The organism is Streptomyces tauricus, from assembly GCF_014650955.1.
In the GTDB taxonomy this organism is placed as follows: Bacteria; Actinomycetota; Actinomycetes; order Streptomycetales; family Streptomycetaceae; genus Streptomyces; species Streptomyces tauricus.
The window spans coordinates 1-115,343 of sequence record NZ_BMVY01000013.1; the positions used below are offsets into that span (position 1 = coordinate 1).

Below are 115,343 nucleotides of genomic sequence, written 5' to 3' on the forward strand. Positions count from 1 at the left end.
TTGATGGGTTAAGGCTCCCAGTAGACGACTGGGTTGATAGGCCGGATGTGGAAGCCCTGTAAAGGGTGGAGCTGACCGGTACTAATAGGCCGAGGGCTTGTCCTCAGTTGCTCGCGTCCACTGTGTTGGTTCTGAAACCACGAACAACCCCGCACCCCTTTCCGTCTGGCCACAGGGGGGTGTGGTGCGGCTGTTTGAATCAGAGTTTCACCGTGTTTCGGTGGTCATAGCGTGAGGGAAACGCCCGGTTACATTCCGAACCCGGAAGCTAAGCCTTACAGCGCCGATGGTACTGCAGGGGGGACCCTGTGGGAGAGTAGGACGCCGCCGAACTTCTTTTAATAGAGCTGGTCCCTGAACTTAGGTTCAGGGACCAGCTCTTTTTTGTTGTGCGTCACTTGGAGTTCACGTTGCGCGACCAACATCACGTGCATGGGTACTGCTGCAATGCTCAGGGCCGCGGGTGTCGGAGCCGGTGACGAGGTCATCGTGCCGGCGTTCGGGAACGCCGAGGTCGCGGAGGCCGTGATCCTGGCCGGCGCGCTGCCGGTGTTCGTCGACATCGATCCGAGTACGTACTGCCTCGACGCCGCCGAGGTCGAGGCGGCTGTCGGTCCGCGGACGGCCGCCCTGGTCGCCGTACACCGCTTCGGACGGCTGGCCGACATGCCGCGTCTGTGGGACATCGGGCAGCGGCGCGGGCTGCTCGTGCTCGAACAGGGCGAGACCGAAGCGCCGTACGCCGAGGTCGAGGAGCGCAGGGCACGCGCGACCTACCTCGATGGGCGGTTGCGGGGTGTGCGGACTCCGGAGCGCGGCGCCGGGCACACTTATCAGCAGTACGTCGTGCGGGTGTTGGGGAACGGGCGGCCGGACCGTGATGCCTTCGCGCGGGCCGTGCGGGCCAAGGGCGTCGAGTGCAGGGTGCCGGTGAAGACACCGGTGCACCGGATGCCCGCGTTCAGGCGGGACGTCTGTCTGCCGGAGACCGAACGGGCCGCCGACGAGACGCTGGCACTGCCTGTCGACGCGTCGCTGACGAAGCGGGAGATGCAGCGGATCGTGTCCGCGTGCAATGCCCTCGGCGGACTGCTCCAGCCTGCCTTCTAGGGCGAGAGAACGCGGTATCGAACGCAGTTGGGAGCACACCGGCGTTCGGGGTATGCTCTATTCCGTTGCCACGGGGAAAACCTCGAAAGCAACAGGCCCCTATAGCTCAGTCGGTAGAGCGTCTCCATGGTAAGGAGAAGGTCAACGGTTCGATTCCGTTTGGGGGCTCAGACAGAAAAGGCCTCCGCCCTTGTGGGCGGGGGCCTTTCGCGTTTCCCGGGGCCGGTGCGGCCCCGGGACCGGGCGGTCAGTCCTTCTGCAGACCCGGGACGCGCATCGCCAGAATGGCCATGTCGTCGGACGGCGCGTCGCTCGCGAAACGCTCGACCGCGCGCATGATGCGGGCGGCCACCGCACCGGCCGTCAGGCCCGTGCACGTGGTGAGGACATCGGCGAGACCGTCGTCGCCCAGCATGCGGGTGCCCTCGCGGCGTTCGGTGACGCCGTCCGTCACGCACAGCAGGACGTCTCCCGGATCGAGCGTCACCTCCTGCTCGTACAGCTCCAGGTCGTCCATGACGCCCAGGAGCGGCTGCGGTTCGGCGGCCGGTTCCACCGTGCCGTCCGGGCGCAGGCGCAGCGGGAGCGGGTGGCCGGCGCAGACCACCTTGAGGAGCGCCGAGCCGTCCTCCTGGGGCCACAACTCCCCGTACAGGAGCGTCAGGAAGCGGCTGCGGGCTCCCTCGTCGAGGATCGCGGAGTTCAGGCGGTCCAGGACCGCGGGGCCGCCGTAACCCTCACGGGCCAGCAGGCGCAGCGCGTGCCGGGCGAGTCCGGTGACCGCGGCCGCCTCCGGTCCCGTACCGCAGACGTCTCCGATGGCGAAGCCGTAGGCGCCGTCGCGGATGGGGAAGAGGTCGTAGAAGTCGCCGCCGACCTCGTTGCCCTCGCCCGCGGCGCGGTAGATGACCTCGACCTCCACGCCCTCGATGTGGGGGAGTTCCGGGGGGAGGAGGCTGCGCTGGAGGGACTGGCTGATGGCGGTGCGCTCGGAGTACAGGCGCGCGTTGTCCAGGGCGAGGGCGGCCCGGCGGCTCAGGTCCTCGGCCAGTTCCAGGATCTCCTGGCGGAAGTGTTCGTCCGTCGGCTTACCGAGCGTCAGCATGCCGATGACGCGGTTGCGGGCCACCAAGGGGAGGACGACCGTCTCGCCGCCGACCGCGCCGGCCGTCGCCAGTGTCGTACCGATGCCGGAGCTGACCGAGGAGGGTCCGCCCAGGCCGAGGCTGCGCATGGAGGTGCGCAGGGCGGCGTCGTGGGCCGCCTGCGCGGGGGCGGCCCAGACGCGGGCACCCGGGGTCGGGACCGGATCGGGCGGGTCGATCTTGGAGAGGAGGGCCTTGAGGCCGTCGATGCGCTCCTCGTCCTCGTGCAGGACGTACGAAAGGTAGGGGTCGGAGGCCTGGTCGGCGATCGTGTAGACGGCACACCAGGTGGCCAGGGTCGGGACCGTCATCTGGGCCATCAGGGCCAGCGTCTGGTCGCGGTCCAGAGTGCCCGCGAGGAGGTCCGAGGCCTCGACGAGGAAGGACAGCGAGCCGCGGCGCAGGCGTTCCAGTTCGCCCAGGCGGGCCGACTCGACGGCGAGCGCGATGCGGTCGGCGGCGAACTGGAGGCGCAGGGCCTCCTCGTTCGAGTAGCGGCCCGGGGACTCGGCCGCCACGCCGAGCGAGCCGGTGAGTCTGCCCTCGACCTTGAGGGGGACGGTGACGACCGAACGCATACCGGTGCCGCTGAGGAGCGGTACGGCCCCTGGGACGGCCGTGAGGTCCTCGTGGACGGCCGGCATGCGGGCCGAGCCGTAACGGCCGGTACCCGCCTCCACAGGGACGCGGGCGAAGCGCTGGCGGGCGGAGGGGAGGCCGGTGGAGGCGCGTACCTCCAACTCCGTCTCGTCGTCGGTCGCCAGGAGGAGGAAGGCGGAGTCGCCGTCGAGCATGTCGCGGGCGCGTTCCACCGTGCGCTGGAGGAGGCCGTCCAGGTCGTCCGGGGCCGGTGAGCCGATGAAGACCTCGAAGGGGTCCGAGGCGTGGCCCTCGGAGCTGGTGGTCGTGTCCGTGGCCGAGACACGCAACGGGGTCTGCAGGACCGCCCGTTCGTGGTCGCGCACCAGCAGACAGACCGTCGACGGCTCGCCGCCGGTGTCCCGTACGCGCAGGTGCGAGGCGTATACGGGGGTGACGCGGCCGTTGGCGCCGCGCAGGCCGTAACTGCCCTCCCAGCGGGAGAGCTTGAGGGCCTCGACGATGCCGGTACTGGTGCCGGGGGTGTGCGGCCAGGCCGCGAGATCGGTCAGCGGCTTGCCGACGACCTGCTCCGCCGGGTAGCCGAAGAGTTCCTCCGCGTCCTCGTTCCAGGCGTTGATCGCGCCGGCGCGGTCGATCTGGACGACCGCCACACGGACGCGGCCGTCGGCCAGGGGGAGCAGGTGGGAGGGCAGGGAGGGGCCCGCGGTGCGGGTGCCGACCGCGCGCTCGGGGAGGTCCAGCTGGAACCAGACCTGCTTGCGGGTGGGCGTGTACTCGACACCCCAGCGGCCGGCCAGGGCGGCGCAGAGCTGGAGGCCGCGCCCGCCCTCGCGGTCGGGGTTGCCCATGTTGACGGCACTGCCCTGGAGTGGGATCTCACGTTCCGGGTAGTGGTCCGCCACTTCGATCCGTACGCCGTCGTCGCTGCGCAGGCACAGGACGTCCGCGGACGTGCCGGCGTGCACGACGGCGTTGGTGACCAGCTCGCTCGTGAGGACCACGGCGTCGTCGACGATGTCGGCGAAGCCCCAGCCCTGGAGGGTGTCACGGACGAAGGAACGAGCGGTCGCGACGGACCGCCCGACAGGGTCGAAGCTGGCGGCCGCGCGCGCGGTGATCACAGAACTCCTTGTCCGGTCGTCGGCGGGCAGGGTTCCGTGGCCGACCCGCCCCTGCCGGGGCAGGAGCTGGTTCTCGGTCGGCCGGGGATCCTGGGGTGGTCCCCCGGAATGCAGTCCGGTGGTCATGGTGCGGTGCCCTCCGATGCCTGCCTGCCCGCTCGTGCTCGTACCACCGCCCAGGCCGGAAGGACCGGCGTGGCTGGACAGCCGCATGCAAGGTTACTTACCTTCGCGGTCCATGCGGATGCCGGTCGCCAGTGTTTACGTCCGGAGGGTGTGCGGACCGTGTGCGAAGCTGCCGAACTGTTATGGCCTGGTTCAGCCATGGTGAAACACTGGGCAGGCTTCAAGGGAAGGTCCGGGCAGGTTGAAAGCCTTCCGGCACGCGGAGCAAGTAGTACCCGAGTACGCCGAGCAGTAAATGGTCGACCCTTGCGGGAGGGACACAGTGGAGTCTGGCGCAGCGACGCGGGGCACTAAAACGCGCGCGAAAGGCGGACAGTCCCTGAGTAATCAGCGTAAACCGCGCAATGGCACCACAGAGGTGGATACGGCGGCCCTCAACAGGCTGCTGGCGGCTCTGGTGTCGATGCGGGACGGCAACTTCCGTAAGAGGCTCACCGTCTCCGGCGACGGCGTGATGTCCGAGATCGCGGCCGTCTTCAACGAGGTGGGCGACCGGAATCTGCAGCTCACGGGTGAGCTGTCGCGGGTGCGGCGCATGGTCGGCCGGGAGGGAAAGCTCACGGAGCGGCTGGAGACGGGCGCCTGTGAGGGCTCCTGGGCCGCGGCGATCGACGCCTCGAACGCGCTCGTCGACGATCTCGTACGGCCCGTCTCCGAGGTCGGCCGGGTGCTGTCCGCGGTGGCGGAGGGTGATCTGTCGCCCCGTATGGAGCTGCGGGCGCAGGCCGCGGACGGCAACGGTCATCCGCTGCGCGGCGAGTTCCTGAAGGTCGGGCGCACGGTCAACAACCTGGTCGACCAGCTGTCCACGTTCACCGACGAGGTCACGCGGGTGGCCAGCGAGGTCGGTACCGAGGGCAAGTTGGGCGGGCAGGCCCGGGTGCGCGGTATGTCCGGTTCGTGGAAGGACCTCACGGACTCGGTCAACACGATGGCGTACCGGCTGACGGCCCAGGTGCGGGACATCGCGCTGGTGACGACGGCGGTCGCCAAGGGTGACCTGTCCCGGAAGGTCACGGTTCACGTGGCCGGCGAGATGCTCGAACTGAAGAACACCGTCAACACGATGGTGGATCAGCTGTCCTCGTTCTCCTCCGAGGTGACGCGGGTAGCGCGCGAGGTCGGCACCGAGGGCGAGCTGGGCGGGCAGGCGCAGGTGCCCGGTGTGGCCGGGGTGTGGAAGGACCTCACCGATTCGGTGAACCTCATGGCCGGCAACCTGACCGCACAGGTGCGCGGTATCGCGCAGGTCACCACGGCGGTCGCCAACGGTGATCTGTCGCAGAAGGTGACCGTGTCCGCGCGCGGCGAGGTCGCGCAGCTCGCCGAGACGATCAACCAGATGACCGAGACGCTGCGGACGTTCGCGGACGAGGTCACACGTGTCGCCAACGAGGTCGGTGGCGAGGGGCGGCTCGGCGGGCAGGCGAACGTGCCGGGCGCGGCGGGCACGTGGAAGGACCTCACCGATTCGGTGAACACGGTCTTCAGGAACCTCACCACCCAGGTGCGGGACATCGCCGCAGTAACTACTGCGGTCGCCAACGGTGACCTGTCGCAGAAGGTCAGCGTCGAGGTCGCCGGCGAGATGCTGGAGCTCAAGAACACCGTCAACACGATGGTCGACCAGCTGTCGAGCTTCGGCGCGGAGGTCACCCGCGTGGCGCGGGAGATCGGCGTCGAGGGCGAGCTGGGCGGTCAGGCCCAGGTGCCCGGCGCGGCCGGTACGTGGAAGGACCTCACCGACTCCGTCAACACGGCGTTCCGCAACCTCACCGGACAGGTGAGGAACATCGCGCAGGTGACGACGGCGGTGGCCAACGGCGATCTGTCGCAGAAGGTCACCGTGGACGTCTCCGGCGAGATGCTCGCGCTGAAGAACACCGTGAACACGATGGTCGACCAGCTGTCGTCCTTCGCCGACCAGGTGACGCGGATGGCGCGTGACGTGGGTACGGAGGGCCGCCTGGGTGGCCAGGCGCGTGTGGACGGCGTGTCCGGTACGTGGAAGGACCTCACCGACTCCGTCAACTTCATGGCGGGCAACCTCACCTCTCAGGTGCGGCAGATCGCCCAGGTGACGACGGCGGTGGCGCGCGGTGACCTGTCGCAGAAGATCGAGGTGGACGCGCGCGGCGAGATCCTCGAACTGAAGAACACGATCAACACCATGGTCGACCAGCTCAGCGCCTTCGCCGAGCAGGTGACCCGGGTGGCCCGCGAGGTGGGCACCGACGGCCGTCTCGGCGGTCAGGCGCAGGTGCCGGGCGTGGCCGGTGTGTGGCGGGACCTCACCGACTCGGTGAACGGCATGGCCGGCAACCTCACCGCGCAGGTGCGCAACATCGCGCAGGTCGCGACCGCGGTGGCGCGCGGTGACCTGTCGCAGAAGATCGACGTGGACGCCCGCGGCGAGATCCTGGAACTGAAGAACACCCTCAACACGATGGTGGACCAGCTCTCGAACTTCGCCGAGCAGGTCACGCGGGTGGCCCGTGAGGTGGGTACCGAGGGCATCCTGGGCGGCCAGGCCGAGGTGCAGGGTGTCTCCGGCACCTGGAAGGACCTCACGCAGTCCGTGAACTTCATGGCGAACAACCTGACGATCCAGGTGCGCAACATCGCCGAGGTCACGACCGCCGTCGCCAAGGGCGATCTGTCGAAGAAGATCACCGTCGACGCGAAGGGCGAGATCCTCGAACTCGTCACCACCGTCAACACGATGGTCGACCAGCTGTCGTCGTTCGCCGAGCAGGTCACGCGGGTGGCCCGTGAGGTGGGCACCGAGGGCATCCTGGGCGGGCAGGCGCACGCGTCGGGTGTCACGGGCATCTGGAAGGACCTCACCGACAACGTCAACCTGATGGCCAACAACCTGACCGTGCAGGTGCGGAACATCTCCCAGGTCGCGGCGGCCGTCGCCAACGGTGACCTGACGCGGACGGTGACGATCGAGGCGCGCGGCGAGGTCGCGCAGCTCGCCGACACCTTCAACACCATGGTGAAGACGCTGAGTTCGTTCGCCGACCAGGTCACCAAGGTGGCCCGTGAGGTGGGTACGGACGGCATCCTCGGCGGCCAGGCGCGCGTACCGGGCGTGTCGGGTACGTGGAAGGACCTCACCGAGTCCGTGAACGGGATGGCATCCAATCTGACCGGACAGGTGCGCAACATCGCGATGGTCACCACGGCCATCGCCAAGGGCGACCTGACCAAGAAGATCGACATCGACGCGCGCGGCGAGATCCTGGAGCTGAAGACCACCATCAACACGATGGTCGACCAGCTGTCGTCGTTCGCCGAGGAGGTCACCCGGGTGGCCCGCGAGGTGGGCACCGAGGGGCAGTTGGGCGGCCAGGCGCGCGTACGCGACGTCGACGGCACCTGGCGCGACCTCACCGAGTCGGTGAACGAGATGGCCGGGAACCTGACCCGGCAGGTGCGTGCCATCGCGCGCGTGGCGACCGCCGTGACCCGCGGCGACCTCAACCTGAAGATCGACGTGGACGCCTCCGGCGAGATCCAGGAACTTCAGGACTACATCAACAAGATGATCGCGAATCTCCGCGACACCACCATCGCCAACAAGGAGCAGGACTGGCTGAAGGGCAACCTCGCCCGGATCTCCGGTCTGATGCAGGGCCGCCGCGACCTCGCGGACGTGGCCTCGCTCATCATGGGCGAGCTGACGCCGGTGGTCTCCGCGCAGCACGGCGCGTTCTTCATGGCGATGCCATTGGACGACGGCAAGCACGTGGGCGCCGCGAACGACGACTCGTACGAGCTTCGGATGCTCGGGTCGTACGGCTATTCGATGGGCTCCATGCCCACGTCGTTCCGGCCCGGTGAGACGCTGATCGGGACGGCCGCCAAGGAGAAGCGCACGATTCTCGTGGAGAACGTGCCGCCGGGGTACCTGAAGATCGCCTCCGGCCTCGGGGAGGCCCCTCCGGCGCATGTCATCGTGCTGCCGGTGCTCTTCGAGGGGACCGTGCTCGGGGTGATCGAGCTGGCGTCCTTCCACTCGTTCACGCACATCCAGAAGGACTTCCTCAGCCAGATCGCCGAGATGATCGCGACGAGCGTCAACACCATCGCGGTCAATACCAAGACCGAGGTGCTGCTCAAGCAGTCCCAGGAGCTGACCGAGCAGCTCAGGGAGCGGTCGGCGGAGCTGGAGAACCGGCAGAAGGCCCTCCAGGCGTCCAACGCCGAGCTGGAGGAGAAGGCCGAACTGCTGGCCCAGCAGAACCGCGACATCGAGGTCAAGAACACCGAGATCGAGGAGGCGCGGCAGGTCCTGGAGGAGCGCGCCGAGCAACTCGCCGTCTCCATGCGGTACAAGAGCGAGTTCCTGGCCAACATGTCCCACGAGCTGCGGACGCCGCTCAACTCGCTGCTGATCCTCGCGAAGCTGCTCGCCGACAACGCGGACTCCAACCTCACCCCCAAGCAGGTCGAGTTCGCCGAGACGATCCACGGGGCGGGTTCCGACCTGCTCCAGCTGATCAACGACATCCTCGACCTGTCGAAGGTCGAGGCGGGCAAGATGGACGTGTCGCCGACACGGATCGCGCTGGTCCAGCTCGTCGACTACGTAGAGGCCACTTTCCGTCCGCTGACGGCGGAGAAGGGCCTCGACTTCTCCGTACGGGTGTCGCCGGAACTGCCGGCCACGCTGCACACGGACGAGCAGCGGCTCCTCCAGGTGCTGCGCAACCTGCTGTCGAACGCGGTGAAGTTCACCGACTCCGGAGCGGTCGAACTGGTCATCCGTCCCGCGGGCGCGGAGGTGCCGGTCGCCATCAGGGAGCAGCTGCTGGAAGCGGGCTCGCTGCGGGACGCGGACGCCGACCTGATCGCGTTCTCCGTGACCGACACGGGCATCGGGATCGCGGCCAGCAAGATGCGGGTGATCTTCGAGGCGTTCAAGCAGGCGGACGGTACGACGAGCCGGAAGTACGGCGGTACGGGACTGGGCCTGTCCATCTCGCGGGAGATCGCGCGGCTGCTCGGCGGCGAGATCCACGCGCAGAGCGAGCCGGGACGCGGCTCGACGTTCACGCTGTACCTGCCGCTGCACCCGAGCGAACTCCCGCCGCAGGGCTACCCGCAGCTGTCCCCGCCCATGGAGAACGGCGCGCTGCCGGCGGCCCCGGACGACGAGGACGAGGCACGGGTGGAGACACCGGCGGAGGTCAGGTCCTACCAGGAGACCCAGAACGGGCCCGCCGCGCTCTTCAGGCGGCGTCGCAGGGCGGTGTCCGCGGCCGAGCAGCGGCCCGCGCTGCCGGGGTCCCAGGCGCAGGCTCCGGAGACCTGGGGCTCGGGGGCCGAGGAGGTGGCCCCGCGGGCGCGTGCCGTCTTCCGCTTCGAGGGCGAGAAGGTGCTGATCGTCGACGACGACATCCGCAATGTCTTCGCGCTCACCAGCGTCCTGGAGCAGCACGGTCTTTCGGTGCTGTACGCCGAGAACGGCCGTGAGGGCATCGAGGTCCTGGAGCAGCACGACGACGTGACGGTCGTCCTGATGGACATCATGATGCCCGAGATGGACGGATACGCGACCACGACGGCGATCCGCAGGATGCCTCAGTTCGCCGGGCTGCCGATCATCGCGCTCACCGCGAAGGCGATGAAGGGCGACCGGGAGAAGGCCATCGAGTCGGGTGCCTCCGACTACGTGACGAAGCCGGTCGATCCCGATCATCTGCTCTCGGTGATGGAGCAGTGGATGCGGGGGCAGTGATCGGAGGGCGGGTTTCGTCGGGCCGCCGGGGATGATTGAGTGGGAGGGAAATGATCGCGTCCACGGGCCGGTCGGATGGCAGCGCGGTATGCCGAGTTGCTGACTGACTGTGCCCGGAGCCGTGTAGAAACCCGGGATTCGGGGAACCTTCTGGTCTCCCGCTGCGTTTCTGCTACGTGCACAGTGACATCGCGGTGACAGGGTGTGGCGACAGGCGGGGTGCGGCTACCATGACCGGCACAAGGACGGGCGGCGCTCAGAAGCCGTCCCCTGGGGCGGCGCCCGGTGCACTGCCGGGACGAGGAGGGCGGGCCATGGTGCAGAAGGCCAAGATCCTCCTGGTCGATGACCGGCCGGAGAATCTGCTGGCGCTGGAGGCCATCCTCTCTGCGCTCGATCAGACACTGGTACGGGCATCTTCCGGGGAGGAAGCGCTCAAAGCGCTGCTCACGGACGACTTCGCGGTCATTCTGCTGGACGTCCAGATGCCGGGCATGGACGGTTTCGAGACCGCCGCGCACATCAAGAGGCGGGAACGGACCCGGGACATCCCGATCATCTTCCTCACCGCGATCAACCACGGGCCGCACCACACGTTCCGCGGGTACGCGGCGGGTGCGGTGGACTACATCTCCAAGCCGTTCGATCCGTGGGTGCTGCGCGCGAAGGTCTCGGTGTTCGTCGAGCTCTACATGAAGAACTGCCAACTCCGGGAGCAGGCGGCGCTGCTGCGTCTGCAGCTGGAGGGCGGCGGCGGCAAGTCGGTGCTGGGCGACACCAAGGAGCCGGCCGGTCTGCTCGCCGAACTCTCCGCGCGGCTCGCGGCCGTCGAGGAGCAGGCCGAGGCGCTCTCCAAACAGCTGGACGACGATTCGGCGGACGCGGCGGCGGTGGCGACCGCGGCCCATCTCGAACGCAAGCTGACGGGGCTGCGTCGTGCGCTCGACGCGCTGGAGCCGGGGACCGGGAGCGGGGCGGCTTCGCTGCCGTCCCAGAACTGAGCCCTGCGGCGGACCCGGCCGCTGACGTCGGGCGATCCCTTCTTCACTGTGTGGCCAATCTTCACTGTGTGGCCGAACCGTTTGGCCAAAGCCGACCGGGTACAGGGTCGGTGGCGGCGTGGCCAATGGCGGCAGACCCCTTGGGAGGCGCTGTACGGCCCGTGGGCTGCCGGGGGTTCGTGGGGCCGGCCTTGTTCGCCTTCTCGGCCCGCACGGCCCTCGGTGGGGCGAACGGCCCTCTCCATGGCGCGCGTTGCTGTCGAGGCCGCGTCAGTTCGGCGCCGGGAACGGGCGACACGAACGGGTGAAGCAGTAGGCACACGTGTCCGCAGTGGTCTCCACCGGTAACCTCACACCCATGGCCTCACGTCAGCCCGCAGCCAAGAAGCCGCCCGCGAAGAAGGCGGTCGCTCCGACGAAGGCTGTGGCGAAGAGGGCCCCCGCGAAGAAAGCTCCCGCGAAAAGGGCCCCCGCGAAGAAGGCCGCAGTCAAGAAAGCCGTGCCCCCGAGGCCGGCGCCCAGTCCGACGGGGGGCGTGTACAGGCTCGTACGCGCCCTCTGGCTCGGTGTCGCGCACGCCGTCGGCGCCGTGTTCCGCGGCATAGGGCGTGGCGCCAAGGGGCTCGACCCGGCGCACCGCAAGGACGGTCTCGCGCTTCTGCTGCTCGGCCTCACCCTGATCACCGCGGCGGGGACCTGGTCCAACCTCCGCGGCCCGGTGGGCGACCTCGTCGAGATGCTGGTGACCGGCGCCTTCGGCCGTCTCGATCTGCTCGTGCCGATACTGCTGGCGGTCGTCGCCGCCCGGCTCATCCGGCACCCCGAGAAGCCCGAGGCCAACGGACGCATCGTCATCGGTCTCTCCGCGCTCGCCGTCGGCGTGCTCGGCCAGGTCCACATCGCCTGCGGGGCGCCCGCGCGCAGCGACGGCATGCAGGCGATAAGGGACGCGGGCGGGCTCATCGGCTGGGGCGCGTCGACTCCGCTGACGTACACCATGGGTGACGTACTCGCCGTGCCGCTCCTTGTGCTGCTCACGGTCTTCGGACTGCTGGTGGTCACCGCCACTCCGGTCAACGCGATTCCGCACCGGCTGCGGCTGCTGGGGGTCCGGCTGGGTGTCCTGCAGCCGCGGGCGAGCGACGACGTGTTCGCCGAGGACGACGACGAGCGCTACGACGAGCAGTGGCGTGAGGCGCTGCCTGAGAGCCCCCGGAGGCGCCGTACGGCGCCCGAGGCGTACGACCCGGACGATGCCGAGCAGGAGGCGCTCTCGGAGCGCCGGAGCCGCCGCAGGCGGCCCGCCGTGCAGCAGCCCGCGCTGGACCGGCCCATGGACGCCGTCGACGTGGCCGCTGCCGCCGCCGCGGCGCTCGACGGCGCCGTGATGCACGGGATGCCGCCCTCGCCGCTGGTGGCCGACCTCACGCAGGGCGTCGGCACCGACCGGGGCAAGCACGAGGACACGGGCACCGGCGAGGAGGCCGGCCGGCGCGAAGAGCCCACTCCGGTGCCCGCCGCGCGCGCCAAGAGCGCCCGGCCCAAGCAGGAGATGCTGAAGGCCGAGGTCGCCGACCTCACCAAGCCCGCCCCCGACACGTCCCGGGATCTCCCCGCACGGGCCGAGCAGCTGCAGCTCCGCGGCGACATCACCTACTCCCTGCCGTCGCTGGACCTGTTGGAGCGCGGCGGCCCCGGCAAGACGCGCAGCGCGGCCAACGACGCGGTCGTCGCCTCCCTCCAGAACGTCTTCAGGGAATTCAAGGTCGACGCCTCCGTCACCGGCTTCACGCGCGGCCCGACGGTCACCCGGTACGAGGTCGAGCTGGGCCCCGCCGTCAAGGTCGAGCGGATCACGGCGCTCGCCAAGAACATCGCGTACGCCGTCGCCAGCCCCGACGTGCGGATCATCAGCCCCATCCCCGGTAAGTCGGCGGTCGGCATCGAGATCCCGAACTCCGACCGCGAGATGGTCAACCTGGGCGACGTACTGCGTCTCGCGGACGCCGCCGAGGACGACCATCCGATGCTCGTCGCGCTCGGCAAGAACGTCGAAGGCGGCTACGAGATGGCCAACCTCGCGAAGATGCCGCACGTCCTGGTGGCCGGGGCGACCGGCTCCGGAAAGTCCTCGTGCATCAACTGCCTGATCACCTCGGTGATGGTGCGGGCGACCCCCGAGGACGTGCGCATGGTCCTCGTCGACCCCAAGCGCGTGGAGCTGACCGCGTACGAGGGCATCCCGCACCTGATCACGCCCATCATCACCAACCCGAAGCGGGCCGCCGAGGCGCTGCAGTGGGTCGTACGGGAGATGGACCTCAGGTATGACGACCTGGCGGCCTTCGGGTACCGGCACATCGACGACTTCAACGCGGCCATAAGGAAGGGCAAGGTCAAGCTGCCCGAGGGCAGCGAACGGGAGCTGTCCCCGTACCCGTACCTGCTGGTGATCGTCGATGAGCTGGCGGACCTCATGATGGTCGCGCCGCGCGATGTCGAGGACTCGATCGTGCGTATCACGCAGCTCGCGCGTGCGGCCGGTATCCACCTCGTGCTCGCCACCCAGCGGCCGTCCGTCGACGTCGTCACCGGTCTGATCAAGGCGAACGTGCCGTCCCGGCTCGCCTTCGCCACCTCCTCGCTCGCGGACAGCCGCGTCATCCTCGACCAGCCCGGCGCCGAGAAGCTGATCGGCAAGGGCGACGGGCTCTTCCTGCCGATGGGGGCGAACAAGCCCACCCGTATGCAGGGTGCCTTCGTCACCGAGGACGAGGTCGCCGCCGTCGTGCAGCACTGCAAGGACCAGATGGCGCCCGTCTTCAGGGACGACGTCACCGTGGGCACCAAGCAGAAGAAGGAGATCGACGAGGACATCGGCGACGACCTCGACCTGCTGTGCCAGGCCGCCGAGCTGGTCGTCTCCACGCAGTTCGGGTCGACCTCGATGCTCCAGCGCAAGCTGCGCGTCGGCTTCGCCAAGGCCGGCCGGCTGATGGACCTCATGGAGTCCCGCAACATCGTCGGACCCAGTGAGGGATCCAAGGCTCGTGACGTTCTTGTGAAGGCTGACGAGCTGGACGGAGTGCTCGCGGTCATCCGGGGGCAGGCGGAAGGCTAGGGAGACAGGACGGGCCGCTTTCCCGGTCGGGAGCGGGCCGGCCTTCCGGGAGAGCGGGCCGTTTCCCTCCACGCGAGTGGACCGCTTCCCTCCGTGCGGTGGGTCGGGCCACCCGGGTGACCCTGTCGGGGCCACCGGGGTGATCTGAACGTGACTCACCCGTAAGGAAACGGTGAGCAACCGTTTCCCTTCGTCGCACGTCAAGTTGAGGGAAGGGACAGAGACATGTCCCGGCATCAGGATGACCGGCCATTCTGATGGCGTACAAAGTCCTACCGCCCGGTTGCCCCACCCTTTCGCACCCCCCCTAGACTGAACCTCCAGCACAGGTGGCTTTACGCTCGAAAGGCGCCCCCGTGTCCATCGGCAACTCCCCTGACGACCACTCCTCTGACGACAACTCCCCTCAGGACGAGCGCCTCTCCGTAGAGGACGATCAGCCTTCGGTGGGCGAAGCCCTGCGGCAGGCGCGCATCGCGGCGGGGCTGACCGTCGACGACGTCAGTAACGCCACCCGGGTCCGTATCGCCATCGTGCACGCGATCGAGCAGGACGACTTCGGCCCCTGTGGCGGCGACGTCTACGCGCGCGGGCACATCAAGACGCTCGCCCGCGCCGTCGACCTCGACCCGGCCGCACTGCTCGCCCGCTACGACGCGGCCCACGGCGGCCGGCCCGCGCCCACCCCCGCCGCACCCATGTTCGAGGCGGAAAGGATCCGTCCCGAGCGCCGGGGGCCCAACTGGACCGCGGCCATGGTCGCCGCGATCGTCGCCGTGATCGGCTTCGTCGGATTCACGATGTTCAGCGGTGACGAGGACGACGGCAAGACGACGCAGGTCGCGGAGGGCTCCACGCCCACCGCCAGCAAGCCCGCCAAGACCAAGCCGACGCCGACCAAGCCGGACACCCCGAAGTCGGACCCGTCCGACGCCATCGCGGCCGCGCCGCAGGACAAGGTCACCGTCCAGGTCAGCGCACCCGACGGCCGCAGCTGGATCTCGGCCAAGGACCACAACGGACGGCTGCTCTTCGACGGCCTCCTGGAACAGGGCGACTCCAAGACCTTCCAGGACAAGGAGAAGGTCGATCTCGTCCTCGGCGACGCGGGCGCCATCCAGCTGTACGTGAACGGCAAGAAGATCGACGACGAGTTCCAGCCGGGCCAGGTGGAGCGCCTGACCTACACGAAGGGCGACCCCGAGGTCGGCTGAACCGGAACGTACGGAGAGGGCCGGAACGTACGAAGAGGCGCGTGTTCGTACGTCCGCCGGGCCTTTCGGGCAGGCGGGAACGGGGTTGGCCAAGATCGGCCAACCCCGTCGACGTGGGCTGTCACTGGGACGAAGTAGTCTTGAGCCCATGCCTGAACGCCGTACCGTCGCACTCGTCACCCTTGGCTGCGCCCGTAACGAGGTGGACTCGGAGGAGCTCGCAGGCCGCTTGGAGGCGGACGGCTGGCACCTCGTGGAGGACGCCGAGAACGCGGACGTCGCGGTCGTCAACACCTGTGGCTTCGTCGAGGCCGCCAAGAAGGACTCCGTCGACGCCCTCCTGGAAGCCAACGATCTCAAGGGTCATGGCAGAACCCAGGCGGTCGTCGCCGTCGGCTGCATGGCCGAGCGGTACGGCAAGGAACTGGCCGAGGCCCTGCCCGAGGCCGACGGCGTACTCGGCTTCGACGACTACGCCGACATCTCCGACCGGCTCCAGACCATCCTGAACGGCGGGATCCACGCCGCCCACACCCCGCGCGACCGGCGCAAGCTGCTGCCGATCAGCCCCGCCGAGCGGCAGGACGCCGGAGCGGAGGTCGCCCTTCCGGGACACGGCCCCGTCGATCTCCCCGAAGGACTCGCCCCCGAATCCGGCCCCCGCGCGCCCCTGCGCCGGCGGCTCGACGGCTCCCCGGTGGCCTCCGTGAAGCTCGCCTCCGGCTGCGACCGGCGCTGCTCCTTCTGCGCCATCCCGTCCTTCCGCGGCTCCTTCATCTCGCGCCGGCCCAGTGACGTCCTGGGCGAGACGCGCTGGCTCGCCGAGCAGGGCGTGAAGGAGGTCATGCTGGTCTCCGAGAACAACACGTCGTACGGCAAGGACCTCGGCGACATCCGCCTCCTGGAGACGCTGCTGCCCGAGCTGGCCGAGGTCGAGGGCATCGAGCGGGTGCGCGTCAGCTACCTGCAGCCCGCCGAGATGCGCCCCGGACTCATCGACGTACTGACCTCCACACCGAACATCGCCCCCTACTTCGACCTGTCCTTCCAGCACTCCGCCCCCGGGGTGCTGCGCGCGATGCGGCGCTTCGGGAACACCGAGCAGTTCCTCGGACTCCTCGACACGATCCGCTCCAAGGCCCCGCAGGCCGGCGTGCGGTCGAACTTCATCGTGGGCTTCCCCGGCGAGACCGCGGACGACCTGGCGGAGTTGGAGCGCTTCCTGACCGCCGCGCGCCTGGACGCCATCGGTGTCTTCGGGTACTCGGACGAGGACGGCACCGAAGCGGCCACCTACGAGAACAAACTGGACGAGGACGTCGTCGCCGAGCGCCTCGCGCGCGTGTCCCGGCTCGCCGAGGAGCTGGTCTCCCAGCGGGCGGAAGAGCGCGTCGGAGAGACCCTCCAGGTGCTGGTCGAGTCCCTCGGATCGGCGGCGGAGGACGAGCCGGCGTACGGCCGCGCCGCGCACCAGGCGCCCGAGACCGACGGCCAGGTGGTGTTCACGAGCGGCGAAGGACTGACCGTCGGCCGTATGGTCGAGGCGAAGGTGGTCGGTACGGAAGGTGTCGACCTGGTGGCCGAGCCGCTCCCGGGCTCGCTCGTGTGTACAGAGGAGGCGGCCAGATGACCGGAGTCCCGGCACCTGCGGCGGGCGGCTCCGGTGCGCCCGGTACACGCGGTGCTGCCGGTGCTCCCGGCGCCCCGGGCGCTCGTAGCGCTCGTGGCGCGGGAACCTCCGGTCCGGGAACCACCGGTCCGGCAGTCTCCGGTACGAGCACTTCCGGTTCAGGAGTCGCCGGTGCGAGCGCTTCCGGTCCGGGTGTGTCCGGCACGGGCGCGTCGGGCGCCCAGGGTCCCAAGACGCCACGCGGCGGCAAGCTGATCGACGCGGCCGTCAACCAGGCCAGCGTGTGGAACGTCGCCAATCTGCTCACCATGCTCCGGCTCGTCCTCGTGCCGGGCTTCGTGGCGCTGATGCTGGCCGACGGCGGATACGACCCCGTATGGCGGGCCTGGGCCTGGGCGGCCTTCGCCGTCGCCATGATCACGGACGTCTTCGACGGGCATCTCGCGCGGACGTACAACCTCGTCACCGACTTCGGGAAGATCGCCGACCCGATCGCCGACAAGGCGATCATGGGTGCGGCGCTGATCTGTCTCTCCTACCTCGGCGATCTGCCGTGGTGGGTGACGGGGGTGATCCTCGGGCGGGAGCTCGGGATCACCCTGCTGCGCTTCTGGGTGATCCGCTACGGCGTCATCCCGGCCAGCCGCGGCGGCAAGCTGAAGACGCTGACCCAGGGCGTGGCCGTCGGCATGTACGTCCTGGCGCTGACGGGGCCGCTGGCGACCCTGAGGTTCTGGGTGATGGCCGGGGCGGTCGCCCTGACCCTCGTCACCGGCGCCGACTATGTGAGACAGGCCATTGTGCTGCGGCGCGAGGGAATCGCCGAGCGGAAGGCCGCCGCCGAGGAGGCGGAAGCGTGACGTCCACGGCCGCCGAAGTGCTGCGACTACTCACAGTGAGGGGCCAAACCCTTGCTGTCGCCGAGTCGCTGACCGGCGGTCTGGTGGCCGCGGAACTCGCGGCGGTGCCCGGAGCCTCCAAGGCCTTCCGCGGCTCGGTGACGGCGTACGCCACCGACCTCAAGCGCGACGTACTGGGTGTCGACGCCACCCTGCTGGATCAGCGCGGAGCGGTGGATCCGCAGGTCGCGGCCCAGATGGCGGCCGGCGCCCGCACGGTGCTCGGCGCGGACTGGGGAATATCGACCACCGGAGTCGCGGGCCCGGAGCCCCAGGACGGGCAGCCCGTGGGCACGGTTTTCATCGCCGTGGACGGGCCGTCCGAGTCGACGCATGAACGTGCTCTTGGCGGGAAAGTGTCCGCGTTGCGGTTGAACGGCTCCCGGACGGAAATCCGTATGGAGAGTGTACGGAGCGTGCTCGCCCTGCTTCTGGAGCGGCTTGTGAGCGAACACCCTGGGAATGATCGGGCACAGGATACGGAACAGAACGGGGGGTTTTGATGTTTGCAGCCCTGAGTGAACACGACATCGCTCCCCGCACGGCCGCGGCGCAAGGCGGTACGGTGGGGCGAGAAGGATGCGGCTACGCGGACCGAGGAGGGAGCCACCGATGATTCTGCTCCGTCGCCTGCTTGGTGACGTGCTGCGTCGGCAGCGCCAGCGCCAGGGCCGTACTCTGCGCGAAGTCTCCTCGTCCGCCCGAGTCTCACTCGGCTATCTCTCCGAGGTGGAGCGGGGGCAGAAGGAGGCATCCTCCGAGCTGCTCTCCGCGATCTGCGACGCGCTGGACGTACGGATGTCCGAGCTCATGCGGGAAGTGAGCGACGAACTCGCTCTGGCCGAGCTGGCCCAGTCGGCAGCGGCCACCGAGCCTGTACCCACACCGGTACGCCCGAGGCTCAACTCTGTCTCGGTGAGCAGTGTGCCGCCGGAACGGGTGACCATCAAGGCGCCTGCGGAGGCGGTCGACGTCGTCGCCGCGTGACGCTCATCGGCTCACGCCGGTGAGCTGAGAAAAGCGCCGTTCACAGCGCTGAGAAGCAGTACTGAGAAGGACTGCGCTCGGAAGCGGCATTGCGAACTGTGTGAGAGCCCCGGCCGGGGCTTCTCCGGGGAGACCTGGAGGAGTGCGGTCGGGGCTTTCGCGTTGCCTGGAGGCGCTTTCGTCGCGCTCTGTGGTTTTGTCGCGTTTGCCGGGAATGCCTGGGGCGGCGATGGTGGAGGGCGGGGGCAAGGCCCGGGGGTGCTGCTGACCGGAGGATGTCGATGTACGTCGTGAAGAGCCCGTTGTCCGATGCCGACCTGAAAACCGTGTCCGAGGCGCTGCAGGGCGCCCTGGTCGACCTGGTGGATCTGTCGCTCGTGGCGAAGCAGATCCACTGGAACGTGGTCGGGCCGCGCTTCCGGTCCGTCCACCTCCAGCTCGACGAGGTCGTCGACACCGCCCGGCTGCACTCCGACACCGTGGCGGAACGTGCCTCCACGCTCGGTGTCTCGCCGGACGGACGCGCCGCGACCGTCGCGAACAGCAGCGGGATCGGGCCCGTCAAGGACGGCTGGGTGAAGGACACCGACGCGGTGGGAGCCCTCGTGGACGCCCTCGCAGCCGTGATCGGGCGGATGCGGCAGCGGGTGGACGCGACGGGGGAGGCGGACCCGGTGAGCCAGGACATCTTCATCCAGATCACCGCGGATCTTGAGAAGCATCACTGGATGTTCCAGGCGGAGAACGGGTAGCGGCGGGGTCGCTTGTGCTCGGGGCGCGCCGCGGTGCGGCGGGAGCCGTTGGTGCGCCCGGTGCGCTCCTGTTGTGCTGGTGCGCCCTGTCGAGAGGGAAACGCGGCGGTCTAGCGTCGGGCTGGAGGCGGTGCCATGACTGAGCGGACGGGACGGATCGGGCGAATAGGCAGGTGGGGGCTGGCTCTGGGTGCCGGAGCGCTGTGGTGGTGGGCGGTGATACGGCTGGCCTTCGCCGCCGATGCCGGTGTGCTGGAGGGAGCGGTCGCGGCCGGCGGGTGGGGGCTGAGCCTGCTTCCGGTGCACTGCGTGCCCAAGAAGCGTGCCGTGGGGGCGGCCGGGTCGGACCGGTGGATGCGGCGGGTTTCGCAGGCTTGGCGAAGGCGGCGTGGGCCGCTGGTGGGGTCGGGTGAGTCTTTCTGAGGTGCGCGCGTGTGCTTGCTTGTGCCTGCTTGCGCTTGCTTGTGTCTGAGGTGGCCGCTGGGCGTGACGTGCTGGGCGGTGCGTGACGTGCTTGGCGGTGCCTGAGGGCTTAGGGGGCTTGTGGGGGCGGTATCAGTTGTTGTTCTGGTCTACCAGGGCATCGTCACGCCCCCGTTCGGGCGGAGGATCTGGCCCGTCGTGAACGCAGAGGCGTCGGAGGCGAGGTGCAGGACCGCGTGGGCGATGTCCTCGGGATCGCCGACCCGGCCCAATGGCGACATCCGTGACATGAACGCTTCCGTCCGCGCCTGGGCCTCGTCGTCGTGGCGGTCGGTCATCGGCGTACGGATCCAGCCCGGCGCGACCGCGTTGACCCGGATGCCGTGCGGACCCATCTCGGTCGCCAGCGTCTTCGTCAGCTGCACGACGGCCGCCTTCGCGGCTCCGTAGCAGAGCAGCCCCGGCCCGCCGGTGTCCACGGCTCCCGACGCCATTGTGATGATGCTGCCGTGTGTCCTGGAGGCCAGCATCGAACGGGCCGCCGCCTGGCAGGCGTACAGGACGCCCTTGAAGTTGACCCCCAGGACCCGGTCCAGATCCTCGTCGCGGGTCTCCAGGACCGGGCTGCTGTGCATGATCCCTGCGACGGCGGCCATGACGTCCAGGCGCGCGCAGGCCGCGACCGCCTCGGCGAGCCGGAGGTGGTCGGTGACATCGAGGGTGTGGGTGCGGGCCGTACCGCCCCTGTCCTTGATGAGGGCGGCGGTCCCGTCGAGGCCCTGGCTGTCCCGGTCCGCGCAGTGGACGGTCGCGCCCGCCTCCGCGAGCAGTACGGCGCAGGCGCGGCCGATGCCGCTCGCCGCGCCGGTGACGAAAGCGGTGCGTCCGGTGAGGTCGTACGCCGTGACGGGCATGCAGGGACCGTACGAGCGATCTGACGGGTCGTCAATTGGTCTTGCGGGACGCCGATGTCCTACTGGGCAGCTGGGACCTGCCGGGCTGCGGGGACGGGCCGGGCTGGCAGGACGGGCACCAGTACGTGGGGCGCTCGCGGGAGCCGTCGCCCTGGTTCGCCACGCGGATCCGCGTGCCGCAGCGCAGACAGGGGCGGCCCGCGCGGCCGTAGACGAACAGGGTCTGGTCGTTGCGGCCGGTGGTGACGCGGGTGGGGCGCTCGCGGTTGAAGTCCAGGAGCTTCTTGGAGACCGTCGGCAGGTGGGCGGCGTAGTCGGTGGGGAGCTTGCCGACGGCGAGCCAGGGGGTGACGCGGAGCAGGAAGCAGATCTCGCTCTTGAAGACGTTGCCGATGCCCGCGAGATTGCGCTGGTCGAGGAGGGCTTCGCCGAGGGCGCGGTCGGGGTCGCTGAGGAGGTTCGCCAAAGCCTTGTCGGGATCCCAGTCGGGGCCCAGGAGGTCGGGGCCGAGATGGCCGACCGCGCGGTCTTCGTCGGCGGTGTGGAGCAGTTCCAGGACGGGGAGCCGGTAGCCGACGGCCGTGCGGTCCTCGGTGCCGAGAATCGCGCGGATCTGGTGAGCGGGGCCACCGCGCCAGCGCTCGCCCGGGGCGTAGATCTTCCAGGCGCCGTCCATACGCAGGTGCGAGTGCAGGGTCAGGCCGCCCTCGACGCGGGTGAGCAGATGCTTTCCGCGCGGGATGACGTTCAGGACCGTCCGCCCGGTGAGGTCGGTCAGGGCGTACTTGGGGACCCGGAGGTCGGAAACGGTCAGCACGTGACCCGCGAGGGCGTTGTGCAGGCGCCGGGTGGCCTGCCAGACGGTGTCTCCTTCGGGCATGGGATCCAGGGTTGCACGGGGTGGGCGGAGCGTCCTGCGGGTGGGTCGGCGCTCCCGGGCCCGGGAGAGGGGGAGGGAGGGGTTCGTCGGGCCGGGCGTGCGGGGCCTGAGGGGTGTGTCGGCGTGTCGGCGGGGGCCTTCAGGCGCGTAGGCGCAGTCCGCGGGGGGTCGCGTGGAAACCGGCTCCTTCCAGGAGGGTGCCGAACTCGGACGTCAGCGAGGAGGCGCCGTTGACCCGCTCCACGGTGACCGTGCCGAGGGAACCCGCGCGGGCGGCCTCGGCGAGTGCTTCGGCGGCGGTGCGCAGACGGGCGTCGTGCAGGGGTGTCTCGTCCGGTGCGGAGGGCCAGGCCAGGAGCGTCTTGCCGCCGCGCTCCATGTACAGGGTCAGTTCGCCGTCGACCAGCACGACCAGGGAACCCGCCTTGCGGCCCGCCTTGTGGCCCGCGCCGGTCGGCGGTTCGGGCCAGGGGAGGGCCGCGCCGTAGGCGTTCGCCGGGTCGGCGGCGGCCAGTACGACGGCGCGGTTCGCATCGCTCGCGCGGGTGCGGGAGGAGGGGCCTCCGGGGAACGCCTGCGGGGCCGAGCGGGGGGAGTCGGCGTACGGAGACGCGTAACCCCGCCCGGAACCGGGTGCCGAGGACCTGGGGCCGGAGCCGGAGGGGCGTCCGGAGCCGCCGTTCAACGAGTACGGGTCGTTGTCCGCGCTCTCGTCGGTGGACAGGAAGTCCAGGTTGCCGTCGAAGGGATCCGGGTGCCCGGCGGCGCCGTCGAAGGGGTTCGGGGTGGGCGCGCCGGAGTGACCGAGCGCCGGAGCGCCGGAGAAGGCGGGCTCCGGCAGCGACTCGCCCCGCTCCCGGGCCGTGGCCGCCGCCCGCAGCCGGTCCACCGCGCCGTCCATCGCGAACTGCGCGGCCCCCAGCCCCTCCACCACATAGCCGCGGCGGGCCTGGCCGCTCTCCTCGAACACGGACAGGATGCGGTAGACGGCGGAGAAGCCGCCCTCCACGCCCTCCGCGGCCACCGCGCCCCGGGTGACCACACCGTGCCGGTCGAGCAGGGTGCGGGCCAGGGCGTGGGCGCGCACCGTGGCGTCTGGCTCACGGTCGGGCAGCAGCGACCAGCGGCCCGCGACGGTCGGCGGGCCCGTGCGCGAGGTGGGACGCGCGGCGGCCGTCAGGCTTCCGTACCGCCCGCGGGGCATGGTGCGTTTCGCTCGGTGCGCGGTGGAGCCCGCGGTCCGGCCCGAGCCCAGGAGGGAGCGCATCGGGCCGAGCGTGTCGTTCGTCAGGCGGCCCGACCAGGCCAGGTCCCAGACGGCGTCGGCCAGCTGGGGGTCGAGGGCTCCCGGGTGGGTGGTGGCCCTGATCTGGTCGGCGATCTGGCGGAAGAAGAGGCCGTAGCCACCGGCGAGGGTGTCCAGGACCGACTGGTGGAGTTCTGTCAGCTCCAGGGGGTGCGGAGCCGGCAGGAGGAGCGGTGCCGCGTCCGACAGGTACAGGGAGACCCAGCCGTCCTTGCCCGGCAGTGCGCCGGCGCCGGCCCAGACCACCTCTCCCGCGGCCGTCAGCTCGTCGAGCATCGCGGGGGCGTAGTGCGATACCCGGGACGGCAGGACGAGCTTCTCCAGCGCGGACGCCGGTACCGAGGCGCCCTGCAGCTGCTCGACCGCCCGTACGAGCCCGTCGAGGCCGCGCAGGCCGTGCCCGCTGCCCAGGTGCTGCCACTGCGGCAGGAACTGCGCGAGCGCGGCCGGTGGCACCGGCTCCAGTTCGTGGCGCAGCGCGGCGAGCGAACGGCGCCGCAGTCTGCGCAGCACCGTGGCGTCGCACCACTCCTGGCCGATGCCCGCCGGATGGAACTCGCCCTGTACGACCCGGCCGCTGCCCGCCAGTCGCTGCAGGACGCCCTCGGTGACCGCGACGCCCAGGCCGAAGCGGGCCGCTGCCGCTGTGGAGGTGAAGGGACCGTGGGTGCGCGCGTACCGGGCGAGGAGGTCACCGAGCGGGTCCTTGACCGGCTCGGTGAAGGCCTCGGGGACGCCGACGGGCAGTGCGGTGCCCAGCGCGTCGCGGAGGCGGCCGGCGTCCTCGATCGTCGCCCAGTGGTCGGCTCCGGCGATTCGGACGCTGATGACCCGGCGGTCCGCGGCCAGTTCACGGGCCCACTCCGGCTTCGCTCCCCGCTCGGCCAGTTCGGCGTCGGTGAGCGGGCCGAGCATCCGCAGCCGGTCCGCGACCCCTTCGGCGTCCTTGATCCGGCGGTCCTCCGTCAGCCATTGCAGCTCGCGCTCCAGCTCGGTCAGGACGTCCGCGTCCAGGAGCTCGCGCAGCTCCGCCTGGCCGAGCAGTTCGGAGAGCAGACGTGAGTCCAGCGACAGGGCCGCGGCGCGCCGCTCGGCGAGGGGCGAGTCGCCCTCGTACAGGAACTGGGCGACGTAACCGAACAGCAGGGAGCGGGCGAACGGGGACGGCTCCGGGGTCGTGACCTCGACGAGCCGGACCTTGCGGGACTCCAGGTCACCCATCAGCTCGACTAGGCCGGGGACGTCGAAGACGTCCTGGAGGCATTCGCGGACCGCCTCCAGGACGATCGGGAAGGAGCCGAACTCGCTGGCCACCTGGAGCAGCTGGGCGGCGCGCTGGCGCTGCTGCCACAGGGGGGTGCGCTTGCCGGGGCTGCGGCGCGGCAGGAGCAGCGCGCGGGCCGCGCACTCGCGGAAGCGGGACGCGAACAGGGCCGAGCCGCCCACCTGGTCCGTGACGATCTGGTTGACCTCGCCCTTGTCGAACGCGATGTCCGCCGCGCCCACGGGGGCCTGCTCCGCGTCGTACTCACTGCCCAGTTTCACGGGCTCCTGGTCCAGCAGGTCCAGGCTCATCAGGTCGGCGTCCGGCAGGCGCAGCACGATGCCGTCGTCGGCGTGCATGACCTGGGCGTCCATGCCGTACCGCTCGGAGAGGCGGGCACCGAGCGCGAGCGCCCAGGGGGCGTGGACCTGGGCCCCGAAGGGGGAGTGCACGACGACCCGCCAGTCGCCCAGCTCGTCGCGGAACCGCTCGACGACGATCGTGCGGTCGTCCGGGATGTGGCCGCAGGCCTCGCGCTGTTCGTTGAGGTAGGAAAGGACGTTCTCCGCCGCCCAGGCGTCCAGGCCCGCGGTGAGGAGGCGCAGGCGTGCGTCGTCCTTCGGCATCGAGCCGACCTCACGGAGGAAGGCGCCCAGCGCGCGGCCCAGTTCCAGCGGGCGCCCGAGCTGGTCGCCCTTCCAGAACGGCAGCCTTCCCGGCACACCGGGTGCCGGGGACACCAGGACGCGGTCGCGGGTGATGTCCTCGATACGCCAGGAGCTCGTGCCCAGGGTGAAGACGTCCCCGACACGGGACTCGTAGACCATCTCCTCGTCGAGCTCGCCGACCCTGCCGCCGCCCTTCTTCGGGTCGGAGCCGGCCAGGAACACTCCGAAGAGGCCTCGGTCCGGGATCGTGCCCCCGGAGGTGACGGCGAGACGCTGTGCGCCGGGGCGGCCCGTGATTGTGCCGGCGACCCGGTCCCACACCACGCGCGGGCGCAGTTCGGCGAAGGCGTCGGACGGGTAGCGGCCCGCGAGCATGTCGAGGACCGCCGTGAACGCCGACTCGGGCAGTGAGGCGAACGGCGCCGCGCGGCGGACGGTCGTCAGCAGGTCGTCGTACTGCCAGGTGTCCAGCGCTGTCATCGCGACGATCTGCTGAGCCAGTACGTCCAGGGGGTTCGCCGGGACGCGGAGGGATTCGATGGAGCCCGTGCGCATGCGCTCGGTGACCACTGCGGCCTGTACCAGGTCGCCCCGGTACTTGGGGAAGACCACGCCTGTGGACACCGCCCCTACCTGATGGCCCGCGCGGCCCACGCGCTGGAGGCCGGAGGCCACGGAGGGCGGGGACTCCACCTGGATGACGAGGTCCACCGCGCCCATGTCGATGCCGAGTTCGAGGCTGGAGGTGGCCACCACCGCGGGGAGACGGCCTGCTTTGAGGTCCTCCTCGACGAGGGCGCGCTGCTCCTTGGAGACCGAGCCGTGGTGGGCGCGGGCGATGACCTGCGGGGCGCCCTGGGTGGCGCCCGAGCCGCCCATCAGCTCGGCCGGCGAGTGGTGCTCCTCCAGGGGCTCGCCCGTCGCCCTCTCGTACGCGATCTCGTTGAGCCGGTTGCAGAGGCGCTCCGCGAGGCGGCGGGAGTTGGCGAAGACGATCGTCGAGCGGTGGGACTGGACCAGGTCGGCGATCTTTTCTTCCACGTGCGGCCAGATGGAGGGTTTCTCCGCGCCTTCGTTGGAGTCGGCCACGGGGGAGCCGCCCAGTTCGCCCAAATCCTCGACGGGGACGACCACGGAGAGGTCGAATTCCTTGCCGGAAGGGGGCTGGACGATCTCCACCTTGCGGTGGGGGGAGAGGTAGCGGGCGACCTCGTCCACCGGGCGGACCGTGGCGGAGAGGCCGATCCTGCGGGCCGGTTTCGGCAGCAGTTCGTCGAGCCGCTCCAGAGTCAGGGCGAGGTGGGCGCCGCGCTTGGTGCCCGCGACCGCGTGCACCTCGTCCAGGATGACCGTCTCGATGCCAGTCAGCGCCTCGCGGGTGGCCGAGGTGAGCATCAGGAACAGGGACTCGGGGGTCGTGATCAGGATGTCCGGGGGGCGGGTGGCCAGGGTGCGGCGCTCGGCCGGTGGGGTGTCGCCCGAGCGGATGCCGACCTTCACCTCGGGCTCGGGTTGGCCCAGGCGCACGGCTTCCTGCCGGATGCCGGTCAGGGGGCTGCGGAGGTTTCGCTCCACGTCCACCGCCAGGGCTTTGAGCGGTGACACGTACAGGACTCGGCAGCGCTTCTTGGGGTCGGCGGGGGGTGGGGTCGAGGCCAGCTGGTCCAGTGCGGCGAGGAACGCGGCCAGGGTCTTGCCGGAGCCGGTCGGGGCTACCACCAGTACGTCCGAGCCCTCGCCGATGGCCTGCCACGCGCCTGCCTGGGCTTCGGTGGGCGCGTGGAAGGCTCCCGTGAACCAGGCGCGGGTCGCGGGGGAGAAGTTGTCCAGGGCTCGGTGTGTGGAGCTGACCATGTGTCCATCCTGCACCCGGGCACTGACAATGGTGCTGAGCTGCGGGGGTGTGCGGGCTGCGGGCTGCGGGGTGGGGTGCGCCCGCCTGCCCGGTGGGTGGGGCCGCGTTTCTGTTTGGCTGCCTGCCCGGTGGGTGGGGGCGGGGCCGGTCCGGGGGTATCCGTCCTCGGTCTGGCGCGGAACTGCTTGTTTTTGGGGTGCCCCGGTTGTGCGCCGGCCGCTGCGGGCGGATACCCCCGGACCGGCCCCTTGGGTTGTCGGGCGGCTGCCGGTCGGGCTGGGGTGCTGTCGTCGGGTGGCTGCGCTGGGGCAGGGGGGCGGGGATGCGCAGGTGGGTGTGGCGGAGAATGGGGGGTATGGCGGGTGTGGGGCAGGAGCGGGCTCGGCACTGGCAGTATGCGGAGCTGCCCGGTGTCGATCTGCTGCGTGCCCGGTATGTGCGGAAGACCTTTGTGCGGCATACGCACGAGAACTTCGTCATCGCCGCCATAACCGACGGGGTGGAGGTCTTCCATCACGGTGGGGCCGATCAGTACGCCGGGGCCGGAGCCCTCGCGCTGGTCAATCCCGATACGTCGCACACGGGGCGTGCCGGTGTTCCCGAGGGCTGGCGGTACGGGGCGGTCTACCCGTCGCCCGAGCTGGTCGCGGAGATCGCCGCCGAGACCACCGTCCTTCGTGGTGCGCCCGGCTTCATGAGCCCCGTCGTCGATGATCCGTACACGGTGGGGCTGGTGCATCAGGTGTTGCGCGCCGCCGACGAGGGCAACGCGCTCGCCGCCGACACGTTGTTGCGGGTGGCCGTGACCCGGCTGCTGAGGATCAACGGGGGGACGCTGCCGCAGCGGGTTCCGCGGACGGCGGGCGCCCGGGTGGCGGCACGCGCGCGTGCGGTTCTCGAAGAGCGGATCGTGCGGCCGCCCACTCTGGAACGGCTCGCCGGAGATCTGGGGACCAGTCCCTTCGCGTTGCTGCGTGCCTTTCGGGACGCCTACGGTATGCCGCCCCACGCGTGGCTCACCGATGTCCGCGTGCGGCGCGCGCGCCGGCTGCTGGACGCGGGAGTCGTACCTGCCGAGGTGGCACTCACTGTGGGCTTCACCGACCAGCCGCACCTCAACCGGCATTTCACCCGGATCGTGGGCGTGCCCCCGGGGGCCTATCAGCGCGAGCGCAAGAACGTACAAGACCTGTGGGAGGGGACCGGCCTACGGTCCCATGCGTGGCAGAAGAAACAGTTCCCGCAGACGTAAGAGCGGGCATGAGGGCGGATGCGTACGGCGACGACGGTGGGAAATCCGATGCCGCCGTCGTGAGGGACGCGCTCGGTGTCGGAGTGGCCGTCGGGCTTTCCGGGTTCGCCTTCGGGGTGACCTCGGCGGGCAGTGGGCTCACGGTGCTGCAGACCTGTGCTCTCAGTCTTCTGGTGTTCACCGGTGCCTCGCAGTTCGCCCTCGTGGGGGCACTGGCCGGCGGGGGCAATCCGTTCACGGCGGCGGCCGGCGCGTTCTTCCTCGGAGTGCGCAACGCCTTCTACGGACTGCGTCTGTCGCAGTTGCTGGCCCTCCCGCGCGCGGTGCGGCCGTTCGCCGCCCAATGGGTCATCGACGAGACCACGGCCGTGGCCCTCGCCCAGCCCACGCGGCGCAGCGTGCGGATCGGGTTCACCGTCACCGGGCTGTCGCTGTACGTGTTGTGGAACCTGACCACGCTGCTCGGCGCGCTGGGCGCCGAGGCCATCGGCGACACCGATGCGTGGGGCCTCGACGCGGCTGGGCCAGCGGTCTTCCTGGCGCTGCTCGCGCCGATGGTCAGGACGGCCCTGGAGCGCGTTGTCGCGGCTCTCGCGGTCGTTCTCGGGCTCGGACTGCTGCCCGTACTGCCTGGCGGTGTTCCTGTCCTGGTGGCCGCGCTGGCCGCCCCGGTCGCCCTCTGGGCCGATGGCCGCCGCAGGGCGCGTACGAAGACCGTCGGCGGGCGTGACGCGGCGGAGGGGAAGCGTTGAACATCTGGATCGCCATAGGAGTGACCGCTGTCGGTTGCTACGCCGTGAAACTCATCGGGCTGCTGATTCCCGCGGGCGCTCTGGAGCGGCCGCTCGTCCAGCGGCTGGCCGCCCTGCTGCCCGTCGCCCTGCTGGCCGCCCTGACCGCTCAGCAGACCTTCGCCGACGGCCGTCTGCTGGTGCTGGACGCCAGGGCCGCGGGGCTTGCCGCGGCCGCCGTGGCGCTGCTGCTGCGTGCTCCCTTCCTGTTGGTCGTCGCTGCGGCCGTGCTGGTCACGGCGGGGGTGCGGGCCATGACCGGTGGTTAGGGCGTCATGTTGTGGTGGTGACGCTTGCCGGGCTTGTGGCCCGTTGGTGTTCGTTGTTCCGGAAGGCGTCAGGCGATCGGCAGGCCGTGTGCCCTCAGGGTGTGCAGTGCCTCGATCGTGACGATCGGGCGGGACTCCAGGGCCGTGCCCGGTGCCCATTGGCGCCAGCGGATCGGCCAGCCGCCGTCCTCCCGCTGTTGTGTTTTCAGGAAGCTCAGGGAGCGGGTCATCTCCTCGTCGGTGAACCACGCGCGCGCGAGGGAGCCGGGCGTCTTCGCGTAGTCGTGCGGCAGGTGGTGTTCCCCCGGCGCGTATCCGGGGGCTACGGGGAACGCGTCGAGGTGGTCCGGATCCAGCACCGCGAGTCGTTGCTCGCGCACCAGACGGCCGAGCCGGTCGGCGGCTGCTTCCGCGCGCGGGCGGTCGGGGGCGGAGTCGAGGAAGGCCACGGCGGCCTCGACCTCGTACGGATGCGTCTTCTCCAGGGACTCCACCGCATGCCAGCAGAAGTCGGTGGCCCGGAACAGCCAGGCGTGCCACACCTCGTTGCGGTGCAGCAGGCCCACCACAGGGCCGGTGGCGAGCAGTTCGCTGGGCGGGTCGTCCACGATCGGTACGAAGGGTGCCGACGGGTAGTCCCGCTGGCTGGGACGGATCGCCGGAAGCGCGCCGTCCTGCGTAGACACGGAGGTCAGATAGCGGCACACGCGTTCCACCCGCTGGCCGCTGCAGCGCCCGATCGAGTCCAGGACGCGCAGCGCGTGCCCGACGTGCAGGGGCTGGCTGACGGGGCCGCGCAGATCGGGTTCCAGCGCGTGGCCGTACCCGTCGTCCTCGTTGCGGTAGGCGGACAGCGCGGTCTCGACCGCGTCCGCGCCACCACCCAGGAAGTGGTACGCGAAACGCCGCTGCTCCAGTACGCGCGCGGTGAGCCAGACGAAATGCTCGGCGCGGGCGACGGGAGTGTGCGCCGGGGGCGTCGGGGGGAGTGGGGATGCTCCTGTTTCGGCCATGGGTCAGACCGTAGGACGGAAAGCGTTCTCGGCAAGCGGTCCCGGCTAGGGCCCACCCTCAGGGGCGGGATAATGGAGTCATGCGGTTGACGGTCTTCTGGGAGCGGATGTCGGATCACTTCGGTACGGAGTACGCCGACACCTTCGCGCGCGATCATGTGATGTCGGAACTCGGCGGACGTACGGTGCGGCAGGCGCTGGACGCGGGCTGGGAGGCGAAGGACGTGTGGCGCGCGGTGTGCACGGCGGTGAACGTTCCCCACGAATCGCGCTGAGCGATCAGGAAGATCCGGGGGAGTGGGGCCGATTGGCGGTGGCGTGGGCGAGACTTGGCCCGTGGCATCGACAGATGAGACCGCGCAGGTCGGACAGCACGCATCACCGCTCGGCACGACACCTCCGACACCCCCGGCCGGAGGCGCTGCCGCGGGGGGCGGCCGCATGCCTCGCTGGCTGCCGCGGGCCATGGTCCTCGGCCTCACCCTCATCGCCTGTTTCCAACTGGGCAGTTGGGCCTTCCACCAGCTGACCGGGCTGTTGATCAACATCTTGATCGCGTTCTTCCTGGCCCTCGCCATAGAGCCCGCGGTGAGCTGGATGTCCTCGTTCGGTATGCGCAGAGGGCTGGCCACCGGTCTTGTGTTCCTCATCACGATGATCGTGAGCGCGGGCTTCATCACGCTGCTCGGCTCGATGCTCGCCGGGCAGATCATCGACATCGTCGAGGACTTCCCGAAGTACGTCGACTCGGTGATCAGCTGGATCAATACCACCTTCCACACCGAGCTCAGCCGCGTAGACATCCAGGACAGCCTGCTGCGCTCCGACTGGCTGCGGAAGTACGTGCAGAACAGCGCCACCGGCGTCCTGGACGTGTCCGCGCAGGTGCTGGGCGGCCTCTTCCAGCTCCTGACGATCACCCTGTTCGCGTTCTACTTCGCGGCCGACGGCCCGCGGCTGCGGCGCGCGCTGTGCTCGGTACTGCCTCCGTCCCGGCAGGCGGAGGTCCTGCGCGCGTGGGAGATCGCCGTCAACAAGACCGGCGGGTACCTCTACTCGCGCGGCCTGATGGCGCTCATCTCCGGCCTGGCGCACTACGTCCTGCTGGAGTTCCTCGGCGTGGACTACGCGCCCGTGCTCGCCGTCTGGGTGGGCTTGGTCTCGCAGTTCATCCCCACCATCGGTACGTATCTCGCGGGCGCCCTGCCGATGCTGATCGCCTTCACGGTCAACCCCTGGTACGCGCTGTGGGTGCTGATCTTCGTCGTGATCTACCAGCAGTTCGAGAACTACGTGCTGCAGCCCAAGCTGACCGCGAAGACCGTGGACATCCACCCGGCGGTCGCCTTCGGGTCGGTCATCGCGGGCACCGCTCTGCTCGGAGCCGTCGGCGCGCTGATCGCCATCCCCGCCGTCGCCACCCTGCAGGCATTCCTGGGGGCGTACGTGAAGCGGTACGCCGTCACGGATGACCCGCGGGTGCACGGGCGCCGCGAACGGGGCTCAGGAACCCTGCTGAAGCGCGTACGGCAGCTGCTGCGCGGGGGTTCCCAGGAGTCGCCGCCGAGGGAGCCGTCGCCGGGTGAGGACGACGGGCCCCGCTCCTCCTCCTGACGTCGTTCCGGGCTGTCCGCACGGCCTCGGAACGGGTCGGCGGCCCGGCCGCGACACACCCTCGCCCCCGTGCCGGATGCGCTTGACATCAAAATCGAACATCCATTCTTATGGAGACTCCGGCGAAGCCCGAGACGGGATGCGAGCGGGGATTTCATGCGGAAGTGCCCGAGTTATCCACAGGCTGGACGGGCGTCGGGGCGCATTGTCAGTGGCAGGCGTTAGCGTCTTTGACGTGAAGCGATCGACACAAGCAAATCGGGTGGAACCCATGGCAGGAACCGACCGCGAGAAGGCGCTCGACGCCGCGCTCGCACAAATTGAACGGCAATTCGGCAAGGGCGCGGTGATGCGCCTCGGCGAGCGGCCGAACGAGCCCATCGAGGTCATCCCCACCGGCTCGACGGCCCTCGACGTCGCCCTCGGCGTCGGCGGCCTGCCGCGTGGCCGAGTGGTGGAGGTGTACGGCCCGGAGTCCTCCGGCAAGACGACCCTGACCCTGCACGCCGTGGCGAACGCGCAGAAGGCCGGCGGCCAGGTGGCCTTCGTGGACGCGGAGCACGCCCTCGACCCCGAGTACGCGAAGAAGCTCGGCGTCGACATCGAGAACCTCATCCTGTCGCAGCCGGACAACGGCGAGCAGGCTCTGGAGATCGTGGACATGCTGATCCGCTCCGGCGCGCTCGACCTCATCGTCATCGACTCCGTCGCGGCCCTCGTGCCGCGCGCGGAGATCGAGGGCGAGATGGGCGACTCGCACGTGGGTCTGCAGGCCCGTCTGATGAGCCAGGCACTGCGGAAGATCACCAGCGCGCTCAACCAGTCGAAGACCACCGCGATCTTCATCAACCAGCTCCGCGAGAAGATCGGCGTGATGTTCGGCTCGCCGGAGACCACGACCGGTGGCCGGGCGCTGAAGTTCTACGCCTCGGTGCGCCTCGACATCCGTCGTATCGAGACCCTGAAGGACGGCACCGACGCGGTCGGCAACCGTACCCGCGTCAAGGTCGTCAAGAACAAGGTCGCGCCGCCCTTCAAGCAGGCCGAGTTCGACATCCTCTACGGGCAGGGCATCAGCCGCGAGGGCGGCCTGATCGACATGGGCGTGGAGAACGGCTTCGTCCGCAAGGCCGGCGCCTGGTACACGTACGAGGGCGACCAGCTCGGCCAGGGCAAGGAGAACGCGCGCAACTTCCTGAAGGACAACCCCGACCTGGCCAACGAGATCGAGAAGAAGATCCTGGAGAAGCTGGGCGTCGGTGTGAAGCCGGAGAAGGACAAGCCCGCTGCCGAGGCGGGCGCGGACGCGGCGGCGCCGGCTGCTGCCGGTGAGGGCGCGAAGACGGTTCCCGCTCCTGCGGCCAAGACCGTCAAGCCCAAGGCCGCGGCGGCCAAGAGCTAGTCCGTGACACGACGAACGGACTGGGCCGAGTACGTCTACCCCGTTGCCCCTCAAGGGCAGGGCCGCGGGGGAGACTTCGGCTCTGCCGACAGGGGCAGCGCGTACGAGGGCAACGGATCGTACGAGGGCAACGCATCGTACGAAGGTGACGCGCCGTTCGGTTCCGGTGACTCGGGCTCGGACGGGGCATACGGCACGCACGGGGGAGACCGCCGACCGGGGAGCGGTCGGCGGCGAGGCGGTGGTGGTACGTCCCGCGGAGACGGTCCGCGGGAAGGTGGCGGTTCATCGGGCGCCGGCTCAGGGCGCGGCGCCGGTGAGTGGCCGTACGGGGACGGGGGCGGAGGAGACCGGGACGGCGAGGCGCGGGACGAGGGCGCTCCGGGGCGCGGAGGCCGTGGCCGGCGAGCGCGCGGTCGGCGCGGTGGCTTCGGAGAGTCGTCCGGCGACGCACAGGACGGTGGCGCCCCTTCCTCGTCGAGGGCCGAGAAGGCGGAGCAGCCGAAAGACCCGGCTGAGCAGGCGCGGGCGATCTGTCTGCGCCTGCTCACCGGGACCGCGCGCACGCGGAAACAGCTGGCGGACGCGTTGCGCAAGCGCGAGATCCCGGACGACGTGGCGGACGAGGTGCTGTCACGCTTCGAAGAGGTCGGGCTGATCAACGACGGCGCCTTCGCGGACGCCTGGGTGGAGTCCCGCCACCACGGCCGGGGTCTCGCCCGGCGGGCGCTCGCCCAGGAGCTGCGGACCAAGGGCGTGGACTCCACGCTGATCGACGAGGCGGTCGCACAACTCGACTCCGACCAGGAGGAGGCGACCGCACGCGCACTCGTGGCACGCAAGCTGCGTTCCACGCGCGGCCTCGACCGCGACAAGCGGATACGGCGCCTCGCGGGCATGCTCGCCCGCAAGGGCTACCCCCAGGGCACTGCCTTGCGCGTGGTCCGTCAGGCGCTTGAGGAAGAGGGCGAGGACACGGAGTTCCTCGGCGACGAGGAGTTCTGAGGGAGCCGAGAGGCTTCACCGAGACCGAGGGACTTCGTTCCCTGCATGGCGATTTCGGGGGTAGTGCGGGGCAGGGCAGGACCTGGGCACGGGCACGGTGGACGCGCGGGGGCGCCCATCGCGCTCGGGCCCGGAGCTCTGGGGCGGGTCGCCGGCCGCGCCGTCACCGGTACGCGGCCATCGGCGTACTTCGATCCGGGTGAGTGGCAAGTCCCTATCAGGGGACCTCTGTTGTTGCGTTGGCATCGGCGTTGGCATTGGCGTTGGGCTGCGGTCGCGGTCGTGGGTCAGGTGGGGCTAACCCCCCTCTGAGGACGCCGGGCGACCGCAGTGCACAGGTACCTGTGCACAAACGACTGTGTACGCATGGCACAGACACCCGACGTCGCAGGTCCCACGGGGCCGGGGCGCGAGTCTCCCGCGTCAGAGGAGACCGGCCGCGCCCCGGTCGAACTCTCCGACCTGGCCACGCTCAAAGCACTCGCCCAGCCCCGGCGACAGCGGATGCTGCAGCACCTCACCGTGCACGGCCCCGCCACCTCCGCGACCCTGGCCCGGGCGCTCGGACTCAACACCGGAGCCACCAGCTATCACCTGCGTGAACTCGCGCGTTACGGCTTCGTCGAGGAGACCGGTGCCCAGGGGCAGGGGCAGGGGCAGGGACGGGGGCGGGAGCGCTGGTGGCGGGCCGTTCCCGGCGACCGCCGGTTTCCACCCCGCAGCCGCCAGAGCCCCGAGATGCGGCTCGTGATGGACGAGCTCAACCACCACGCCTACGCCGCCGACCTCGAACTCTTCGAGCAGCTCCAGCTGGACGCGGCCGACGAACCGTGGGCCGACGCGTTTCCGTACTCACGCGGCACGATCCGGCTGACGCTTCCCGAACTCCGCGCGTTCTTCGAGGAGTACATCGGCCTCCTCAACCGGTACAAGCGGCCCGCTGCCGACACTCCGGCCGGCGCCCGCACGGTACTCACCCGGTTCCTCGCCTTCCCGGCCCAGACCGGCGCTGCGGACAGCCAAGCCGTAGACGACCACGACGTAGACGACCACGACGTAGCAGACCAAGACGAAGACAACAGAAGAGAGGCCGAGACGCCATGATGCTGCGCTATGCCCTGCAGACCGTCCGGCACCGCAAAGGCGGCTTCCTCGGCGCCTTCCTCGCCCTGATGTGCGCCGCCGCCCTCATCGCCGCCTGCGGCACCCTTCTTGAAACCGGACTGCGCGGCACCATCCGTACAGAGCGTTATGCCGCCACCCCCGTCGTGGTCTCCGCCGACCAGAACGTCCACCAGACCACCGTCAAGCACAAGAAGGGCAAGACCAAGACCAAGCACAAGGCCAAGCCCATCGCCGAACGGGCCTGGTTGCCGGAGAACCTCGCAGCGCGGCTCGCCGCCGTTCCCGGCGTCGAGCGCGTCATCCCCGAACTGACCTTCCTCGCTCAGCCGTTGACGCCCGGCGGCACCGGCGACCGGACCGCTTACGGCCACGCCTGGGACTCGGCGGCCCTCACCCCGTACACCCTCGCCACCGGTACCCCGCCCCGCGCGTCGGACGAGCTGGTCGTGGACCGCTACCTCGCCGACCGCGCCCGGATCGAGCCCGGGGACCGGCTCAGCGTCCAGTCCACGCAGAACCCGCGTACGTATCGCGTCACGGGTGTCGCGGTGCCCGCGGGAGACGGCATACGCCACCAGACCTCCCTCTTCTTCTCGGCCGCCGAAGCCCGGCGCCTCGCCGCCCACCCCGGCAAGGTCACGGCCTTCGGTGTCGTACCGGCCAAGGGCACCGGTGCGGCCGCACTCGAAAGCGCCGTGGCCAAGGCGCTGCACGGAACCACCGCGCAGGTCAGCACGGGGGACGAGCGGGGCCCCGTCGAGTTCCTGGACGCTGCCGCCGCCCGGATCAAACTCGTCAGCATGGGAGGAGCGATGGGCGGCACGTCCCTTCTCGTCGCCGTTCTCGTGGTCGTCGGCACCTTCGCGCTCTCCGTCCAGCAGCGGCACCGCGAACTCGCCCTGCTGCGCGCCATCGCCGCCACACCAGGACAGATCCGTAAGCTCCTCGGCCGGGAGGCACTGCTGGTCGGCGCTGCCGCAGGCGTCATCGGAGCGCTCGCCGGACTGCCGCTGGGCAGCTGGCTGCACGGAAGGTTCGTCGCCCTCGGTGCCGTCCCTGCCACGCTTCAGCACACGGTCAGCGTGTTCCCGCTGTTCGCCGCTGTCGCCGCCACCCTCTTCGGTGCCTGGGCCGCCGCACGTGTCTCATCCCGTCGCATCGCCCGTATTCGCCCGGCCGAGGCGCTCGCCGAGACCGGCTCCGCACTCACCCGGCCCGCCTGGGGCCGCATCCTCGCGGGGCTCGTCCTGCTGGCCGGAGGCACGGTCCTGGTCGTCCTGCTCAGTGTGCTGCGCACCGAGCCCGCCTCGACTCCCGTGACGTTCCTCGCCGTGGTGGTCCTCGCTTCCGCCGTCGCCCTGCTCGGTCCGCTCCTGGTCCGGGCAGCCGTGGCGGTCCTGGGCACTCCGCTGCGGCTCACCGGACCGGGCGGCAGGCTCGCCACCGCCAACCTGCGCGGCAACGCCGCACGCATGGCCTCCGTCGTCACCCCGCTCACCCTCCTCATCGGTATGACCTGCACCGTCCTCTTCGTCCAGCCGACCCTCGGGCACGCCGCCCGGGGCCAGGCCCGCGAAGGCACCCGCGCGGACTGGGTCCTCGCCGCACAGGGTCCTGGCATACCGGCGCAGGCCGCACGGCAACTGCGTACGGGCCGCGACGTCGCCACCGAGGTCGTCCGCACCACCGTCCGCGTCGGGCTCTCCAAGTACGCGGCGCAGGGCGTTACGACCCAGGGGTTGGCCCGTACCTGGGATCCCGATGTCACAGCCGGGTCCCTCGCAGAGCTCACGAAGGACACCGTCGCCGTCAGCGAACTCGCCGCGGACCAGCTCCACTTGCGGCCCGGCAGCACGCTGAAGCTCACCCTCGGCGACGGGACGCCCGTCATCCTCACCGTCGCCGCGGTCTACGCCAGGGGCCTCGGCTTCGGCGACCTCACCATGGCTCACGATCTGGTCGCCCGGCATGTCGACAACCCGCTGGCGGCCACGGTTCTCGTCTCCACGCACCGTTCACAGGAACAACTGGCGGCGGCGGTGCGGAAGTTCCCGGGAGTCAGGGTTGTCTCGCCGGCGACCGCGGACTCGTTGCAGGCCGAGCGACAGCAGGCGAACGCCGAGGTCAACTACTTCGCCATGGGCCTCGTGCTCGCCTTCACCGCCATCGCGGTCGTCAACACGCTCGCCATGTCGGTCTCGGAACGTGTCCGCGAGTTCGCGCTGCTCCGCCTTGCAGGCGCCACCCGCCGACAGGTGCTGCGGATGCTGCGGACCGAGGCGCTGTCGGTCCTGTTGCTGGCCACAGCCCTCGGCAGCGGGATCGCGCTCGCCGTCCTGACCGCCTTCAGCGTCGGGATGACGGGCACTGCGGCTCCGGCCGTCACACCGCTGGTGTACGTCGCGGTGGTGGCCTCCGCCGGCCTGCTGGCCCTGGTCGCCAGCTCGCTGCCCGGCCGTGCGGCTCTCCGGGTCCGCCCTGTCACGGCGGCGACGGCCAAGGAGTAGGGACACGGGAGTCGAAGGACACAGGAGCCGAAGGACGCAGGAACGTAAGGAAGCAGAAGAGTAAGGAAGCAGAAGAGTAAGGATGCAGGAGCGTAAGGGGCGGTACGCAATGGTGGGGGCCCCTTACGTGCAGGGGCCCCCACCGTCGGCTACGACCAAGTGGTCATGGCCCAGCCGTATCCACCGGCAGCCCGGCCGTTCGCCACGCCTGGAAGCCTCCCACCAGGTCCGTCGCCCGGTGAAGGCCCAGCTGCCGCAGGGAGACGGCCGCGAGGCTCGACGCGTAGCCCTCGTTGCAGACGACCACGACTCGCAGGTCGTGGCTCGTGGCCTCGGGGGCGCGATGGCTGCCCTGCGGGTCGAGCCGCCACTCCAGTTCGTTGCGCTCGACGACGAGCGCCCCCGGGATCAGGCCGTCGCGCTCGCGCAGCGCCGCGTACCGGATGTCGACGAGCAGGGCGTCGCCCGCCCGAGCGGCGTCGTGGGCGGCCCGGGCCTCCACCCGGTCCAGGTCCGCACGGACCCGCTCCAGCAACTCGTCGATCCCCACGGGGCGTTCGGCCGTCACGGAGTGCGCGTCCGCCACAGGGCGTTCGGTCGTCACTGCCAGTCCTCGGGGCGCTCGACCTGCTCCAGGCGCAGTACCTGGCCCGTGCGGCTGTAGCGGCTGATCCGGGGGAGCGGCGGGTAGTACGCGTGCACGGAGACGGCGTGCTCCTCGGTGGATTCGTTGAGCACCTCGTGCACATGGTGCTGGCCGAAGGAGCGGCCCTTGCCGGCCGACAGCCGCCGCTCGCGGTCGATGCCCTCGGTGAGTTCGAGGGTCTTCCAGCCGTCGGTGGGCAGCCGTGCGACGAGCGAGTTCTCCTTCAGTTCGCCGGACGCGGTGAGGAAGGCGCCCACCGACTCGGCGTGGTCGTGCCAGCCGGTGCCCGTACCGGGCGGCCAGCCGATGAGCCAGGCCTCGCTTCCGCCGGGACCTTCGAGGCGTACCCATGTACGGCCCTCGGGGTCGAGCGGCAGGGAGGCGATCAGTTCGGCGTCGGCGGCCGTGCGCCGCACGAAGTCCAGCAGCTCGGCCTGGGTGGGTGTGCGGGCCTCGGTGGAGGCGGCGGAACCGGCGGAAGCGGGAGCAGAGGATGACACAGACACGGGTACCGTCCTGACAAGCGTTCGCGTGGGTGCGCGCGGCAGCCGAAGGGCCTCACGCGCGAGATTTCAGAGGATGCGAATTCAGCAGGACGGGCGACACACGCAGCCCGCATAGCGGACGAGGTCCATATGGACCCTCCGCCACAGGCGCACACAGGTGTCGGTCACGATCCGGAGTACACCATGGTGGTGCGGGCCGGTCAACTCAGTGTCATTGGCTGGACAGCAGCCCTCTTCACAGGGCGAACAAGCCTCTCTCAGGACTTGCCCGCGGGCGCCTCCGCCGTGGTCCGGGGGCCGCCCAGTGCCGCCTCCGCGGCTTCGTAGAGGTCGGCGGGGCGCACCCCTCCGAACGCCGTGACCAGGTGTCCGTCCGGGCGGATCAGCAGCACGGTGTGCGCGGCCGCGCCCGGGTAGCTCTCGGCGACCAGCAGCTCGGCCCGGTGCGGCAGCGCGGTCACGGCGGCGGCGAGCCGCGGCATGATCCCGGCCGTCACCCAGTGCTTGCGGTCCCACACCACGGTCCCCGGCGCGATCAGCAGCACGAGCAGCGCGCCCCGGCCCAGCCGGTCGCGCAGGGCCACGGACGAGCCGTCCTCGGCCGTCACCCGTACATCGGCGACCGCGGCGCCCGCCGCCGTGTCGACCTCGACCGCGGACTCGGCGTACGGAGGTGCGAGCGGTGAATCGGCGTACGCCCCCGGCGTGCCCAGTGGGCCGCGCCCCAGGTGTCCGTCCGTGAGGAGGGCGTCATGGCCGCGAGCCGCCCCGGGCACCGCGGAGCGCAGTCCTCCGCCGCGCAGCAGCGGCAGTGCCTGGTCGGCGGCGCGCAGGCGGGCGGCGACGATCGCGCGCCGCTCCACCTGGTAGCTGTCGAGCAGTGCCTCGTGCGGACCGTGGTGCCAGGCCAGGGCCAGCTTCCAGGCGAGGTTGTCGGCGTCCCGCAGGCCCTCGTCGAGGCCCTGGGTGCCGAGTGCGCCGAGCAGATGTGCCGAGTCCCCGGCGAGGAAGACCCGGCCGGCCCGCCAGCGCCGCGCCAGCCGGTGGTGGACCGTGTGGACCCCGGTGTCGAGCAGCTCGTACGGCGGGGTCGTGCCCCCGCTCCAGCCCGCGAGGGTCTCCCGGACGCGTGCCACCAGGAGGTCCGGTGTGACCAGGTCCTTGCCGGGCGGCAGCAGCCAGTCCATGCGCCACACGTCGTCCGCGAGGGGACGCGCGATGACCTCGGAGACCGGCGGGCCCGAGGTCCGCCACGGCGGCGTGCGGTGCAGCAACGCCTCGCCGGGCCACGGGAGTTCCGTGCGCAGTGCGGCGACGGCGTGGCGTTCCACGGCCGTACGTCCCGGGAAACGGATGTCCTGGAGCTTGCGTACCGTCGAGCGGGGGCCGTCGCAGCCGACCAGGTAGCTGCCGCGCCACCAGGTGCCCTTGGGGCCGCGGGTGTGCGCGGTGACGCCGGCGGGCTCCTGCTCAAGGGAGTCGAGACGGCTGTCCACGGCGATCCTGACCAGGCGTTCGGCGCCGATCGCCTCGCGCAGGGCGGCGGTCAGCACATGCTGGGGGAGGTGCAGGAGCGCGGGGTCGTCCGGGCCGAACGTGATCTGCCGCATCACCTGCTTGCGCCGCATCGACCGCCATCCGGCCCAACGGAAGCCCGTCTCGGCGACGGGGAAGCCCGTCAGCCGGCCGATCAGCGCGGCCGTGTCCTCGCGCAGGACGGCCGTACGCGCGAGCCGCTGTTCGTCCTTGCCGGGGCCCTCGTCCAGGACGACCGACGGGACCTCCTGGCGCGCCAGCGCCAGGGCGAGCGTGAGTCCTACGGGCCCCGCTCCGACGATGATCACCGGGTCCACGGCGCGGTGCCCCCTGCCCGGAGCGGCATCCAGAGTGTCCTACCGGGACTTGCAGGTGGAGCGGGGTACACGATCACAGAACGTATGCAACCTATTGCCGGTGCTTGCGTCAAGTGACGGAGGCAGTGGCGACCACGCCACTGCCTCCGGTTGCTCACATCTCGTCAGTTCTGCGCTGGACGTGCCCTGTTCGCGGGGCTTGCCTACTTGCGGGCGTCCACGTGTTCACCCGGCGTGCTGAGCTCCTCCACCGCGTCCGCGGTGACGACCGCGCCGGTGGACTTCTTGCCCTGGCGCAGCCGGCGTTCCAGCCAGCTGGCGAAGGTCGTGAGCGAGAAGTTGATAGCGATGAAGATCAACGCCACGACCGTGAAGCTGGCGAGGGTGTTGGCGCCGTAGTACGCGCTCATCGGGCCGACGGCGGCCATCAGGTCGGGGAAGGTGAGGACCGCGCCGCCGAGCGCCGTGTCCTTCACGATCACCACGAGCTGGCTGACGATCGCCGGCAGCATCGCCGTGACCGCCTGCGGCAGCAGGATGAACCGCATGGTCTGGTTCTTGCGCAGACCGATGGCCGACGCGGCCTCGGCCTGTCCCCTGGGCAGCGACAGGATGCCGGCCCGGACGATCTCGGCAAGGACCGAGGCGTTGTAGAGCACCAGGCCGGTCACGACCGCGTACAGCGGACGGTCGTCCGTGCTGACGTTCGTGTACTCGGAGAACAGCGCCAGGCCGAAGATCATCAGGACCAGCACCGGGATGGAGCGGAAGAACTCGACCACCACACCGGCCACACCACGCACCCACACGTGGTCGGACAGCCGGGCGATACCGAGGACCGCTCCGAGCGGCAGCGCGATGATCATGGCGAGCACCGCGGCCTTCAGGGTGTTCTGCAGCCCCGGCCAGAGGTAGGTGCTCCAGGCCTCCCCGTGGAAGAAGGGCTTCCACAGCGCCCACGCGAGCTGGCCCTTCTCGTCCAGCACGCCGTACATCCACCACAGCAGCGCGGCGAGGACGGCGACGAACACCACCGAGATGACGAGGTTCCGCCGCTTGGCTTTGGGGCCCTGCGCGTCGTAGAGGACCGAGCTCATCGTTTCACCGCCACCTTCTTGCTCACCCAGCCGAGGATCAGACCGGTCGGCAGTGTCAGACACACGAATCCGAACGCGAAGACCGCGGAGATCAGGACGAGTTGCGCCTCGTTCTCGATCATCTCCTTCATCAGCAGCGCCGCCTCGGCGACGCCGATCGCGGCGGCCACCGTGGTGTTCTTCGTCAACGCGATCAGGACGTTCGCCAGCGGACCGACGACCGAACGGAACGCCTGCGGCAGCACGACCAGAGTGAGCACCTGCGTGAAGTTCAGACCGAGGGCGCGTGCGGCCTCGGCCTGGCCGACGGGCACCGTGTTGATGCCTGACCGCAGCGCCTCACACACGAATGCCGAGGTGTATGCGATCAGACCGAGCACCGCGAGCCGGAAGTTGGTGGTGTCGGTCACGTCCGAGCCGAGTTCGACCCCGAACGTCTGGTTAAGACCCAAAGAGGTGAACAGGATGATGACCGTCAGCGGAATGTTCCGGACGATATTGACATAGGCGGTACCGAAACCGCGCATCAGAGGCACCGGGCCGACCCGCATCGCGGCCAGCAGAGTTCCCCAGATCAGGGAGCCGACGGCGGACAGGACGGTCAGTTGCACCGTCGTCCAGAAGGCTTCCCACAGGTTGTAACCTTCAAGAAAATCGAACACGATCTCCCGTGCTTCCGCGTGTGGGGAGGGCCCTCCTGACCGGTGCGCCGCCCCAGGAGGACGGCGCACCGGTCAGGTCGGATCCCGCTTTACTTGACGACGTTGCCGATCTTCGGGGCGGGCTCGTTCTCGTAGCCGGCCGGACCGAAGTTGGCCTCGACAGCCTTGTCCCACGACTTGTCGGAGACCATCTTCTCCAGGGCGGTGTCGATCTTCGCCTTGAGGTCGCTGCCCTTCTTGACGCCGATGCCGTAGTTCTCGTTGGTCATCTTGAAGCCGCCGAGCTTGAACTTGCCCTTGAAGCTCGCCTGCGAGGCGTAACCGGCGAGGATCGAGTCGTCCGTGGTCAGCGCGTCGATCGCGCCGCTCTGCAGACCGGTCAGACACTGGGAGTACGTCTGGTACTGCTGGAGCTGGGCCTTCGGAGCGAGCTTGTCCTTGACGTTCTGCGCGGAGGTCGAGCCCGCCACGGAACACAGCTTCTTGCTGTTGAGGTCCTCCGGCGACTTGATGTCCTTGTCGTCGGCGCGGACCAGGACGTCCTGGTGGGCCAGGAGGTACGGGCCGGCGAAGTCGACCTTCGCGGCGCGCTCGTCGTTGATCGAGTAGGAGGCGGCGATGAAGTCGACGTCACCACGCTGGAGCATGGTCTCGCGGTCGGCGCTCTTCGCTTCCTTCCACTGGATCTGGTCCTCGTCGTAGCCGAGCTGCTTGGCGACGTAGGTCGCGACATCCACGTCGAAGCCCGTGTAGCCGTCCGGCGTCTTCTGGCCGATGCCCGGCTGGTCGAACTTGATACCGATGGTGATCTTCTTGTCGCCACCCCCGGAGGAGGAGCTGCTGCTGTCGTCCTTGTCGTCCGAACCGCACGCGGTGGCGGCGACGGCGAGTGCGAGGACGGCGGCCGAGGCGGCGGTGACCCTGCGGAGCTTCATGGTGAACATCCTTTGAGTGGTGAAGAAGTGCGATCCGGCGTGCGGGTGACGTAGGTCGTCAGTGGTGCAGGATCTTCGACAGGAAGTCCTTCGCCCGGTCGCTGCGCGGGTTGCTGAAGAACTGGTCCGGCACAGCCTCTTCGACGATGCGTCCGTCCGCCATGAAGACGACGCGGTTGGCCGCCGAACGGGCGAATCCCATCTCGTGGGTGACTACGACCATCGTCATTCCGTCACGCGCGAGCTGCTGCATGACTTCCAGGACCTCGTTGATCATCTCCGGGTCGAGAGCCGACGTCGGCTCGTCGAAGAGCATGACCTTGGGGCCCATCGCCAGCGCCCGGGCGATCGCGACACGCTGCTGCTGTCCGCCGGAGAGCTGCGCCGGGTACTTGTCGGCCTGAGCGGAGACACCCACCCGGTCGAGCAGACCGCGGGCCTTCTCCTCGGCGTCCTTCTTGTCGGCCTTACGTACCTTGAGCTGGCCCAGCATCACGTTTTCGAGCACTGTCTTGTGCGCGAACAGATTGAACGACTGGAAGACCATGCCGACGTCGGCCCGCAGGCGGGCGAGTGCCTTGCCCTCCTCGGGCAGCGGCTTTCCGTCGATCGTGATGAATCCCGACTCGATCGACTCCAGGCGGTTGATCGCGCGACACAGGGTGGACTTTCCGGACCCGGAGGGTCCGATGACCACGACAACCTCACCACGGGCGATGGTCAGATCGATGTCCTGAAGTACATGCAACGCACCGAAGTGCTTGTTCACGTTCTTCAGCACGACCAGATCGTCGGCCGCGGGCAGGGCGTCCTTGGTCACCGATACTTCGGTCATCGGCCTCTAGCTCCGTCCTCCTCGGTTGCGGAGGACAGTAGTAACGCCGCACGATCAGCGTCATTACATCTGAGGGGAAATTGAGCATAACGATCCGGCGGCAAACAGACACTCTTCGTGAAGGCCGCCTCGGGCGCGTACCGGCTGCGTAACGGATGGGGGCCGCGCCCCGAACACGCTTGACGCCGTCCGCGTCCATCGGCCTGACTGCCAGGGGACACGCGCGCGTGGCCGACTCCGACCACCAGAACGCATGTCTATCCACCGAGAACGTACGAACGATGAACTGAAGGGGGCCGTAATGAGACTGCTCCTCGTCGAGGACGACAACCACGTAGCAGCCGCTCTGTCCGCGGTCCTCGCACGCCACGGCTTCGCCGTCACACACGCCCGCAGCGGCGAGGAGGCCCTCCAGGCACTCGTCCCCGAAGGCGCCGGCTTCGGAGTGGTGCTCCTCGACCTCGGCCTGCCCGACCAGGACGGCTACGAGGTCTGCGGCAAGATCCGCAAGCGGACCAGCACGCCCGTGATCATGGTCACCGCGCGCGCGGACGTACGCTCCCGGATCCACGGGCTCAACCTCGGCGCCGACGACTACGTGGTGAAGCCCTACGACACCGGGGAACTCCTCGCCCGTATCCACGCCGTCGCCCGGCGCACCGTCCCCGACGACGCGGCGACCCCCGGCGACGACGCGCTGCACCTCGGGTCCGTACGCATCGAACTGCCCACCCGGCAGGTCAGCGTCGACGGTTCGGTCGTCCAACTGACCCGCAAGGAGTTCGACCTGCTGGCGCTCCTCGCCCAGCGGCCCGGAGTGGTCTTCCGGCGGGAGCAGATCATCAGCGAGGTCTGGCGCACCAGCTGGGAGGGGACCGGCCGCACCCTGGAGGTGCATGTCGCGTCGCTGCGCTCCAAGCTGCGCATGCCGGCCCTGATCGAGACCGTGCGCGGCGTCGGCTACCGGCTCGTCGCGCCTGCCGCCTAGCGGGTCCTGGTGCGCACACGCCTTCTTCCGCTGCTCATCGTCCTGATGGCGGCCATCCTGCTCGCCCTGGGCATCCCCCTCGCCGCGAGCCTGGCGGCCGCCCAGCAGCAGAAGGTGGTCGTCGACCGCATCGACGACACGGCGCGCTTCGCGTCCCTCGCCCAGTTCGTGGCCGACCGCCCGGAGGGCTCACGGGTCAGCACCACGGAGCAGCGCCGGGAGACGCTCCAGCAGGAGGTCGGCACCTACGAGAAGCTGTACGGCATCAAGGCGGGCGTCTTCTACCGCGACGACGACATCATGGCCAACGCGCCCGAGGACTGGACCATCCCCAGGAAGGGCGAGGTGCGCGCCGCCTTCGACGAAGCGCTCCAGAGCCGCCGCAGCCATGATCCGGAGCAGGTCTGGCCGTGGCAGCGGGACCGTCTCGTCGTCGCGTCCCCCGTCATCCGGGACGGTGACGTCGTCGCGGTCGTGGTCACCGACTCGCCGACCGGACAGATGCGGTCCAGGATCCTGCACGGCTGGCTCGTCATCGGCGCCGGCGAGATCGGCGCGATGCTCCTCGCGCTCGGCGCCGCGCTGCGGCTGACCGGCTGGGTGCTGCGGCCCGTGCGCGTCCTCGACGCCACCACCCACGACATCGCGACCGGCCGCCTGAAGTCCCGGGTCGCCGCCGCCGGCGGACCGCCGGAACTCAGACGCCTGGCCCGGTCCTTCAACGAGATGGCCGACAACGTCCAGGAGGTGCTGGAGCAGCAGCGCGCCTTCGTCGCCGACGCCTCCCACCAGCTGCGCAACCCCCTGTCCGCCCTGCTGCTGCGCATCGAACTGCTGGCCCTCGAACTGCCCGAGGGCAACGAGGAGATCGCCGCCGTCCGTACGGAGGGCAAGCGCCTCGCCCACGTCCTGGACGACCTCCTGGACCTCGCCCTCGCCGAGCACGCCGACGCGGACCTGCGGCTCACCGACATCGGAGAGCTCACCGCGGAACGCGTGGCGTCCTGGTCGCCGGTCGCCGACGACAAGGGCGTACGGCTCATCGGGACGTGCCCCGCGACGACCGCCTGGGTCGATCCAGTCGCCCTGTCCAGCGCCCTGGACGCGGTCATCGACAACGCGCTGAAGTTCACGCCGGAGGGAGAGACCGTCGAGGTCGGGGTGGCCTCGAACGGGGAGGCCTCGACGATCGTCGTCGCCGACCGCGGACCCGGCCTGAGCGACGAGGAACTGACCCGTGTCGGCGACCGCTTCTGGCGCAGCGCGGGCCATCAGAACATCAAGGGCTCGGGCCTGGGCCTGTCGATCTCCCGGGCGCTGCTCTCCGCGGGCGGCGGCTCCATCGCGTACGCCCACCACGAGCCGCACGGGCTGAAGGTGACCGTGACGGTGCCTCGGACGATGCCAGGGGCCTGAGCGGGCGTACAGGGGCCTCAGGGGGCCTTCAGGGGCTTCCAGGGCCCACGGAAGGGCATGCCTGGGCTACCCGCACCCGCACGTGCGTCCGTATCCGGCCCGGCGGCTACGGCTTGTTCGAGCGGTAGTAGCGCTGTGCGCCCTCGTGCAGGTCCAGAGGATCGGTGTAGATGGCGGTCCTCAGGTCCACGCGCTGTGCCGCGTGCACCTCGCTGCCGATGCGGTCACGGCTGTTGATCACTGTCCTGGTCATTCCCTCGGTGAGCGTCGCGTCCGTCCCGGCCCGCGTCACCAGCAGATTCGCCACCGCCACCGTCGGCACCGCGGCGGCGTTGCGGTCCCCGTGGTACGTGTCCGCCGGCATGAGGGCCGACCGGTAGTAACTGGACCCCGCGCCCGGCCGGTGCAGTCGCGCGACCAGGTCGGCCGTGATCGGGACCAGCTTGATGTCGAAACGCTTGGAGAGGTCGGTCACGGCGCCGGTCGGAAGTCCGCCGGACCAGAAGAACGCGTCGATCTGCTTCTTCTCCAGCATCTCCGGCATCTCCGAGATACCGGCGTACACCGGCTTGACGTCCTTCGGACCGAGGTCGGCCGCCGCCAGCACGTGCTCCGCGATCAGGAGCACCCCGGAACCCGGCTGCCCCATCGCCACCCTCTTGCCCTTCAGGTCCGCGATGGAGTTCACCCGGGAGTCCTGGGGAACGACCACGTGCACGTAGTCGTCGTACAGCCGCGCGCAGCCGCGCAGCAGGTCCGCGCCGGGTTTGCCGCTCGCCTGGTACTTCTCGACCGCGTCGGCCGCCGCGATGGTGAAGTCGGCCTCTCCGGTGGCCACCCGTGCCACGTTCTCCTGCGAGCCCTCGCTCTGGCGCAGGTCCACGTCCAGGCGCGGCATGTCCTTGGCGAGTGCGTCCTTCAGCAGGTTTCCGTACAGCTGGTACACGCCGGTCCGTGTCCCCGTACTGAAGACGACCTTCCCGCCCGGCGAGCTCTCGCCCAGGGGCAGCAGCCACCACAGGAGCAGCCCGAAGGCCACGAAGGCGGCGGCCGAACCCTGCAGGGCCCGGCGTCGGCCGAGGGGGGAGAGTGCCTGGAACATGCGCGCGATCCTGCCAGCTCACCGGCACGGATGACCAGGGCGGTGCCCACGGGGCGCACCAGGGCTCCACGGGGTGGGGCGCGCGGGACCTTGGGGGTGGGGCGCACGCGGGACCCATGGGGCGGGGTGCACTCCGGGCACCACCTACCCTTGTCACATGAGCAGCAGCGACCGGAGCCGGGCAGTGGACCTGACCAGAACGTATGAAGTGCGCACTTACGGATGTCAGATGAACGTCCACGACTCCGAGCGGCTGTCCGGGCTGCTGGAGGGCGCCGGTTACGTACGCGCTCCCGAAGGCTCCGACGGTGACGCCGACGTCGTCGTCTTCAACACCTGCGCGGTGCGGGAGAACGCCGACAACCGTCTCTACGGGAACCTCGGCAGGCTCGCGCCGATGAAGACGAAGCGGCCCGGCATGCAGATCGCCGTCGGCGGCTGTCTCGCCCAGAAGGACCGCGACACCATCGTGAAGAGGGCGCCCTGGGTGGACGTCGTCTTCGGGACGCACAACATCGGCAAGCTCCCCGTCCTCCTGGAGCGCGCCCGCGTCCAGGAGGAGGCTCAGGTCGAGATCGCCGAGTCCCTGGAGGCGTTCCCCTCGACGCTGCCGACCCGCCGCGAGAGCGCGTACGCGGCCTGGGTCTCCATCTCCGTGGGCTGCAACAACACGTGCACCTTCTGCATCGTCCCGGCGCTGCGCGGCAAGGAGAAGGACCGCAGGACCGGCGACATCCTCGCCGAGATCGAGGCCCTCGTCGGCGAGGGCGTCTCCGAGATCACCCTGCTCGGGCAGAACGTGAACGCCTACGGCTCCGACATCGGCGACCGTGAGGCCTTCAGCAAGCTCCTGCGGGCCTGCGGGGAGATCGACGGTCTGGAGCGGGTGCGCTTCACCTCGCCGCACCCGCGCGACTTCACGGACGACGTCATCGCCGCGATGGCCGAGACGCCGAACGTCATGCCGCAGCTCCACATGCCGATGCAGTCCGGTTCGGACACCGTCCTGAAGGCGATGCGCCGCTCGTACCGGCAGGACCGGTACCTCGGGATCATCGACAAGGTGCGTGCCTCGATCCCGCACGCCGCGATCACCACCGACATCATCGTGGGCTTCCCCGGCGAGACCGAGGAGGACTTCCAGCAGACCCTCCACGCGGTCCGTGAGGCCCGCTTCGCGCAGGCGTTCACGTTCCAGTACTCCAAGCGCCCCGGCACCCCCGCGGCCACCATGGAGGGGCAGATCCCCAAGGAAGTCGTGCAGGAGCGCTACATGCGCCTGTCGGCCCTTCAGGAGGAGATCTCCTGGGACGAGAACAGGAAGCAGGTCGGCCGCACGCTGGAGCTGATGGTCGCCGAGGGCGAGGGCCGCAAGGACGGCGCCACGCACCGCCTCTCCGGCCGCGCCCCCGACAACCGCCTGGTGCACTTCACCAAGCCGGACGCGGAGGTCCGCCCCGGCGACGTCGTCACCGTCGAGATCACGTACGCCGCCCCGCACCACCTCCTCGCCGAGGGACCCGCGCTGGACGTGCGCCGCACGCGCGCGGGGGACGCCTGGGAGAAGCGCAACGCCGCCGAGGCCGCGAAGCCGGCCGGCGTCATGCTGGGGCTGCCGCAGATCGGCGTCCCGGAGCCGCTGCCGGTCGCCACGGGCAGTGGTTGCGGTCTGGACTGACGGGCTGGCACATTACGGGCGGGAAGGAGCATCACGTGTTGCCCTACAGAGTTGCGTTCACCGAAGAGGCCGCCCAGGTACGCGACAGCCTGCCCGCCGACCGGCGTGAGGTGCTGGAGCGCGGCCTGGCCATACTGGTGACCGAGCCGCGGCACAAGCTCTCCCACTCCGTCCGCGGCGACGAGTCGACGCGTGAGATCGCGCTGTCGCGCAACCTGTTCGTCGAGTACGTGATCAGCGACGGCAAACTGGTCGTTCTCGTCCTCACCGTCATCGACCTCACCGACGTGCTGATCGAGGACTGACACCCGGCCGCCGCGCGGGGTTACGCTGCCGATCATGCTTGTCGCCGCCGCCGTGTGCCCCTGCCCGCCCCTGCTCGTGCCCGACGTGGCCGCGGGGGCGGCCCCCGAACTGGACGCGGCGCGTGCCGCCTGCGTGGATGCCCTGGGGCTACTGGCCGCCGCTCGCCCGGACCGGCTGGTGGTCGTCGGGCCCGCCGAGGTGAGCGGGCGCGGCCCGCATCCGGAGGGCTCTCAGGGTTCGTTCCGCGGCTTCGGTGTCGACCTCGACGTGCGGCTCGGCGGGAACGGGCGCCGGAACGGAACCGGGGCGTCCGAGGGCCCGGCCCAGCCGTCCTCCACGGTCGCCGGACGCGTACTGCCGCCGTCGCTGGCGGTCGCCGCCTGGCTCCTCGGCCGTACGGACTGGTCCGACGCTCCCGTCGAGGGCCTCGGCGTGGGGGAACCACTTGCCGCCGAGCGGTGTATCCAAGTCGGGCAGGAAATCGCCGCCGGGACCGGGAGAGTGGCACTGCTGGTGATGGGCGACTCCAGCGCGTGCCGCACGCTCAAGGCACCCGGCTACCTGGACGAGCGGGCGGCCGGCTTCGACGCGGAGGTCGCGCGGGCGCTGGGCGCGGCGGACGTGTTCGCGCTGAAGGCCCTGGACGCGGAGCTGGCGTACGAACTGAAGGCCTCCGGCCGGGCCCCGTGGCAGGTCCTGGCGGGCGCGGCCCAGGAAGCGTCCTTGACCGGCACGCTGCTGTACGAGGACGCGCCGTACGGCGTCGGCTACATGGTCGCGACCTGGTCGTAGCGTCAGCGGGGGTGAGGGCTGGAGGCTGAGCCGGGAGCCGGGAGCCGGGAGCCGGGAGCCGGGAGCCGGGGGGCCGGGAGCCGGGGGGCCGGGGTGGCGGCAGGGCCAAGGGCGGCGGTGCCGAGCGCCTACTGATCGCGCCCAGCCCGCGACCCACCAGGGGCGCGGGGAACTGCGCGACCAGCCACAGCGCACCCGCACACCTAGAACGGCCACTTGCGGCCCGCACCGCCGCACGGCCCGAGTGCGCCGGCGCCCGCAAGAACACGGCGGACGGCCCGGAGCCGCGATCGCTCCGAGACCGTCCGCCGAGGTGTGGTCGCTGGGGTCGCTCAGGACGCCGAGGACAGCGCCCGCGCGCGCGACGGAGGCGTCACGCCGTCACTGACGGGCGTTCTCGCCGACCTCGCTGTCGGCAGCCTTCTCGGCGGACTGCTGCTTGGGGATCTCGACGGCCTCCGCCGCGGACTCGCCGCTCTCGGCGGACTCCGCACCCGTAGCCGCAGTCGCGGACGCGCTCGAAGGAGCGGCCTCGGAACCGGTGTCCGGCTCGACGTCGGCATCGGCGCCGGCGCCGACGGCCACGGCCTCCGGCCCGGCCAACCCCTCCGCCGCTCCCTCCGAAACCGGCTCCGCCCCCTCTTCCGACCGCTTCTCCGCCTCGGATCCGGCCTTCAGACCGTCCGTCTGCGCCTCGGCGGTCGTCGACTCCTCGGACCCGTGGGACTCAGACCCTTCGGACTTCGACCCCTTGGAATCAGACCTCTCTTTACCAAGAAGCCATGCAAAAACGCCCATTTCGTCTCCATACCCTGCTCGTGTGGGCGAAATTCCGCGTCGCCCGGTGCGTCCCATTGCGTCGCCCGGGGTCACCGGTCCTCGAAACCGGCGGCTGGAATCTCGCAACAGGCAACGACCCCGGCCCCGTACCGTCACGTAGCTCGTTCGAGAAGTGGCCCCGAGGTTTGCGAGACTGTGACGGTGAGTAGAGCAGCTCCCGTTCCGCGGGTCATCGCCGTCGTGGGTCCCACCGCGGCCGGAAAGTCCGATCTCGGCGTCCACCTCGCCCAGCGCCTCGGCGGTGAGGTCGTCAACGCAGACTCGATGCAGCTCTACCGGGGGATGGACATCGGCACCGCCAAGCTGACGCCCGAGGAGCGCGGCGGTGTTCCCCACCACCTGCTGGACATCTGGGACGTGACGGTGACGGCGAGCGTCGCCGAGTACCAGCGGCTCGCGCGCACCCGCATCGACGCGCTGCTCGCGGAGGACCGCTGGCCCATCCTCGTCGGCGGCTCCGGCCTGTACGTCCGAGGTGCCGTCGACAACCTCGAATTCCCCGGTACGGATCCCGAGGTACGGGCCCGTCTGGAGGAGGAGCTCACCCTGCGCGGCTCCGGCGCCCTGCACGCCCGGCTGGCCGTCGCCGACCCCGAGGCCGCCCACGCGATCCTGCCGAGCAACGGCCGCCGTATCGTCCGGGCCCTCGAAGTCATCGAGATCACCGGCAGACCCTTCACGGCCAACCTTCCGGGCCACGACTCCGTCTACGACACCCTGCAGATCGGCGTCGACGTGGCGCGCCCCGAACTCGACGAGCGCATCGCCCGTCGCGTGGACCGCATGTGGGAGGGGGGCCTCGGCGAGGAGGTGCGCGAGCTGGAGGCGCAGGGGTTGCGCGAAGGGCGTACGGCGTCGCGCGCGCTCGGCTACCAGCAGATGCTCACGGCGCTCTCCGGGGAGTGCACCGACGACGAGGCGCGGGCCGAGACCGTACGTGCCACCAAGCGCTTCGCGCGCCGTCAGGATTCCTGGTTCAGGCGCGATCCACGGGTGCATTGGCTCAGTGGGGCCGCGGCGGATCTCACAGAACTTCCGCAGCTTGCACTGGCGTTGGTCGAACGACCGGTCACAGCCTGATCACGTCCTGGCATCGGGACGCTCCGGCCGTCATCCGTGCCTCCGGCGCCGTGCCATCATCGAGCTTCGATCGACCAAGTGGAGTCCGAGTGGGGAGGGCGCGTGGCGATGGAGGCCGGCCCTCGTGACACCGCACCAGGCGCGGAGCAGGACACCGTCACCGGTGGGGTGCACGACACCGCGCAGGACCAGCAGGACCCCGACGGGGACCGGCTGAGCCCGGACGGTCCCGACGAGATCATCGGCGGAGTGACCGCGGACGGTCCCGAGCCCGACGAGATGTTCCCGGGACCCGAGGTCGAGGTGGAGCTGCGTCCGCAGCGCCGCATGCGCATCTGGCAGCTCGCCCCCATCGTGAGCCTCGCCGCTCTCGGTTCCCTGATGTTCGCCTTCCCGCTGGCCTTCGACTTCGGCGACAGCGGAGCTGTGATCGCCATGCTCGGCCTGCTGATCTGCTCCTGTGCCGCGGGCTGGGGCATGATGGCGGCCCGCCGTGTCGGTTACACGTGGCCCGGCCTGCCGCAGCGTGGTTCGGGCCGCCGCCCCGACTGGCGCGTCGCGATCGCGTACGCCGTCCTCGTCGCCGCGGTCGTGGTGCTCGCGGTGTGGCGCGTGGCCCGCCTGCGCTGAGGCGCTCCGGCCGAACCCCGCGCGAGCGGGCGCCGCGCCCGCGCTGCCGCCTGCCGGACCGCTCGGCCGGGCTGTCGTGACCGGTGGGCATGCCGGGCTGTCGTACCCACCCCTTACGATCGAGGAATGAGCACGCGGATCGCCTTCCTCAAGGGGCACGGGACCGAGAACGACTTCGTGATCGTCCCGGATCCCGAGAACACCATCGACCTGCCCCCGGCCACCGCGGCGGCCCTGTGCGACCGCCGCGCGGGCATCGGCGGGGACGGCCTGCTGCATGTCGTGCGGTCCGCCGCGCACCCCGAGGCCCGCTCGATGGCGGCCGAAGCGGAATGGTTCATGGACTACCGCAACGGCGACGGCTCGATCGCGGAGATGTGCGGCAACGGAGTGCGTGTGTTCGCCCGCTACCTCCAGCGCGCCGGACATGTCACCGAAGGGGACATCGCGGTCGCCACCCGCGCGGGTGTGAAGACCGTGCACCTCGCCAAGGAGGGCGACATCACCGTCGGCATGGGCAAGGCGATCCTCCCTGAGGGCGACGTCACCGTGACGGTCGGCGAGCGCAGCTGGCCCGCCCGCAACGTGAACATGGGCAACCCCCACGCCGTCGCTTTCGTCGAGGACCTCGACCACGCCGGACATCTGTACGCTCCACCGCCGTTCAGCCCACTGTCCGCGTACCCGGACGGCGTGAACGTCGAGTTCGTCGTCGACCGTGGCCTTCATCACGTTGCTCTGCGTGTCCATGAGCGGGGATCGGGCGAGACCCGCTCGTGCGGCACGGGCGCGTGCGCCGTGGCCGTGGCGGCGGCACGCAGGGACGGCGTCGACCCCGCGGTGACCGGCACTCCGGCCACATACACCGTCGACGTGCCCGGCGGCCGGCTCGTGATCACCGAGCGCCCCGACGGCGAGATCGAGATGACCGGGCCCGCGGTGATCGTCGCAGAGGGTGAGATCGACACCGAATGGCTCGAAAACACGACCCCCTGAACCTTCGCTCGAATGGGTGATCCGTTTCACGCTCGGCTAGAGGCGGTCAGTCGGGCGTGGTGGGCTCGGTAGCATCAAGGACCGGCCCGGACGGGGGAACGACGCCATCCCCAGAGCCGCGTACGCCATGGGGCGCCCCGTCCGCCGGTCAACGCAGCCGGAGGTGCCCATGAGTGCGGAGGCCACGAACCCCGCGACGCCCGGCCCCATCACGCCCGCGGTACAGCGCAGGCGGGGCCGCCCCCGGATCGATCTGCGGCGCCTGGGCCGGGCCGCTCTCCTGGGGCCCGCGGGCCGCGACCGGCTGCCCGACGCGATCGGCCATGTGGTCGAGGCCCACCGGGCCCACCACCCCGACGCCGACCTCGACCCGCTGCGCCGCGCCTACGTCCTCGCCGAGTCCTCACACCGCGGCCAGATGCGCAAGAGCGGCGAGCCGTACATCACGCACCCGCTCGCCGTGACGCTGATCCTCGCCGAACTGGGCGCGGAGACCACGACGTTGACCGCCTCCCTGCTCCACGACACCGTCGAGGACACGGAAGTGACGCTCGATCAGGTGCGCGCCGAGTTCGGCGAGGAGGTCCGCTATCTCGTCGACGGCGTGACGAAGCTGGAAAAGGTCGACTACGGAGCGGCCGCCGAGCCCGAGACGTTCCGCAAGATGCTGGTCGCCACCGGCAGCGACGTACGCGTGATGTCGATCAAACTCGCCGACCGGCTGCACAACATGCGCACCCTCGGAGTCATGCGCCCCGAGAAGCAGGAACGGATCGCCAAGGTCACCAAGGACGTCCTCATCCCGCTCGCCGAACGCCTCGGGGTCCAGGCGCTCAAGACCGAGCTGGAGGACCTCGTCTTCGAGATCCTGCGCCCCGAGGAGTACGCCCACACCCGCGAGCTCATCGTCCAGAACTCCTCGCGTGCCGACGATCCGCTCGCCGAGATCGCGGAAGAGGTGCGCGGAGTCCTGCGCGAGGCAGGTCTGCAGGCCGAAGTCCTCATCAGGCCAAGGCACTTCGTGTCCGTGCACCGCGTCTCGCGCAAACGCGGCGAGATGCGCGGCGCCGACTTCGGGCGCCTGCTGGTCCTCGTCAACGAGGACGCCGACTGTTACGGGGTCCTCGGCGAACTGCACACCTGTCTCACCCCGGTGGTCTCGGAGTTCAAGGACTTCATCGCCGTCCCCAAGTTCAACCTGTACCAGTCGCTGCACACCGCCGTGGCCCGCCCCGACGGACAGGTCGCCGAGGTCCTCATCCGCACGCACCAGATGCACAAGGTCGCCGAGGCCGGTGTCATCGCGCTCGGCAACCCCTATGCCGCGCCCGCGGAGGAGCAGCAGGACGGCGACGGCGCCCGTTCCGCCGACGGCGAGCGCGCCGACCCCACCCGGCCCGGCTGGCTGTCCCGCCTCCTCGACTGGCAGGAGGCCGCGCCGGACCCCGACACGTTCTGGTCGACGCTGCGCGAGGACCTCGCCCAGGACCGGGAGATCACGGTCTTCCGGCCCGACGGGGGCACCCTCGGACTGCCTGCGGGCGCCAGCTGCGTGGACGCCGCCTACGCCCAGTACGGCGAGGACGCGCACGCCTGTATCGGCGTACGGGTCAACGGCCGCCTGGCGAGGCTGAGCACCGTCCTGAAGGACGGCGACACGGTTCAGCTGCTGATGGGCCAGGACCCGGCCTCGGAGCCCTCCAGGGAGTGGCTGGAGCACGCGCACACGCCCGTCGCGCGCATCGCCATCACGCGCTGGCTGGCCGCGCACCCGGCGTCGGCCACAGCGTCCGAAGCCCCCGCCGAGACCCGCCGCCCGGCCGCGGACGGGCCCGCCGCGCGCCCGGCCGCCGCGGACGTCGTGGTCGACCGGCCCGGCGCGACCGTACGTCTCGCGGGCTGCTGCACGCCCGTACCGCCCGACGCGATCACCGGATTCTCCGTACGCGGGGGAGTGGTGACCGTGCACCGCGTGGAGTGCGCCGCGGTGGAGCGCATGAAGAACGTGGGGCGCGCGGAGGTCGAGGTGCGCTGGGGCGACAGCAGCGAGTGCCGGGTCACGCTCTTCGCGGAATCCTTCGGGCGGCCCCACCTCCTGGCCGACCTCACCGAAGCCATCGCCCTGGAGGGTGTCGCCATCGTCTCGGCGACCGTCGAACCGCCCAGCCAGCAGCGCGTACGCCATACGTACACACTCCAGCTCCCGGACGCCGCACACCTCCCCGCCCTCATGCGCGCGATGCGCAACGTCCCAGGCGTCTTCGACGTAAGCCGAGCCCACCACCAATCCCCCACTCCGTAGACCCCCATCAGGCCCCTGACACCGGCCACCGACACCCCCTCAGGGGCGCGGGGAACGGCGCAGTCTTTTGCTTTTAGGGGCGCGGGGAACGGCGCAATCTTTCGTCTTTAGGGGGCGCGGGGAACGGCGCAATCCTTCGCCTCAAGGGGCGCGGGGAACGGCGCGAAGCCACGACGAACCCGCACCCGACAACCCACGCACGCGCCCATTCGAGTGGCCCCGACGCGAGCCGTCACCGCACAGCACCCCCACGCTGATAGCCGTGGTCCATGCTGCGCACCCGCACAACCCCCTACACCGCCGGGACGCCGTCCCCCACGGCCCCCCGACGGCGACGGCTCCGGACCGCGTTCCTCGCCTCCGCCGCATCCGTCTGCCTCATCGCCGCGAGCGCCCCCGCACCGTCACCGCTCGGTATCGGCGACCGACTCTTCCCTCACCTGGGCAACCCCGGGTACGACGTCACGGCGTACGACCTGGCCTTCACCTATTCCGGCAACAACACCAAGCCGCTGCCGGCCGTCACGGTCATCGAGGCCCGCACGACGGCCTGGCTGGAACAGTTCAACCTTGACTACTCGCACGGAACAGTGCGATCCGTCGAGGTCGACGGCGAGCCCGCGGAGTTTCGCAGCGCTGGCGAGGACCTGGTCGTCACGCCCGCCGAATCCCTGCCGCCCGGCATCCCGATGCGTGTCACCGTGCACCACGACAGCAATCCGGTCTCCACGGAGGACCAGCAGAGCGGCTGGGTGCGGACCCAGGACGGGCTCGCGATGGCCAACCAGGCCGACGCCGGACACCGTGTCTTCCCCGGCAACGACCACCCCTCGGACAAGGCGATGTTCACCATCCGGGTCACCGTCCCCGACGGTTACACGGCCGTCGCCAACGGCCTCCCCGTAGGAGAGACCCGCCGTGCCGCGGGCAGCACCTGGACGTACCGCACCGAACACCCCATGGCCACCGAACTGGCCCAGGTGTCCATCGGCCGCTCCTCCGTAGTGCGCAGAAACGGCCCCGGCGGTCTCCCCGTACGCGACGTGGTGCCCACCAAGGACCGCGAGCTCCTGGAGCCGTGGCTCAGGAAGACCCCCGACCAGATCGCCTGGATGCAGGAGAAGGTCGGCGACTACCCCTTCGAGACGTACGGGCTGCTCATCGCCGAGGCCCGCACCGGATTCGAACTGGAGACACAGACGCTCTCCCTCTTCGAGAGGGACCTTTTCGCCCGGTCCGAGTACCCGAAGTGGTACGTCGAGTCGATTATGGTGCACGAGCTGGCCCACCAGTGGTTCGGCGACAGCGTCTCCCCGCGCACCTGGTCCGACCTGTGGCTCAACGAAGGACACGCCACCTGGTACGAGGCCCTTTATGCCGAGGAGCAGGCCGACAGGCCCATGGAGGCCCGGATGAAGGCCGCCTACCGGTCGTCCGACACCTGGCGCAGGGCCGGCGGACCGCCCGCCGCCCCGAAGGCTGCCGAGCCCGGCGAGAAGCTCAGCATCTTCCGCCCGAACGTCTACGACGGCAGCGCCCTCGTCCTGTACGCGCTGCGCGAGGAGATCGGCCGCCCCGCCTTCGAGCAGCTGCAGCGCGCCTGGGTGAGCACCCACCACGACGGGGTCGCCGACACCGCGGACTTCGAGCGCCTGGCCACGGAGATCGCCGACCGCGATCTGAGCGGCTTCTTCAAGGCGTGGCTCTACGCGGAGAAGACCCCGCCCATGCCCGGGCACCCCGACTGGAAGAGCACGGCACCCGCCGAGAAGACCGGGAAAGCGCGCCGGATGATCCCCGCGGAGCGCGCCCGGTAATTCCCGGAAGGCGTGCCCTCGCAACCCCCGGGAATTGGAGTGACGAGACGGGGCGTGCCGTGCGAACATCTTCACGTCGACGACGCTTCAGGTCGACGGCACGGCCTTGTGGCCCGGCGGGAATCTCCCGGCGGCCCCGGACGTTGTGCTCAGTGACGGGCGAGTGGTCCGTCACCTCGGCATCCGCATCGACGTAAGGATCCAATGACCTCCTCTTCTTCCCCTTCCCAGGACACCCAGAGCGTTGCGCAGAACCACCCCGACGGTCTTCGGGCCGATGCCCTGATGGAAGAGGACGTCGCCTGGAGCCACGAGATCGACGGAGAGCGGGACGGCGACCAGTTCGACCGCTCCGAGCGTGCGGCCCTGCGCCGCGTCGCGGGCCTCTCCACCGAGCTCGAGGACGTCACCGAGGTCGAGTACCGACAGCTCCGTCTGGAGCGCGTCGTACTCGTCGGTGTGTGGACCTCGGGGACCGCGACCGACGCGGACAACTCACTGGCCGAGCTGGCCGCCCTCGCGGAGACCGCGGGAGCGCTCGTGCTCGACGGTGTCATCCAGCGCCGGGACAAGCCGGACGCGGCCACGTACATCGGTTCCGGCAAGGCCAACGAGCTGCGGGACATCGTGCTCGAAACCGGCGCGGACACCGTCATCTGCGACGGTGAACTGTCGCCGGGCCAGCTCATCCACCTGGAAGACGTCGTCAAGGTCAAGGTCATCGACCGGACGGCCCTGATCCTCGACATCTTCGCCCAGCACGCCAAGTCCCGAGAGGGCAAGGCGCAGGTCGCTCTCGCGCAGATGCAGTACATGCTGCCGAGGCTCCGCGGCTGGGGTCAGTCGCTGTCCCGTCAGATGGGCGGCGGCTCGGGCGGCGGCCTCGCCACCCGTGGTCCCGGTGAGACCAAGATCGAGACGGACCGGCGCCGTATCCGCGAGAAGATGGCGAAGATGCGCCGGGAGATCGCGGACATGAAGACCGGGCGCGACATCAAGCGCCAGGAGCGCCGCCGGAACAAGGTGCCCTCGGTCGCGATCGCCGGTTACACCAACGCCGGCAAGTCCTCGCTGCTCAACCGCCTCACGGGTGCGGGCGTACTCGTCGAGAACTCACTGTTCGCGACCCTCGACCCGACCGTGCGCCGGGCCGAGACCCCGAGCGGGCGGCTGTACACGCTGGCGGACACCGTCGGCTTCGTACGGCATCTGCCGCACCACCTCGTCGAGGCGTTCCGCTCCACGATGGAGGAGGTCGGCGACTCCGACCTGATCCTGCACGTGGTGGACGGTTCGCACCCGGCTCCGGAGGAGCAGCTGGCCGCCGTGCGCGAGGTCGTCCGTGACGTGGGCGCCACCAAGGTGCCCGAGATCGTAGTGATCAACAAGGCGGACGCGGCCGACCCGCTGGTGCTCCAGCGGCTCATGCGGAACGAGAAGCGCTCCATCGCGGTCTCGGCCCGTACCGGCCAGGGCATCGCGGAGCTGCTCGCGCTGATCGACGTCGAACTGCCGCACCCCTCGGTCGAGCTGGAGGCCCTCGTGCCGTACACGCTCGGCAGGCTGGTGGCGCGTGCCCACGCCGACGGCGAGGTCCTCTCCGAGGAGCACACCCCGGAGGGCACTCTGCTGAAGGTGCGGGTGCACGAGGAACTGGCGGCGGAGCTCGCTCCGTACGTTCCGGCTCCGGCGGCCTGATCCGCGTAACCGCATCCCGCATACGTAACCGCATCCGACGTACGTACCGAACCGCACGTCGTACGTGACCGCGACACGTAACCGCGACGAAGGCCCGCCCTCCCCGGAGTGATACACGGGGGGCGGGCCTTCGGTGTGCGCACCGCGTGTGGGCGTGGGCGCGCGGGCGTGTTCGGCAACTACTTGGCGCCGTACTCCTCGCTCATGTTGTCGTAGATCGCCTTTGCGCCCTTGCCCAGCTGCGGGCCGGCCAGCCAGGTGCTGTCGGACGGGCCGATCGACGTGTTCGAGACGAGCACGGTCTTGCCGTCGACCACACGGAACCAGCCGCCGCCCGACGAACCACCGGTCATCGTGCACCCGATGCGGTACATGGTCGGCAGCGCGGGGCCGAGCGAGAGCCGGCCCGGACGGTCGGCGCACTTGTGCATGATCAGACCGTCGAAGGGCGCCGCCGCCGGGTAGCCCCAGGCGCCCATCGTGCCCGCGTTCGCGGCGACGGGGGTGGAGAAGTCCACGTCCAGCGCGTTGCCGACCGTCTCCTCCAGGGACTTGTCGCCCGCTTCAGGCTTGACGTGCAGCACCGCGTAGTCGTACGGGGCACCCGCGCCGCCCGACTCCGCGCCGCCCGCGATCCACTCGTCGGAGGTCGAGGCCCAGTCCGCCCAGAACTGGCCGTACGGGGCGATCTCCTCCTGCGTGGCGTTGCCCAGCTCGGCCTCGGACTTGCCGAGGTCGTTGTAGGCGGGCACGAAGGCGATGTTGCGGTACCAGCCACCGCCACCGCCGGCGTGCACACAGTGGCCCGCGGTCCACACCAGGTTGGACTTACCAGGGTGGCGCGGATCCGTGACGACCGTCCCGGAACAGACCATCGAACCCTCGGGGGAGTCGAAGAAGACCTTCCCGACCGGCGCGGCGTTCTCGTGGTACGGGGTCTTCTCGCGCGTCGCCCTGACCGGGGCGGGCGCCGGGTCGCTGACACCCTGCTCGGCCGCCGCGTCCTTCGTGGAGACCGTCTTCTCCGGGTCCTCGGCGGACGTCATCCGCTCGGGCTTCCAGAGGCCTTCGATCACCGGGTTGACGAAGTCCTGGGCCTCACTGAGCCACTTGTCCTTGTCCCAGTTCTTCCACTCGCCGTCCTTCCAGTCGTCGACATCGATGCCGTGCTCCTTGAGCCTGTCGGCGATGTCGGCCGGAATTTCGATCTTGTCGGAACCGGAGGTCGCGGAACCCGTGGCGGCCGGCTTGTCGGCGGCCTTGTCGTCCCCCGAGTCGCAGGCGGTACCGGTGAGGGCCAGGGCCGCGGCGAGTCCGGCGGCGGCGAGGAAGCGGCCCCGCCCGCGACTTTCCGCGAAGGACGGACGTGTGGAACGCATGGTGTTTGTTACCCCCGATAGAACGTGTATCTCTCACCTGCGGGCCGGGCACCTGCGGGTCGGACACCTACAGGTCAGCCATCTGTGGATCAGCCATCTCCGGAGCAGGCACCTGCGGATGAGGTACCTGCGGATCAGGCGCGGAGGACGTCGGCGCGGTCCTCCGTGGAGCCCGCGCCGCCGTCACACCTCACTGTGCCCGGGGAATCGAGGACGAACAGCGGCCGGGCGGTGAAAGTTTCCGTGAGGCCCACCCTGCCGCCGTCCGTCCCCGAGCCGCTACTGCTGTGCCGCGTACTTCTTGCTCACCGCGTCGTAGATCCCCTTGGCCTCCGTGCCCAGATGCGGACCCGCCAGCCAGCCCGCCGTCACCGGGCCGATCGAGGTGTTGGAGACCAGCGCGGGCTCGCCGTCCGAACCCGTCGCGACCCAGCCACCGCCCGAGGAACCACCGGTCATGGTGCAGCCGATGCGGTACATCGTGGGGTTGGACTTCACGAGCGAGAGCCTGCCCGGCTGGTCCGTGCACTGGTACATGGTCTCCCCGTCGAACGGCTTCGCCGCCGGGTAACCGGTCGCGGTGATGTCCCCGACCTCGGACACGGCCGGAGCGTTGAAGTCGACCGGGAGCGCCGAACCGACGGTCTCCTCCAGGGACTTGCCGTCGCCGCCCTTCTCCGGGGTCACATGGATGACGGCGAAGTCGTACGAGGCACCGTCGCCGCCCGTCGGGCCGCCCTGCTCGATCCACTGGTCCGAGGTCTGCGCCCAGTTGCCCCACCAGACGCCGTACGGAGCGACCTGCTCCTTGGTGGCGTTCGCGCTCTCGCCCGCCGACAGGGCGCTGTCGTTGTACGAGGGCACGAAGGCGATGTTGCGGTACCAGCCGCCCTTCGCGCCCGCGTGCACGCAGTGGCCCGCGGTCCACACGAGGTTGGACTTGCCCGGGTGGGCCGGGTCCTCGACCACGGTCGCCGAGCAGACCATCGTGCCCTCGGGGGAGTCGAAGAACACCTTGCCCGCCTCGGGCACGTTCTCGTGGTAACCCGCCGGAACGGCCTTCGCCTCCACGGGCGCCGGCTCGGGGTCGGTCACGCCCTGGTCACCCGAGAGGTCGTTCTCGTCGACGCCCTTGCCCTGGTCCGGGTCCTGGGCCTCGCGCATACGGTCCGGGTCCCACAGGTCCGCGATGATCGGGTTGATGTAGTCCCCGGCCTCGCGCAGCCAGTCGTCCCTGTCCCAGTTCTTCCAGGCACCGCCCTTCCACTTGTCGATGTCGATGCCGTGTTCTTTGAGCCGGTCCCTGATGTTGTCCGGGACCTGGATCTTGCCGTCGCCGGCCGCGGCGGCGGACGTCTCGGCAGACGCGTCGGCTTCCGTCCCGGCGCCGCAGGCGGTGGTGGTGAGAGCCAGCGCGGTGGCCATGCCTACCGCGGCCAGCACGGGGGAGATTCTGCGGCGCGGGCTCCTCCCTCGGCGGGCGGCGAAGAGCGGGCGTATCGGTCGCATGGTGTGAACTCCCCCTGGAGGTGAACGAACAACTCTGTGCTGCCACACGGGACTTCCTACGGATCCGGGGACCCGTGCGTACCCGACGTGGACCGTGGGTGCTGATCAGCGAGATCGCCGAACGGCACCACAGACTATGCCGTTGCTGTGGGGGACTTCCGACGGACCCGCAACGGTTCCGTCACGGCAAGGATCTCAAGTCCGCCGTTGCCCCGCGCGGTCCTCGTCGTTGGTACGTACGGGGGACGTTCCGGCTGCGTTCATCCCCCTTCAGCCGCCCATCGGGCGGACCGGCAACTCGCCTCTGGACAGCGTGGACAGCGTGGACAGCGGGAGGACGACAGACGTGGCTGTGACGGAGTCCGCGCCCGGGACGGCGCCCGCGACACAGGAAGCGGCGGGGGCGCGCGCGATGCAGGAAGCGGCGGGGACGCGCGCGGTGCAGGAGAACGCGACGGCGCGCACGGCGCACAAAACTGCGACGGTACGCACGATGCACGAGAGCGCGGGAGCGCGCGCGGCGCAAGAGGGCATCCTGCGACGGCAGTCGGCGCGCGAATCGGCGGCACGCACCTACGCGCGCGCCCTGCCGATCGTCCCGGTACGGGCGCGCGGGCTGACCATCGAGGGCGCCGACGGGAGCCGCTATCTCGACTGTCTCTCGGGCGCGGGCACACTGGCCCTCGGCCACAACCACCCGGTCGTCCTGGAGGCCATCCGCAAGGTCCTCGACTCGGGAGCCCCGCTGCACGTCCTGGACCTGGCCACCCCCGTCAAGGACGCCTTCACCACCGAGCTGTTCCGCACACTGCCGCCCGGTCTCGCCGACCATGCGCGGGTGCAGTTCTGCGGCCCCGCGGGCACGGACGCCGTGGAGGCGGCGCTGAAACTGGTGCGCACCGCGACCGGCCGCAGCGGCATCCTCGCCTTCACCGGCGCCTATCACGGGATGACCGAAGGGGCGCTCGCGGTATCCGGAGGTGCCCCCGACGTACGGGTCACCCGCCTGCCCTATCCGCAGGACTACCGTTGCCCGTTCGGCGTCGGAGGCGGGCACGGGGCCGAACTCGCCGCCCGCTGGACGCAGTCCGTCCTCGACGACCCCAAGTCCGGCGTGACGAGCCCCGCGGGCATGATCCTCGAACCGGTGCAGGGCGAGGGCGGGGTGATCCCGGCCCGCGACGACTGGATGCGACGGATACGGGAGATCACCGCGGCGCGCTCCATCCCGCTGATCGCCGACGAGGTGCAGACGGGGGTCGGCCGGACCGGCACCTTCTGGGCCGTCGAGCACAGCGGCGTCACCCCCGACGTGATGGTCCTGTCCAAGGCCATCGGCGGCAGCCTGCCGCTGGCCGTCGTCGTCTACCGCGACGACCTCGACGTATGGGAACCGGGCGCCCACGCCGGCACGTTCCGTGGCAACCAACTCGCCATGGCGGCGGGCGCCGCGACCCTCGCGTACGTCCGCGAAAACGGACTCGCCGAGCGCGCCGCCGTCCTGGGCGACCGCATGCTCGGCCAACTCCGCGCTCTAAAAACCGACTTCGACTGCGTGGGCGAGGTGCGTGGTCGGGGGCTGATGATCGGCGTCGAGCTGGTGGACCCCGAGAAGCCGTCCGCGACCCCCGGAGGGCCTCCCCCTGCCGCGCCCGAACTCGCCGTCGCCGTCCAACGCGAGTGCCTGCGCCGCGGACTGATCGTGGAACTGGGCGGCCGGCACACCAGCGTGGTGCGCCTGCTCCCACCCCTCACGATCACCGACGAACAGGCGACCGCGGTGATGGACCGGCTCGCCGACGCGGTCACGGAGGTGGCGAAGGCGCGCACCGACCGAGGTGCCACGAGTGCCCGAAAGCCGTCTGCTGAGCGCGCCGCGCGCACCGAGCGGACCGAGCGCGCAGGGTAGGGCGGCGGACCTATGGGGGATTCGGGCCGGTGGCCAGGAGGCGCGTGCCTCTTTGCCGACAACCGCCGGCACCACCCGGCGGCACCCTCCATCGCCCCGCCCCCGTCCCTACCCCGACCAGGGAACGCACAGGTGTCACCCATGCCGGAACAGCCCCGGTTCGTCGCCGTACGAGCCTGAACCACCTCCAAGGAACCCTTTTGAACGCCACGCCCGCATCCGACGGACGCCCCCAGCCCCACGAGCGAGCAGCCTGCCGTCCGCAGGTCCCGCTCGGGCCGGGGGCCGAATCGGTCCCCCGGCAGAAGGGAGCGGCCAGGAAGTCCGAAGGACTGTACGGCGCCACCACCGATCTGCTGGAACACCCGGACCCACACACCGCAGCTCAGGCCGCGGCCGTGGAGAACCTGCTGCGCTGCTGGGTACGCGAGCACGACCTCCGCGCTCCTGCCGACGGCGCCCTGCGCATCCCCCTTCCGGCCAGTGGTACGGCCCTCGTCGTCCCGGTCCAGTACTGGTCCCCCACGGGGTGGCACCGACTGGGCCCTCCTCACCTCGCCAGCGCCCCGGACCAGGCACCTCCCACCGACGCCGTCACACTCGCGGCCCTGCTGGGTCGCGAGACCCTGACAGGGTCCGTCGCGTCCGCGTCCGCGTCCGCCTCCGCGCACGCATCCGCCGAAGCGACGCTCCTCGCCGCACCGGGTGCGCCCACCCCCGCTGCACCGGGTGCGAGCGCCGCCGCTGCTCCAGGTGCGGCCGCCGCCGAAGCGAGCACCTACGCCACATCCGCCGCAGCCGCCGGGTTCCGGGTCCCGGTCGACGACGGTGACCTGGTCGGCCGGGTCGCGGACTCCCTGCGGCGGACCGTCGTGTTCATCACGGACCGCAGGGAGAACCCCGCCGACGGCTCCGACCTCTTCCTCTCCGCCGAACAGTCACTGCTGCTGGGCCACCCGCTCCACCCCACCCCGAAGAGCCGAGAAGGGCTCTCCGCCGATGAGAACCGGCTGTACTCGCCGGAGTTGCGCGGCTCCTTCGCACTCCACTGGATGGCCGTCGCTCCCTCCGTGCTCGCCACCGACTCGGCGTGGACCGAGCGAGGCCGGCCCGTACCCGCGGAACAGCTCACCTCCCGGCTCGCCGGTGCCGGACTGCAACTGCCCGAGGGCTACGCCGCGCTGCCTATGCACCCCTGGCAGCTCCGCGAAGTCCACCGGCGCCCCCAGACCGCGAGACTCCTCACCGCCGGACTGCTCCGTGACCTCGGCCCCCACGGCTCCGCGTGGCACCCCACCTCCTCCGTCCGCACCCTCTACCGCTCCGGTGCCCCCGCGATGCTGAAGCTGTCGCTGGGCCTGCGCATCACCAACTCCCGCCGGGAGAACCTGCGTAAGGAATTCCACCGGGGCGTCGAGGTCCACCGCCTGCTGCGTGCCGGCCTCGCCGAACAGTGGCAGGCGACCCACCCTGGCTTCGACATCGTGCGCGACCCCGCGTGGCTCGCGGTGAACGAACCCGATGGCACCCCGGTGACCGGCCTCGACGTGATGATCCGCCACAACCCGTTCACACCGACCGACGACGTCTCCTGCGTCGCCGGACTCGTCTCGCCCAAGCCCGGGAGCACGTCCGGCGGACAGCGGCACACCGAGCCGGCCCGGTCAGAGACCCGCTCCGCGACCCGGTCCCGGCTCACCGAGATCGTCACCCGGCTCGCCGGACGCACGGGTCGGCCGCGTGGAGCCGTCGCCGCGGAGTGGTTCCTGCGCTACCTCGAACACGTCGTCCGCCCCGTCCTGTGGCTGGACAGCGAAGCCGGCATCGCGCTGGAGGCACACCAGCAGAACACCTTGCTCCTGCTGGACCCGGAAGGCTGGCCCAAGGGAGGCCGCTACCGCGACAACCAGGGCTACTACTTCCGCGAGTCCCGGCGCGCGGAACTGAACAAACGACTGCCCGGCATCGGTGAGCACAGCGACACCTTCGTCTCCGACGCGGTCACCGACGAACGGTTCGCCTACTACCTCGCCATCAACAACGTCCTCGGTCTCATCGGCGCCTTCGGCTCCCAACGCCTGGCTGACGAACGCCTGTTGCTGGCCGCCTTCCGCCGCTTCCTCACCAATGTCGCCTCCGGTCCGGCCCGGCTGCTGCGAACCACCCTGCCCGCCCTTCTGCTCGACTCTCCTGTCCTGCGCTGCAAGGCCAACCTGCTGACCCGGCTGCACGGTCTCGACGAGCTCGTCGGCCCGGTCGACACCCAGTCCGTCTACGTCACCATCGCCAACCCCCTTCATTCCTGAGGAACATGACCCACTCCGTCTCCTGAGAGGAGCGTCGCCGTGCCTCCCCCCGATGCGAGCACCGACGCCGCCGCCGACGCCGATACCACCCCCCACGCCAGGACCCGTGGCGAACCGGGCCCCGCTGCGGGGAGCCCGCGCTGTCCGGACAGCCCAGGCAGTCCGGACAGCGCGGACAGAGCAGACAGCGCGGACACCCTCGACCTGCGTCTGCCCGACGAACTCCTCGCACTCTTCGCGAGGAACGCGGCCGAAGCAGCCGGGACGGTCGACGCGGCCGGAGCAGCTCAGGTGGTCGGAGCCCGGTACGCCGCATCAGCCACGGAGCACAGTGAGCCGAGCGGCGGCGAACACCGTGCCCGTCAGGCCGACGACCGTCCCCCCGACGACAGCCAGCCAGCCGACGGGGAGCCGGGCAGCGGAAAGTCAGCCGGCGGGGAACGGAGACTTGGCCGCCCTCTCACCCCCACTGGTGAGGATCTGCTCGACCGCGTCGGTGACTGGGGGCAGACAGCCACCGTCGTGGGCGCCTTCCACCTGATCCCCGTACGCCTCGACCGTGACCTCCCGCTGATCAGCCGCTGGATGAACGACCCTGCCGTGGCCGCCTTCTGGGAGCTCTCCGGCCCTGATACGGCGACCGAGGGCCACCTGCGCGCCCAACTAGCCGGCGACGGACGCAGCGTCCCCTGCCTCGGCATGCTGGACGGCACACCGATGAGCTACTGGGAGATCTACCGCGCGGATCTCGACCCCCTGGCCCGCCACTACCCGGCCCGCCTTCACGACACCGGAATCCACCTCCTCATCGGCGGCGTCGCCCATCGCGGGCGGGGACTCGGCACGACCCTGCTCCGTGCTGTCTCCGACCTCATCCTCGACCGTCGTCCCTCATGCGCACGCGTCGTCGCAGAGCCCGACCTTCGCAACACCCCCTCCGTGTCCGCCTTCCTGGGCGCCGGCTTCCGGTTCTCCGCCGAGGTGGATCTGCCCGACAAGAAGGCAGCTTTCATGGTCCGAGACCGGGCCCTGCGCGGTCTGTTGTAGGGCCGTCACTTCTAGTACACCGCTCGTCCCGATCAGGTTCCCAGTCGAGGAGTCCCTGTGCCGAACCCGGCCGCCACCCCGTCTCCCAGAGAGCCGTCACGTCTGTACGACCCGCCGGAGCTGAGCCCGGAAAGATGGGAAGAGGCGGGGCGCCGCCTGCTCGCGAAGATGATCGGCGAGTTCGCGCACGAGGAGATCCTCCAGCCGGAACCGGCGGGGCACCGCGCGGGCGATACGGCGGCAGTCGCCACTCCTTCCAGCCCTTCCAGTGCCGTGGCTCCCGACAGGTCCCGGGAACTCAGAGGAGACGATTCGCCGCCCGACACGGAAGCTCGGCGTCCGCCCATTACGTCACCCATCCCTGGACCCCAGGGCTCGCCCGCGCCGAGGCCCGAGGGCTCGCCCGCGCCGGTACCCCACGGCTCGGCCGTCCCCAAGCCCCAGGCCGTGTCCCCTACCGAGTCTGAGCCGCCCGGCACCGCCACCGACGGCGAGCGCTCCTACACACTGCGCCTGGACGCCGGTGGCATCCTCGCCTTCCGTGCCCGCCGCGGTGCGTACGACAGCTGGCGGGTGGACCCGGCGTCACTCACCCTGACCGAAGCGGCCGGAACAACAGACCGCGATGGCGAAGCCGAACGCGCGGCCGACCCCGAACCACCCACCGACCCCTCGGACACCGCCGCCCCCACCGCACCCGCACCCGCCCCCGAAACCCCCCACCCACCCCCGCACCAACGCCCCTACACCGACCCCCTCGACTTCCTCACCCGCGCCCGTGCCGTGCTCCACCTCGACGGCGCCACCCTCGGTCACGTCATCCGCGAGCTGTCGACCACACTCGCCGCCGACGCCCGGCTGGATCACACCGCCCTCCCGGCCGCCCGCCTCGCCGACCTCGGGTACGCGGAGCTGGAAGGCCACCAGACAGGTCATCCCTGGATCGTCCTCAACAAGGGCCGGCTCGGCTTCTCCGCGACGGACGCCGCCCAGTGGGCGCCCGAGGGCCGACGGGCGACAGTCCTGCCGTGGATCGCCGTCCACACCTCGCTCGCCACCTACCGGGGCGTCGAGGGCCTGGACAGCGCCGACCAGCTCTACGCGCGTGAGCTCGACCCCGCCGTCCGTAAGTCGTACGACACCGCACTGCGCACGCGAGGGCTCACTCCGGAGTCGTACCTCTACCTGCCTGTGCACCCGTGGCAGTGGAACGACGTCGTGCTGCCGCTCTTCGCGCCCTCCGTCGCCGCGGGAGCCATCGTTCCCCTGCCTCCGGACGGCGATCTCCGGCTGCCCCAGCAGTCGATCCGTACGTTCCTGAACACCTCGCGTCCGGACCGGCACACCGTGAAGCTGCCGCTGTCCGTCCTCAACACCCTTGTGTGGCGCGGGCTCCCGACGGAACGGACGCTCGCGGCGCCCGCCGTCACCGCCTGGATGCACGGGCTGCGGGACACCGATCCCTTCCTGCACGACACCTGCGGGGTGATCCTGTTGGGCGAGGTCGCGTCCGTGACGGTCGGGCACCCCGTGTACGACGCGCTGCCGGAAGTCCCGTACCAGTACAAGGAACTGCTGGGCGCGATCTGGCGCGAGCCGCTCTCCCGTCATCTCGCGCCCGGCGAACGGGCCCGTACGCTCGCCGCTCTCCTGCACACCGATCCCGAGGGCCGTGCTTTCGCGGCGGAGCTCGTCGACCGCTCGGGCCTGGATCCGCGAAGCTGGCTGCGCCGCCTCTTCGCCGCGCTGCTGCCGCCTCTGCTGCACTTCCTCTACCGGTACGGCACTGTGTTCAGCCCACACGGCGAGAACGCGATCGTTGTCTTCGACGACCACGACGTACCGGTGCGGCTCGCGGTGAAGGACTTCGTGGACGACGTGAACGTGAGCGCCGAGCGGCTTCCCGAGCACGCCTCCATGCCCGACGACGTACGGGCCGTGCTGCTCACGGAACCGGCCGCCTTCCTCACCCAGTTCATCCACTCCGGGCTGTTCGTCGGTGTCTTCCGTTATCTGGCCCCGCTGTGCCAGGAGCAACTCGGCGTCCGTGAGGACGAGTTCTGGTCACTCGTCCGGGCGGAGATCATCCGGCACCACAAGCTCTTTCCGGAGCTCAAAGAGCGCTACGAGACGTTCGACCTGCTCACTCCCCGTATCGAGCGGCTCTGCCTCAACCGAAACCGGCTGCACCTCGACGGCTACCGGGACCGGCCGCAGCGCCCGCACGCCGCCGTCCACGGCACCGTCCCCAACCCCCTTCACCAGTCGTGATCACGCACAGCGCCGACACCCTGATACGCGTCCTGATCACATCCCCCTCCGCCGCCGCGATCACCCGGTTGTCGGTGCCGACCCGTAGGGTGGTCGGGCTATGACAGAGCCCTCACTCCCCGAACTCCTGCATGCCGCCGTCACTGCCGTCGGCGGCACGGAGCGCCCTGGCCAGGTGACCATGGCCGAATCCGTCGCGCAGGCCATCGACGACGGTTCCCATCTGCTGGTCCAGGCCGGCACCGGCACCGGTAAGTCCCTCGGCTACCTGGTTCCCGCGCTGGCGCACGGGGAGCGGGTCGTCGTGGCCACGGCCACCCTGGCGCTCCAGCGGCAGCTCGTGGAGCGGGACCTGCCGCGCACCGTGGATGCCCTGCATCCGCTGCTGCGCCGCCGCCCCGAGTTCGCGATGCTCAAGGGCAGGTCGAACTACTTGTGCCTGCACCGACTCCACGAGGGAGCGCCGCAGGACGAGGAGGAAGGCCTCTTCGACCAGTTCGAGGCCGCCGCGCCCACCAGCAAGCTGGGCCAGGACCTGCTGCGGCTGCGGGAGTGGTCGGACGAGACCGAGACGGGGGACCGTGACAACCTCACCCCCGGCGTCTCGGACCGGGCCTGGTCGCAGATCTCCGTCTCCTCCAGGGAGTGCCTCGGCGCCTCGAAGTGCGCCTACGGAGCGGAGTGCTTCGCCGAGGCGGCCCGTGAGCGCGCCAAGCTCGCCGATGTCGTCGTCACCAATCACGCGCTCCTGGCGATCGACGCCATCGAAGGCGCTCCGGTCCTCCCGCAGCACGAGGTACTGATCGTCGACGAGGCCCACGAGCTGGTCTCCCGGGTGACCGGAGTCGCGACGGGCGAGCTCACCCCTGGCCAGGTCAACCGCGCCGTGCGCCGCGCGTCGAAGCTCGTCAACGAGAAAGCGGCCGATCAGCTCCAGACGGCAGCCGAGGGCTTCGAACGACTGATGGAGCTGGCCCTGCCCGGCCGCCTGGAGGAGATCCCGGAGGACCTCGGGTACGCGCTGATGGCCCTGCGGGACGCCGCCCGTACCGTGATCTCGGGGATCGGGGCGACCCGCGACAAGTCCGTCACCGACGAGGACGCGGTCCGCAAGCAGGCCCTCGCCTCCGTGGAGAGCGTCCACGACGTGGCGGAGCGCATCACGAACGGCTCCGAGTGGGACGTCGTCTGGTACGAGCGGCACGACCGCTTCGGAGCGTCCCTGAGGGTCGCGCCGATGTCCGTGGCGGGCCTGCTGCGCGAGAAGCTCTTCTCGGAGCGCTCCGTGGTCCTGGCCTCGGCCACCTTGAAGCTCGGCGGGGACTTCAACGGCGTGGGTGCCTCGCTCGGCCTGTCCCCGGAAGGCATCGAGGGAGAGGACATTCCGGTCTGGAAGGGCCTGGACGTCGGCTCACCCTTCGACTACGGCAGACAGGGCATCCTGTACGTCGCGAAACACCTCGCGAGACCCGCCCGGGACAGCGACCGCGGGGACATGCTGGACGAACTCACCGAGCTGATCCAGGCGGCCGGCGGCCGCACGCTCGGCCTGTTCTCCTCGATGCGGGCCGCCCAGCTCGCCGCGGAGGAACTGCGCTCCCGCGTCCCGGAGTACCCGATCCTGCTGCAGGGCGAGGAGACACTCGGCGAGCTGATCAAGAACTTCGCCGCGGACCCGAAGACCTGTCTGTTCGGCACACTCTCGCTCTGGCAGGGCGTGGACGTGCCGGGCGCCAGCTGTCAGCTGGTCGTCATGGACAAGATCCCCTTCCCCCGCCCCGACGACCCGCTGATGAGCGCCCGTCAGAAGGCGGTCGAGGACGCCGGGGGCAACGGCTTCATGGCCGTCGCGGCCACGCACGCGGCCCTGCTCATGGCGCAGGGCGCCGGCCGTCTCGTACGGGCGACGGAGGACCGGGGTGTGGTCGCCGTGCTGGACCAGCGGCTCGCCACCGCTCGCTACGGCAGTTACCTGAAGGCGTCACTGCCCGACTTCTGGTACACGACGGACCGTAATCAGGTGCGGCGGTCGCTGGCCGCGATCGACGAGAAGGCGCGTAAGGCCGAGGAGGCCGACAAGGCCTGAACGGCACGGGGCCGCTCCCTCCGGCGCGAGACGGTGGAGCGGCCCGTGCCCGCCCCTGTGCCGTGCACAGCGATCCAGCGCGGTCCCCGCGGGGGAACCCGTGAGGGACGGGGACAGCACAGGGCCCCGGAACCGGCGCAGGGGTCCCGGGGCCCGGTCAGGGGTGGATCGTCAGATCCGCCGGAGCACCGCCACGACCTTCCCGAGGATGGTCGCCTCGTCACCGGGGATGGGCTGGTAGGCGGAGTTGTGCGGCAGCAGCCACACATGGCCGTCCTCGCGCTTGAAGCGCTTGACCGTCGCCTCACCGTCCAGCATGGCCGCCACGATGTCGCCGTTCTCCGCGACCGGCTGGCGCCGGACGGTCACCCAGTCGCCGTCGCAGATCGCGGCTTCGATCATCGAGTCGCCGACGACCTTCAGCACGAACAGCTCACCGTCGCCGACCAGCTGCCGGGGCAGCGGGAAGACGTCCTCGACCGACTCCTCGGCGAGGATCGGACCACCGGCGGCGATCCGGCCGACGAGCGGGACGTACGACGCCGCCGGCTTGCCGGCCGTGTCGGTGGGCTGCGCGGTGGACTGGTCGGATCCGCGGACCTCGTAGGCCCTGGGGCGGTGCGGATCGCGGCGCAAGAAGCCCTTGCGCTCCAGTGCCATCAGCTGATGAGCCACGGAGGAGGTGCTGGAGAGGCCCACGGCCTGCCCGATCTCCCTCATGGACGGTGGGTATCCCCGCCGCTGAACGGAATCCCTGATGACCTCGATGACGCGGCGCTGCCGGTCGGTGAGTCCGGAGCTGTCCGCCCGGATGCCTGGAGGTCGGCCCGGCAGGGAGCGGGCGGGCTTGGGCCCCTCCTGGTTCGCGGTTTCATTCATGGCTTGCACCGGCTCAAATCGGCCCTGGGAGCGGTCCTGGGCAGTGATGGTGGCACTGTCTGCGGTGGTGGTCACGTCGGCCCCTCTCGTTCGTCTCCCTGCTGGACAACGGTAGTTGCTTTCGAAAGGTTGCGCCAAACACACGTTCGAGTGAAAAAACGCGAATGGCCTTACGTGATCACGCGTCTGGGTGTATGGCTACCGCTGCACGGGGCGGGCGAAGGTGCTCGGTGCCGCTTTTTTCGTACTCTTCGCCGCCGATGCCGTGGCCTTGTGGGTCGGAGCGGGGCGAAGGCCAGTCTGCCATCAGGTGTCCCTGGGATCGGGAACCGGCCCCCGTACCGCTGCCGCACACCGTATCCCCGTACGCTCCCGGCCGGAATGGACGCGCGGCACATGCCAATACGGGTGCGACACGCGCGTAGAGCGTGAAATTCGGGTCAGGCCCTACATATAGTGGTCCGAGTTCCACAGCAGCCCAGAAGTTGTGGTCCCCCGGTCTTCCAGGTCCTAGGTCATCGCCTATGCTGGGGGCTTCTTCGAGGGGCCCGAGGGCCTGCCGAGGTTATCGAGTCGTGCTGTGCGAGGAGGGTTGGATTCGATGCACTGCCCCTTCTGCAGGCACCCCGACAGCCGTGTCGTCGACAGTCGTACGACGGACGACGGTACGTCGATCCGCAGGCGCCGCCAGTGTCCCGACTGCTCCCGTCGGTTCACGACCGTGGAGACGTGCTCCCTCATGGTGGTGAAGCGGTCCGGAGTCACCGAGCCGTTCAGTCGTACGAAGGTCATCAACGGCGTGCGCAAGGCGTGCCAGGGCCGGCCCGTCACGGAGGACGCACTCGCCCAGCTCGGCCAGCGGGTCGAGGAGGCGGTGCGGGCCACCGGGAGTGCCGAACTGACCACCCACGACGTGGGACTGGCCATACTCGGCCCCTTGCAGGAGCTGGACCTCGTCGCTTATCTGCGGTTCGCGTCCGTCTACCGGGCGTTCGACTCGCTGGAGGACTTCGAGGCCGCCATCACGGAACTCAGGGAAGAGACGCAGGGCCCCGCCACGGCCGACGAAGACGTGTGCGAGGGGTGCCAAGGAAGCGACCGCGGGTCCGGAGGGACTGCCGAAGTCCCGGTGCCCGCAAACGCCGCCGACTGACGAGAAGGGCCGGCACCGGCCCTGCCGATCGGCGACGACCACATACCTGTTGCGAGCGGACGCGTAGGCGGTGCTCGCAATACCAGAACACACACCGTGCCCCGGGAAGAACGAGGCACTTCAGGGCGTTTTAGCCTGATACAGGGAGGCGGCATGACAGAGACGGCGAGCGGTCCGGCACGAGGTTCCCGCGCGAAGGCCACCAAGGCCACCAAGGGACTGCGTATCGAGCGCATTCACACCACCCCGGGCGTGCACCCGTACGACGAGGTGTCCTGGGAGCGCCGTGACGTCGTCATGACCAATTGGCGCGACGGCTCGGTCAACTTCGAGCAGCGTGGCGTCGAGTTCCCCGACTTCTGGTCGTTGAACGCGGTCAACATCGTCACCAGCAAGTACTTCCGGGGTGCCGTGGGCACTCCGCAGCGTGAGGTGAGTCTCAAGCAGCTCATCGACCGCATCGTGAAGACGTATCGGAAGGCCGGCGAGGACTACAAGTACTTCTCGTCGCCCGCCGACGCCGAGATCTTCGAGCACGAGCTGGCGTACGCCCTCCTGCACCAGATCTTCAGCTTCAACTCGCCGGTGTGGTTCAACGTCGGCACGCCCCAGCCGCAGCAGGTCTCCGCCTGCTTCATCCTGGCCGTCGACGACTCCATGGAGTCGATCCTCGACTGGTACAAGGAAGAGGGCATGATCTTCAAGGGCGGCTCCGGCGCCGGCCTGAACCTCTCCCGGATCCGCTCCTCCAAGGAGCTGCTCTCCTCGGGCGGCAACGCCTCTGGTCCTGTCTCCTTCATGCGCGGTGCCGACGCCTCCGCAGGAACGATCAAGTCGGGCGGCGCCACGCGCCGCGCGGCCAAGATGGTCATCCTCGACGTCGACCACCCCGACATCGAGGACTTCATCCAGACCAAGGTCAAGGAAGAGGAGAAGATCCGCGCCCTGCGCGACGCGGGCTTCGACATGGACCTGGGCGGCGACGACATCACGTCCGTCCAGTACCAGAACGCCAACAACTCGGTCCGCGTGAACGACACGTTCATGAAGGCCGTCGAGAACGGCGAGAAGTTCGGCCTGACGTCCCGTATGACCGGCGAGGTCATCGAGGAGGTCGACGCCAAGGATCTCTTCCGCAAGATGGCGGAGGCGGCCTGGGCCTGCGCCGACCCGGGCATCCAGTACGACGACACGATCAACCGCTGGCACACGTGCCCGGAGTCCGGCCGCATCAACGGCTCGAACCCGTGCAGCGAGTACATGCACCTGGACAACACGTCCTGCAACCTCGCCTCGCTGAACCTGATGAAGTTCCTGAAGGACGACAACAAGGGCCGCCAGTCCTTCGACGTCGAGCGCTTCTCGAAGGTCGTCGAGCTCGTCATCACGGCGATGGACATCTCGATCTGCTTCGCGGACTTCCCGACCCAGAAGATCGGCGACAACACCCGCGCCTTCCGCCAGCTCGGCATCGGCTACGCCAACCTCGGCGCCCTGCTGATGGCGACCGGCCACGCGTACGACTCCGACGGCGGCCGCTCCCTCGCCGGCGCCATCACCTCGCTGATGACCGGCACCTCGTACAAGCGGTCCGCCGAGCTCGCCGCGGTCGTCGGCCCGTACGACGGCTACGCCCGCAACGCGCAGCCGCACCAGCGCGTCATGAAGCAGCACTCCGACGCCAACGCCGTGGCCCCCCGCGTGGACGACCTGGACACGCCGATCTGGGCCGCCGCCACGGAGTCCTGGCAGGACGTGCTGCGTCTCGGTGAGAAGAACGGCTTCCGCAACGCGCAGGCCTCGGTCATCGCCCCGACCGGCACCATCGGTCTCGCGATGTCCTGCGACACCACCGGCCTCGAGCCCGACCTCGCCCTGGTCAAGTTCAAGAAGCTGGTCGGCGGCGGCTCGATGCAGATCGTCAACGGCACCGTCCCGCAGGCCCTGCGCCGCCTGGGTTACCAGGAGGAGCAGATCGAGGCGATCGTCGCCCACATCGCCGACCACGGCAATGTGATCGACGCCCCGGGCCTCAAGACCGAGCACTACGAGGTCTTCGACTGCGCCATGGGCGAGCGTTCCATCTCCGCGATGGGCCACGTCCGCATGATGGCCGCGATCCAGCCGTGGATCTCCGGCGCGCTCTCCAAGACGGTCAACCTGCCGGAGACGGCGACCGTCGAGGACGTCGAAGAGGTCTACTTCGAGGCGTGGAAGATGGGCGTCAAGGCGCTCGCGATCTACCGCGACAACTGCAAGGTCGGCCAGCCCCTCTCCGCTAAGACCAAGGAGAAGGAGAAGGCGGAGGTCACGGCCAAGGCCGAGGACACCATCCGTACCGCGGTCGAGAAGGTCGTCGAGTACCGCCCGGTCCGCAAGCGCCTCCCGAAGGGCCGTCCCGGCATCACCACGTCCTTCACGGTCGGCGGCGCCGAGGGCTACATGACCGCCAACTCCTACCCTGACGACGGTCTCGGCGAGGTCTTCCTGAAGATGTCGAAGCAGGGCTCCACCCTCGCGGGCATGATGGACGCCTTCTCGATCGCCGTCTCCGTAGGCCTGCAGTACGGCGTGCCCCTGGAGACGTACGTCTCCAAGTTCACCAACATGCGCTTCGAGCCGGCCGGTATGACGGACGACCCGGACGTGCGGATGGCGCAGTCGATCGTCGACTACATCTTCCGCCGCCTGGCACTCGACTTCCTGCCCTTCGAGACGCGCTCCGCGCTCGGCATCCACTCGGCCGACGAGCGGCAGCGTCACCTGGAGACCGGCTCGTACGAGTCGAGCGAGGAAGACGTCGACGTCGAGGGGCTGGCCCAGTCCGCGCCCCGCACGCAGGAACTGAAGGCCGTCGTCACCCCCAAGGCCGAGGTCGAAGCGGTCAAGCCCGCTCCGCAGCAGGCCCACACCAGTGCCGAACTGGTGGAGATGCAGCTGGGTATCCAGGCGGACGCCCCCCTGTGCTTCTCCTGCGGTACGAAGATGCAGCGGGCCGGTTCCTGCTACATCTGCGAGGGCTGCGGCTCGACCAGCGGTTGCAGCTGATCTCCGACGGACCCACACGCCGAAGGGGCGGTACAGCGACAAGCTGTACCGCCCCTTCGACGCATCCGCGTACTTCCGGCGTGTGTGCGAGAGCCGTGTGGCCTCAGGCCGCGTCGGCGTCGCCCATGATCCTCGCGAAGGTCGCCGGGTCCGTGTCGAAGCCCCGGACGGCGGGACGGAAGGTCCACTCTCCGGAGTCGTCACGCACGAATTCCGCGACCGTCGTGGCCGTGGCCCCGAGGACGCCGCCGAAGTCGTCCTCGGACAGCACGGTGTAGCCCTCGCGGATCCGCAGGGCCGGGTTGTTGACGCCGACGAACGTGCGCCGTCCGCTGCGCTGCTGTATGGCGACACCGACCATCACGCGCGCGTAGCGCCTGTCGAGACGGCTCAGTTCCAGGGTCATGACCTCGTCCCAGCCGAAGCCCTTGCCGTCCTTGCTGTCCCGGTTGAGGTAGATGGTGCCGTCCGGGGAACGGCTGCCGAAGTGCACCACGTAGTCGGGACTTTCCTGGGCGTCGGTCGCGAGATAGGTGGCGGCGACGATGTCGAGATCGATGGCCGGTTCGCCGGCGGGACTGGGATCCCACTTCACCGACACCTCGACCTTGCTGATGCCCTTGTTGAGGCCGTTCACCGCACATCCTTCCTGGTGCCCCTGCGTCGGCCGCCTCAACTGCCGGGCAGCTGAGGCGTGTTGCCCATCGTGCCACGCACACGGGGGCGCTCGCGCGGATGCAGTGCGCCCGAGCGTGACCGACGCCACGTTCCTGGGCCTTACGATGGCGCCGTGCTGGTCAAGTGGATTCGCTGCACCGTGGTGGACCGCCGCGGTTTCGAACGGGGACAGCGAAAATGGGCGGGACTTCTGGGGGAGCCGGGATTCCGGGGGCAGGGCGGGGGCTGGAGCCGGGGAAGGCCCGGAGTGGCCCACATCTTCGCCTTCTGGGAGAGCCGCGCCTTCTACGACTCCTTCATGGCGCGTTCCCATGACCGGCTGGCCGCGTCCCAGTCGGGCACCTTCAAGGACCAGTACGCCACACTTTTCGACCACCGCTTCGACGTGAAGACCGGCTTCGAGCCGCGCTTCACGGAGGCCGATCTCGTGCGGGTGGCGCACTGCCGCGTGCACGAGGAGCGCGCCGAGCACTTCGCGCTGATGCAGGAGAAGGTCTGGAACCCGGCGATGGCCGGCTCGCCCGGCATGGTGCGGGGTCTGTTCGGAGAGGCGCCCGGCCCCGAGTTCCTGGTCCTGTCGATGTGGCAGTCGGCCGCCGAGCACGGCAAGTACCGCGCCGAGCGGGTGGAGCGGCTCGCCCTGCGGGCCCAGATAGAGGCGGACGTCGTCGCGCTCACGGGGGACATCGTCCAGCTGGAACCGACCTGGACCGTCTGACGGAGTGCTGATGGCGTCCCGCAAGGCCGCGATTTGTGTGACCTGTGACGTATGAAGCCCGTACGAGTGCTCGATCGGGCGTGACCCGATCTAGGGTTCCGGTATGGCACGTCCACGGCGCATCGTTCTTGTCCGGCACGGCGAGTCGGTGGGCAATGCCGATGACTCCGTCTACGAGCGTGAACCCGACCACGCTCTGGCACTCACCGAGAAGGGGTGGCGACAGGCGGAGGAGACGGGCAAGCGGCTCAGAGAGGTCTTCGGCCGCGAGCAGGTAAGCGTTTACGTCTCGCCGTACCGCCGCACGCACGAGACCTTCAGGTCCTTCCATCTCGACCCCGCCCAGGTCCGCGTGCGCGAGGAGCCCCGGCTGCGCGAGCAGGACTGGGGGAACTGGCAGGACCGCGACGACGTACGTCTTCAGAAGGCCTACCGCGACGCGTACGGGCACTTCTTCTACCGCTTCGCACAGGGCGAGTCCGGCGCGGATGTGTACGACCGGGTCGGCAACTTCCTGGAGAGCCTCTTCCGGAGCTTCGAGGCACCCGATCACCCGCCCAACGTGCTCCTGGTGACCCACGGTCTGGCCATGCGGCTGTTCTGCATGCGCTGGTTCCACTGGACGGTCGCCGAATTCGAGTCGCTGTCGAACCCCGGGAACGCGGAGATGCGGATGCTTGTCCTCGGGGAGGACGGCCGCTACACGATCGACCGTCCCTTTGAGCGGTGGCGGGATCCGGAGTCGTACGGGGCCACTGGTTAGTCGGCTGGCCGACTAACCGGCCAGGCGGCCAGTGGTCCATGTCTGTTGTCTTTTGTCCTGAATCCGTGAGCAACGAACTAGAGTGGCAGGGCGATGACCGCTGACTCCTCTCCCGCCGGGCGCTTCGACCGCGCCCTGGCCAGCCTGCGCGGGCTCGCGGTCGGGGACGCGCTGGGCTCGCAGTTCTTCGTGCCCGCGAACTATCCGCTGCTCCAGGACCGCGCACTGCCGCCAGGGCCCTGGAAATGGACCGACGACACGGAAATGGCCGCCTCCGTAGTGGCCACTTTGGCAGTTCACCACCGCATCGACCAGGACGGACTGGCCCGCTCCTTCGCCGAGCGCCACGACGCCGACCGGGACTACGGGCCCGCCGTGGACCGGCTGCTGCGGCAGATCCGGGAGGGCGGCGACTGGCGCGAACTGTCCTCGGCCCTCTTCAAGGGGCAGGGTTCGTGGGGCAATGGTGCGGCGATGCGGATCGCCCCGCTGGGCGCCTGGTACGCGGACGACCCGGAGCAGGCCACGCACCAGGCGGAGATCTCGGCGTACCCCACGCATCAGCACCGGGAAGCGGTGGTCGGTGCCATGGCCGTGGCCGCTGCCGCCGCGCTGGTCGCCGCGCCGGGAGGGCCGCCCGCGCCCGACGCACTCCTCGACGGTGTCATTGGTCTCGTGCCGCGCAGCGCCGTGGGCGCGGGTCTGCGGCGCGCCCGGGACATGCTCGACTACGGGGACACGACCACGGTGGCGGCCGTCCTCGGCTGCGGCCGACGCACGACCGCGCACGACACGGTGCCGTTCGCACTGTGGTCGGCGGCGCGGGCCCTCGGCGACTACGAAGAGGGCTTCTGGGCCACCGCCCAGGTGGGCGGCGACATGGACACGACCTGCGCCATCGTCGGAGGCGTGGTGGCCGCCGGGTCGGCCGGGGCACCTCCTGCGGAGTGGCTGGAGCGCACCGAGACACTGCCGGGCTGGTTGACGCCGGGAGACGCGCTCTAGGAGTGCTCCAGAAGTCGGAGGCCGTCCGGCAGGGTTCGAGGACGGCTGCCGGCAGGTGAGGACTGTCGGCGGGGTGGGGCGGCGGGCTCAGCTCGGGGGCCACGCGCGCGTGCCCTCTTTTCGGCTGCCCCAAGTGCCGATCCCTGTCACAGCCCTGCCACAGAGACGTCTTGCCCCGCTGTCCCGCGAGCCGCGCGGTTACCCTTTCCGCCACGCCGATCGTTGATCATCAAGCGGCGGCGCCGAAGAGACACCGGTTCCTGAGCTTCCCCCGCGGCCGTGCGCCGCGTGCTGCCCGGACCGGTCGGGGAGGGGGTCCTGTGTCCGACAAGCCGTCCGAGGCCGAGCCGAGAGGGTCGGAAGCCGGGGAGTCAGCGGAGTCTGCGGGGTCATCCGCGGGGTCAAAGGACGCGGCAGGCGCGACAGGTACAGCAGCTTCAGCGGATGCCGCGGTGCGGTCCGGTAGCGATGGCGAGGAGCCGAAGGACACCGTTCCAGCGGCTCGCTCCGTGGCCAGGAGCACGGGCGCGGGCGCGGACAAGAGTGCGGGCACGGGCGCGGGCGCGGACAAGAGTGCGGGTACGGGCGCGGGCGCGGGTGAAGGGTCGGACGCGAAGAATTCCGCCGTCGCGGACGGCAACGGGCTCGACGAGGACGGCAGCTGGGACGGTCCCGCCGTGGAGTCCTGGTTCGCAGACATCCAGGCGAGTACCCCCGCGCCCGTCCGTACCGCGACTCTCTGGGCGGCTCTGGCCACCGGTCTGCTCAGCATGCTTCTGCTCGGAGAGGGCCTGGCGCTCAATCTCCTGCTGGTGGCGATACCGATCACGCTCGGTGTGTACTTCGCGGCCGGGAGAGCGGGCCGACGACCGCGTCCCTGGACGCTCGTGTGGGGCGGTGGCGGACTCGCCCTGCTGATCGTTCCGGCACTGCGTGACGCCGGCTGGCCGTCGTTCCTCGCCATCGTCTCCGCACTGGCGGTGGGCTCTCTCGCCCTGCACGGCGGTCGTACCTGGACAGGGATGCTGTTCGGTCCGATCGGCGTCTGCACCTCGCTGGTCACCGGTCCGGGCTGGGGCTGGCGCGGACTGCGCGAGCGGACGGGCGGGGCACGCGGCAACGTGGGCCCGATGCTGCGCGCGATCGTGGTGGCCGCCGTTCTTCTGGTCGTCTTCGGTGCCCTCTTCGCCGGCGCGGACGCGGCTTTCGCCGACCTGCTGGCCGACCTCGTGCCCGACGCGTCGGTCTCCGGCGGGCCCTGGCACGCCGTCCTGTTCGTGATCGGCGTGGTCGGCGCTCTGGCGGCGGCGTACACGGCCGCGGCACCCGTTCAGTGGGACCGCGTCGCGGTGCCTCCGGGCCGCGCCCGTGGCCGCGTCGAGTGGGCGTTGCCCCTGGTCGTGCTCGTCGCGCTCTTCGCCGTCTTCAACGCCGTCCAGCTGGTCGTCCTGCTCGGCGGATACGACGCCGTCCTGGAGAAGACCGGCCAGACGTACTCCGCGTACGCGCGTCAGGGCTTCTGGCAGTTGCTCCTGGTCACGCTCCTCACCCTGCTCGTCATCGTGCTCGCCCTGCGCTGGGCGCCCCGGGACGACTCGCGCGACCGGACGTTGGTACGCGCCGTCCTCGGCACCCTCTGTGCCCTCGCCCTCGTGGTCGTGGCCGCCGCGGTGAGGCGTATGGACATGTACGTGGAGGCGTACGGGCTGACCCGGCTGCGGATCTCCGTGGTGACCGTCGAACTCTGGCTCGGCCTGGTCATCGTGCTCATCATGGCGGCCGGCGTCCTCGGCGCCCGCTGGCTGCCGCGCGTGGTGGTGGCCAGTGCCGCCGCGACCGTGCTCGTCTTCGGGATCGTGTCGCCCGACGGCCTGATCGCCGAGCGCAACGTCCAGCGGTACGAGCGGACGGGCACGTTCGACCTCGACTACGCGCGCGGGTTGTCCGCCGACGCCGTGCCGGCTCTGGACAAACTTGATGAGCCGCTGCGGTCCTGTGCCCTGAAAACCATTGACGAGGACCTGGGGGATGCGGGCCCCTGGTACGCCACTAGTTGGGGCGAGTCCCGGGCCCGGAACATCCTCGACGAACGAAAGCCGTCCGCCGAGGCCGACTGGCGCGTGTGCAGCCGCCTGGGGCAGGACCTCGCGTACCGCTGAGGCAGGGCGCGGAGGGCGCGTACCGCCTCAGCGGCACGCGATGCTGCCGCATCGGCCGTGTGGGAACCGTGGGAACCAAACAGGCCGGGCCGCCGTTTCCAGTACGGCGGCCCGGGCCTGCTCATCGCGCCCGTGGCGGTGGTCGGTCAGCCCGCCGGAACCCCCGCCGTGCCCGACAGCGCCTCCAGGTCGCTCTTACGGACCCGGATCACCAGTGTGGCGACGGCAAGAGCCAGCACGGCCATGGCGACGGCCGGGAGGAAGGCCGTGGAGATGCCATGGGCGAGTACCTCGTGGCTCCAGGGAGCGGGCAGCTGGTGCGTGGTGGCGAACTCCGCCTTCTGTTCCGCCGAGGCGTTGGCCATGAAGTCCGTGACCTGCTTCTCCGCCTCGTCACGGCTCGCCGTACCGAAGACCGTGGTGAGGATGGACAGACCGAGCGAACCGCCCACCTGCTGCGTGGCGTTGAGCAGCCCGGACGCGGCGCCCGCCTCGTGAGCCGCCACTCCGGAGACCGCGGTCAGGGTCAGCGTCACGAAGTTCAGTCCCATACCGAAGCCGAACAGCAGCATCGGACCGAGCACACCGCTGACGTAGGAACTTCCGGGGTCGATGAGGGTCAGCCAGCCGAGCCCGATCACCACGAGGGTCGAGCCGACCACCATGAACGGTTTCGGGCCGAGCACCGGCAGGAACCGCTGCGACAGACCCGCGCCGACGCCGATCGCGACCGTGATGGGGAGGAAGGCCAGGCCTGCCTCGATGGGCGTGTACTGCAGCACGTTCTGCACGAAGAGAACGATGAAGAAGAACATGCCGAACATCGCCGCGGCCAGGCTCAGCATGATCACGTACGTACCCGAACGGTTGCGGTCGGCGAACATCCGCAGCGGTGTGATCGGTTCCTTGGCCCGGGACTCGACCAGCGCGAAGGCCACCAGGAGGACGACCGCGGTGCCGAACGACGCGATGGTGAGACTGTCCCGCCAGCCCTCCTCCGCGGCCCGGATGAAGCCGTAGACGAGCGAGGCCATACCGAGCGTCGAGGTCAGGGCTCCGGCGATGTCGAAGCGCCCGGGATGCCGCTCGGACTCGCTGATGTAGAGCGGTGCGAGCACGGCGATCAGCACACCGATGGGTACGTTGACGAAGAGCACCCAGCGCCAGTCGAGCCACTCGGTGAGCATGCCGCCGGCGAGCAGCCCGATCGCGCCGCCGCCGGCCGAGACCGCGGCGAAGACTCCGAACGCCCGGTTGCGCTCGGGCCCTTCGGGGAACGTCGTCGTGATCAGCGCCAACGAGGTGGGGGAGGCGATCGCGCCGCCCACCCCTTGGAGAGCGCGTGCCGCCAGCAGTTGCCAGGGCTCCTGGGCGAGTCCGCCGAGCAGCGAGGCGACCGTGAAGAGCAGGATGCCGGACATGAAGACCCGGCGTCGGCCGAGGATGTCTCCGGCTCGGCCGCCGAGCAGCAGCAGACCGCCGAATGTGAGCGTGTAGGCGCTGACCACCCAGGTGAGATCCGTGGTGGAGAACTTGAGAGCGCCTTGAATGTGCGGGAGGGCGATGTTCACAATCGTCGCGTCGAGTACCACCATGAGTTGGCAGGCCGCGATGACGGTGAGCGCGATGCCGGGATGCCCCTCCCGGCGGGCCGCTCCTGGCTTCTGATCTTTGATCAACGGAGAGGTTGTCACTATTGAGTCCCCCACGAGTGCGTTAGTGAACGCTTGCGTTCACTGTCGCGTCAAAAGGTAGTGAGTCCCCGACAGTGAACGCAAGCGTTCACTGAAGTCGCTGTCGATTGACGTCTCTTGACCGCTCACGGACCCCAGTCCGTCCGGTGCGTACGTACATGTGTACGGATGTGCGCGCCCCTCGCCCGCTCACATGGAGACAGGCTCATGGTTACTTCGAGTTGGACGGCCGCCCCCACCCAGGCGGCCTCCCCGCGCAGACGCGGCGCCGTACTCGAACGCGCGATCCTCGATGCCGCGCTGGAGCAGCTCAGCACGGTCGGCTGGAACGGCCTCACGATGGAGGGTGTCGCGGCCGGCGCCCAGACGGGAAAAGCCGCGGTCTACCGCCGCTGGCCGTCGAAGGAGGATCTCGTCGCGGACGCGCTCCGGGCCGGACTGCCGCCGCTCGTGGACGTACCCGATCTTGGAAGTGTGCGGGACGACCTGCTCGAACTGTGCCGACGGGCGCGCGAGGCGATGTTCTCGCGTCCGGGGTTCGCGCTGCGCTCGGTGATTCACGAATGCGACTCGTCCCAGGCCCAACGGTTCCACGACGTGATCCTGTCGGGGGTCGTGGAGCCGACGATCCGCCTGCTCGGCGAGGTCGTCGACCGTGGAATCCAGCGGGGAGAGGTCCGGCCGGACGCGGCGAACTCCTATGTCCTCGACGCCATTCCGGCGATGATGATGTACCGCTCCAAGGTGTGCGCGAGCGAATGGAACGAGCGGGACATCGAGGAGATGATCGACCAGCTCATGGTCCCGCTGCTGCGGCCGGAAGGTGTCGACCGGGCTTCGCGGTGACCCCGGGCGGGCCTCGGACCGGCCAGGTCGCAGGTGTGCGGGGCGCTCGGGGGAACCGGGTGTCGTGCGCGGTTCCGGGCGGCGTAGGCTGAGCGGGTCATGCCGTACGAACCACCAACCCACACCGTCGAGCGCTCCCTGCGCGCCACGACCGGAGCCAAGGTCATTGCCGGTGTCGACGAGGTGGGGCGTGGCGCCTGGGCCGGCCCGGTCACCGTCTGCGCGGCGGTCACGGGCCTGCGCCGCCCGCCCGAAGGCCTCACCGACTCCAAGCTCCTCACCGTCAAGAGGCGCACAGCGCTCGCCGAGATACTGGCTGAGTGGGTGACGTCGTACGCCCTGGGGCATGCTTCTCCGGAGGAGATCGACCAGCTGGGGATGACGGCCGCCCAGCGGCTGGCCGCCGGCCGCGCCCTCGAAGCGCTGCCGGTGCGTCCCGACGCGGTCATTCTCGACGGGAAACACGACTACCTGGGCACTCCGTGGCAGGTCCGCACGGTGATCAAGGGTGATCAGTCCTGCGTCTCCGTAGCGGCGGCATCGGTGATCGCGAAGGTCCAGCGCGACAAAATGATGGCCGAACTGGGTGTCGACCATGCAGACTTCGGTTTTGCGGCCAACGCCGGGTATCCGTCACCGGTTCACCGGGCCGCACTGGAGATGCGGGGCCCCACCCCGTACCACCGGCTGTCGTGGGCGTATCTTGATGCGCTGCCCCAGTGGCGGCACCTCAAGAAGGTCCGCAGTTGGGCGGATGGAAGCGTTCCGGAGATCGAAGGGCAACTCGGCTTCGACTTCTGACGGTTCTGTTCGCACTCATGTGCCACCCGCTTACGCGAGTCGCACCGGCGTTTGATAAAAATCAGCTCATGCCTCTCATTCCCGAGGAGCCTCAGATTCACGAGAGTGCCCAGGGTCCCCGCGTCAGTCCGGCCACCGGCCGGACCGCGCCGACCCCCCGCCCCGTACCCGGCCCCCGCCCCGCGGCACCTCCGCGTCCAGGCCGTCCGGGTCCTGTCCGGCCGGTGCCGCCTGTGCAACGCACGCCGCGCGACACGGCCGTGGCCAAGCCGGGGCCTGCCGCTCCGGCGGCCCCAACCGCACCTTCGACTCCGACGATCCAGCTGATCCCGGCCTCGGCCGAGGGCGCGCTGGACGCGGCCGAGGAAGCGGTCGACCTGCTCCTTGACTCGGGCAGGGCCCCCGGTGAGGTGCTGGTGATCACCACCGGCGAACCCCACCCGTGGGCCGCGCACGAGCTCTCCTTCGGCGAGGCCGCGTACTGGGCCCAGCACGACGCGGGAGACGACGTGTTCTACGCCGACGCCTCCGCTGTCGGTCGTGCCGCGTCCCGGCCCGTGGTCGTTGTCGCCGTCAACGGCGGGCTCGACGCCACCGCTGCCACCGCGCTGCCGCTGGCCCTTGGCCGGGCCGGTGCCCTGCTGATCGTCTGCGGGGACCCGCAGCAGATCAACTCGGTGCTGGGCGCGGGGGTCTGAGAACCCCCGCTCTTCCAGGGGGTTCTCACGACTCGGATGCCACCGCGGTGGCATCCGCTCGGAGCATGCACAGAGGACGGTCCGACGTGTGCCGGTACGGGGGACGTACCGGCGTGACGTCGCAGTTGTGATGCGGGGTGCGCGTGTGCGCAGACGCGTGAGCGGCCCTGTGCGTGGCGGCATCGATTCTGGGGTGTCGGCACGGCTGAGTCTCGGCGTCGCGCCCGGCCGTGCGGTTGCCGCCTTCGGTCGTGCCGACGGCCGTAGCCGACCGTCGGTTCAGCGCGCGGCCGCGCGGCGCAGTACCTCCGAGGCGGACCCGCCGGTGCGCGGCTGTATGGACTCGGCCGCCGCGAACGACTCCAGTGACTCCGGCGGCGAGTCCGCGTTGGGCCGGCGGCCTCCGCGTCCCTCGCCCAGCACCTGCCACCCGTCACGTGTCAGCGTGATGTATGCCCCGCAGCGCAGGCCGTGCAGCGTGCAGGCGTCTCGCAGCCCCCACATCCACGCCCCGTCCTCCTCCGTCCACCGCGCGTCGCCGTCACGGCAGTAGAGCAGCACGGCGGTACGTACCGGTGTGCGGCGTCGCAGGTCGTGCGGGATGACCCGGCGCAGTTGCGCGAGCAGCGCGTTGCGGAACATCCAGCCGTCCGCCGGAGCCGGCCGCCTGATGAAGGACGCGCTCGCGTTCAGCCGTTCGTCGGGGTCGAGCACTGCCACGATCGCGGTCGTGGGGCCGGGCCGATGCCGGGAGTGCAGCCCGCTGACGACCTCCCGGGGATTGCGCAGAAGCGGAATCCCCGCAGCGGCCCATTCGGCGGGTTCGAGCATCCGGGTCAGTGGATTGGCGGAAGTGGCGGCCGTCGACATCGATGCCGCCGAGGACGGAGCGAATCCGAAGGTCACGGTCCTCCCTTCGGCTACGCGCCCACACAGCGGGCGAGGTCGGACTGGGGGAGCGCGCCGCAGCACAGCCCGAACGGACGACCTCGGGAGACCACGCGGGGCGCGAGGTCAATTCTTCCTGTCGAACTTGGTTGCGGCAACGAGCAATTGGGGCCACCGACCGTTATCTGGCGATCCGCTGCTTATATCCCTGCTCGGTATTTACCACCGCACCGAAGGAATCAACCTTGCACAGCGAGTACCAGCGGCAACACCCCCTGTGCGCCGGCCCGCCGCAGCATGCGCGCGGCCACCGCGAGCGTCCAGCCGGTGTCGGTCGAGTCGTCCACGAGCAGGACGGGCCCATCGGCGTCGGCGAGCGCCTCGGCCAGAGCGGGCGGCACCACCAGCGCGCCGTCGAGGGCCTTCAGCCGCTGTGCGCTGTTGCTTCTGGAGACCTGTGCGGCGTCGGCTCCCGGGGCGTACTCGATGGAGCCCAACAGGGGCAGACGCCCCACCTCGGCGATCCGCGCACCCAGTGACTGCACGAGGTGCGGGCGGCGCTGCGATGCCATGGTGACGACGCCGACCGGGCGCGGCATGGCGCCGGAACCGCCCGAAGCCCAGCCGCCCGGTCCCTTCGCCCAGTCGGCCAGCACGCCGACGACGGCCTGAGCCACGTCGTCCGGAACTGGCCCGTCCGGGGCCTGCGGGCCGAGCATCGGCCGCAGCCGGTTGCCCCAGCCGATGTCCGAAAGCCTTCCCAGCGCCCGTCCGGTAGCGGCCTGCTCCCCGGCCGGGATACGTCCCTTCAGGTCGACGCCCACGGCGGGCAGACCTGTGGGCCACATCTTCCGGGGGTCCACTTCGATGCCCGCGCGGCCGAGCTCGCCACGCGCCGAGTCCAGTGCGGACGAGGACACGGCATCGGAGAACCGCGGCTTCGTGCAGGTGTCACACCGGCCGCACGGGGCGGCTCCCTCGTCGTCCAGTTGCCGGCGCAGGAACTCCATCCGGCAGCCGGTCGTCGTCACGTAGTCGCGCATGGCCTGCTGCTCGGTCGCACGCTGCTTGGCGACCCACGCGTAGCGCTCGGTGTCGTATGTCCATGGGGTGCCCGTGGAGATCCAGCCGCCCTTGACGCGCTTCACTGCGCCGTCCACGTCCAGGACCTTGAGCATCGTTTCGAGCCGTGACCGGCGCAGCTCCACCAGGGGTTCGAGCGCGGGGAGCGACAGCGGGCGGCCCGCCTGGCCCAGAACATCGAGGGTGCGCCTCACCTGCTCCTCCGGAGGGAAGGCGATCGATGCGAAGTACTGCCAGATCGCCTGGTCCTCCTTGCCGGGCAGGAGCAGCACCTCGGCGTGCTCGACACCACGGCCGGCGCGGCCCACCTGCTGGTAGTAGGCGATGGGTGAGGACGGCGAACCCAGGTGCACCACGAAGCCGAGGTCGGGTTTGTCGAAGCCCATACCCAGCGCCGACGTGGCGACAAGGGCCTTGACGCGGTTGGCGAGCAGGTCCTCCTCGGCCTGCTGGCGGTCCGCGTTCTCCGTCTTCCCCGTGTACGAGGTCACGGTGTGCCCGGCCTGCCGGAGGAAGGCGGTGACCTCCTCGGCGGCGGCCACGGTGAGGGTGTAGATGATCCCGGAGCCGGGCAGCTCGCCCAGGTGCTCGGCGAGCCAGGCCATCCGGTGAGCGGCGTCCGGCAGCTGCAGCACGTTCAGGCTCAGGCTCTCGCGGTCCAGGGGGCCACGCAGGACGAGGGCGTCCGTGCTTCCGCCGGTGCCCAGTTGCTCGGCGACGTCGGCGGTCACGCGCGCGTTGGCCGTGGCAGTGGTCGCGAGGACCGGGACACCCTGAGGAAGGTCGGCGAGCATCGTGCGCAGGCGGCGGTAGTCCGGCCGGAAGTCGTGGCCCCAGTCGGAGATGCAGTGCGCCTCGTCCACCACGAGGAGACCCGTCGCCGCTGCCAGTCTGGGCAGCACCTGGTCCCGGAAGTCGGGGTTGTTGAGCCGCTCCGGGCTCACCAGGAGGACGTCGACCTCACCTGCGGCGACCTCGTCCTGGATCGTTTCCCACTCCTCCGAATTGGAGGAGTTGATGGTCCGCGCCCTGATGCCTGCGCGAGCGGCTGCCTCGACCTGGTTGCGCATGAGTGCGAGGAGGGGGGAGACGATCACCGTGGGACCGGCTCCCTGCCCCCGCAGCAGCGCGGTCGCGACGAAGTACACGGCGGACTTGCCCCAGCCGGTGCGCTGCACGACCAGGGCTCTGCGCTTGTCGGCCACGAGGGCCTCGATGGCGCGCCACTGGTCCTCGCGCAGCCGGGCGTCGCCCCCCGGCGCGCCGACGAGGCGGGCGAGGACGGTGTCGGCCGCTGTGCGCAGCTCTTCGTTGCTCATGGCCCCATGCAACCCGATGGGTCGGACATCACGCGAATGAGCCGGGCCGCTGTGGACAACTTCTGACGTGGTCATGGTCGTGGTTATCCACAGGGCAAAGCGGAATTTCGGGTTTCGCGGGATGGTCACGGCATGACGAACCACAGCGAACCGGCCGAGAACCTCGGCGACGGCGACCCCGGCCGATGTGACGAGACCGCCGAGCAGGACAGCACGAACGAGCAGCGCAGGCAGGGCAGGGAGGGCGGGGAGAGCGGGCAGAGCGGGAGGAACAGGCAGGGCGGGGAGAGCCAGCAGGACGAGTGGGGTGGACGAGGCGGACCGAGGGTGGGCCGCGTCGGATGGCGAGAGGGCCACGACGGTACGACCTCTGCCGGCTCGGCGCACGGCGCGGTCGGCGGCGCCCATGGCGCGGCCGCCAGCCTGGGGCAGGAACACCAGGTCACCCTCCGCACTCCGGCCGAACTGGCCGATGCACTGCCGTACCTGCTCGGGTACCGGCCCGAGGACAGCATCGTGCTCGTCGCCCTGCACGACAGGGACGGGCGTGGCCGTTTCGGTGGACGGGCCCGACTCGGCATCCCGGGTCACGCGGACGACTGGCCGTCCGCGGCGCAGCAGCTGACGCACGGCCTGGTGAAGGGCAGCGAGCGGAGGGGTGCCCTGCCCGAGAGCATGGTCGCCTTCCTCTGTCAGGAACCCAGGGAAGGAGAGTCGGGCCGAGCCGTCATGGAACGTCTGCGTCCGCTCGCGCAACTGCTGCGCACGGCCTGCGGAGTGCTCGACGTCCCGGTGGTCGAGGCTCTGTGCATCTCGGACGGCCGCTTCTGGTCGTACTGCTGCCCCAGCGAGCACTGCTGCCCGCAGGACGGCACGTCCATGGGGCTGCCGGGCACGTCTGTCCTGGCCGCGGCCGCCACCTACGCCGGGCTTCAGGTGCGAGGGACCCTGCGACAACTGCGGGCGAGGCTCACTCCGTGGGAGAGCAAAGCGGCGCGTGAGCAGGAATCCACCCTCGACGCGGTGAGCATGGCGCTGATTCCCCGAATTCTGGACGATGGGAGCCGCGCCGGTGTGGCGGCCAGGACCTTGGAGCTGGCTCACACGGTCATGCGCCGGTTCACCGACGCCACCTCCGCCGCCCTCGGGTCAGACACCTTGTCGGCGGACCTCCGGGACGACGAGCTACTGCGTCATGAGGAGGCGGCCACGTTGATCCTCGGCCTTCAGGACCGCACGACACGGGACCGGGCGGCGGAGTGGATGGAGGGGGACGAGGCCGGCCCGGCCTTGCGTCTCTGGAGGGCCCTGGCCCGCCGCTGCGTCGGCTCGTACGGGGAGCACGCGGCGGCGCCGCTCACGCTCGCCGGGTGGGTCGCCTGGTCCTCCGGGGACGAACTGGAGGCCCGCGAAGCCCTCGCCATGGCGCTCGGAGCGGATTCCGGGTACCTCTTTGCCCGACTGCTCCACCAGGCGTGCAACGAGGGTCTGGACCCGGAGTCGATCCGCCGCTGTCTCCGGGGGGAGCGTGCCGATCGTGTCGACGGTGAGGTGCTCGCCTCGCCGGTGGCGCTTGAGGGGCTGCCGGACGCCGATGGGCTGCCCGGACATGTTCCGGCGGGGCCCGCCAAGGTCCGCGCCCACCGCCGACGCAGGTCGCGGGTTACGGAGAGCGCAGCCGACCGGCCTGCTTCCCGACCGGCCGGCGCCGGTGGCACGCGCCGCCCCCGGTCCACCTCTTCCGGCTCCGGGGCTCTGGCGGAGGGAGGCCCAGGCCGAGGCGGCGACAGCGCTGGTGGGGCGACTCGCTCTCGCCGAAGCACGGGGAACGCGGGGAACTCGGGGAGCGCGGGGAGCGCTGGGCGGCCCGGAACACCGAAGAGTGGATCCAAGGGTGAGACGTGAGGGGAAAGGGCGTCCAGTGAGGTACATGGGGGTGCGGGTGGGGCTTTTGCTTGTAGGGGTCGGGGTCGGGGTCGGGGTCGGGGTCGGGGTGGCGATCGTGATCGCGGTCGGAGCGAGGGCCATGAGCAGGGGCAGGAGGTGGCGATGGCGTTGGCGCTGGTCATGGGAGTCGCGCAGGTGGTGGAGTCGTTCGCGTACGGGTCGCCATGGGGTCCCCGGACTCCGGTGCGGAGGCGGGCCGGGCGTCGGCGGGGTCCGATCGGCCGGTCGGGTCCGATCGGCGGGCTTCCGTGGGCCAGGGCGTGACTCGGGACAGGTCAGCCCCGTTCACCTGAGTGGCGCACCCCGCAGGCGTGCCGTGCCATCGCCCCGACCTCGCCCGGTCGAAGCCCCCGCACATCGTCTGGCCCTCATACATCGCCGAGCACCCACTCAGCGCACGGAGCACAGAAGAAGCCGCCCCATGCCTCTGCCCACCCCGTCCTCCATGCCTTCCGGTCCGAACAGCGACCCGTCGCCCTCTGGCAGGTCCACACAGCCCTCCATAGGCCGCGGGGCTGCCCTGGCCCCGCAGACGGCGCCGGGCGTGCAGCGCGGCACGGTGAATCTGCCACCCGCCCACACCGCACTGATCTGCGTCGCCCTGCCGGGACTCGCGATCTCCACAGAACAGGGGCAGCTGACGGGGCAGGGACTGGAGGGCTTCTACCGGTCGGGTCGGCGTGTGCTCTCGCGGTGCCGTCTGCGGGTGGCGGGCCGGGAGCCGGTCGCCGTGCAGGCCAGGATGGTCGGGCCCGACCAGGCACGATTCATGGCGGTCCTGAGCCTCTCCGCCGAGGGCGGACCCGACCCGGACGTCCTGGTCGAACGCATGCGATACGCGGACGGCACCGAGCGGATCACCCTGCGCAGCGCGGCCAACCGGCCTCTGCGCCTCCCCGTAGAGGTGGCGCTCGGCGCGGACCTGGCGGAACTGGGCGCGGTTGCGGCGGGGAGAGCCGGCCCCGAGCTGCCGGCCAGTGTCCATGACTCGGGTATGCGGTGGTCGTGTGCCGGTGGGCACTCCGTCGTCGCGGCCGACCCGCCGCCCGCGGACGCGCTGGCCTCCGCCGGGCTGCTGCGCTGGGAGTTCGAACTGCCTCCCGGTGGCACCCGAAGTGTGGAGCTGAAGGTGCGTCCGGCGGGGGCGGGGTCCATCCGGGCCGTCGCGCGCGGTGCCACAAGCCCACTTGCTCCGGCACGGGCCGCAAGTGACGATCCGAGGGCCGAGGCACTCCTGCGCACGAGCATCGAGGATCTGCAGGCTCTTCTCCTGCGTGATCCCGCGCAGCCGTCCGACACACATCTGGCAGCCGGGGCGCCCTGGCGCTGCGGCATGGCGCCGGCCGAGGCGCTCGCGGCAGCACGCATGGCTCTGCCGCTGGGCACACGCCTCGCCGCGGGGACCCTGCGAACCCTCGCCCGGACCCAACTCGTCGGCGCTGGACCACGATCCGGGCTGATTCCCGGCCCGCGCAGACACGTCGGTGCCCAGTTGCCGCCGAGCTGCACGGGGCAGGAGGCGACGCTGCTGTTTCCCGTGGTGCTTGCGGAGGCCCGCCGCTGGGGGCTCTCCGAGGCGGAGACGGAGGAGTTGCTGCCCGCGGCCGAACGGTGCCTCCAGTGGCTGCGGACCACTGTCGGCGACGGCACGTATCTGGCGGATCCGCACCCGGGCGGCCCATGGCGCTGTGAGGCGCAGGCGCACGCTCACCGGGCCGCTCTGCTGGGCGCCGACCTCCTCGACGCGTACGGCAGAGGAGGTGGCGTCGAGCTGCGGCAGTGGGCGGGGAGGATGAGGACCGCCTTCCGGGAGGATTTCTGGATCGAGGACAGAGGAGGCGGCAGACCGGTCGCGGCCCGTCTGCCGGGCGGGCGGCTCGTGCCGCATCTCGGCTCCGGCGGTGCCCATCTGCTCGACACCGGACTGCTCGGCGCGGGCGCACCGGCACCGGGTCTGCTCGACCATGTGCAGACGGAACAGCTCGCGCGCCTGTTCGGCGGGCCCGCCATGGATTCGGGCTGGGGGCTGCGCAGCCTCGGGGTGAAGGAGACGGGCTACAACCCGTTCGGGCACCGGAGCGGGTCCGTGCGCGTCCACGAGACCGCTCTCGCCGTGGCGGGACTGGCCACCGCGGGCTACGAGAAGGAGGCGAGTTCACTGCTGCTGGGCGTGCTCGCGGCGGCCGAGACTTTCGGCCACCGGCTGCCGGAGATGTACGCGGGGGAGCAGCGCACGGAAGGTGGTTCCCCGGTTCCGCATCCGACGGCCTGCAGACCGGCGGCCACAGCCGCGGCCGCCGGTGTCCTCCTGCTCACCACGCTCACCGGGATCCGGCCTGATGCCCCGGCTCGCACGGTGACACTGCGCCCGGTGCGCGGCGCTCCGCTGGGAGAGATCGGGCTGACCGGTTTGCGCGTCGCGGGCGCCCCCTTCTCCGTGCGCGTCAGCAGGCTCGGTCTGGCCCTGGTCGAGGAGGCGGCCGACGGCCTGCAGCTGGGGGCGTGAGGGTCGGTCCGCCGCGGACCTGGGGTCACGAGGGCCGCGATGCCCTGTCCGAGAGCGTCGGATCAGCGATGTGAGCGACCGGTGAAGGGAGTGTTTATCGTCAGGCAGACGACTATGATCGCGGCATGCCCTACGACCCGTCAGCTTTCGCGCCGTTCGCCGTCACCGTCGACCTGGTCGTGCTGACCGTGCGCCGTCACGCCCTGTGCGCGCTGGCGGTACGCAGGGGGGAGCCGCCCTTCCAGGGCCGGTGGGCGCTGCCCGGCGGTTTCGTGCGGCCCGACGAGGATCTGTCGCAGGCCGCCGCGCGGGAGCTGATGGAGGAGACCGGGCTGTGCGCGCATGCCCCGGATGCCCCCGCACAGGCCAACGGGGCTCACCTGGAGCAGCTCGCGACCTACGGCGACCCCAAGCGTGACCCCCGCATGAGGGTCGTCAGTGTCGCCCATCTCGCCCTCGCGCCCGACCTGCCCGCGCCCAGAGCCGGCGGAGACGCCAACAGCGCGCGTTGGGCTCCTGTCGAGGACCTGCTTCAGCAGGGTGGCTACGGACGTGACGGAGAACAGGCCGCGCCACTCGCCTTCGATCACGCCCAGATCCTGTCGGACGGCGTGGAGCGTGCCCGTTCCAAGATCGAGTACTCGTCGCTGGCCACGGCCTTCTGCCCGCCCGAGTTCACGGTAGGCGAGCTGCGCCGGGTCTACGAGGCGGTGTGGGGGGTGGCGCTCGATCCGCGCAACTTCCATCGCAAGGTGACTGGTACGCCGGGTTTCCTCGTCCCCACGGGTGGGACGACGACCCGGCAGGGCGGCCGCCCCGCCCAGCTCTTCCGCGCGGGTGGCGCCACCCTCCTCAACCCGCCGATGCTGCGCCCCGAAGTCTGACGCCGAGTCGCGTGCGGTCGGCCAGGAGGCCAACGGGCCTGCCAAGGGGCCGAACCGGCACGGAGGCTGCTTCCGCACGCGCCCAAGGTGACCGGAAAACGGTACATATCGCGCTATCTTGCTTTGGGTGATCCAGGCCATCGGACTGACCAGCAACGCCCGCAAGGAGCTTCCCCCCGCTGTCGACGACGTCTCCTTCGAGGCGCCCTCCGGCCGTGTCACGGCGCTCCTCGGAGCTCCCGGCGCAGGCAAGACGACCGCCCTCAGGCTCATGCTCGAACTGCAACCGGGCCGCGGAATCACCTACTTCAGGGGTCGCCCGCTGCACCGCATCGCCCATCCCTCGCGCGAAGTGGGCGTACTCCTCGGGGAGGTTCCCGGCCACCCGGCACGCACGGTCCGGGGCCAACTCCGCATGCTGTGCGCCGCGGCGGGCGTACCCGCACGGCGTGCCGACGACGTCCTGGAGGTGGTGGGACTCGTCAGCCTGCGCGACGAACGCCTGGGAACTCTCTCGCGAGGCATGGACCGCCGCCTGGGCCTCGCCTGTGCCCTGCTGTCCGATCCGCACACCCTCGTGCTCGACGGCGCCACCGAAGGACTCTCCGCTCGTGAAAGCCGCTGGCTGCACGGGGTGCTGCGGGCCCATGCCGGTGCGGGCGGCACCGTGCTGTTCGCCACGGACGACCCCAGGGAGGCCGCGCAGGCCGCCGACCGGGTCGTCACCCTGGAGAAGGGCAGGCTCGTCGCCGACCAGGAGGCCGCGGACTTCGCGCGCACCCGGCTCCGGCCCCGCGTCGCCGTCCGGAGCCCGCACGCCGCCCGCCTCGGTGCTCTGTTGATCAAGGAGGCCCGCACTGCCCGGTGCTCCGTGGAGGTCGTGCGGGAGGACGGCAATCGCCTCTCCGTGTACGGCAGCACCTGTGCCGACATCGGAGAGTCCGCCTATCGTCACGGCATCCTCGTACACCAACTCGCCGACGAGGTGGGGGATATGGGGGCTACGCCCGCGTCGGAACCTGGGGGGAGCCCCCAAGAGGTGGAGGCCGGGGTCGGGGATGAGGCCGGGGCGGCGGTGCGGGGTGTGGGGGAGCAGGGTGCGCGCGAGTTGTCACCCCTGCCGCCGCCGATCACCGTCCGCCAGGGTGCCGGCCCCTTGCGGCCGCTGCGCTACGAGCTGCGGCGCGCGGCGGGGGTCGGTACGGGCTGGCTCACCGCGGCCGCCGTGCTCGTTGTCTCCGCCCTCATCGCCGTACTCCTGGCCAGAGCGGGACACGCGCCGCAGTCGCGGCTGCTGGCCGCGTGGCCGCGGGACTTCCCCCTGCCGCCCGCGGCGCTCGGTGCGGGACTGCTCGGAGCCTTCGCCTTCGGCGACGAGTTCCGTCACCCCGCCCTGGCCACGGACCGCGGGACCGTCCCCCGCCGCCTGGGGCTGCTGGCCGCCAAACTCGTCGTCGCGGCGGCCACCGCGCTCACCCTCGCCCTCGGCGTGGTGGGACTGAACGCCGAACTGCTCTACCTCGTCTACGGACGGGAACTGACCGGAGTTCCGCCGGACTGGATCTCCTTGGGTGCCGGTTGGATCGGCCTCGTGATCGGCTGTGCCTGGGCGGGGGTTCTGGCGGCAGGGATCTTCCGGTCCACCACCGCGGGTCTCGCGGCGGTCCTCGCCGTACCGATCCTGGTCGTGCCGATCGTGCAGAAGGTTCTGGAGGGGCCCTCGGTGCGGACCGCTGCCGGGTTCTCGACCCGGCTGCGTGAGCTCGTACTGGTGCGGTGGCCGTTCGGGGGCGAGCAGTACGTGGTCGCCGCGGCAGGGGTGATCGCCCAACCCGTCGCGGGAGCACTGATGTTGTCACTCACGGCTCTGCTCTGCGCATATCTGCTTACGACTCTGCGGAGCCGGGTCCGATGACGACCGTCCGTGCACGTGTGTTCCCCTCGTGTGCACAACTCCGCACAGAACGCCCATTTCTTTCCGATAAGGCGTCAATTGCGACGGGGTGAGCGATCACCCTTTCGTGTGCTTTTCACCAAAGACCTCAAGGGAGTTGGAGGCGACGCCGACAAAGGATGCGTGACTACCCTTGCGCACGCCATGATGACCGCCGCCCGTTCCGCAGACTCCGGCCTCACCGGTCCGGGCGAACTCGACCGCTACCCCTACGCGGAGGGACCCGGCGCAGACCGCGTCGGCAGCTCTGTGTGGGATGCCACGGACCCGGATCTGGGTCGCATGGGCCGACGTGCCGCCGGAAGTCGCGGCCGCGGCCTGCACGGACAACTCGTTCAGCAGCTGGGTCAGATGATCGTCTCCGGTGACCTGGGCGCCGACCGCCCCCTCGTCCCCGAGGAGATCGGCCAGCGATTCGAGGTCTCCCGCACCGTCGTCCGTGAGTCCCTGCGTGTCCTTGAGGCCAAGGGCCTGGTCAGTGCCCGCCCCAATGTCGGCACACGGGTACGTCCGGTCAGTGACTGGAACCTCCTGGACCCGGACATCATCGAGTGGCGCGCCTTCGGCCCGCAGCGCGACGACCAGCGCCGTGAGCTGAGCGAGCTGCGCTGGACGATCGAACCGCTGGCCGCCCGCCTCGCCGCCGGGCACGGCCGCCCGGAGGTCCAGCAGCGGCTCACCGACATGGTCGAGATCATGGGCCACGCGATGGGGCAGGGTGACGCGCTCACCTTCTCGCGGGCCGACGCGGAGTTCCACTCGCTGCTCATCCAGGTCGCGGGCAACCGCATGCTGGAGCACCTCTCCGGGATCGTGTCGGCCGCGCTCCAGGTCTCCGGCGGTCCCATCGCGGGCTGCGACCGGCCGAACGAGGCATCCCTGTCGCACCATGCCCGTATCGCCGACGCGCTCGCGGCGGGCGACGCCTCGGGCGCCGAGGCGGCCATGCGGCAGCTGCTCACCGTCCACCCCGAGGTGGAGCGCGTCGTTCCCGCGCCGCGCGAGCACTGATCGCGTACCGCTGGTGGCGCGATCGGGAGCGTTCGTCCCGCGTGGCACCGTCTGGCCGGCGAACCGTCTGCCGCCGGGCCCCACCGGATCCTCCAGGAATCCGGTGGGGCCCGGCGGTGCGACGGGATGCTGGAAGGGTCTGCTGACCACCTCTGACCGTATCTGGCCGCTTTTAGGCGCTTACGAGGTGTGACTCGGGCCACGCAGATTGGGCGTAACACTCTTCGGGACAGCGCGATGACCTAAGAGGTGACAGCCGAGTAGGGAATATGGGCGCCGCTTCAGGCGCTGTGACTCTTCCCGGCTCCCGCCCGCGCCGTCGGCCCATTCCAAAGTCGGCGGTCGTCGGCTCCTCTCCGCAGTGGACGGGGCCGGAAGCCGTTTTCCAACGTTCCGAGAGGTTGTTCGTGTCGGCCAGCACATCCCGTACGCTCCCGCCGGAGATCGCCGAGTCCGTCTCTGTCATGGCGCTCATTGAGCGGGGAAAGGCTGAGGGGCAGATCGCCGGCGATGACGTGCGTCGGGCCTTCGAAGCTGACCAGATTCCGGCCACTCAGTGGAAGAACGTACTGCGCAGCCTCAACCAGATCCTCGAGGAAGAGGGTGTGACGCTGATGGTCAGTGCCGCGGAGCCAAAGCGCACCCGGAAGAGCGTCGCAGCGAAGAGTCCCGCCAAGCGCACCGCCACCAAGACCGTCGCGGCGAAGACGGCGACGGTCAAGAAGGCCACCGCCACCGCCACGCCGGCGATGCCCGAGGCCGACGATCCCGCCGAGGACGCGACCGCCAAGAAGGCCGCGGCCAAGAAGACGACCGCCAAGAAGGCAGTCGCGAAGAAGACCGTCGCCAAGAAGACGGCGGCGAAGAAGACCACCGCCAAGAACGCCGACGCCGAGCAGGGCGACGACGAGGCGACCGAGGAGACTCCGGGTACGGCCAAGGCCGGCGAGGAGCCCACCGAGGACGGCGCCCAGGGCTTCGTGCTGTCCGACGAGGACGAGGACGACGCGCCCGCGCAGCAGGTCGCCGCGGCCGGTGCCACCGCCGACCCCGTCAAGGACTACCTCAAGCAGATCGGCAAGGTCCCGCTGCTCAACGCCGAGCAGGAGGTCGAGCTCGCCAAGCGCATCGAGGCCGGTCTGTTCGCCGAGGACAAGCTGGCGAACGCCGACAAGCTCGCGCCGAAGCTCAAGCGCGAGCTGGAGATCATCGCCGAGGACGGCCGCCGCGCCAAGAACCACCTCCTGGAGGCCAACCTCCGTCTGGTGGTCTCCCTGGCCAAGCGTTACACCGGCCGCGGCATGCTCTTCCTGGACCTCATCCAGGAGGGCAACCTCGGTCTGATCCGCGCGGTGGAGAAGTTCGACTACACCAAGGGCTACAAGTTCTCGACGTACGCCACGTGGTGGATCCGTCAGGCGATCACCCGCGCGATGGCCGACCAGGCCCGCACCATCCGTATCCCGGTGCACATGGTTGAGGTCATCAACAAGCTCGCGCGCGTGCAGCGCCAGATGCTTCAGGACCTGGGCCGCGAGCCCACTCCGGAGGAGCTGGCCAAGGAACTCGACATGACCCCCGAGAAGGTCATCGAGGTCCAGAAGTACGGTCGCGAGCCGATCTCCCTCCACACCCCCCTGGGTGAGGACGGCGACAGCGAGTTCGGTGACCTCATCGAGGACTCCGAGGCGGTCGTCCCGGCCGACGCGGTCAGCTTCACGCTCCTCCAGGAGCAGTTGCACTCCGTCCTGGACACCCTGTCCGAGCGTGAGGCGGGCGTCGTCTCGATGCGCTTCGGTCTCACCGACGGTCAGCCGAAGACCCTCGACGAGATCGGCAAGGTGTACGGCGTGACGCGCGAGCGCATCCGCCAGATCGAGTCCAAGACGATGTCGAAGCTGCGTCACCCGTCGCGCTCGCAGGTGCTGCGCGACTACCTGGACTAGGCCTCGGTCGCAGTACGTCATCGATGGCCCGGTCTTCCGTCAGGGGAGCCGGGCCATCGGTCTGCGCGGAGTGCGGAGCGCCGCCTGTTGGATCACTCTGGGTGTCTCGTGACAACCCCAGAGTGAGGAGCGCGCATGCGTCGTACCTTCGCCCGTGCACTGGCCCTCGTGGCCGCGGTGGCCGCGATACCGCTGGTGTCCCCGGCCCCCGCGACGGCCGATGTCGTCATCGGCGGCTACCCGGTCGAGATCGCCGAGACCCCCTGGATGGTGGCCCTGTCCAGCCGTGACCGGTTCGGGGGAACACGCGCGGGACAGTTCTGCGGGGGAGTGGTGATCGGGCGGGAGACGGTGCTGACGGCCGCCCACTGTCTGGGCGAGGAAGTGCTGGGCGCTCCCCCTCGGCAGGTCCGGGATCTGAGGATCGTCGCAGGGCGCGGAGATCTGCGGGCGGACGGTGGCGAGGAGGTCGCCGTGCGTGACGTCTGGATCAATCCGCGGCACGACAGCTACACGAATGCCGGGGACTTCGCCGTACTCACCCTCTCGGAGCCGCTCGCCGCCGGTTCGGTCATCGGCATGGCGGGCGCCGGGGACGCCGCGTACAAGCCCGGTACGGGTGCTGTGGTGTACGGCTGGGGCGACACGACGGGGGCCGGCGACTACGCGAGCTCCCTGCGGGCCTCGCCGGTCCGGGTGCTGTCCGACGCCGTCTGTGAGGAGGCCTACCCGGGCAGTGCGGACGGCACGTACCTCGCCGGCTCCATGCTCTGCGCGGGGGAGGCGGGTGGTGGCCGGGACGCCTGCCAGGGGGACAGTGGCGGGCCCCTGGTCGCCCAGGGGCGGCTGATCGGCCTTGTGTCGTGGGGGAGCGGCTGCGGACGGGTTGGGAGCCCTGGGGTCTATACGAGGGCCTCAGGGGTCGTCACAGCGCTCGGAGCGGGCCACTGAGAGGTGCCCGACGGTGCCCGAGGGCTTGTTCCGTGGGCAGGAACGCACTGTCCGCAGCCACAAGCGCGAGCGGCCGCCCCTGGGATCAGGGGCGGCCGCCCGGTCACCGGCCTGTGCCGGAGATGGCTCGTCGTCTGCGCGAAGTGTCAGTGCTCTTCGTCATTGGCGCTTGCCGGGGCGGCCGTCAACCGCTCCGTCTCGTCCTGTATCTCAGCGGCGATCTTCTTGAGTTCCGGCTCGAACTTGCGCCCGTGGTGGGCGCAGAAGAGCAGTTCACCACCGTTGAGGAGGACGACGCGCAGATATGCCTGGGCGCCGCAACGGTCGCAGCGGTCAGCGGCCGTCAGTGGGCTCGCGGGGGTCAGAACAGTAGTCACGTCGCCTCTTCTCTAGCTCGACGAGCTGTCGTACCAGGGTCAACATCCAACCAGGCCGAAAACGTTCCCGCTCGTGGCTCTTCCTCGAAAAAAATCTTTCCGAGTCGGCTGTCTGCTGCCGGTTGGCGGCGAATGAGCCGTATTGCGTGTCTTCGTGTCTTACGGGTTCGCGCTCTGTCAGGTTCAGTCCTCACCGGCTGGCTTGCCGGTTGTTCTTGAGGACGTGCCCGGAGCCTAAATGGTTCATGCCTGGAAGGGAACGTGATATGTACTTCACTCCAACGAGGGATCGAACAGGCATGCGACTCTGGACTAGTCTGCGTTTGGGACGAGGGTGGCGTTACAACGGCTCTACCAGGCCTCGGTACCCTCAGACCGGTGACCGAAGCCGGACCCTTACCCAAAAGGGCCCCAACTGAAATTCAGCGAGGAGCGAACCGCGTGACCGCCGAGACGTCCGTGCCGTCCACAGCCCTGCTGACCGGAGCAGACCGGGACGGTTCCAACTACACCGCGCGGCACCTGCTCGTCCTCGAAGGTCTAGAGGCCGTGCGGAAGCGCCCTGGCATGTACATCGGATCGACCGACAGCCGCGGTCTGATGCACTGCCTCTGGGAGATCATCGACAACTCCGTGGACGAAGCCCTCGGAGGGTACTGCGACCACATCGATGTGACCCTGCATGACGACGGTTCCGTCGAGGTGCGGGACAACGGCCGCGGGATTCCGGTCGATGTCGAGCCCAAAACCGGTCTTTCGGGCATCGAAGTCGTGATGACCAAGCTGCATGCCGGAGGCAAGTTCGGCGGCGGCTCGTACGCGGCCTCCGGCGGCCTGCACGGCGTGGGCGCCTCCGTGGTGAACGCGCTCTCGGCCCGCCTGGACGTCGAGGTGGACCGAGGGGGCAACACCCACGCGGTGAGCTTCCGGCGGGGCACGCCCGGCGCCTTCAAGGGCGACGGCGCCGATGCCACGTTCGACCCGTCCTCCGGGCTGCGCAAGCTCAAGAGGGTCCCCAAGAACCGCACCGGCACGCGTGTGCGGTACTGGGCCGACCGCCAGATCTTCCTCAAGGACGCCAAGCTCTCCCTGGAGAACCTGCACCAGCGCGCCCGGCAGACCGCCTTCCTGGTGCCCGGACTGACCCTGGTCGTCCGTGACGAGTTCGGGCTCGGCGAGGGCGGCAGCAAGGGCGAGGAGTCCTTCCGCTTCGACGGCGGCATCAGCGAGTTCTGCGAGTACCTGGCCTCGGACAAGCCCGTCTGCGACGTGCTCCGCTTCTCCGGCCAGGGCAGCTTCAAGGAGACGGTCCCGGTCCTCGACGACCACGGACAGATGACTCCGACCGAAGTCACCCGCGAACTGGGCGTCGACGTCGCGATGCGCTGGGGCACGGGCTACGACACCACGCTCAGGTCGTACGTGAACATCATCGCCACTCCCAAGGGCGGCACCCACGTCGCGGGCTTCGAACAGGCGGTGGCCAAGACGGTCAACGAAGTGCTGCGCACCAAGAAACTGCTGCGCGTCGCCGAGGACGACGTCGTCAAGGACGACGCCCTGGAAGGCCTCACCGCCGTCGTCACCGTGCGTCTCGCGGAGCCCCAGTTCGAAGGGCAGACGAAGGAGGTGCTCGGCACCTCCGCGGCCCGTCGCATCGTGACGAACGTGGTCTCCAAGGAGCTCAAGGCGTTCCTGACCTCCACGAAGCGGGACGCGGCCGCACAGGCCCGGGTCGTCCTCGAGAAGGCGGTGGCCGCCGCCCGTACGAGGATCGCGGCCCGCCAGCACAAGGACGCCCAGCGGCGGAAGACGGCACTGGAGTCCTCCTCGCTGCCCGCCAAGCTCGCCGACTGCCGCAGCGACGACGTGGAGCGCAGCGAGCTGTTCATCGTCGAGGGCGACTCGGCGCTCGGCACCGCCAAGCTCGCCCGGAACTCCGAGTTCCAGGCACTCCTGCCGATCCGCGGAAAGATCCTCAACGTTCAGAAGTCGTCCGTGTCCGACATGCTGAAAAACGTCGAGTGCGGGGCGATCATCCAGGTCATAGGAGCGGGATCGGGGCGCACCTTCGATCTCGACACCGCCCGTTACGGGAAGATCATCCTGCTCGTCGACGCCGACGTCGACGGCGCGCACATCCGTTGTCTGCTCCTGACGCTCTTCCAGCGCTACATGCGGCCCATGGTCGAGGCCGGCCGGGTGTTCGCGGCGGTGCCGCCGCTGCACCGGATCGAGTTGAGCCAGCCCAAGAAGGGCCAGGACAAGTACATCTACACGTACTCGGACCGTGAGCTCCGGGAGACCGTGCTCGAACTCCAGCGCAAGAACGTGCGGTACAAGGACTCGATCCAGCGCTACAAGGGTCTGGGCGAGATGGACGCGGATCAGCTGGCCGAGACGACCATGGACCCGCGCCACCGCACACTGCGCCGGATCAACATCACCGACCTCGAAGCCTCCGAGCAGGTGTTCGACCTGCTGATGGGCAACGACGTCGCTCCGCGCAAGGAGTTCATCTCCAGTTCCGCGGCGACGCTGGACCGCTCGCGCATCGACGCGTAGGCGATCAGACCGACGCGTACGCGGTCCGAGGGGCCCGGCCGGGATTCCGGCCGGGCCCCTGATCGTCGCCGTAGTCGTCCTGGTGATCGCCCGCCAGGTCCGCCCTGGGCGGGACTCTCGTCGGGCATCCAGCGGTGTTTGCTGGAGTGACTGCCGGAGGCGGAGGTCGCCGTGCCCGCGCAGAGGCTCCGGACGGGCTGACCCTGCGGGAGCCGGAGGTGCCGGGGCTGATCGCCGAGGGCCTGAGCAACCGGGAGCGGGCCGTGCCCAGGCCGTCCGTTACGCCTTCGGGAAAGGACATGTGCGGCCACCAGGGGGGTGAGTCACCTGATGGGGTGAAGTGCGGGGAGAGAAGAGTCAGGGATCTTCCCGTTCTGTCCATCCTTGGGCACGCGGCCGAAACGGGCGGCGGACAAGGAGAGTTCGGTGGAGAAGCACGACGGTCCCGACCCCGGACAGGTCCGGATCGACGACCCCTGGTACGACGCGCTCGCCTCAGGGTGGGGCGAGTTGGACGGTACGGGTGCGCCCGCTCCCGCTGTGCCGCCCGCGCGCGGGGAGCGGGAGGACCTGAGCGCGCGCGCCGCCGACGTCTATCTGGAGGTGCAGCGCAGTGCCGCCTTCAAGGAGGTGCGCAGCAGGTACCGGAGGTTCGTGATTCCGGCCGTCGCCGTGTTCTTCACCTGGTACGTGGCGTATGTCGTGACGGCGACCACGGCGCCGGCCTTCATGGCGCGGCCCGTGGCCGGCGCGGTGAACGTGGCGATGGTCGCGGGGCTCGGACAGTTCCTCACGACGTTCCTCTTCACCTGGGCCTACGCGCGGCACGCACGGCTGCGCAGGGACAGGGCCGCGCTCGATCTGCGGTGGGACACACAGGAGCTGACGCGCAGCGTCGCGGGTGGTGAGAGGTGACGGGGAACCATCAGACGCTGGCCCTGCTGCTCTTCAGCGTGTTCGTCGCGATCACTCTCGGGATCACGACCTGGGTGAGCCGTCACCGGCATGGTTCGGCGGAGGAGTTCTACGCGGGCGGCCGGCTCTTCTCACCGATGGAGAATGGTTTTGCCATCGCGGGCGACTACATGTCCGCCGCCTCCTTCCTCGGTATCTCCGGGCTGATCGCGCTCTTCGGCTACGACGGGCTGCTGTACTCGGTGGGCTTCCTCGTGGCCTGGCTGGTCGTCCTCTTCCTCGTCGCCGAACTGGTGCGCAACTGCGGACGGTTCACGCTCGCCGATGTCGTCGCCGCACGGATGAGTGAGCGACCGGTGCGCATCGCGGCGGGAACGTCCTCGGTGACCGTGTCGGTTCTGTATCTGGTCGCCCAGATGGTGGGGGCGGGCAGCCTGGTCGCGCTGCTCCTGGGAGGCACGAGCGACGCGGCACAGACCTGGACGGTCATCGGGGTCGGTGCCCTCATGGTCGTGTACGTGTCGTTCGGCGGGATGCGGGCCACCACATGGATCCAGATCGTCAAGGCCGTCCTGCTCATGGGCGGGGCGATCGCGTTGACCGTGCTCGTCCTGGTGCGGTTCCACGGGGACTTCGACCAGTTGCTGCGTACGGCGGCGGAGCGCAGCGGGCACGGGAAGTCGTTCCTGGCGCCGGGCCTGAAGTACGGCGGGGACTGGACGGCGCGCCTCGACTTCATCAGCCTGGGACTGGCTCTGGTGCTCGGCACAGCGGGCCTTCCGCACATCCTGTCGCGCTTCTACACCGTGCCGACCGCCCGTGCCGCCCGCCGTTCGGTCGTCTGGTCGATCGGGTTGATCGGCGGATTCTACCTGATGACGATCGTGCTGGGGTTCGGCGCGGCGGCGATCGTCGGCCCCGATGCCGTACGCGGGTCGAACGCGGCCGGGAACACGGCGGTTCCGCTGCTGGCGCTCGATCTGGGCGGTGGGGCCTCGTCCACGGGAGGAACGGTTCTTTTTGCGATCGTCGCCGCGATCGCCTTCGCCACGATCCTCGCGGTGGTCGCAGGAATCACGCTCGCCTCCTCGGCCTCCGTGGCCCACGACCTCTACGCGTCGCTGCGGCGACGGCGCGCCAAGCCGCGTAGCGAGGTGGCCGTGGCCCGGGCCGCAGCGGTCGGGGTCGGTGTCGTGGCCATCGGGCTCGGCCTGCTCGCGCGCGACCTCAATGTGGCGTTCCTGGTGGGACTCGCCTTCGCGGTCGCCGCGTCGGCGAACCTGCCCGTCCTGCTGTACTCGCTGTTCTGGCGGAACTTCACGACACGCGGCGCCGTGTGGTCCGTGTACGGGGGCCTGCTGCCGGCCCTGGTGCTCGTGGTGCTGTCGCCCGTGGTGTCGGGCAGTCCCGGTTCGCTGTTCCCGGGCGTCGACCTGCAGTACTTCCCGCTGGACAATCCGGGTCTGGTGTCCATCCCGATGGGCTTCCTCGCGGGCTGGCTGGGCACTGTCACGTCCACGGAGGCGCCGGACGAGGCCAAACACGCGGAGACGGAGGTGCGGGCGCTCACAGGGGCGGGGGCGGTCTGAGACAGGCGCTCTCGCGGGTCCTCCGTCAGGGGCGGGTCGCCCAGACATAGCGGTGTTCGGGGCGGCCCGCGTCACCGTACTTCAGGCTCAGGGTGGCCCGGCCGGTGCGCTCCAGAAGCTTCAGATAGCGCTGGGCGGTCTGCCGGCTGAGGCCGGTCCGCTCGGCGATCTCCTGGGCGGACAGGGGGCTTTCCGCGTTCACCAGGGCTTGGCGCACCGCCTCCGCGGTGGTGGGGGAATGCCCCTTGGGCAGGTCCGGTTCCGTGCCCGTGGAGAGGGCGCCGAAGATCCGGTCGACCTCGGCCTGTTCGGCCTCGCCGCCGCCGTCGAGGGTGCGACGCAGGTCCGCGTACGCCTCAAGTTTCGCGCGGAGCCCGGCGAAGGCGAACGGTTTCACCAGGTACTGCAGGGCGCCGTGCCGCATCGCCGCCTGGACCGTGGTGACGTCACGCGCCGCGGTCACCATGATCACGTCGGCCTGGAGGCCCCGCCGCCGCATCTCCTGGACGACCGCGAGACCGGTCTCGTCGGGCAGGTAGTGGTCGAGCAGCACCAGGTCCAGCTGGGGCAGCACCTCCATCTCCCGCAGGGCCTCCGCCGCGGTGTGCGCCTCGGCCGCGACATGGAAACCCGGGACCTTCTCCACGTAGGCGGCGTTGACCCGAGCGACCCGGACATCGTCGTCCACGACCAGTACCTCGATCATCGTGGCTCCTCCTTGGTGGTCGTGGCGGATATCTCCCGTGCGGGGCCGGGTTCCGGCGGCGAGGTGAGTGCCGGTTCCGCGAGGGCTTCCGGCAGCACGATCGTGAATTCCGCACCCCCGGCCTCCGCCTGCGCGACCTGTGCGCTGCCACCTTGCCGTTCGGCGAGCCGGCGCACCAGCGACAGCCCGATCCCGCGCCCTCGGTGGGCCGGCGGTTCCTTGGTGGACCAGCCGTCCGTGAAGATCAACTCATGGTGTCCGGCGGGGATCCCCGGCCCGGTGTCCCGCACCCTGAGCACGGCCGTACGCCCTTCCGCGCGCAATTCGACCTCCACGCGCGCGTGCGGGGCGCCCGCGACGGCGTCGAGCGCGTTGTCGACGAGGTTCCCGACGATCGTGACCAGTCCCCGGGGGTCGACCAGCCGGTCGGGGAACAGCGTGCTGTCGGAGACCGTCAGGGCCACGGCGCGCTCCGCCGCGACGGTGGCCTTGCCCACCAGGAGGGCGGCGAGCAGCGGGTCGTGGATCCTCTCGGTGATCTGTTCCGCGGTGGCCCTGTGGTCGCCGACCACCTCGCCGACGAACTCCACGGCGTCGTCGAACATCTCCAGCTCCAGCAGACCGAGCAGTGTGTGCATCCGGTTGGCGTGCTCGTGGTCCTGGGCGCGCAGGGCGTCGATCAGACCGCGGGTGGAGTCGAGCTCGCGGCCCAACTGCTCCAGCTCCGTACGGTCCCGCAGCGTGGCGACCGCGCCGCCGTCGTCGGTGGGCATGCGGTTGGCGACCAGGACCCGTTGTCCGCGGACGGTGAGCAGATCGGTTCCGCCGACGGTCCCGGCCAGCACATCGGTCGTACGTCCCTCACCGAGCGCCGTACCGAGAGGCTGCCCCACGGCTTCGTCGCCCAGGCCCAGCAGCCGCCGGGCCTCGTCGTTGAGCAGCCGGATCCTGCCCTCGCGATCCAGCGCGACGACGCCCTCCCTGATGCCGTGCAGCATGGCCTCACGTTCCGCCAGGAGTCCGGCGATGTCCGAGAAGGCCAGGTCACGGGTCTGCCGCTGGACCCGCCGTGAGATCAGGTAGGCGGCCAGCGCGCCCACGGCCAGCGCTCCGCCCGCGTAGGCGAAGAGCCCCGGGATGGCGTGGATCAGACGGGCCCGCACACTGTCGTACTCGATACCGACCGAGACCGCGCCGACGATGTCACCGCCGGCATCGCGCAGCGGCACCTTGCCGCGTGCCGAGCGGCCCAGTGTGCCGTCGTCGATCTGCATGACCTCACGGCCGGCCAGCGCCTGCTGCGGGTCGGTGGAGACGCGTCCCCCGATCTCGGCGGGATTGGTGTGAGACCAGCGCACCCCGTGCATGTCCATGACCACGACATACTCGGCCCCGCTCGCCTCGCGGATCCGCTCCGCCTCGGCCTGGACGGGCCCGTCCGCCGAGGGGCGCGTCGACGTCAGCTCGTCGGCGAGCTGTGGCTGTGCCGCCGTGGTCTGCGCGATCGCGAGCGCGCGACGCATCGCCTGGTCGTCCAGCTGGTCACTGAGGGGGGCCAGGAACAGACCCGTGGCGAGTACGGCGACTCCGGCGGCGATCGCCACCTGCATCAGCAGCACCTGCGAGAACATCCGCCTCGGCATGCCGAGGCGGAGTCGTCGGGCAGGGGGAGTTCGGCTCATACCCATGACGGTACGGGGAACGGCGGGCGGGCCGGGCAGTGGACGAAGTGGCGTGGATCTCGTTCGGATGCCCTGGTCAGCGGGTCGCCGAACAAAGTCAGCAAGGTCAGTAGGTAGGTCGTAGGTCGTAGGTCGTAGGTCAGCGGGTCAGCGGCGCGCGGCGCTTGCGGCGGTCGTACGCGACAGCTCACGCACCACCGTCACGTCCATGCGGGCCGGCGAACCGAGAGCTGAACCGCAGCTCTGCGCACGGGGCGGCGACGAAGCGCCCTGGGTGACCGCGACGAGCCAGTGGCGGCCGTCGGTATGGGCGATGGTCACCTCCCAGTGAGGCGCCTCGCCCTCGGTACGGACCACACTCAGCGCGCCCGCAGTGTCCTCGCGCACCGCCGTACGCACGGCCAGTTCGGCAGCCTGGCCGGGGCGTTCCCAGGCGGAGCTGCCACGGCACCCCTCCGTGACGACACGCCCTTCGCGCACGCCCTGGAGGACCTCCTTCACGGCATGGGCCTCGGCGCGCCCGTAGGCGTAACCGAACGGCAGGACGAGGAGGGTGGGGGAGAAGCGGTGGCCTCCCAGGTGCGTGACCTCCCACGCTCCCGCCACTCCGGAGGCCGCGAGTTCGGCGGCGAGGGGGCGGCCGAGCAGGGCGCAGCACCGGTCGCGCTTGCCGTTGGTGCACACCAGGGCGAGTGGGTCACCGGTGTGGGGGCGGGCGTCGAGCGCGGTGTCGAAGGTGCCGGACAGGCCCCTGCCCAGCTCGGCGAAATCAAGTGTGAGCAGCTGTTCGGGGTCCGAGGTGGTGGCGCTGTGCAGCCATACGTTTCCCGGAGTGGTGTGGGCCGCGTACACCTGGCGCTCGGCGGCCTGGTGACAGTCCGCGTGGCGTCCCGGGCGGCGGATCAGGGCGATGCGTACACCGGTGTCCTCGGCGGCCCGCTCCAGGGCCCGGCCCAGTACGGGATCCAGGTGGCTCGATGTCAGCGCTTCGGCGCCCCAGGGGCCGGGCTGTTCGACCAGCAGCCATGTCCGCGCCGTGGCGGCGGTCCCCGCGAGCGGTTCCTCCAGGTCCTGTGAGACCTTCGCGCACGTACTCACAGAGGTGAGCCTAACCTGACTTGGCTCCTGGCGACCTGTGGGGCCGTTGGTGTCACTGCTCCGGAAGTGGCTGAGGTGGCCGTTCTCCTACGTAGTGCCCGCTCGGGCGCATACGCAGCGGTGCCTCGCCGTACTCCTCCAGGGTGTGGGCGATCCAGCCGGCGGTCCGGGCCACCGCGAAGATCGTCTCACCCGCCGAGGAGGACATGCCGGACGAGGCCGTGAGGACGGCGAGGGCCAGGTCGACGTTGGCGTGCAGCGGGACGTGGCGAGCCGTCGTGGCGACGACGTCGTGGGCCGCGGCGAGCGCCGGCGCGGCGTCGGGGATGCCCTCCAGGAGGGCGAACAGCGCCCGCGCGCGGGGGTCCTCGCCCGGGTAGAGACGGTGACCGAGGCCCGGGACGCGGCGCCCCGCGCGCAGCTCGTCGGCGATCACGGGCGCCGCCGTGCCGTGGTCGAGGACATCGAGGAGCATGCGGTGTGCCAGGCCGCTGGCCGCTCCGTGGAGGGGGCCTTCGAGTACGCCGAGGCCGGCTGAGACAGCGGCGTACGGGTGGGCGCGGGCCGAGGCCGCCACCCGGACCGCCAGGGTCGAGGCGGCCAGGTCGTGGTCGACGAGCAGCGCGAGGGCCGTGTCCAGGGCCCGCAGGAATGCTTCCGAGGCGTCGCGTCCGCTGAGCCGGACCCACAGACGGTGGGCCAGTGGGCCGTCGGCCGGCTGATCGTGCCTTTTGGGCGGCAGGGCGGCGACGAGTGTGGGGATCAGGGTGCGGGCCGTGCCCAGCACGGACTGCTCGGAAAGGTCGAAGCGCAGGGGGTCGGCCGCCGCCGCGGCGATGGCGGCCACGCGGAGCCGGTCGGTGGGGCCCGTGTGCTCGGGCAGTGAGTCGACGGCGCGGCGGGCCACCGCGACGGAGGCCTCGGGTGCCGTGAAGGTGGCGCCAGGGCGCAGCACGCCTGTCCAGAGCCACTCCGCGACCTCTTCGTACGAGTGGCGTGCGGCGAGCTCGGTCGCGTCGACGCCGCGGAAGTAGTAGCGGTCCTTCTCGATCAGGGTGATCCGGGTGCGGACGGAAAGTGCGCCCGCGGTCGGTGCGCTCAGTGCCGGTTCACGCCTGTTGCGGCGTGCGAGGGCTTCCACCTCCGTGGGGTCGAAGGTGCTGCCACGGCCGCCCGGGTTGCTCCGGCTGCCGAGTCGGCCGCGGCTCACGTACGCGTACACCGTCTCCGGCTTCACGCCGAGGAGCTCGGCGGCTTCCCGGGTGCTGATCCGCCGCCCTTCGCCTTCGTGTGCCGGGGCCGTTTCCTGATCCGTCATGGGCGTCACCGTATCCGTGGGTTCGAGTGTTGAATCAATCAATATTGACAATGAACAAGTCAAGCATGGACAGTCGAATCAAGTTCAGGGAGGCAAGCATGTCGATCAACCGGACCGCGAACGGTCGGGACGCGAGCGCTTTGGTCGACGTTCCGCGAGGACTCGCGGGCGTCGTCGTCACCGATACCGTGCTGGGTGACGTCAGAGGGGCCGAGGGGTTCTACCACTACCGCCAGTACTCGGCCGTGGAACTCGCGAGGAGCCGCGGCTTCGAGGACGTATGGCATCTGCTGATGCACGGTGAACTGCCGGACGCGGCGCAGAGTTCCGCCTTCGCCGCGCGAACGGTGGAACTGCGGCGGCTGCCCGAGGAGGTGCGGGCGGCACTTCCCGCGATCGCCGCGGCCAGTGGGCGGGCCGGGGCGCTCGCCGGGATGAGGACGGCGCTGTCCCTGTTCGGCGCGGCGCGCGGCTTCCGGCCGGTGTACGACCTCGACGGCGAGCAGCGCGGGGCGGACGCGCTCGCGGCGTCGGCGGCCGTGCCGACGCTGTTGACCGCGCTGTACCGGCTCGGGCAGGGCCTTGCTCCCGTCGAGCCGCGCGACGACCTGTCCTACGCCGCCAACTACCTGTACATGATGACGGGTTCAGAGCCGGAGCCCGCCCGGGCGCGGGCCGTCGAGCAGTACTTGATCTCAACCATTGATCACGGATTCAATGCGTCAACCTTCACGGCCCGGGTGATCGCGTCGACGGGGGCCGACATGACGGCCTGTCTCGGCGGGGCGGTGGGGGCCCTCTCGGGTCCGCTGCACGGCGGGGCCCCGAGCCGGGCCCTGGACACCCTGGACGCGATCGGGACGCCCGACCGTATCGACTCCTGGATCCGTGAACGGGTGCTGGCGGGGGACCGCATCATGGGCTTCGGTCATCCCGTCTACCGCACCGAGGATCCGCGCTCGCGTATGCTCCGCGAGATCGCCCAGGGCTTCGGCGGCCCCCTGGTCGACTTCGCCGTCGAGGTCGAGCGCCAGGTGGAGGCCATTCTGGCGGAGCTCAAGCCGGGTCGTGAGCTGCATACCAACGTGGAGTTCTACGCGGGGGTCGTCATGGAACTCTGCGGCCTCCCGCGCGAGATGTTCACGCCGACGTTCGCGGCGGCACGCGTGGTCGGCTGGAGCGCGAACATCCTGGAACAGGCGGAGGACCCGAAGATCATCCGGCCGGCGGCACGGTATGTGGGGCCGGGGGCACCGGTTGTGGTGCCGGCGGCGGCCTGACCGCTTCGGCCGGTGAGGTTCCCGGGTATGGAGGTGTTGCGTGCGCGTGAGGCCCGGAGAGCCGGTCTGGCGCCGGGCCTTGCGGTGTGTCGTCGGGCAGTGACCGGTTGGTGTGCTGCCCGGTCGGGGCGGCCTTCGGCCCGCACCGAGGTGGGGTGCGGCGAGGCGAGGCGATGGCTGGCGCGGAGCGAGGCGAGGGTGGACCCGTCTTCCGGCCGCGGGGGCTCAGGCGTCGGGGATGTCGGCCTTGGCCCGGATCAAGGTCTCCCGGCTCACCACGACGATGCGTTCGTAGTCGGCGCGCGCGGCGTCGGCGGGAAGCTCGGTGTCGAGCACCGCAGTGGCCTCTGTGCCGATGACAGCGAAGTTGCCATCGCTGAGTTCGAAGATGTCGGGGCAGGTCTCGCCGGTCACGCTGCCTCGTTCACGAGGAGACGCGCCGATGCGACGCACGATTTTCAAAGGGGATCCCGGTCCTCAGGAGGATAGACAGAAGAGCGGGGCAAATGTAGTCCCTCGAGTCCCCGGGGGTGAACCCGGGGACTAGCCCAACTGGCTCTATTTTGGCGGGGGTTCACCCACTACCCACCACTCCTCCGTGTCTGCTTCGGCCAGATCGCGGACGAGGCCGTCCACCATTTTCCCTACGCGAGCCTCCTCGGACGAGTCGTCGAGACTGTCGCGATGATGTCGGGTGGCTTCCCAGTAATCGCGGAACACGCTGCTCTGGCAAAGCACTCGAAGGTGTCCGTGCAACTCCTGCCAGTTGACGTCTCCGGCGTGGAAGGTGTGCAGGGCGTTCGTGTACAGCGCGTTGGCGAAGAGGTACTGGCGTCGCAGCCTGGGCCGTTCGGCGGCCGGCGCGGCGCTGAGATCGACGGTGCTCATCACGACGGCCAGTTCCGGATCGTCCATGGCCTTGCTCAGCAACTGGAGGTGCACACGCTGCTGCTCCACCCGCAGTCTCATCTTGTTGTACTGGCGCTGCTGGAAAGTGAGGACTGCGAGTGTTCCCGCTGTGAACGCGAGTCCCGCCACAGAGGCGGTGCTCAACCCCCGGATCCCCAAGTTCTGTGTGGCCATGTCAACCCCCGAATCAGGCGGCCGTCCGCCGGTCGTCGGTGCGGGTCGACTGATGGGGACCGGCGAGCGTTGGGCGGCGCTTGCCGTCTCCCAGGGTGCCGAGCGGGTCTGATCGGCTGGGAGGCGGAGAGGCGGCGCACGGAGGTAAGCGCGGGTCGCGCAACTCGGCGCCTTGCCCAACGTGTGCCCCGCGAGCGCCGCTAACAATCGTTCACTTCCAGCGCTTTCCGGGGCGGCTCGTATCCTTGGCGGGCATTCGTCCCCCGTCGAGAGAGCCGGTTTGCGAGCCGGAGTACGCAATTGGTGTGAGAGAGGTCGCGTGTCGAGTCAGACGAGCCCCCAGCAGATCCCGGTCCTCGTCCTCGCCGGTTTCCTTGGTTCCGGTAAGACCACGCTGCTCAACCATCTCCTGCACCGAAGCGGAGGAAACCGTATCGGTGCCATCGTGAACGACTTCGGTGCCATCGAGATCGATGCCATGGCCGTGGCCGGCGCCCTCGGCGACTCCACCGTTTCGCTGGGCAACGGGTGCCTGTGCTGCGCCGTGGACGCCAGTGAACTCGATGTGTATCTGGACCGGCTCGCCCGGCCCTCGGCCCGGATGGACGTGATCGTCATCGAGGCGAGCGGTCTCGCCGAGCCCCAGGAGCTGGTGAAGATGCTCCTGGCCAGCGAGAACCCGCACATCGTCTACGGCGGTCTGGTGGAGGTCGTCGACGCCGCCGAGTTCGACGCCACCCGCGCGAAGCATCCCGAGATCGACCGGCACCTCGTCATCGCCGACCTGGTCGTCGTCAACAAGGCGGACCGCGCGGCGGACCCCGACCGCGTGATCCGGCTCGTGCGTACGCTCGCCGACGGTGCCGCTGTCGTACCGGCTTCGTACGGTCGGATCGACCCCGAGTTCCTGTTCGACTGCAGGCCGACCGAGGAACGTATCGGCCAGTTGTCCTTCGACGACCTCCCTCGCGATGAGGACAGCCATCCCGGCGACCGTGACGAGCACCTCGGTCATCTGCACTCGGCCTACGAGTCCGTCTCCTTCACCTCAGAAGTACCTCTCGGGCCACGACGGTTGATGGACTTCCTCGACAGCAGGCCCGACGGTCTGTATCGGATCAAGGGGTATGTCGACTTCGGTGCCGCCGACCCCCGTAACCGGTACGCCGTACATGCCGTGGGCCGGTTCCTGCGCTTCTATCCGGAGCCCTGGGCCCCGGGTGAGCGGGACGCGCGGCTCACCCAGCTCGTGCTCATCGGGTCCGGCATCGACGCCGTCGCGCTCGGCAAGGAACTGGAGGCATGCA

At 70.1% G+C, this 115,343-nt stretch carries 86 protein-coding genes, 1 tRNA gene and 2 rRNA genes (1 of these 89 running past the window's edge); 60 read left to right on the plus strand and 29 right to left on the minus strand.

Translation table 11 applies throughout. From position 1 onward, the window contains the following. From IE278_RS20835 to IE278_RS20850, 4 genes are all read left to right on the plus strand, one after another. A 23S ribosomal RNA gene (locus IE278_RS20835) occupies window positions 1-105 on the plus strand; the annotation flags it as partial. A 111-nt stretch (window positions 106-216) separates the two neighbouring features. Next, a 5S ribosomal RNA gene (gene rrf / locus IE278_RS20840) occupies window positions 217-333 on the plus strand. A gap of 114 nt (window positions 334-447) precedes the next feature. Then, on the plus strand, window positions 448-1,110 hold the full coding sequence (locus IE278_RS20845; protein WP_246570486.1) for a DegT/DnrJ/EryC1/StrS family aminotransferase: 663 nt from the start codon (window positions 448-450) through the stop codon (window positions 1,108-1,110). Between the two features lie 95 nt (window positions 1,111-1,205). Continuing rightward, window positions 1,206-1,278: transfer RNA gene (locus IE278_RS20850), tRNA-Thr, on the plus strand. 79 nt (window positions 1,279-1,357) lie between these two features. Here IE278_RS20850 and IE278_RS20855 read toward each other — a convergent pair. Next, on the minus strand, window positions 1,358-4,105 hold the full coding sequence (locus IE278_RS20855; protein WP_189774765.1) for a SpoIIE family protein phosphatase: 2,748 nt from the start codon (window positions 4,103-4,105) through the stop codon (window positions 1,358-1,360). 322 nt (window positions 4,106-4,427) lie between these two features. Between IE278_RS20855 and IE278_RS20860 the strand changes: the two genes are divergently transcribed. From IE278_RS20860 to IE278_RS41810, 10 genes are all read left to right on the plus strand, one after another. Then, the gene (locus IE278_RS20860) at window positions 4,428-9,914 is read left to right on the plus strand and encodes a HAMP domain-containing protein (protein ID WP_189774488.1); all 5,487 of its coding nucleotides are present in this window, start codon (window positions 4,428-4,430) and stop codon (window positions 9,912-9,914) included. Between the two features lie 314 nt (window positions 9,915-10,228). Further along, entirely contained in the window at window positions 10,229-10,915 is a 687-nt protein-coding gene (locus IE278_RS20865; protein WP_107022506.1) for a response regulator, read from the plus strand. A 358-nt stretch (window positions 10,916-11,273) separates the two neighbouring features. Continuing rightward, window positions 11,274-14,036 (plus strand): DNA translocase FtsK, encoded by a 2,763-nt coding sequence (locus tag IE278_RS20870; protein WP_189774489.1) that lies wholly within the window; start codon window positions 11,274-11,276, stop codon window positions 14,034-14,036. Between the two features lie 356 nt (window positions 14,037-14,392). After that, window positions 14,393-15,250 carry a helix-turn-helix domain-containing protein gene (locus IE278_RS20875; protein ID WP_189774490.1) on the plus strand — a complete coding sequence of 286 codons (858 nt, stop codon included), beginning with the start codon at window positions 14,393-14,395 and terminating at the stop codon, window positions 15,248-15,250. Between the two features lie 148 nt (window positions 15,251-15,398). Then, window positions 15,399-16,880 carry a 30S ribosomal protein S12 methylthiotransferase RimO gene (gene rimO / locus IE278_RS20880; protein WP_189774491.1) on the plus strand — a complete coding sequence of 494 codons (1,482 nt, stop codon included), beginning with the start codon at window positions 15,399-15,401 and terminating at the stop codon, window positions 16,878-16,880. Then, window positions 16,877-17,740 (plus strand): CDP-diacylglycerol--glycerol-3-phosphate 3-phosphatidyltransferase, encoded by an 864-nt coding sequence (pgsA, locus tag IE278_RS20885; RefSeq protein ID WP_189774492.1) that lies wholly within the window; start codon window positions 16,877-16,879, stop codon window positions 17,738-17,740. Before rimO ends, pgsA begins: the two co-directional genes overlap by 4 nt. Further along, window positions 17,737-18,282 carry a CinA family protein gene (locus IE278_RS20890; protein WP_189774493.1) on the plus strand — a complete coding sequence of 182 codons (546 nt, stop codon included), beginning with the start codon at window positions 17,737-17,739 and terminating at the stop codon, window positions 18,280-18,282. The genes pgsA and IE278_RS20890 overlap by 4 nt, the downstream gene beginning before the upstream one ends. A gap of 109 nt (window positions 18,283-18,391) precedes the next feature. Next, a complete protein-coding gene (locus tag IE278_RS20895) occupies window positions 18,392-18,766 on the plus strand; it encodes a helix-turn-helix domain-containing protein (protein ID WP_107022501.1) in 375 nt (124 codons plus the stop codon). Window positions 18,767-19,047: 281 nt separating this feature from the next. Further along, window positions 19,048-19,518 carry a Dps family protein gene (locus tag IE278_RS20900; protein ID WP_189774494.1) on the plus strand — a complete coding sequence of 157 codons (471 nt, stop codon included), beginning with the start codon at window positions 19,048-19,050 and terminating at the stop codon, window positions 19,516-19,518. Window positions 19,519-19,653: 135 nt separating this feature from the next. After that, window positions 19,654-19,941, plus strand: coding sequence for a hypothetical protein (locus IE278_RS41810; RefSeq protein WP_213089734.1), 288 nt, complete (start codon window positions 19,654-19,656; stop codon window positions 19,939-19,941). 149 nt (window positions 19,942-20,090) lie between these two features. Here IE278_RS41810 and IE278_RS20905 read toward each other — a convergent pair whose 3' ends face one another. From IE278_RS20905 to IE278_RS20915, 3 genes are all read right to left on the minus strand, one after another. Further along, entirely contained in the window at window positions 20,091-20,855 is a 765-nt protein-coding gene (locus IE278_RS20905) for an SDR family NAD(P)-dependent oxidoreductase (protein ID WP_189774496.1), read from the minus strand. Between the two features lie 31 nt (window positions 20,856-20,886). Then, window positions 20,887-21,735, minus strand: coding sequence for an Fpg/Nei family DNA glycosylase (locus IE278_RS20910; protein ID WP_189774498.1), 849 nt, complete (start codon window positions 21,733-21,735; stop codon window positions 20,887-20,889). Between the two features lie 139 nt (window positions 21,736-21,874). Beyond that, on the minus strand, window positions 21,875-26,827 hold the full coding sequence (locus tag IE278_RS20915) for an ATP-dependent helicase (RefSeq protein ID WP_189774499.1): 4,953 nt from the start codon (window positions 26,825-26,827) through the stop codon (window positions 21,875-21,877). 356 nt (window positions 26,828-27,183) lie between these two features. Here IE278_RS20915 and IE278_RS20920 point away from each other — a divergent pair, with 356 nt between their 5' ends. Genes IE278_RS20920 through IE278_RS20930 form a run of 3 tightly spaced genes read left to right on the plus strand, consistent with a single transcriptional unit; the run spans window position 27,184 to window position 29,140 of the window. Beyond that, on the plus strand, window positions 27,184-28,080 hold the full coding sequence (locus tag IE278_RS20920; protein ID WP_189774500.1) for an AraC family transcriptional regulator: 897 nt from the start codon (window positions 27,184-27,186) through the stop codon (window positions 28,078-28,080). Between the two features lie 8 nt (window positions 28,081-28,088). After that, window positions 28,089-28,832: an AzlC family ABC transporter permease gene (locus IE278_RS20925; protein ID WP_189774501.1), complete on the plus strand. Its 744-nt coding sequence runs from the start codon at window positions 28,089-28,091 to the stop codon at window positions 28,830-28,832. Beyond that, complete coding sequence (locus tag IE278_RS20930) at window positions 28,829-29,140, plus strand: AzlD domain-containing protein (protein ID WP_189774503.1); 312 nt, start codon at window positions 28,829-28,831, stop codon at window positions 29,138-29,140. The genes IE278_RS20925 and IE278_RS20930 overlap by 4 nt, the downstream gene beginning before the upstream one ends. A 68-nt stretch (window positions 29,141-29,208) precedes the next feature. Here the strand turns inward: IE278_RS20930 and IE278_RS20935 are convergent, their stop codons facing one another. Beyond that, window positions 29,209-30,153, minus strand: coding sequence for a hypothetical protein (locus IE278_RS20935; RefSeq protein WP_189774504.1), 945 nt, complete (start codon window positions 30,151-30,153; stop codon window positions 29,209-29,211). 80 nt (window positions 30,154-30,233) lie between these two features. On the opposite strand from IE278_RS20935, the gene IE278_RS20940 reads away from it, so the two are divergent. From IE278_RS20940 to IE278_RS20965, 6 genes are all read left to right on the plus strand, one after another. Beyond that, window positions 30,234-30,428 carry a DUF3046 domain-containing protein gene (locus IE278_RS20940; RefSeq protein WP_107021447.1) on the plus strand — a complete coding sequence of 65 codons (195 nt, stop codon included), beginning with the start codon at window positions 30,234-30,236 and terminating at the stop codon, window positions 30,426-30,428. Between the two features lie 61 nt (window positions 30,429-30,489). Continuing rightward, window positions 30,490-31,767, plus strand: coding sequence for an AI-2E family transporter (locus IE278_RS20945; protein ID WP_189774506.1), 1,278 nt, complete (start codon window positions 30,490-30,492; stop codon window positions 31,765-31,767). 271 nt (window positions 31,768-32,038) lie between these two features. Then, window positions 32,039-33,169: a recombinase RecA gene (gene recA / locus IE278_RS20950; RefSeq protein WP_189774508.1), complete on the plus strand. Its 1,131-nt coding sequence runs from the start codon at window positions 32,039-32,041 to the stop codon at window positions 33,167-33,169. Window positions 33,170-33,172: 3 nt separating this feature from the next. Continuing rightward, window positions 33,173-34,174 (plus strand): recombination regulator RecX, encoded by a 1,002-nt coding sequence (recX, locus tag IE278_RS20955; protein WP_189774510.1) that lies wholly within the window; start codon window positions 33,173-33,175, stop codon window positions 34,172-34,174. 366 nt (window positions 34,175-34,540) lie between these two features. Beyond that, entirely contained in the window at window positions 34,541-35,278 is a 738-nt protein-coding gene (locus IE278_RS20960; RefSeq protein ID WP_189774512.1) for an ArsR/SmtB family transcription factor, read from the plus strand. Then, a complete protein-coding gene (locus IE278_RS20965) occupies window positions 35,275-37,806 on the plus strand; it encodes an FtsX-like permease family protein (protein WP_189774514.1) in 2,532 nt (843 codons plus the stop codon). The genes IE278_RS20960 and IE278_RS20965 overlap by 4 nt, the downstream gene beginning before the upstream one ends. A gap of 163 nt (window positions 37,807-37,969) precedes the next feature. On the opposite strand, the gene IE278_RS20970 is transcribed toward IE278_RS20965, so the two are convergent. The 8 genes from IE278_RS20970 to IE278_RS21000 all read right to left on the minus strand — a co-directional run bounded on the left by IE278_RS20970 (window position 37,970) and on the right by IE278_RS21000 (window position 44,340). Beyond that, entirely contained in the window at window positions 37,970-38,410 is a 441-nt protein-coding gene (locus IE278_RS20970) for a rhodanese-like domain-containing protein (RefSeq protein ID WP_246570453.1), read from the minus strand. Then, the gene (locus IE278_RS20975) at window positions 38,407-38,958 is read right to left on the minus strand and encodes a cupin domain-containing protein (RefSeq protein WP_189774515.1); all 552 of its coding nucleotides are present in this window, start codon (window positions 38,956-38,958) and stop codon (window positions 38,407-38,409) included. Before IE278_RS20975 ends, IE278_RS20970 begins: the two co-directional genes overlap by 4 nt. 81 nt (window positions 38,959-39,039) lie before the next feature. Then, a complete protein-coding gene (locus IE278_RS43205; RefSeq protein WP_313960178.1) occupies window positions 39,040-39,126 on the minus strand; it encodes a putative leader peptide in 87 nt (28 codons plus the stop codon). Window positions 39,127-39,215: 89 nt separating this feature from the next. Continuing rightward, the gene (locus IE278_RS20980; protein WP_189774518.1) at window positions 39,216-40,811 is read right to left on the minus strand and encodes an FAD-dependent monooxygenase; all 1,596 of its coding nucleotides are present in this window, start codon (window positions 40,809-40,811) and stop codon (window positions 39,216-39,218) included. 203 nt (window positions 40,812-41,014) lie between these two features. After that, window positions 41,015-41,908 carry an amino acid ABC transporter permease gene (locus IE278_RS20985; protein ID WP_189774520.1) on the minus strand — a complete coding sequence of 298 codons (894 nt, stop codon included), beginning with the start codon at window positions 41,906-41,908 and terminating at the stop codon, window positions 41,015-41,017. Beyond that, complete coding sequence (locus tag IE278_RS20990; RefSeq protein WP_189774522.1) at window positions 41,905-42,570, minus strand: amino acid ABC transporter permease; 666 nt, start codon at window positions 42,568-42,570, stop codon at window positions 41,905-41,907. The genes IE278_RS20985 and IE278_RS20990 overlap by 4 nt, the downstream gene beginning before the upstream one ends. An 89-nt stretch (window positions 42,571-42,659) precedes the next feature. Beyond that, complete coding sequence (locus IE278_RS20995; RefSeq protein ID WP_189774523.1) at window positions 42,660-43,505, minus strand: glutamate ABC transporter substrate-binding protein; 846 nt, start codon at window positions 43,503-43,505, stop codon at window positions 42,660-42,662. 58 nt (window positions 43,506-43,563) lie between these two features. Further along, the gene (locus tag IE278_RS21000; protein WP_189774525.1) at window positions 43,564-44,340 is read right to left on the minus strand and encodes an amino acid ABC transporter ATP-binding protein; all 777 of its coding nucleotides are present in this window, start codon (window positions 44,338-44,340) and stop codon (window positions 43,564-43,566) included. A gap of 301 nt (window positions 44,341-44,641) precedes the next feature. Here IE278_RS21000 and IE278_RS21005 point away from each other — a divergent pair, with 301 nt between their 5' ends. Next, a complete protein-coding gene (locus tag IE278_RS21005) occupies window positions 44,642-45,328 on the plus strand; it encodes a response regulator transcription factor (RefSeq protein ID WP_189774527.1) in 687 nt (228 codons plus the stop codon). 9 nt (window positions 45,329-45,337) lie between these two features. Further along, entirely contained in the window at window positions 45,338-46,744 is a 1,407-nt protein-coding gene (locus tag IE278_RS21010) for a sensor histidine kinase (RefSeq protein WP_189774529.1), read from the plus strand. Between the two features lie 106 nt (window positions 46,745-46,850). Here the strand turns inward: IE278_RS21010 and IE278_RS21015 are convergent, their stop codons facing one another. Further along, window positions 46,851-47,846 carry a TAXI family TRAP transporter solute-binding subunit gene (locus tag IE278_RS21015; RefSeq protein ID WP_189774530.1) on the minus strand — a complete coding sequence of 332 codons (996 nt, stop codon included), beginning with the start codon at window positions 47,844-47,846 and terminating at the stop codon, window positions 46,851-46,853. Between the two features lie 157 nt (window positions 47,847-48,003). Between IE278_RS21015 and miaB the strand changes: the two genes are divergently transcribed. The 3 genes from miaB to IE278_RS21030 are packed head-to-tail and all read left to right on the plus strand — an operon-like array spanning window position 48,004 to window position 50,622. Next, window positions 48,004-49,524 (plus strand): tRNA (N6-isopentenyl adenosine(37)-C2)-methylthiotransferase MiaB, encoded by a 1,521-nt coding sequence (gene miaB / locus IE278_RS21020; RefSeq protein WP_189774532.1) that lies wholly within the window; start codon window positions 48,004-48,006, stop codon window positions 49,522-49,524. Window positions 49,525-49,559: 35 nt separating this feature from the next. Next, complete coding sequence (locus IE278_RS21025) at window positions 49,560-49,829, plus strand: hypothetical protein (RefSeq protein WP_189774535.1); 270 nt, start codon at window positions 49,560-49,562, stop codon at window positions 49,827-49,829. A 34-nt stretch (window positions 49,830-49,863) separates the two neighbouring features. Continuing rightward, complete coding sequence (locus IE278_RS21030; protein ID WP_189774537.1) at window positions 49,864-50,622, plus strand: class III extradiol dioxygenase subunit B-like domain-containing protein; 759 nt, start codon at window positions 49,864-49,866, stop codon at window positions 50,620-50,622. Between the two features lie 381 nt (window positions 50,623-51,003). Here the strand turns inward: IE278_RS21030 and IE278_RS21035 are convergent, their stop codons facing one another. After that, window positions 51,004-51,420, minus strand: a complete 417-nt coding sequence (locus IE278_RS21035) for a hypothetical protein (protein WP_189774539.1) — start codon at window positions 51,418-51,420, stop codon at window positions 51,004-51,006. Between the two features lie 183 nt (window positions 51,421-51,603). On the opposite strand from IE278_RS21035, the gene miaA reads away from it, so the two are divergent. The 6 genes from miaA (at window position 51,604) to hflX (ending at window position 59,985) form a co-directional block, all read left to right on the plus strand. Continuing rightward, a complete protein-coding gene (gene miaA / locus IE278_RS21040) occupies window positions 51,604-52,542 on the plus strand; it encodes a tRNA (adenosine(37)-N6)-dimethylallyltransferase MiaA (RefSeq protein WP_189774541.1) in 939 nt (312 codons plus the stop codon). Window positions 52,543-52,650: 108 nt separating this feature from the next. Then, complete coding sequence (locus IE278_RS21045) at window positions 52,651-53,172, plus strand: hypothetical protein (protein ID WP_189774543.1); 522 nt, start codon at window positions 52,651-52,653, stop codon at window positions 53,170-53,172. A 126-nt stretch (window positions 53,173-53,298) separates the two neighbouring features. After that, window positions 53,299-54,168, plus strand: coding sequence for a diaminopimelate epimerase (gene dapF, locus IE278_RS21050; RefSeq protein WP_189774545.1), 870 nt, complete (start codon window positions 53,299-53,301; stop codon window positions 54,166-54,168). A 169-nt stretch (window positions 54,169-54,337) separates the two neighbouring features. Continuing rightward, window positions 54,338-56,470: a RelA/SpoT family protein gene (locus IE278_RS21055; RefSeq protein ID WP_189774547.1), complete on the plus strand. Its 2,133-nt coding sequence runs from the start codon at window positions 54,338-54,340 to the stop codon at window positions 56,468-56,470. A 269-nt stretch (window positions 56,471-56,739) separates the two neighbouring features. Beyond that, window positions 56,740-58,287, plus strand: coding sequence for a M1 family metallopeptidase (locus tag IE278_RS21060; protein ID WP_189774549.1), 1,548 nt, complete (start codon window positions 56,740-56,742; stop codon window positions 58,285-58,287). Between the two features lie 204 nt (window positions 58,288-58,491). After that, complete coding sequence (gene hflX, locus IE278_RS21065) at window positions 58,492-59,985, plus strand: GTPase HflX (protein WP_107021471.1); 1,494 nt, start codon at window positions 58,492-58,494, stop codon at window positions 59,983-59,985. A gap of 179 nt (window positions 59,986-60,164) precedes the next feature. On the opposite strand, the gene IE278_RS21070 is transcribed toward hflX, so the two are convergent. Next, entirely contained in the window at window positions 60,165-61,364 is a 1,200-nt protein-coding gene (locus IE278_RS21070) for a trypsin-like serine peptidase (RefSeq protein WP_189774551.1), read from the minus strand. A 279-nt stretch (window positions 61,365-61,643) separates the two neighbouring features. Further along, complete coding sequence (locus tag IE278_RS21075; protein WP_189774553.1) at window positions 61,644-62,873, minus strand: trypsin-like serine peptidase; 1,230 nt, start codon at window positions 62,871-62,873, stop codon at window positions 61,644-61,646. Between the two features lie 493 nt (window positions 62,874-63,366). Between IE278_RS21075 and IE278_RS21080 the strand changes: the two genes are divergently transcribed. The 5 genes from IE278_RS21080 (at window position 63,367) to IE278_RS21100 (ending at window position 72,492) form a co-directional block, all read left to right on the plus strand. Beyond that, a complete protein-coding gene (locus tag IE278_RS21080; RefSeq protein ID WP_189774768.1) occupies window positions 63,367-64,782 on the plus strand; it encodes a diaminobutyrate--2-oxoglutarate transaminase family protein in 1,416 nt (471 codons plus the stop codon). Window positions 64,783-64,982: 200 nt separating this feature from the next. Further along, complete coding sequence (locus tag IE278_RS21085; protein ID WP_189774555.1) at window positions 64,983-67,088, plus strand: IucA/IucC family protein; 2,106 nt, start codon at window positions 64,983-64,985, stop codon at window positions 67,086-67,088. A 39-nt stretch (window positions 67,089-67,127) separates the two neighbouring features. Next, window positions 67,128-68,135: a GNAT family N-acetyltransferase gene (locus tag IE278_RS21090; protein ID WP_189774557.1), complete on the plus strand. Its 1,008-nt coding sequence runs from the start codon at window positions 67,128-67,130 to the stop codon at window positions 68,133-68,135. Between the two features lie 168 nt (window positions 68,136-68,303). After that, window positions 68,304-70,406 (plus strand): IucA/IucC family protein, encoded by a 2,103-nt coding sequence (locus IE278_RS21095; RefSeq protein WP_373312049.1) that lies wholly within the window; start codon window positions 68,304-68,306, stop codon window positions 70,404-70,406. Between the two features lie 100 nt (window positions 70,407-70,506). Next, complete coding sequence (locus tag IE278_RS21100; RefSeq protein WP_189774559.1) at window positions 70,507-72,492, plus strand: ATP-dependent DNA helicase; 1,986 nt, start codon at window positions 70,507-70,509, stop codon at window positions 72,490-72,492. Window positions 72,493-72,663: 171 nt separating this feature from the next. On the opposite strand, the gene lexA is transcribed toward IE278_RS21100, so the two are convergent. Next, window positions 72,664-73,446, minus strand: coding sequence for a transcriptional repressor LexA (gene lexA, locus IE278_RS21105; protein WP_189774560.1), 783 nt, complete (start codon window positions 73,444-73,446; stop codon window positions 72,664-72,666). A 526-nt stretch (window positions 73,447-73,972) separates the two neighbouring features. Here lexA and nrdR point away from each other — a divergent pair. Next, on the plus strand, window positions 73,973-74,524 hold the full coding sequence (gene nrdR / locus IE278_RS21110) for a transcriptional regulator NrdR (RefSeq protein WP_189774562.1): 552 nt from the start codon (window positions 73,973-73,975) through the stop codon (window positions 74,522-74,524). Window positions 74,525-74,677: 153 nt separating this feature from the next. Then, window positions 74,678-77,572: a vitamin B12-dependent ribonucleotide reductase gene (locus IE278_RS21115; RefSeq protein ID WP_189774564.1), complete on the plus strand. Its 2,895-nt coding sequence runs from the start codon at window positions 74,678-74,680 to the stop codon at window positions 77,570-77,572. A gap of 103 nt (window positions 77,573-77,675) precedes the next feature. Here the strand turns inward: IE278_RS21115 and IE278_RS21120 are convergent, their stop codons facing one another. Next, the gene (locus IE278_RS21120; protein ID WP_189774566.1) at window positions 77,676-78,209 is read right to left on the minus strand and encodes a TerD family protein; all 534 of its coding nucleotides are present in this window, start codon (window positions 78,207-78,209) and stop codon (window positions 77,676-77,678) included. Between the two features lie 153 nt (window positions 78,210-78,362). On the opposite strand from IE278_RS21120, the gene IE278_RS21125 reads away from it, so the two are divergent. The 4 genes from IE278_RS21125 (at window position 78,363) to IE278_RS21140 (ending at window position 82,895) form a co-directional block, all read left to right on the plus strand. Beyond that, window positions 78,363-78,968: a YdbC family protein gene (locus tag IE278_RS21125; protein ID WP_189774568.1), complete on the plus strand. Its 606-nt coding sequence runs from the start codon at window positions 78,363-78,365 to the stop codon at window positions 78,966-78,968. A 103-nt stretch (window positions 78,969-79,071) separates the two neighbouring features. Next, window positions 79,072-79,731 (plus strand): histidine phosphatase family protein, encoded by a 660-nt coding sequence (locus IE278_RS21130; protein ID WP_189774570.1) that lies wholly within the window; start codon window positions 79,072-79,074, stop codon window positions 79,729-79,731. Between the two features lie 93 nt (window positions 79,732-79,824). Next, window positions 79,825-80,736, plus strand: a complete 912-nt coding sequence (locus IE278_RS21135; protein WP_189774572.1) for an ADP-ribosylglycohydrolase family protein — start codon at window positions 79,825-79,827, stop codon at window positions 80,734-80,736. 677 nt (window positions 80,737-81,413) lie between these two features. Then, window positions 81,414-82,895 carry a DUF4153 domain-containing protein gene (locus IE278_RS21140; RefSeq protein WP_246570492.1) on the plus strand — a complete coding sequence of 494 codons (1,482 nt, stop codon included), beginning with the start codon at window positions 81,414-81,416 and terminating at the stop codon, window positions 82,893-82,895. A 146-nt stretch (window positions 82,896-83,041) separates the two neighbouring features. Here the strand turns inward: IE278_RS21140 and IE278_RS21145 are convergent, their stop codons facing one another. Then, complete coding sequence (locus tag IE278_RS21145) at window positions 83,042-84,589, minus strand: MFS transporter (RefSeq protein ID WP_189774574.1); 1,548 nt, start codon at window positions 84,587-84,589, stop codon at window positions 83,042-83,044. Between the two features lie 207 nt (window positions 84,590-84,796). Between IE278_RS21145 and IE278_RS21150 the strand changes: the two genes are divergently transcribed. The 3 genes from IE278_RS21150 to IE278_RS21160 all read left to right on the plus strand — a co-directional run bounded on the left by IE278_RS21150 (window position 84,797) and on the right by IE278_RS21160 (window position 86,934). Beyond that, the gene (locus IE278_RS21150) at window positions 84,797-85,435 is read left to right on the plus strand and encodes a TetR/AcrR family transcriptional regulator (RefSeq protein ID WP_189774575.1); all 639 of its coding nucleotides are present in this window, start codon (window positions 84,797-84,799) and stop codon (window positions 85,433-85,435) included. Between the two features lie 99 nt (window positions 85,436-85,534). Continuing rightward, window positions 85,535-86,236 carry a ribonuclease HII gene (gene rnhB / locus IE278_RS21155; protein ID WP_189774577.1) on the plus strand — a complete coding sequence of 234 codons (702 nt, stop codon included), beginning with the start codon at window positions 85,535-85,537 and terminating at the stop codon, window positions 86,234-86,236. A gap of 68 nt (window positions 86,237-86,304) precedes the next feature. After that, on the plus strand, window positions 86,305-86,934 hold the full coding sequence (locus tag IE278_RS21160; protein WP_189774580.1) for a hypothetical protein: 630 nt from the start codon (window positions 86,305-86,307) through the stop codon (window positions 86,932-86,934). A 279-nt stretch (window positions 86,935-87,213) separates the two neighbouring features. Here the strand turns inward: IE278_RS21160 and IE278_RS21165 are convergent, their stop codons facing one another. Both IE278_RS21165 and IE278_RS21170 read right to left on the minus strand, forming a co-directional pair. Next, window positions 87,214-87,840 (minus strand): hypothetical protein, encoded by a 627-nt coding sequence (locus IE278_RS21165; RefSeq protein ID WP_189774582.1) that lies wholly within the window; start codon window positions 87,838-87,840, stop codon window positions 87,214-87,216. Window positions 87,841-88,061: 221 nt separating this feature from the next. Beyond that, window positions 88,062-90,224, minus strand: coding sequence for a RecQ family ATP-dependent DNA helicase (locus tag IE278_RS21170; protein ID WP_189774584.1), 2,163 nt, complete (start codon window positions 90,222-90,224; stop codon window positions 88,062-88,064). Between the two features lie 132 nt (window positions 90,225-90,356). Here IE278_RS21170 and IE278_RS21175 point away from each other — a divergent pair, with 132 nt between their 5' ends. The 7 genes from IE278_RS21175 to IE278_RS21205 all read left to right on the plus strand — a co-directional run bounded on the left by IE278_RS21175 (window position 90,357) and on the right by IE278_RS21205 (window position 101,423). Beyond that, complete coding sequence (locus IE278_RS21175; RefSeq protein ID WP_246570457.1) at window positions 90,357-92,129, plus strand: DUF4192 domain-containing protein; 1,773 nt, start codon at window positions 90,357-90,359, stop codon at window positions 92,127-92,129. A gap of 463 nt (window positions 92,130-92,592) precedes the next feature. Further along, on the plus strand, window positions 92,593-94,677 hold the full coding sequence (locus IE278_RS21180) for a glycogen debranching N-terminal domain-containing protein (protein WP_246570459.1): 2,085 nt from the start codon (window positions 92,593-92,595) through the stop codon (window positions 94,675-94,677). 125 nt (window positions 94,678-94,802) lie between these two features. Then, entirely contained in the window at window positions 94,803-95,561 is a 759-nt protein-coding gene (locus IE278_RS21185) for an NUDIX hydrolase (protein WP_189774586.1), read from the plus strand. 127 nt (window positions 95,562-95,688) lie between these two features. Beyond that, the gene (locus IE278_RS21190) at window positions 95,689-97,476 is read left to right on the plus strand and encodes an ABC transporter ATP-binding protein (RefSeq protein WP_189774587.1); all 1,788 of its coding nucleotides are present in this window, start codon (window positions 95,689-95,691) and stop codon (window positions 97,474-97,476) included. Between the two features lie 162 nt (window positions 97,477-97,638). Beyond that, window positions 97,639-98,526, plus strand: a complete 888-nt coding sequence (locus IE278_RS21195) for a FadR/GntR family transcriptional regulator (protein WP_189774588.1) — start codon at window positions 97,639-97,641, stop codon at window positions 98,524-98,526. Between the two features lie 407 nt (window positions 98,527-98,933). Then, window positions 98,934-100,472 (plus strand): RNA polymerase sigma factor, encoded by a 1,539-nt coding sequence (locus IE278_RS21200; RefSeq protein ID WP_189774589.1) that lies wholly within the window; start codon window positions 98,934-98,936, stop codon window positions 100,470-100,472. 135 nt (window positions 100,473-100,607) lie between these two features. Next, window positions 100,608-101,423 carry a S1 family serine peptidase gene (locus tag IE278_RS21205; RefSeq protein WP_189774590.1) on the plus strand — a complete coding sequence of 272 codons (816 nt, stop codon included), beginning with the start codon at window positions 100,608-100,610 and terminating at the stop codon, window positions 101,421-101,423. A gap of 146 nt (window positions 101,424-101,569) precedes the next feature. Here the strand turns inward: IE278_RS21205 and IE278_RS21210 are convergent, their stop codons facing one another. Next, window positions 101,570-101,800 carry a DUF7455 domain-containing protein gene (locus tag IE278_RS21210; RefSeq protein ID WP_107021495.1) on the minus strand — a complete coding sequence of 77 codons (231 nt, stop codon included), beginning with the start codon at window positions 101,798-101,800 and terminating at the stop codon, window positions 101,570-101,572. 441 nt (window positions 101,801-102,241) lie between these two features. Between IE278_RS21210 and IE278_RS21215 the strand changes: the two genes are divergently transcribed. From IE278_RS21215 to IE278_RS21225, 3 genes are all read left to right on the plus strand, one after another. Beyond that, the gene (locus tag IE278_RS21215; RefSeq protein WP_189774591.1) at window positions 102,242-104,365 is read left to right on the plus strand and encodes a DNA gyrase/topoisomerase IV subunit B; all 2,124 of its coding nucleotides are present in this window, start codon (window positions 102,242-102,244) and stop codon (window positions 104,363-104,365) included. Between the two features lie 426 nt (window positions 104,366-104,791). Continuing rightward, entirely contained in the window at window positions 104,792-105,280 is a 489-nt protein-coding gene (locus tag IE278_RS21220; protein ID WP_246570462.1) for a DUF485 domain-containing protein, read from the plus strand. Further along, window positions 105,277-106,869, plus strand: a complete 1,593-nt coding sequence (locus IE278_RS21225) for a monocarboxylic acid transporter (protein WP_189774593.1) — start codon at window positions 105,277-105,279, stop codon at window positions 106,867-106,869. Before IE278_RS21220 ends, IE278_RS21225 begins: the two co-directional genes overlap by 4 nt. Before the next feature lie 25 nt (window positions 106,870-106,894). Here IE278_RS21225 and IE278_RS21230 read toward each other — a convergent pair whose 3' ends face one another. From IE278_RS21230 to IE278_RS21245, 4 genes are all read right to left on the minus strand, one after another. Beyond that, on the minus strand, window positions 106,895-107,575 hold the full coding sequence (locus tag IE278_RS21230) for a response regulator (RefSeq protein ID WP_189774595.1): 681 nt from the start codon (window positions 107,573-107,575) through the stop codon (window positions 106,895-106,897). After that, window positions 107,572-109,257, minus strand: coding sequence for a sensor histidine kinase (locus IE278_RS21235; RefSeq protein ID WP_189774596.1), 1,686 nt, complete (start codon window positions 109,255-109,257; stop codon window positions 107,572-107,574). Before IE278_RS21235 ends, IE278_RS21230 begins: the two co-directional genes overlap by 4 nt. 147 nt (window positions 109,258-109,404) lie before the next feature. Further along, on the minus strand, window positions 109,405-110,355 hold the full coding sequence (locus tag IE278_RS21240) for a ferredoxin family protein (RefSeq protein WP_189774598.1): 951 nt from the start codon (window positions 110,353-110,355) through the stop codon (window positions 109,405-109,407). A 52-nt stretch (window positions 110,356-110,407) separates the two neighbouring features. Beyond that, a complete protein-coding gene (locus IE278_RS21245) occupies window positions 110,408-111,673 on the minus strand; it encodes a citrate synthase (protein WP_189774600.1) in 1,266 nt (421 codons plus the stop codon). 98 nt (window positions 111,674-111,771) lie between these two features. On the opposite strand from IE278_RS21245, the gene IE278_RS21250 reads away from it, so the two are divergent. After that, the gene (locus tag IE278_RS21250) at window positions 111,772-112,953 is read left to right on the plus strand and encodes a citrate synthase/methylcitrate synthase (protein WP_189774602.1); all 1,182 of its coding nucleotides are present in this window, start codon (window positions 111,772-111,774) and stop codon (window positions 112,951-112,953) included. A gap of 225 nt (window positions 112,954-113,178) precedes the next feature. Here the strand turns inward: IE278_RS21250 and IE278_RS21255 are convergent, their stop codons facing one another. Further along, window positions 113,179-113,415, minus strand: a complete 237-nt coding sequence (locus tag IE278_RS21255; protein ID WP_189774604.1) for a hypothetical protein — start codon at window positions 113,413-113,415, stop codon at window positions 113,179-113,181. Window positions 113,416-113,511: 96 nt separating this feature from the next. Next, entirely contained in the window at window positions 113,512-114,036 is a 525-nt protein-coding gene (locus IE278_RS21260; protein ID WP_189774606.1) for a DUF6082 family protein, read from the minus strand. A gap of 319 nt (window positions 114,037-114,355) precedes the next feature. Here IE278_RS21260 and IE278_RS21265 point away from each other — a divergent pair, with 319 nt between their 5' ends. Beyond that, window positions 114,356-115,343: the 5' portion of a CobW family GTP-binding protein gene (locus tag IE278_RS21265; RefSeq protein ID WP_189774608.1), read on the plus strand. Its footprint extends 134 nt past the window's final position; 988 of the gene's 1,122 nt are visible here — the first part of the coding sequence; it begins with the start codon at window positions 114,356-114,358; the stop codon falls past the right edge of the window.

Excerpts from the sequence above, each read along its gene's own strand:
- IE278_RS20845 (WP_246570486.1), top strand. The coding sequence starts at position 448 with ATGCTCAGGGCCGCGGGTGTCGGAGCCGGTGACGAGGTCATCGTGCCG.
- IE278_RS20855 (WP_189774765.1), bottom strand. The coding sequence starts at position 4,105 with ATGACCACCGGACTGCATTCCGGGGGACCACCCCAGGATCCCCGGCCG.
- IE278_RS20865 (WP_107022506.1), top strand. The coding sequence starts at position 10,229 with ATGGTGCAGAAGGCCAAGATCCTCCTGGTCGATGACCGGCCGGAGAAT.
- IE278_RS20870 (WP_189774489.1), top strand. The coding sequence starts at position 11,274 with ATGGCCTCACGTCAGCCCGCAGCCAAGAAGCCGCCCGCGAAGAAGGCG.
- rimO (WP_189774491.1), top strand. The coding sequence starts at position 15,399 with ATGCCTGAACGCCGTACCGTCGCACTCGTCACCCTTGGCTGCGCCCGT.
- pgsA (WP_189774492.1), top strand. The coding sequence starts at position 16,877 with ATGACCGGAGTCCCGGCACCTGCGGCGGGCGGCTCCGGTGCGCCCGGT.
- IE278_RS20895 (WP_107022501.1), top strand. The coding sequence starts at position 18,392 with ATGATTCTGCTCCGTCGCCTGCTTGGTGACGTGCTGCGTCGGCAGCGC.
- IE278_RS20900 (WP_189774494.1), top strand. The coding sequence starts at position 19,048 with ATGTACGTCGTGAAGAGCCCGTTGTCCGATGCCGACCTGAAAACCGTG.
- IE278_RS41810 (WP_213089734.1), top strand. The coding sequence starts at position 19,654 with ATGACTGAGCGGACGGGACGGATCGGGCGAATAGGCAGGTGGGGGCTG.
- IE278_RS20905 (WP_189774496.1), bottom strand. The coding sequence starts at position 20,855 with ATGCCCGTCACGGCGTACGACCTCACCGGACGCACCGCTTTCGTCACC.
- IE278_RS20910 (WP_189774498.1), bottom strand. The coding sequence starts at position 21,735 with ATGCCCGAAGGAGACACCGTCTGGCAGGCCACCCGGCGCCTGCACAAC.
- IE278_RS20915 (WP_189774499.1), bottom strand. The coding sequence starts at position 26,827 with ATGGTCAGCTCCACACACCGAGCCCTGGACAACTTCTCCCCCGCGACC.
- IE278_RS20920 (WP_189774500.1), top strand. The coding sequence starts at position 27,184 with ATGGCGGGTGTGGGGCAGGAGCGGGCTCGGCACTGGCAGTATGCGGAG.
- IE278_RS20925 (WP_189774501.1), top strand. The coding sequence starts at position 28,089 with ATGAGGGCGGATGCGTACGGCGACGACGGTGGGAAATCCGATGCCGCC.
- IE278_RS20935 (WP_189774504.1), bottom strand. The coding sequence starts at position 30,153 with ATGGCCGAAACAGGAGCATCCCCACTCCCCCCGACGCCCCCGGCGCAC.
- IE278_RS20940 (WP_107021447.1), top strand. The coding sequence starts at position 30,234 with ATGCGGTTGACGGTCTTCTGGGAGCGGATGTCGGATCACTTCGGTACG.
- recA (WP_189774508.1), top strand. The coding sequence starts at position 32,039 with ATGGCAGGAACCGACCGCGAGAAGGCGCTCGACGCCGCGCTCGCACAA.
- IE278_RS20960 (WP_189774512.1), top strand. The coding sequence starts at position 34,541 with ATGGCACAGACACCCGACGTCGCAGGTCCCACGGGGCCGGGGCGCGAG.
- IE278_RS20965 (WP_189774514.1), top strand. The coding sequence starts at position 35,275 with ATGATGCTGCGCTATGCCCTGCAGACCGTCCGGCACCGCAAAGGCGGC.
- IE278_RS20985 (WP_189774520.1), bottom strand. The coding sequence starts at position 41,908 with ATGAGCTCGGTCCTCTACGACGCGCAGGGCCCCAAAGCCAAGCGGCGG.
- IE278_RS20995 (WP_189774523.1), bottom strand. The coding sequence starts at position 43,505 with ATGAAGCTCCGCAGGGTCACCGCCGCCTCGGCCGCCGTCCTCGCACTC.
- IE278_RS21000 (WP_189774525.1), bottom strand. The coding sequence starts at position 44,340 with ATGACCGAAGTATCGGTGACCAAGGACGCCCTGCCCGCGGCCGACGAT.
- IE278_RS21005 (WP_189774527.1), top strand. The coding sequence starts at position 44,642 with ATGAGACTGCTCCTCGTCGAGGACGACAACCACGTAGCAGCCGCTCTG.
- IE278_RS21015 (WP_189774530.1), bottom strand. The coding sequence starts at position 47,846 with ATGTTCCAGGCACTCTCCCCCCTCGGCCGACGCCGGGCCCTGCAGGGT.
- miaB (WP_189774532.1), top strand. The coding sequence starts at position 48,004 with ATGAGCAGCAGCGACCGGAGCCGGGCAGTGGACCTGACCAGAACGTAT.
- IE278_RS21030 (WP_189774537.1), top strand. The coding sequence starts at position 49,864 with ATGCTTGTCGCCGCCGCCGTGTGCCCCTGCCCGCCCCTGCTCGTGCCC.
- IE278_RS21035 (WP_189774539.1), bottom strand. The coding sequence starts at position 51,420 with ATGGGCGTTTTTGCATGGCTTCTTGGTAAAGAGAGGTCTGATTCCAAG.
- IE278_RS21045 (WP_189774543.1), top strand. The coding sequence starts at position 52,651 with ATGGAGGCCGGCCCTCGTGACACCGCACCAGGCGCGGAGCAGGACACC.
- dapF (WP_189774545.1), top strand. The coding sequence starts at position 53,299 with ATGAGCACGCGGATCGCCTTCCTCAAGGGGCACGGGACCGAGAACGAC.
- IE278_RS21055 (WP_189774547.1), top strand. The coding sequence starts at position 54,338 with ATGAGTGCGGAGGCCACGAACCCCGCGACGCCCGGCCCCATCACGCCC.
- IE278_RS21060 (WP_189774549.1), top strand. The coding sequence starts at position 56,740 with ATGCTGCGCACCCGCACAACCCCCTACACCGCCGGGACGCCGTCCCCC.
- hflX (WP_107021471.1), top strand. The coding sequence starts at position 58,492 with ATGACCTCCTCTTCTTCCCCTTCCCAGGACACCCAGAGCGTTGCGCAG.
- IE278_RS21070 (WP_189774551.1), bottom strand. The coding sequence starts at position 61,364 with ATGCGTTCCACACGTCCGTCCTTCGCGGAAAGTCGCGGGCGGGGCCGC.
- IE278_RS21075 (WP_189774553.1), bottom strand. The coding sequence starts at position 62,873 with ATGCGACCGATACGCCCGCTCTTCGCCGCCCGCCGAGGGAGGAGCCCG.
- IE278_RS21080 (WP_189774768.1), top strand. The coding sequence starts at position 63,367 with ATGCACGAGAGCGCGGGAGCGCGCGCGGCGCAAGAGGGCATCCTGCGA.
- IE278_RS21095 (WP_373312049.1), top strand. The coding sequence starts at position 68,304 with ATGATCGGCGAGTTCGCGCACGAGGAGATCCTCCAGCCGGAACCGGCG.
- IE278_RS21100 (WP_189774559.1), top strand. The coding sequence starts at position 70,507 with ATGACAGAGCCCTCACTCCCCGAACTCCTGCATGCCGCCGTCACTGCC.
- nrdR (WP_189774562.1), top strand. The coding sequence starts at position 73,973 with ATGCACTGCCCCTTCTGCAGGCACCCCGACAGCCGTGTCGTCGACAGT.
- IE278_RS21115 (WP_189774564.1), top strand. The coding sequence starts at position 74,678 with ATGACAGAGACGGCGAGCGGTCCGGCACGAGGTTCCCGCGCGAAGGCC.
- IE278_RS21130 (WP_189774570.1), top strand. The coding sequence starts at position 79,072 with ATGGCACGTCCACGGCGCATCGTTCTTGTCCGGCACGGCGAGTCGGTG.
- IE278_RS21135 (WP_189774572.1), top strand. The coding sequence starts at position 79,825 with ATGACCGCTGACTCCTCTCCCGCCGGGCGCTTCGACCGCGCCCTGGCC.
- IE278_RS21150 (WP_189774575.1), top strand. The coding sequence starts at position 84,797 with ATGGTTACTTCGAGTTGGACGGCCGCCCCCACCCAGGCGGCCTCCCCG.
- rnhB (WP_189774577.1), top strand. The coding sequence starts at position 85,535 with ATGCCGTACGAACCACCAACCCACACCGTCGAGCGCTCCCTGCGCGCC.
- IE278_RS21160 (WP_189774580.1), top strand. The coding sequence starts at position 86,305 with ATGCCTCTCATTCCCGAGGAGCCTCAGATTCACGAGAGTGCCCAGGGT.
- IE278_RS21170 (WP_189774584.1), bottom strand. The coding sequence starts at position 90,224 with ATGAGCAACGAAGAGCTGCGCACAGCGGCCGACACCGTCCTCGCCCGC.
- IE278_RS21175 (WP_246570457.1), top strand. The coding sequence starts at position 90,357 with ATGACGAACCACAGCGAACCGGCCGAGAACCTCGGCGACGGCGACCCC.
- IE278_RS21180 (WP_246570459.1), top strand. The coding sequence starts at position 92,593 with ATGCCTCTGCCCACCCCGTCCTCCATGCCTTCCGGTCCGAACAGCGAC.
- IE278_RS21185 (WP_189774586.1), top strand. The coding sequence starts at position 94,803 with ATGCCCTACGACCCGTCAGCTTTCGCGCCGTTCGCCGTCACCGTCGAC.
- IE278_RS21205 (WP_189774590.1), top strand. The coding sequence starts at position 100,608 with ATGCGTCGTACCTTCGCCCGTGCACTGGCCCTCGTGGCCGCGGTGGCC.
- IE278_RS21230 (WP_189774595.1), bottom strand. The coding sequence starts at position 107,575 with ATGATCGAGGTACTGGTCGTGGACGACGATGTCCGGGTCGCTCGGGTC.
- IE278_RS21235 (WP_189774596.1), bottom strand. The coding sequence starts at position 109,257 with ATGAGCCGAACTCCCCCTGCCCGACGACTCCGCCTCGGCATGCCGAGG.
- IE278_RS21245 (WP_189774600.1), bottom strand. The coding sequence starts at position 111,673 with ATGACGGATCAGGAAACGGCCCCGGCACACGAAGGCGAAGGGCGGCGG.
- IE278_RS21250 (WP_189774602.1), top strand. The coding sequence starts at position 111,772 with ATGTCGATCAACCGGACCGCGAACGGTCGGGACGCGAGCGCTTTGGTC.
- IE278_RS21260 (WP_189774606.1), bottom strand. The coding sequence starts at position 114,036 with ATGGCCACACAGAACTTGGGGATCCGGGGGTTGAGCACCGCCTCTGTG.